Source organism: Ruegeria sp. SCSIO 43209 (assembly GCF_019904295.1).
Taxonomy (GTDB): Bacteria; Pseudomonadota; Alphaproteobacteria; order Rhodobacterales; family Rhodobacteraceae; genus Ruegeria.
Genome location: NZ_CP065359.1, coordinates 3,160,001 through 3,275,343 on the forward strand (window position 1 = coordinate 3,160,001; position 115,343 = coordinate 3,275,343).

The window sequence follows — 115,343 nt, forward strand, 5'->3', positions numbered from 1 at the left end:
ATAGGGTTACTTCAGATCAAAACGATCCGCGTTCATCACCTTGTTCCAGGCCGAGACGAAATCGCAGACAAATTTGCCACCTGCGTCGTCCTGACCATAGACCTCCGCCAGTGCCCGCAGCTGCGAGTTCGACCCAAAGACCAAATCCACGCGGGTACCTGTCCACTTCACGTCACCACTTGCGCGGTCGCGGCCTTCATAGATGCCGTCACCGGATGGTTTCCATTCGGTGCCCATATCCAGCAGGTTCACGAAGAAATCGGTGCTGAGCGTGCCGACCCGTTCGGTCAGCACACCATGAGAAGTTCCGTCAAAGTTTGTGCCCAGCACACGCATCCCACCTACAAGCGCAGTCATCTCCGGTGCCGACAGCGTCAGCAGTTGCGCTTTGTCCACCAGCAGGGCCTCGGCCGGAACCGAGTATTCCTTGTGCAGGTAGTTGCGGAAACCGTCCGCTATCGGTTCCATCACCGCGAAAGACTCGACATCCGTCTGCTCTTGCGAAGCATCGGTGCGGCCGGGGCTAAAGGGAACATCAACGTCATGACCTGCGGCCTTGGCTGCCTTTTCGATGGCAGCACCACCACCCAAGACAATGAGATCGGCCAATGAGACCTTCTTGCCACCAGACTGTGCGTCATTGAACGCTTTCTGAACGCCTTCCAGCGCATCCAGCGCCTTGGACAGTTTCAACGGTTCGTTGACCTCCCAATCCTTCTGCGGGGCCAGACGAACGCGCGCACCGTTGGCACCTCCACGCATATCCGATCCCCGGAAGGTCGAGGCCGAAGCCCAAGCGGTCGACACCAGATCTGAGACAGACAATCCCGTCGCGAGTATCTTGGCTTTCAGATCGGCTACATCAGCGTCGTCAATAAGCGCGTGATCGACGGCCGGGACGTTGTCTTGCCAAATAAGCTCTTCGCTGGGAGCCTCGGCTCCAAGATAACGCGCACGCGGACCCATGTCGCGGTGGGTTAGTTTGAACCACGCGCGAGCAAAGGCATCGGCAAATTCGTCCGGGTTTTCGTGGAAGCGCTTCGAGATCGGGCCATAGATCGGGTCCATGCGCATCGCCATGTCGGCGGTGGTCATCATAGTCTTGACCTTTTTCGATGGATCGCCCGCTGCCGGGGCCATGTCCTCTTCCTTGACCCCAACAGGCTCCCAGATCCATGCGCCCGCTGGGCTCTTGGTCAGGTTCCAGTCGTAGCCAAACAGCAGGTCGAAGTAACCGTTGTCCCACTTGGTCGGGTTTGCGGTCCAGGCACCCTCGATGCCGCTGGTGGTGGTATCATCACCCTTGCCGCTGCCAAAGTCGTTGATCCAGCCAAAGCCCATCGCCTCCATCGGGGCGGCCTCGGGTTCGGGACCGACAAGACCGGGATCACCGGCGCCGTGGGCCTTACCAAAGGTGTGGCCACCCGCAACCAAAGCAACGGTTTCTTCGTCATTCATCGCCATTCGGCCAAAGGTGTCGCGAATATCGCGACCTGAAGCCAAGGCATCTGGCTGACCATCTGGACCTTCGGGATTCACATAGATCAGACCCATCTGAACAGCGGCCAACGGGTTTTCCAGATCACGTTCGCCCGAATAGCGGCTGTGCGGGTTCTCAGTTGGGGCCAGCCATTCGGTCTCGGCACCCCAATAAATGTCTTCTTCGGGTGCCCAGATGTCTTCACGACCACCGGAGAATCCAAATGTTGTACCGCCCATGGATTCGATCGCGCAGTTGCCCGCCAATATATAAAGGTCAGCCCACGAGATCTGGTTGCCGTACTTCTGCTTGATCGGCCAAAGCAGACGGCGCGCCTTGTCCAGGTTGCCATTGTCCGGCCAGCTGTTCAGAGGCGCGAACCGCTGATTGCCGGTCGATGCGCCACCGCGGCCATCTGCCGTGCGGTAGGTGCCCGCTGCGTGCCAGGCCATACGAATGAACAAACCGCCATAGTGACCATAATCTGCGGGCCACCAATCTTGCGAATCTGTCATCAGCGCATACAAGTCTTCCTTCAGTGCCTTCAGGTCGAGCTTCTTGAACTCTTCGGCATAGTCGAATATCTCGCCCATCGGGTTCGATGCAGGGCTATGCTGATGCAGAATCGACAGGTTCAGTTGGTTCGGCCACCAATCCCGGTTGGACCGGGCCTCGGCGCCATGCATTACCGGGCATTTGCCCATGTTGGGGGTATCACTTCCGTCCATATCGATCTCCAGTCCTGGCTAGATGTGTGCGTCGCGCGGTTAACTTTGAAACGAGAAACAGGGGTCTTGAGTGTTTTTGCGCTCGTCCTTGGCATGGGCGTTACGCGGGATCGCGCAGATCGGCCCTGCCTTCATTGTAGGAAATAGCATTAACGACTCGTTCTTTCTGTTTGGATGTAGATTTAGCAAATCCAAGCCATTCATATAAGTTTTGTTTTTTGATGATATTGATAATCCAGAGCTATCACTTTAACATCTACGCGCAGCCTGACCCTGAAGCGCATGATTACGATTGCACCACCAAGCTTCACCGTGCCTCGCAAGTCGGGCACGAGAGAGAGTGGACGCAAATAAGCTTACGATGATGGCCGCGCATGAAACGACTGAACTGAGTCTAACGCAAAACGGATTGACCGGCCCAGATTCAGTGGCCACTGACCTTCTTATAAAGGGCCGATTTATAGCCGAAGGGAATTCCCAATACCCCGACAAGCCACCCAACCGTTCGGGCGATCTGGATCAATCGCCGATCTGGTTGGAACGGAAACAGAAGGATTGCCCCTAACAACGCCAACAAGCGAAAGGGGGTGCTCAAAAACCCCAAGATCGCCTTTGTTGGCTTCTGATCAAGCTTACGGCGCATATGGGTGTTGGACTGGTCCCTTCCACGGGCGGTCTGATACCAGAATGACAACCTTTCGGGAGGAATGGTCTCGTACACAAAAGCGTCGGGCACCCAGCCGACCGGTAAGCCTGCAGCAACGGTCTCGGCATAAAACTTTGCATCCGTCCCGCCGGTCATCCGCATGGTTTCATCGAACCAAAGGCCGGTTTCGCTGAACAGGCGTGTCTCGCCCAGCCAGTTGTTTGTCACGATGGTCACGCCACCGGTACCGTTCAACGTGGCTTTCTTTGCAGCCGCGTTTTCCTTGTCGAGGTAACGATTGCTGATATTGCGCAACATCAGCCGCTGAATCGCGGTCTCCTGCCCCGTTGGCCCCGCCGCACGAAGCGGAGCGCCCATTAGCACGGCAGAGCTGTTGCGATACCCGGCGACCAACCGTTCAAGCCAATCGACCGCCACCACTTCGTCATCATCGACAAAACAGAGCAGATCCGAGCCATTCTCCAACGCTTCGCGTGCGGCTCGGTTGCGTCCGAACGGGATGCCGAGTTCGGTCTCAAGGACATAGTTCAGACTTGCTCCATTAGGCAGCTTCTCCCCTACTGCCTGCACGGTACCTTCGCTGAGCGCTGAGCTGTCGTTTTCCACCACCAAACATCGCACCGAGCAGTCGGGCGGCAACTTCATCTCTCCCCAGCTTCGAATCAAAGCGGCCAGCATCTCGGGCCGCTGCCGGGTCAGGGTCGAAACGGTAATGTTCAGCGGGACAGAGCGGTCTTTCATCGAAATCCCATACAATCCGTGCCGGTTTCTTGGCAAGGCGCGGTGATCAAGTGGCATCCTTCTGATGCTGCATCAGTGCTTCCAACCCTACACGGTAGTTCGGATAGAGCAATGAGACGCCCAGTTCATCCTTGATCCTGTCATTCCGAACGCGCTTGTTCTCATTATAGAAACTGCGTGCCATCGGAGTCAGATCAGCCTCATCAAACGGAACCGCAGGTGGCATCGTCAGACCTTGCAATTCGGCGGCATAGCCGATCACATCCTGCGGCGGCACCGGTTCATCATCACAGACATTGTAGATCGCACCCGGATTGGGTTTGGCCATCGACGCGATCAAAACCTGTGCAATGTCGTCAACATGAATGCGCGAAAACACCTGGCCCGGCTTGATGATCCGCCGCAACCCACCGCGTTTCAGCTTTGAAAACGGCCCGCGACCCGGCCCGTAAATCCCTGCCAGTCGGAAGATATGCAAGGGCAGGCCCGGAATGCCGCCCCATTGCTCCTCGGCACGCACGCGCCAACGGCCACGTTCGGCCGTCGGTGTGGCGGGCGTCGTCTCATCCACCCAGCCTCCCTGGTGATCCCCGTAAACGGCTGTGGTCGACAGGTAGCCGACCCATTTGAACTGTCCGATCCGCGCGGCGATCTCATCCTTCAATTCCGCCAGCACCGGATCACCATCGGCTGTGGGTGCTGTAGAGACAAGCAGATGCGTCACCCCATCCAGATCAGGCCGATCCCCCGGCCAGACCCAAGGCTCGGCGCCCGAGTCGCGGATTGTCTCAAGTTGCTGGGAATCACGCGTGGTTCCGATGACCCGCCATGTGGTTGGATCCAGTTGCCTCGATATCGCTCGGGCAGAATAGCCGTGGCCGAAGGAGAATAGTGTCTGTGTCATGGTCCCTTTGATGATCTGCCCGGCACGTGGATGCAAGCGCCGGATGGACGCACTTGATTCGAATCCTCTGATGCGCATTCATTGAGAAATGACCAAAAAGACACCTGACTTGCACGCAGCCTACTCCCTGAAATCGCCCGAGGAGAACAAGCGCCTTTATGCGGAATGGGCAGGGGAATATGACGACAGTTTCGCAGCGCTTGAGGACTATCAACTCCACATCCACACGGCGCGCGCTTTTGTGGGTGCAGGCGGACAAGGCCCGGTATTGGATGTAGGCGCGGGCACGGGGTTATGCGGAGCTATTCTGGCCGGGTTGGGCGTGGGTCCGATCGACGCCACCGATATCAGCGCCGAAATGCTGGACGAGGCGATGCGCAAGGATATCTATCGCGACGCGATCGAAGCCGATCTCAATCAGGGCCTGCCGGTTCCGCGCGGCAGCTATGCCGGTGTCGTCTCGTCCGGAACGTTCACCCATGGCCATCTTGGGCCAGAAGTTTTGCCAGCGCTCTTGCGTGTCGCACGCCATGGTGCGCAGTTCGCCCTGTCGATCAACGCAAAACACTTTGAGGCGCTCGGGTTCGCCGATACCTTCCGCCGCCTCGAGGCGGATCAGATCAGAGACTTATCGTTAACGCAGGTCCGGATTTATGGCGATCTTGCTGCCGGCCCCAACAAAGATGACGTCGCTTTGATCGCGTTGTTTGAGAAAACCTGACCAAAGCTCTGCGTAGGTCATATACGGACCTATGCAGAACTCGGTGGGGCAGAACGCCCTCGTGTCTAAGTATACATCTGCTTCTTGAAAGCCCGTGTCCGCGTTGTCGCCTCGGCTGAACCATCGTGATAAGTGCCGAACCACTTGTCGAACGGAATCTCGGATGTGCCGTAGTTACACTCGAAATACCGGTGATGAAGCTGGTGGAAGAAATCCCCGGCCCGCGCGGCATCCGTTTCACCAGCCTTCAGTTTTTCGAAACCCGAGTGAGACAGTACCGGGCTGATCTGCTGGAAGTAGGCGTGAAACAGCAGATGCAGCGGATGCGAGGGTACAATCAGATGGATGAAGTAGGTGGTGAAATAGAGAAGGTTTTCATACCAGTGGTTCGATATTCCTGACCATGGTCCGATATTGACGTTGCGATGGTGCACAGCATGAACGTGCTTGTAGAGTTTCGGGTGATGTTCCAATCGGTGCACCCAGTAGAAATGAAGCCCTGACCACATCGGGATGAAAAGCATCCAGATCACGAACCAAACGGGGGCCGCGGCCCAGGTTATCACTGGCGCATAGCCATTCGCCATGGCCCAGTAGATCAGCCACTGATAGACCGTCGCCACAGTCATCGCACTTCCCAGCGTCCACCAGACGTTATCCAAAACCTGATTTCGAAAGGTAAACGACCCATTGTCACGTGTCAGATCACGCCGGTCGAATTTCTTGTACATGCCCTGCCCTTTGCGCATGTAAAGCCACCAATGCAGACCTCCTGCTATCATGATCTGAGGCACCATGTTCAGCAGCCAGATACGGAACATCCAGCCGGGCGCGAAACTCTGCATGGTCTCTAATGGAGGTAAAAACACGAAATAGACGGCAAAAGCCATCACCATGCAAAGCGTCAGCGACGTAAGGGGAAGCCAAGCCCCTTTGTACCAGTTCAGGATAGCCGCAGGACGCGGCGGCCAGTTGAACAAAGGGTTCAAACCGACGGGCCCTTCGGGGCGGTAATTCCATCGGGCGGCTTCTGCATCATGCATATCGGTCATGGCTGAAACTCCTAACAGTGCGCTTCAGGTTGCGTAATCCGAGCCTTCGGCATCCAGAACAGATTTGATTTCGCGTAGATGTGCTTCGGCCTGACCGGGATATTCATCAAGCTCTTGCGCGGTTTTCTCAGCAATCTCATCGGACAGAACGCGCAAAGGTTGCCCGGTTTGAAGAGCGCGAATGTACGTTTCTGCGGCGCGTTCAAAATAATAGAGTCTGTTAAAGGCATCTGCCGGACTGTCGCCGATCACCAAAACCCCGTGGTTGCCCATGATCATGACTTTCTTTTTCGGGTCCGACAGCATCGCGGCACAGCGCTCACCTTCGCTTTCAAAAGCCAGACCTCCGAACTCTTCATCGATTACGTAGCGATTGAAGAAAGTTGCGGTGTTCTGATCGATCGGCGGTAAGGTGCTGTCTGCCAGCGAGGCAAGAACCGTCGCAAAAATCGAATGCACGTGCATCACGCAGCGCGCATGTGGGCAATGGCGGTGGATCGATCCGTGCAGCCCCCAAGCCGTTGGGTCCGGTGCGCCGGGCTGATCCATGACATCTTTGTCATTGGCATCAAGCAGCAGCAGATTTGACGCCTTGATACGCGCAAAATGCATCTGGTTGGCATTCATCAGGAACTGCGTGCCGTCTTCATTCACCGCAAGGCTGAAATGGTTCGCCACCCCTTCATGCATGTTCAGCCGCTCAGTCCAGCGGAATGCGGCGGCCATGTCCACGCGTTCGGACCAATGATCGATGTTGGGACGCAGGTTTGTAACGCTCATGCCAGGCTCCTTCGCGGGGTATTCGATTTCTGGAAATCGTGCCTTCGCCGCAAACGTTTGACCAACGAAAAAAACAAGCCTAGTTCATTAGTAAAACTAATGGCAGAGTTATAAGCATGCAGAAATCACTTCCTCCGCTCGGCTGGCTACGCACATTTGAAGCGGCGGCCCGTCATTTGTCATTCACGGGGGCGGCGCGGGATTTGAACATGACGCAAAGCGCAGTCAGCCAGCAAATCAAATCACTAGAGGGCTATTTGGGTCAGCCCTTATTCCTTCGTCGTCCGCGTGCATTGGAGCTGACCGAAGCTGGTATCACCTATTTGCCGGTCGTGCGTGAAGCCTTTCGAACTCTGGTAAGGGGGACACAAGCCGTCACGGGCGCACAACAAAACGCGGTTCAGGTCCAGAGCAACATCACATTTGCCGTCAACTGGCTGGCTCCGCGCCTACCCCGGTTTCGGGAACTGCATCCGGATGTACATCTGAATATCTTCACTGAGCTCTGGGAGCCGCGTGAAATGGCCGAAGGCGCGGCGGTGGAAATCCGCTATTCGCTGCGCCCAGCCGATACGGTGCGAACGGAATTGCTGCGAACAGATCACTACTATCCTGTCTGTGCCCCCGACTTCCCGGTGACGCTGGAAACTCTGCAGGAACAGCCCCTATTCGACTGTTCAAATTTGTTGTCGAATTGGGAGAGTTGGATCACAGATCAGAGTCTAACTTGGCAAAAACCCAAGGTAACCTATTCGACGACCTATCTGGTCAGCCTGTCGGTTGCGATGGCCGGAGGAGGCTTGTGTTTAGCCCACGACATGATCGCAAAACGGTTGATTGAAGAAGGCCGCCTGATCGCGCCGTTCAACCATCGCGCTGCTATGCCCGAGGCCTATTATCTATTGCTATCGCCCCAAGCCGAGGAAACGCCGGGCGCGTTGGCGTTTGTCGACTGGCTGCGCGCGGAGATTGAAGCCGATCGCCACAACTAATCGCGGGTCGCTCCCACCCATCGTCAATGCCCTTCGGGCCTCTCCTCTGGTTGGGCGTGGCAGCGCTGGCGCGCTGCGGATGGCAGGTTTTGTGATGATTCCATGATACCTTAATAGTGGGGGTTGCACCTTGCGCCGCATTCGGGAAAGTTGGGCCATGGAATACACTCCCTTCCCAAGTTGGCCCGATACCGCCCCTCGTCTCATCGCTGTTGCTGCTGGCCGCGAGGCTGCCGATTTGGTGATCCGTGGCGGCGTCTGGGTCAATGTGCATAGCCGCGAAACCCTGCCTGACCATGACGTGGCGATCGCTGCGGGGCGCGTCGCTTTTGTGGGGCCGGACGCCGCGCATTGTATCGGTCCTGAGACTCAGATCATCGAGGCGCACGGTCGCTATTTGGTGCCGGGGTTATGCGACGCACATATGCATATCGAATCGGGCATGTTGACCCCGGCAGAATTTGCCCGCGCAGTCATTCCGCATGGCACAACTTCGATGTTCACCGACCCGCATGAGATCGCGAATGTGATGGGGTTAGAAGGTGTGCGACTGATGCATGACGAGGCGCTGATGCAGCCGGTGAACATTTTCACCCAGATGCCGTCTTGCGCGCCATCAGCTCCCGGGTTGGAGACGACCGGGTACGAAATCACTGCTGAGGATGTGGCCGAGGCGATGTCGTGGCCCGGTATCATCGGACTGGGCGAGATGATGAACTTTCCCGGTGTCATTCATGGCGATCCGAAAATGTTGGCAGAGATCGCAGCCACACAGCGCGCCGGTAAAACAGTTGGCGGGCACTATGCTTCGCCAGATTTAGGGCCTGAATTTGCCGCTTACGTCGCTGGTGGCCCTGCGGATGATCATGAAGGCACCTGCGAGGCCGACGCCATCGCACGTGTCCGTCAGGGAATGCGGTCAATGATGCGGTTGGGGTCGGCTTGGTATGATGTCGAAAGCCAGATTACTGCGGTGACTGAAAAAGGGCTGGACCCGCGCAACTTCATCTTGTGCACCGACGACTGCCATTCGGGAACGCTGGTAAATGACGGACACATGAACCGCGTAGTGCGACATGCGATTGCCTGTGGTTGCGATCCTCTGATTGCGCTGCAAATGGCGACGATCAACACGGCGACCCATTTTGGGTTGGAACGCGAGATCGGCTCGATTACACCCGGGCGGCGCGCTGACATTATCCTGAGTTCTGATCTGGTAGAGCTTCCGATCGAAACCGTGGTCGCGCGCGGTCAGATTGTGGCTGAAAACGGGACGGTAACGGTCGAATGCCCGCATCTGAACTGGCCCGCTAAGGCGCGAAATACCGTACACCTAGGGCATGCGTTGACCTCGACAGACTTTGAAATCGCAGCCCCTGCCGGAGCGAACCGTGTCATGGCCAACGTGATCGGGGTGGTTGAAAATCAGGCCCCAACGCAAGCGTTGAAATCCGAGCTGCCGATTATCGAAGGGCTTGTTGAAGGCGAAGGCGATGTGTGCCAAATCGCATTGGTCGAACGGCATCGCGCCACGGGGGGTGTGACCAACGCCTTTGTCTCGGGCTTTGGGTATCAAGGCAAAATGGCCATGGCCTCGACCGTTGCGCATGACAGCCACCATATGATTGTTGTCGGCACCGACCGTGAACAGATGGCACTGGCCGCGAACCGGCTGGCCGAAGTGGGCGGAGGCATCACAATCTTTCGCGATGGCGAGGAACTGGCCTTGGTGGAACTGCCCATCGCAGGCTTGATGTCCGACAACCCAGCGACTGAGGTTGCCGCCAAAGCGGAACAAATGGTCGAGGCGATGAAGACCTGCGGCTGTCAGCTTAACAACGCATATATGCAGCATTCTCTGCTGGCCCTGGTTGTGATTCCTGAACTGCGGATCTCGGACCTTGGGCTGGTGGATGTACGTACATTCGAAAAGATCGACCTTCTGGAACCCCTTGCATGACTACTATCCGAACACCTGACGTTCCCAACCCCGAGAAATTTAGCGATCCGCTTGCAGCTGTCGCACGTTTAGAAGAGCTCTATGAACAGGCGACAAAATTCCTGTGCGATAGGTTTGCAAATGCACTTAAGAACGGCGCTCCTACCGAGAGGTTTCGGGCGTTCTACCCCGAAATCCGGATCAGGACCTCGTCTTACGCGCAGGTCGACAGTCGGCTGAGCTTCGGTCACGTGTCCGAACCAGGTACTCATGCCACGACAGTGACGCGCCCCGATCTGTTCCGGTCATACCTTACCCAGCAAATCGCACTATTGATCAAGAACCACGATCAGCCGGTCACAATCGGAGCCTCGGAAACGCCGATCCCGGTCCATTTCGCTGTCGCCAATAACCCGGATCTGGTTGTCCCGCATCAGGGTGCAGCTGGTTTCACTCTGCGCGATGCGTTTGATGTACCGGACCTGAATACAACAAACGACGATATCGTGAATGGCGTGCACGAGCTGGAAAACGAAGCCGGGCCCCTTGCGCTGTTCACGGCCCAGCGGGTGGACTATTCGTTGGCAAGGCTTTCGCATTACACCGCGACTGACCCCGGTCATTTCCAAAACCACGTGCTGTTCACCAACTATCAGTTCTATGTCTCGGAATTTGAGAGCTACGCACGGGCTCAACTGGCCGATCCCGACAGCGGCTATACCAGCTTTGTCTCGACCGGGAATGTTGAGATCACGGACGCCGAAGCCGTACTGGAACAGCCCCTTAAACTGCCGCAAATGCCAACCTACCACCTGAAACGCGCGGATGGGTCTGGGATTACGCTGGTCAATATCGGCGTCGGGCCATCGAATGCCAAAACGGCCACCGACCACATTGCGGTTCTGCGCCCGCACGCCTGGTTGATGGTCGGCCACTGCGCCGGTCTGCGCAACACGCAGGCGCTTGGGGATTTCGTACTGGCACATGCCTACCTGCGCGAGGACAAAGTGCTGGACGACGATCTGCCCGTCTGGGTGCCGATCCCACCGCTGGCCGAAGTCCAGGTCGCGCTGGAACAGGCTGTGGCCGAGGTAACCGAGTTGGAAGGCTACGAGCTGAAACGTATCATGCGAACAGGTACAGTCGCCTCAGTCGATAACCGCAATTGGGAGCTTCGCGATCAGTCCGGCCCGGTGCAACGGCTCAGCCAGTCCCGTGCGATTGCGCTGGATATGGAAAGTGCAACAATCGCAGCCAACGGTTATCGGTTCCGGGTTCCTTACGGCACCTTGCTGTGCGTCTCGGATAAGCCCCTGCATGGTGAATTAAAGCTTCCCGGCATGGCTTCGGCGTTCTATACCACTCAGGTCAGTCGTCATTTGGCGATCGGAATCCGGGCGATGGAGCACTTGCGCGGCATGCCGCTGGAACGGTTACACAGCCGGAAATTGCGTTCGTTTGACGAAACGGCCTTTCTCTGAAGCAAAAAAGCAACGAATTTCCCCTATTTTTGGGGTTTTTAGTGCTACTATTCGTTGTGTTCAGCCACAATATCCCGTTACAGTTACGCGGTGAGGCCCTATAGATCGGGCACGTTAAGGAGACCAAGAAATGGCAAAGCCTATGACAAAGACTCAGCTGGTGGCTGCTCTCGCTGAGGAAATGGGAACTGACAAGAAATCTGCAAATGCCGCGCTGGAGGCCATGACCGGCCTGATCACTCGCGAAGTTTCGGCCGGTGGTGCCGTCACCCTGCCCGGCGTTGGCAAAATCTACTGCCGCGAGCGCCCCGAGCGCATGGTGCGCAACCCCGCCACCGGCGAGCAGTTCAAGAAAGAAGCCGACAAAGTGGTCAAAATGACCATCGCGAAAGCTCTGAAAGACAGCGTCAACGGCTAATTCGCCGAAGACAGATCGCAAGATCGAAGGGGTCGCCACCGGGCGGCCCTTTTTTTGTCTGAATAAGTTATGTAAGCATCTGATTAATATCGAGTTTTTGCCGCTATCGCCATAGTTGTGTCATATTCCTCATCCACTCGCTTAATGGGAAGTATTATTGAGGAATCTCGATTTATGGCACGATATCAAACCACTGAATTCGATACAGAAAATCAATTCGACTGGGCAAGCATCCAATACACGATTGAAGACGATGTTGTCGTTGCAACGCGGACGACTTTTGATGCCGGATACGAGGTCTTCGGGACTTACGAAGACGGCGTTTTGCGTCAGGAATTTTATGTCGGAACAGATGAGGCACTGGGCTTTGATAATCGGTTCATTGACTATGACGCCAATGGAATAATGACCGAACGCGGAACGGTTTACCCAGACAGTATCCGCGTGACCGAGACCTTTCAAAATGGTGTTCCGAATGAGATTCTCATCCAAGATGGGTTTTTCGGAGACGGTGCAAAATCCTGGAACCAGATCGTTCTACGCTATGATGCGTCGGGCAATATCATAGGCCGCACGATAACAAACGATAATGGTACCCGGACGGTTGAAGCCTTCGCGCCCGGTCATTTCAGTACTGTTCAGGACTTTCTACAAACCAAATCCTGGGATCGGATCGACACGTTCTTCGATGTCAACGGAGAGACAACCGGACGGACGACCACCTATGACAATGGAATTATCAGACAGGAAACGTGGACAGACGGACAGCGTAGCAACGTAACGCAGACAGACGGAAGCGACATAAAGTCGTGGGAAACCATCAGCACCTCATTTGATGGCAGTGGAAAGAAATCTGAAAAGACAACGACATATGACAATGGAGTCGTGAAACATGAGATCTGGTCAAATGGCCAGCGCGTCAGCATCAGCCAGACCGATGAGCTGGATGCGAAATCCTGGGATTCGATCACGACCACCTATCAGGACGGACAAATCTCAGAACGTCGGCTGGAGAAAGATAATGGGGACGTAACCGTTACACTTTATGCGGATGGAAACCGTTCTGACGTGCTGCAACTGGACGGGGACGACAGTGCTTCTTGGGCATTGAAGGTCACCAGCTATCCAGACGCAGGCGGGAAAGAGATTTCTTTGTATGAAAAGGTCGAGGACATCCCTGACTCCTTGTTCCAATACTTCCCGGAACTGACCGCGCCTGACCCGCTTGAAGAGTTCGTGCTGGATTTCAATGACGGAACCCGCATCAATGACAGTGATCAGGTGCTGAATGGTGCATTTATTGCAAGTGTTAGCAAAGGGCAGAGCAACACTGATGGTATTCTAACCCCATACGAATACGGTGGCTCAAACCCCGACCCCGACCTGGAGGCGTTCAATTCCTGGGGGGCAACTGTCGGCTTCTCGAAAAGCGATGGCGAAGAATTCAACTTCAACAGCGTTTCCTTGGCCAATGCTTCCAGATCGGACACCACGTATATTCCTGAATCGAACTGGGCAAACCAAGTCACTATCAATGCCTATAATGGCGATGAGCTGGTGCACTCCGCAGAGGTCGATCTGACATTCGATCACGTCACACACGAGTTTGACTGGCGCGATATTGATCACGTCGAGTTCGTTGCATCGGGAGGTGAAATTACCAATGACCATGTCGAGAACGCGGGTTGGTTCTCGATGGACGATCTTAGCTTTTTCGCCTGAATCAAGCGACAAGCTGAATCATAATGATGAGCAGCGCTTTTCTACAAAAAGCTCTGCTCATTCTCATTGCGCGCAAGCTCATTGATGCCAACTATCGGGCGACCCCGCTATTCGACGCAATGGGTCCTTGCAGCTCATGTTAAAATCAGGAACAGTCGCCCGAATTTCATTAGGAGGCCGTAATGGACCTGCGCGCCATCGCCATGGGGCTTGTTTTCGCCCTCATCTGGTCTTCGGCCTTCAGCTCGGCGCGGATCATCGTTGCCGATGCCTCGCCTTTGTTCTCGTTGGCGCTGCGATTTCTGATTTCGGGGCTAATTGGCGTGGCGATCGCACGCGCCATGGGGCAAAGCTGGCGCCTGACTCGCAACCAATGGCGCGCCACTATTCTGTTCGGAATCTGCCAAAATGCTCTTTATTTGGGTCTAAACTTCTATGCGATGCAGACAGTCGAGGCTTCGGTCGCGGCGATCATCGCCTCGACTATGCCCCTGCTGGTAGCCCTAGCCGGCTGGCTGCTATTGGGTGAGCGGATACGCCCGCTGGGCATCGTCGGCTTGCTGGCAGGTTTTGTCGGTGTCGCGCTGATCATGGGTAGCCGGATTAACGCTGGTGTCGATCTGTTCGGGGTTCTGCTCTGCGGAATCGGAGCGCTTGCGCTGACCTTTGCCACCTTGGCTGTTCGGGGGGCGACTTCGGGCGGTAACTTCATGATGGTGGTTGGGCTGCAGATGCTTATCGGATCGGCGGTGCTGTTTCTCGCCGCCCCGGTGTTCGAGTCTATTCATATCCACGCCACACTGCCTTTTGTGCTGGCTTTTACCTACACCACGTTATTCCCGGGCCTTCTGGCAACTTTCATCTGGTTCCTGCTACTGGATCGCATCGGCCCGATCCGTGCAGCAACGTTCCATTTCCTCAACCCGGTATTCGGCGTGACCATCGCCGCCATTTTACTGGGTGAGAAGCTGGGCCCATTGGATGCGGTGGGGGTTCTGATCACAACACTGGGTATTCTTGCCGTACAGCTGTCGCGCGAGCCCGGTCAGCGCAGCAACGCCTCGACCTGATCTATCAAATTAGGCGCATTTGGCTTGGTGCTTGACCCATAGGTGGCAACGACCTCACCCTCGGGGCCAATAAGCACTTTGTTAAAGTTCCATTTCGGGACAAAGCCAGTCTGCGCAGCAACAGCTTGGTAAAACGGATGGGCATCCGAACCTTTCACTGGAGTGATATCCGTCATCGGAAGCGTAAGGTCATAATTTAGTTCGCAAAAATTCTTGACCTCTTTCGACGACGCCAGCTCTTGTTTGAACGAATTCGACGGGACCGCCAGTACCACCAGCCCGCGTTCTTCATATGTTTCGTGCAGCTCCTGCAACGCTGCGTATTGTCCGGTAAAGCCGCAAAGCGACGCCGTGTTGACCACAAGCACGGGCTGTCCGCGCCAGTCTTCCAGTGATAATGTCGCGCCATCGATTGATGAAAATTCGCCCGTCAGTGGTGCCGCCTGAAGGGCTTTGCCCAACAAGATCAGAGCAGTCAACAGAGCCATACGGAACATCACTTCACCTCCTGTTATAAATCATACGCGCCGTGCATTCGTTTGGATCAACTGCACAGACCCGCGAGCGCGCTGTAATATGGTTTTGATTCCTGCGCATCTATGCCCAAATAGGACATCATCATTCAAACACCGGAGGATCCATGTCCCGTTATACCAAAGACCCCGAGGTCATTGCGGCCCTCTCACCTGAAGAATTTCACGTCACCCAGCGCAGCGGCACCGAACGCCCGGGCACTGGCAAGCTGTTGAACAACAAGGAACCGGGCATCTACGTGGATATCGTCTCGGGCGAGCCGTTGTTCGCCTCGACCCACAAATATGAATCCGGCTGCGGCTGGCCCAGTTTCACCAAGCCAATCATACATGAACATGTCGAAGAGTTTCGCGACACCACTCATGGCATGATCCGGACCGAGGTCCGCTCGAAACACGGCGACAGCCACCTGGGCCACGTGTTTCCCGATGGCCCCCGCGAACATGGCGGGCTACGCTATTGCATCAATTCCGCCTCGCTGCGGTTCATTCATCGCGACGAGATGGAGGCCGAAGGGTATGGCGAATTTCTGATCCATGTGGAGGATATCTGATGACCGATGAACGCGCCGTTCTGGCCGGAGGCTGCTTTTGGGGCATGCAGGACCTGATCCGCAAATTGCCCGGCGTCTCGCGCACCCGCGTCGGGTACACCGGTGGCGATGTGCCAAACGCAACTTATCGCAACCACGGCACCCATGCTGAAGGGATCGAAATCTGGTTCGACCCGACCCAGATCACCTATCGCGATCTGCTAGAGTTCTTTTTCCAGATCCACGACCCGACCACCCTGAATCGTCAGGGCAATGACCGCGGAATGAGTTATCGCTCGGCGATCTACTATGTGGACGATGCCCAGAAACAGGTGGCCGAAGATACAATTGCCGATGTCAACGCCAGTGGCATTTGGCCCGGCAATGTGGTGACCGAAGTCGAACCCGTCGGCGATTTCTGGGAAGCCGAGCCCGAGCATCAAGATTACCTAGAGCGCATCCCCAACGGATACACCTGCCATTTCCCGCGCCCGGACTGGGTGCTGCCAAAACGCTCCAGTGCGGCAGAATGACTTGCGCGGTATAGCCCCTTGCGGGGCTATCCGACCGCCACCCGAGGTCGTCCACTGGCCTCGACCGTGATCAACGCTTCGACGAATACCTCTTGCGCTTCAATCTTGGCGGTGCGGATATCGCGGTCGACTGTCACGCGTATATCCTCGGCACCTGCTTGGCGCACCGCGCCCTCAGCCTCGTTGCGCAGCACCTCTTCAAGCAGCTGCAGAGCGGAATTCGAGTCCGAGAAATCCTGCGGCCCCTCTTCCAGATGTACCCGATAGCGGCCTTCGGCCGGGGACGTAACTGAACCGGCCCGCCGAAGGGTCAGCCGCCCGACAACCGCACCGATGGCATTTGCAACACCGGCATGCTCTGGCAGGACCATCTTGCAATGCAACCGCTCTCCGACTGCCGGGTAATAGCTGGGGGCCGAAGCCCCAAGGCCCACTACATCCACATTCAGCGCGGTATCCAATGCCAACAACCCACGGTGTTTCGCCAACCCGCGCTGCGTCAGAACATGCCGGGCCAGATCTCTTGCAGGCTGGTCAAACCCATGGCTTTCCTCGGCAAAAGCAGTCTCTAATAAGGTCAATGAGGTTTGTTCCGTCAACTGATCGACAATGAGCTGAGCCAGCGCTTCAGGCGATACTGCCAGCCTGTCCCCTGATCCAACCCGCTTACGCGCCATCAGTTCCAGCGCCTTGAGCGCTGCCGAGCAGTCCCAATCCGCAAGCCGCCCCAGAGCATGGCTGGCATCCGAAGGGGTGACACCCGAGACCTGTACGATCCCGCGATCCACCAAACGACCCAGTGCCCCATGCTCCATCCGGGTTTGCAACAGACTGCTGAGCGGCACAACACGATCCTCCAACCGGTCCAGTAACACTGATTCACGCGGCCCGACCCCATCGGTGGGGATACCCGGCACACGACGGGCAAACCTCGTGTCATGTTCACCTACAGTCGTCGCCCGCAATTGCTCATCCAATGCCGCATGTACCACATCCGGGGCCTCAGCTGCGATCAGCGACACCGGCAGCACCCGACGCGGCCCAAGGAAGACACCACCGCCTAGGCCTTCGGTCGCCACATGCACCTGACTGTCACCGCCCAAACCATGAGTCCGCATCGCAACCGCTTCGACCATGGTCCGGAAACCGCCAACCTGCGCGCCTGCAGGGTCGATGGCGGGTTTGCCATCTCTGATCAGCGCGACGTCGGTCGTAGTCCCGCCGATATCGGACACCAGCGCGTTCTCAGCTTCGGTCAACCAGCGCGCGCCAACGATAGAGGCCGCAGGGCCACTTAGGATCGTTTCAATCGGACGCTCCCGCGCCTGCTCGGCGCTCATCAAAGCGCCATCCCCGCGCACAACCATCATTGGGGCGGTGATGCCCTGCGCGCGCAACTGATCCTGCGCGCGCCCGATCAAGCGGTCGATCATCCCGATCAATCGTGCATTCAGCACGGCGGTCACTGCACGCTTTGGCCCATTCAGCTTGGCCGACAGATGATGAGAGCACGTGACCGGCACTCCCGTACGCTCGGAAATCACGCGCGCCACTTCCAGTTCATGTGCCGGATTTCTGGTCGCGAACTGTGCTGCAACCGCATAGCCGGAAATGCCTGAATGTGAGTCTAAAAAGGCCTCAAGCCCTGCAACATCCAATTCGGCGACCTGACCCCCGGCATGGTTGTGCCCCCCGGCCAGAACCAAAGCCGGATCGCCCTTCAACGCCTCTCTTAGACCGTGTTTCTCAAGGTCGCTTTCCCGAAACCCGACATAGATCAACGCCACGCGCCCGCCCTGGCCTTCGACCAACGCATTGGTGGCCAGCGTTGTCGACAACGATGCCATCCCAATCTGATCCGGAGACACATCAGCCGTCTCCAGCACGGCAGAAACCGCGCGGCCCACACCAATCGCCAGATCCGCTCGTGTGGTCAGCGATTTGGCCGACGCGATCACCTCGCGCTCATCCCGGATCAGCACCGCATCCGTATAGGTTCCGCCCGTATCCACCCCCAAAGCCAACGCCATCGGGTCCTCCATCTGTTCGCCAGAACCGGGTGTAGCGTTTTCCTGCGGCGCGTCCAGCCTGTTTACGACAACCGGGATGCCGCCCAGCGCGCTGCATCAGCCACGGTCGGATCCGGATCATCGGTCAGCGCCTGTGCAACCGGCAGTAACGCCGGCACCGCTGAGTTCCCAATCGCATAAAGCACGTTCCGCACGAACCGATTCCGGCCGATCCGCTTTATCGGCGAGCCCGAGAACATCGCGCGGAATGCTGTATCATCCAGCTGCGCCAGTTCCGCCAACGGAGGCGCCTTTAGCTCCTCCCGCGCCGCATAGCGAAGGTCACTGGCCGCGACCGCAAACTTGTTCCACGGGCAGGCCGCGAGACAATCATCGCAGCCATAGATTCGGTTGCCCAACAGCGCGCGCAACTCTTCCTCCACCGGCCCCTTATGCTCGATGGTCAGATACGAAATACAGCGCCGCGCATCCAACTGATACGGTGCCGGAAACGCGTCGGTCGGACAGGCCGTCAAACACGCGCGGCATGAGCCACAATGGTCGACCTCAGCGCCATCCACAGGCAAATCCAAAGTTGTGAAAACAGACCCTAAAAAGGCCCAATTTCCCCAATCCTGACTGACAAGATTGGTATGCTTGCCCTGCCACCCCAGCCCAGCGGCCTGCCCCAGCGCCTTCTCTGGCACCGGAGCAGTATCGACAAACACCTTCACTTCACCCCCACCCTCGGCAATCAGCCAGCGCGCCAATCGTTTGAGGCGCTTCTTAACCAGATCGTGATAATCCTTGTTCTGCGCATAAACCGAAATGGCGCCCAAGTTGGAATGCGCCAGCACCGCAGTCGGGTCATGCTCGGGCGTATAGCTCTCCGCAAGCATGATCACCGACCGCGCGTCAGGCCACAGCACAGACGGATCACCGCGCCAATGAGCCCGCTCAGCCATCCAGCCCATCTGGCCATGATATCCGGCTTGTAGAAAGGCATCCAACCGTTCGGGAACAAGGGGCACATCCCAAGGACGACAAACCCGACAGGCGACAAACCCCTCAGACAAGGCTTGCTCCACCAACCGCTGTTTCAACTCCGATCCGCTCTTCATCTGGCCAAAAATACCTTCGGGGGTGAATTGGCCCAATGGCCAAGAGGGGGCGGACAGCCCCCTACCCCTCAATCTATCAGAAATCCAGATCCGCGTAATGTGGCGGTGGCCGGAATCCCGGAACCTGATCCGCCAGAATCGAGCGGAACGCCGGGCGGGATTTGATCTTGGCGTACCAGTCCTTCACCGCAGAGCTTCGGTTCCAATCTACGTCCGAAATGTAATCCAGCGCCGACAGATGCGCCGCCGCGGCGAAATCGGCCAATGTCATCTGATCTCCGGCCAGCCAGCGACGGTGATCCAGCAGCCAGGCCATATAATCCAGATGATACTTGATCGCGCGCGCGCCTTCCTTGACGTTCTTGCTGTCCGGATAGCCTTGCCCCGTTACTTTCTTGTTCACCCGCTCATACAGTAGCTTTGAGGTCACCTCGTGGTGAAACTTGTCATCAAACCAGCCTACCAAACGCCGCACCTCATAACGTGCTTCGGCTTTTTTAGGCATCAAGGGTGGCTCGGGTCGGGTCTCTTCGATATATTCGCAGATCGCGGCGCTTTCGGCCATGATCTGACCATCCAGTCGCAGCACAGGAACCTTACCCGCCGGGTTGCGGCGCAAAAAATCCGGGTCCTGTTCCCAGTATCGTTCTTCGACCAGCTCAACCTCGATCTTCTTTTCGGCCAGAGACAGGCGAACCTTGCGGCAATAGGGCGAGAGGGGAACGTGAAACAGACGCGCCATGAACTTCCATTCGAACCAGTAGAGTACCCTTCAAGCTTTAGCCGCTGAGGGGTCTGGGTTTCAATCCTCGAAACACGCGGCGCGTCCATCTGCGCGGATGGTGGCCGCTCCATCCAGAATTGACGCGGCACGCCTGCGGGTCCGCACCGATGGATCCGTCACCGACCGGTTGCGCGGGGATGGCAGAATCGCCGCCACACGCGCCGCTTGTGTCGGAGACATTTTTGCCGCACTCACCCCATAATACTTCTGCGCCGCGGCCTCGACGCCAAAGATCCCTTGTCCGGTTTCCGCGACGTTCAGATACACTTCGAGAATGCGCTGCTTGCTCCAGACGATTTCAACAACCGGTGTCATCGAGGTTTCAAGCGCCTTGCGGACCCAGCTGCGCCCCTGCCAGAGAAATACATTCTTGACCACCTGCTGCGTGATGGTCGATGCACCCCGGCTGCCGCCATCTTCCAGCGCATCGCGGATCGCTTCGACATCAAAGCCCCAATGCAGGCAGAAGTTGGCATCCTCGGCTGCTACGACCGACCGCGCCATGATCGGGGCAATCTCTTCGATCGGCACCCACTCGCGATCAACCTTCCCAAGCCGACGCCACTCGGACCAGATCGTATGCGTGACCGGCGGGTTCACGACTGAATAGATCAGAACCAAAGACACAAAAGCCACGACCATCGCCAGAACAACACGAAGGGCCCAGCGCCGTATCCGAGCGATGGGGCCTGTTGTTTTGTTTGATCTGGACGCCTTCTTTTTCTTACCGCGCGGTTTGCGGACTGCTTTTTTTGCCATGCCTTGCTATACGCCGCGAAGGGCGTATTTGAAACGGATTATTTCGACAACATCTGTCCGTCGCGCGGTCGCACAACCGGGCGTGCAGTTCTGACTGAGGCTGCTCCGCGCGCCGCCAACTCCGGGAACAAGGCCAATACTTCTGCTTGCGTCCGACGCTCGGCCTGGGTCAGTGCATGTCCCGGGTAGTAGCTTTCACTTTTGGCGCCATTGGCGAACACGATCTCATGTCGCCGGAACAGAATGTGGATATAATCCACCTCGCCCCCTTCGACACGCGTGACTGTTGTTCCGTTCACAAGACAATGGGCAGCGATCAGAACTTCTTCATGGCCAAACAGGTAGGGTGCACGCCAATCATCGATCAGCATCCTGTGCTGCGGCGAAACAAGCAGAGGGCGCGTGAGCCCGAACATCCCTGTCTCGAACCGAATTGGGGCCAGTTTACCCTCGGCTGCTACCTTGGTCCGACCAATCCAGAGCACAGGTTTAGCGCCGCTATCCGCGGTCGTAACCAGATCTCCAAGTTTCAGGTCCTCGACCGGCCGGGGCCCATCGGGGGTATTAATCAATGTGCCGGGCGTAAAGCAGGGCGGACCGAGATCACCGTTGGCGATATCGACCGAACCAAACGAAGCCCCATCATCGCTAAAATCGGTGACTGACGAAGAAACAAACGTGCCTTGCTGCAGAACCGATCCGTCTGTTGGGGTAAAAACCTCGCGCCCGTCAGCAAGGTAGAAGGTAACGCCGGTATATGTAACCTGCGCACCACCCGGCAACTCGATCGTCACCATATCATCGAAGTAAGACGCAGTGATGTCAGATCCGTCGACCGAGTCTCCATTCAGCCGGTTGACCAGATCATCGTCATTCTGATCGATAATATCAAAGAACTCGACGTTCAGCGTGGATCCAACAACGGTTCCGTTCGCACCCGGATTGGCCGGGTCGAGCACAAAAAACTGGTCTGTATACGTCGTGGGCACACCGATATTCCACTTCACTCACATCATTGGGATAGCAGCATGCCTGCATTTCCCGAATAAACTATGACTAAAGCTAGGCGTTATGCACGGCATTACACAAGAATTGGAAACAATATGGCCAGACAAAAGAATACCCGGCGTGTTGGGAACGACACGCCGGGCCAAAGATTTAGATCTCTCAAGACCTATTCTGCAGGAACCGCCGCCACCTCGGTGGTCAGAGGATGACTGAGCTTGTTCAACATCTCTTTCGGGCAAACCTGCAGGAAGTTGGTCTTTTCCACATCCCAATGCTGTAAGATATCAATGGCTTTGCGGCTATTGGTTTCCGCGACATGGCGCTCGATCATTGCTTTCAGCTGATCTTCCCAATGGTCCACTGTCACCGGACAGGTGACAAGCGTCTCCATGTTCATCAGCGCTTCGGCCTTGCCTTCGGGGTCGTACAGATAAGCCATACCACCCGTCATCCCCGCACCAAAGTTGGCACCGATATCGCCGAGAATAACCGCAACGCCGCCGGTCATGTATTCACATCCGTTCGAGCCGCAGCCTTCGATAACCACTCTGGCACCTGAATTTCGCACCGCGAACCGCTCACCTGCGCGGCCTGCTGCAAATAGGTGGCCATCGGTGGCACCGTATAGGACGGTGTTGCCAATGATGGTGTTATATTCCGCCTTGAGCGGGCTCACCTGCGGGGGTCGCACAACAATCATGCCGCCCGAAAGCCCCTTGCCGACATAGTCGTTGGCATCACCCGAGACCTCCAGCTTGAGACCTGGAGCGGCAAAAGCCCCCAGCGACTGGCCGGCCGAACCCTGCAGTTTCACATGCAAGTGATCGTCCTGGAACGTGTTCCGCATGCCGAAATTCTGGACGATGTGGCTTGAGACACGTGTACCCACGGTCCGATGCGTGTTCTGCACCGCGTAAGATAGTTGCATCTTCTCACCGTCTTTCAGGAACCGTGCTGCATCGCGCACAATCTCGGCATCCAGCGTATCCGGCACTGCATTACGATCCTTGTCGCGGTTGTAGACGATATCATGTGCACCATCGACGGTGATCAACAGCGGGTTGAGGTCCAGATCATCCAGATGCGCCGATCCGCGGCTGACCTGTGCTAGCAGATCAGCACGACCGATGATTTCGTCAATCGAGCGTGCGCCGAGGCTAGCCAGCAGTTCTCGCACTTCCTGTGCGTAGAAGGTGATCAGGTTCACCACCTTGTCCGCGTTGCCAGTAAACTTGGCACGCAACGATTCGTCCTGCGTGCACACGCCCACCGGACAGGTGTTCGACTGGCACTGGCGTACCATGATACAGCCCATTGCGATCAGGGCGGCGGTACCGATGCCGTATTCCTCGGCGCCCATCATCGCGGCCATGACGATGTCACGACCGGTGCGCAGGCCACCATCCGTCCGCAGAGTCACACGGTCGCGCAGGTTGTTCATCGCCAGAACCTGATGGGCTTCGGTCAGGCCCATTTCCCATGGCAGGCCGGCATATTTGATGCTGGTCGCAGGTGAGGCCCCAGTGCCGCCATTGTGACCCGAAATAAGGATAATATCGGCTTTCGCCTTGGCCACACCGGCAGCAATCGTGCCAACGCCCGAGGACGCCACCAGCTTAACCGTCACTTTGCAGCGCGGGTTGATCTGTTTCAGGTCATAGATCAGCTGCGCCAAATCCTCGATCGAGTAGATGTCGTGGTGCGGCGGCGGCGATATCAGCGTCACACCCTTGGTAGAATGCCGCAGACGCGCGATCAGGTCTGTGACTTTCATACCCGGCAGCTGACCGCCCTCACCCGGTTTCGCGCCTTGGGCGACTTTGATCTCAAGCTCTTCGCACTGGTTCAGGTATTCGGCGGTCACGCCGAACCGGCCCGAGGCCACCTGTTTGATCTTGGCCGACGGGTTGTCACCGTTGGGTTCGGGCACAAAATGCGCCGGGTCTTCACCACCTTCGCCGGAATCCGACTTCGCGCCAATCCGGTTCATCGCCACGTTTAGTGTCTTGTGCGCCTCGGGGCTGAGGGCGCCCAGCGACATGCCTGGAGTGACAAAGCGTTTGCGGATTGAAGTGATCGATTCGACCTCTTCGATCGGCACCGGCTTGCCCAGCGGCTTGAAATCCATCAGATCGCGCAAGTGAATCGGAGGATTGGACTGCATCTTGGCCGAATACTGTTTCCACAGCTCATATGAGGCGCGGTTACAGGCCATTTGCATCATGTGCATTGAGGTTGCTTCCCACGCGTGGGTCTCACCCGATTTACGCGCTTTGTAGAAACCTCCGATGGGCAGAACATCCAAACCGCTGTCCCACGCCTTAGCATGAATTTCTTCGACTTTGGTCTGAATGCCGGTGACACCGATGCCGGAGATACGACTGGTCATGCCCGGGAAATACTCGGCCACCATCGCGCGGCTGAGACCCACGGCTTCGAAATTCAGACCACCGCGATAGGACGAGATCACCGAAATACCCATCTTGGCCATGATCTTCAGCAGACCCTGGTCGATGGCTTCGCGATAGCGCGCAACGTTTTCGGTCAGGTTGCCGTCCAGCAGACCACGGTCAATGCGATCAGCCAGTGAGTCTTCGGCCAGATAGGCGTTCACAACAGTCGCGCCACAGCCGATCAGAACCGCAAAGTAATGAGGATCAACACATTCAGCAGACCGCACGTTCAGCGAACAAAAGGTCCGCAAACCCTGACGGGTCAAGTGCGAATGCACAGCACTGGTGGCCAGGATCATCGGCATCGCCACACGACCTTGCCCTGAATTCATGTCAGACAGAACCAAGTGACCCGCGCCCGAGCGCACGGCTTCTTCCGCTTCGGCTCTAACACGTGCCAAGGCGGCGCTCAGAGCGCCTCGGCCGGGTTCAAAGCTACAATCGATCTCCGCAAGGGGTGAACCCAGTTGATTGACCAGGGTGTCCCATTGTGCATTGCCGACAAAGGGGCTTTCCAGAACGATTATCTCGGTCTGGCTGCTGTCTTCGTCCAGCACGTTCTTAAGGTTGCCGAACCGCGTCTTCAGCGACATCACACGGTATTCACGCAAACTGTCGATCGGAGGGTTCGTCACCTGGCTGAAGTTCTGTCGGAAAAAGTGGCTAAGCGGGCGGTATTGCTTGGACAGAACAGCCGAGGGCGTATCATCCCCCATCGAAGCCAGCGCCTCTTTGCCGTCCTCTGCCATCGGGGCAAGAATCTGTTCTAGGTCTTCCACAGAATACCCTGCCGCAATCTGACGCTTGCGCAGTTCTTCTCCGGTGAATTTCGGGTGTTCCGTAACGCCCGCAAGTGACTCGTCCAGATCGTTGATCTTGCCGACCCAGTCGCCAAACGGCAGTGCTCGGGCCAGTTTGTCCTTGATCTGCTTGTCGCGGAACAGCTTGCCCTTTTTCATATCGACAGCCAGCATCTGGCCCGGTCCCAGCGCGCCTTTTTCGGTCACGGTGGCCTCATCAATCGGCACCATACCCGCCTCGGACCCCGCGATAACCAGACCATCGCCGGTTACCACATAGCGCATCGGGCGCAGACCGTTCCGATCCAAACCGGCACACACCCAGCGGCCATCCGTCATTGCTAGCGCAGCAGGGCCATCCCAAGGTTCCATCACTGAGTTGCAGTAGGAATACATATCGCGCCAGCTTTGCGGCAGCTCGATTGCTTGCTTGGACCAGCTTTCTGGAACCAGCATGGTTTTCGCCATCGGCGCCGAGCGCCCCGCACGCACCAAAACCTCGAATACCGAGTCTAATGCGGCAGAATCCGACGATCCGCCCGCTATGATCGGCTTGATATCCTCGGCATAGACGCCAAAGCTGTCCGAGGTCATGCGGATCTCGTGGCTTTTCATCCAGTTGATGTTGCCTTTCAGCGTGTTGATCTCACCGTTGTGCGCCAACATACGGAAGGGCTGAGCCAGCCACCATTGCGGGAACGTGTTGGTCGAATAGCGCTGGTGGTAAATGGCAAAAGCGGACTCGAACCGCTCATCCATCAGGTCGGGGTAGAAAACAGCGACCTGCTCGGCCAGCATCATACCTTTGTAGATGATCGACCGGCAAGACAGCGACGCCAGATACAGCCCCGAGATTCCTGCGGCCAGCGCCGCCTTTTCAATACGGCGACGAATGACATAGAGTTCACGCTCGAACGTGTCTTCATCCACGCCTTTGGAGTTCGAGATCAGAATTTGCTCGATCTCGGGCCGGGTCGCGTTGGCCTTTTCGCCCAGACAGGTCACATCAACCGGCACATGTCGCCAGCCATAAATATAGTAACCCATACGTAGAACTTCGGTTTCCACGATGGTCCGGCACTGTTCCTGCGCGCCAAAATCCGTGCGGGGCAGGAAAACCTGACCGACAGCAACCAGTTCATCCAAGTTTGGTTCATGACCCGTGCGACGAATCTGATCATAGAAGAATGGGACCGGGATCTGCACATGGATACCTGCGCCATCCCCGGTTTTACCGTCCGCATCCACCGCGCCGCGATGCCAGATTGCCTTTAGCGCATCGATCCCGGCATCCACCACCTTGCGTGACGGCTTACCATCGACGGACACAACAAGGCCCACACCGCACGAGGAATGCTCTTCTTCCTCTGAATAGAGACCGTTTTCTGCCATCCATTTGCGCTTGGCTTCCTCGACCCGCACCCAATCGGCATCATATTTGGTCATTGGCTGTCTCCTTTTTCCCAAGGGGGCACACAGGCTTTGGTTCATCTGTCGGCGTTCGCTTTCGAACGCATACCCGCTGGGATTTTTCGAATTGCTTTTGCGTTTTGTTTCACTCGGCTGCGATGGCGGATTTGGCGTTAAAACGCTCAATTATGGCATCTGCGCAATCGCGCCCGTCACGGATCGCCCAGACCACCAGCGAAGCACCGCGCACGATGTCGCCGATGGCATAAACGCCCTCCATCTCGGTCGCACCGGTCTGGAACGCTGCTTTGATTGTACCCCAGCGGGTCACGGGTAGATCGGGTTGGCCGAATAAGGTGGGCAGGTCTTCGGGTTCGAATCCAAGCGCCTTGATCACCAGATCGGCCTCTTCGACATAGTCTGCGCCCTCAATCACTTCGGGAGCCTGACGGCCCGAGGCATCGGGCTGGCCCAGACGCATCTTCTGCACCATGACACCGTTCACTTGCTCATCGCCGGTAAAGCCTTTGGGTGCGCTAAGCCATTCGAAGATCACGCCTTCTTCCTCGGCATTCTGGGTCTCGCGCTGCGAGCCCGGCATATTGGCGCGGTCGCGGCGATAGAGGCATTTGACCGACGTCGCACCCTGACGAATCGACGTGCGCACGCAATCCATCGCGGTATCACCCCCGCCGATGACGACCACTTTCTTACCTTCCGCGTTCAGGCGGCCATTGTCGAAGTCATCAACCGCATCGCCAAAACTTTTGCGATTCGAGGCTGTCAGAAAATCGATCGCCTTTTCAATCCCACCCAGACCGCTGCCGGGCATGGACAGATCACGGGATTTGTAGACGCCCGTTGCAATAATCACCGCATCATGTTTCGCGTGGATTTCCGCGAATTTCGCGGCGTCCACATCGCAGTTCAACTCAAATGCAACACCACCATCTGCCAGCAGGTCATTTCGGCGTTGGACGATATCCTTTTCCAGCTTGAAACCGGGAATGCCGTACATCAGCAGCCCCCCCGCACGGTCATAACGATCATAGACCGTGACCTGAATACCCGCCCGGCGCAGCATATCCGCCGCTGCCAATCCACCGGGTCCACCGCCAATGATACCCACGCTTTCGTCGCGCTCGGCACGAGGCTGAACGGGTTTGACCCAGCCTTTATCCCAGGCTGTATCGGTAATGTATTTCTCGATCGAGCCGATGGTGACCGTACCGTGGCCTGATTGCTCGATCACGCAATTGCCTTCGCACAGACGGTCCTGTGGGCAGATGCGGCCGCAGATTTCAGGGAAAGTGTTGGTAGCCTGGCTTGTTTGATACGCCTCTTCCAACCGCCCGGTTGCCGTCAGGTTCAGCCAATCAGGGATATTGTTGTGCAGCGGACAATGGGACTGGCAATAGGGCACTCCGCACTGGCTGCATCGGCTGGCCTGTTCGGCCGCCTTCTCCGCGGCGTACTCGGCATAGATTTCATCGAAGTCCTCTTTGCGGTCACTGGCGGCACGCTTTTCAGGCATGACACGATCGATCTGCACAAATTTCAGCATCGGTTGCTTGGCCACGGGTCAGACTCCATGAATTGGCTTGGTCAGGGTTCTTTAAGTGAAGTCATTCTGGATGAAAAGTCAACTGTACTGACCTATATTGAGAAAACTGCATCGCTCGATGTTTTTTCAGAGAAATTTGTCGTGTTTTTAGTTCCGATTCGGACCTATCTGGACACTTCACTTTCCCGTTGCCCGCTTATACCCATTGTTCTCAACAAAACGAGCACGGTACCGGCGGAGCAGATGAGCCTTTTTCACTTGATTCTTGTGGCGATCATTCAGGGCGTCACCGAATTCTTGCCTGTGTCTTCATCCGGGCACCTGATCCTGCTGCCCCGCCTGACTGGCGCGGATGATCAAGGCCTGGCAATCGATGTCGCCGTCCATGTAGGAACACTTGGCGCGGTTATTCATTATTTCTGGTCAGATGTGAAACAAGCCCTAGCCGGGATACCCCAAATTATCCGAGGACGAATTGAGACGCCTCAGGCGCGGTTGGCACTGGGCTTGGTCATCGCCACGATTCCGACAGTCATTGCGGGCGGGATCGTGTACCTGACGGGGCTTGAGCAGACTCTACGTTCAGTCGCCGTCATCGGATGGGCGATGCTTGGCTTCGGGTTAGTGCTGTATTGGATGGATCAAAAGGGGGTACAAACCAAACGTAGTTCGGACTGGGGCCTAAAGGACGCAATGATCATGGGGCTGTGGCAGATGTTGGCCTTGATCCCGGGGACTTCACGCTCGGGGATTACGATCACAGGCGCTCGCCAGCTTGGCTATACACGCGAAGATGGTGCGCGGATTGCCATGCTGATGTCGATACCAACGATTGTCGCTTCGGGCGTCCTGCTTTCGGTCGACGTCGTCCGTGAGGCGGACACACAGCTGGCCAAGGACGGCGCGATTGCCGCAGCCTTCGCCTTTGTTTCGGCTCTGCTCGCGCTTAACCTGATGATGCGGCTTCTGCGCAGCGTCAGTTTCACGCCCTATGTGATCTACCGGGTCATCCTCGGAGCAATACTGCTAATGATCGCCTATAGCTGATCAGATGCGCAGGTTCTTGGCCGAGTTCTGAATATCGTCATACTGGCCCGCGGGGCGGAATTTCCACAGATATTCTGGCAGAACCGATTCCAACGTCGCGGGCTCGATCCCGAGGTCTGAAAAACCTTTAGCGTCATCCGCCGCCACATTATCGCGCCGCAAATTTTTAAGCTGGTCACGGGTCAGGATATTGTTCGGAAACAACTGAAAACTGACGAACTTCGCGATATCCAACACACCCGCCATGATTTTCGCCGCCCAGAAAGGCATCCCGATGATGATCCGGCGGCGATGAATTACGTCGAGCATCTGCTGCATCAACGCGCGGAAACTCTTTACCTCTGGCCCGCCCAGTTCATAAACACCGGCAGACGCTTTGCCCAGAACGCCTTGAACTGCCGCTTGCGCAACATCATCGACATAGACAGGTTGAAATTTCGTTTCCGCCCCAACGAGCGGCAGGAACGGGCTCATCCGTGTCATTCCTGCGAAGCGGTTGAAAAACTGGTCTTCGGTGCCGAAAATGACTGATGGGCGCAGAATGACGGCACCCGGCATGTGTTGCAAAACGCCCGCCTCGCCCTGCGCTTTGGTGCGCGCATATTCGCTGTCGGATTCGGGATCCGCACCGATGGCCGAGATATGAACCATGCGGTCAATACTCTGAGCGGCCGCCAGCCGGGCGATCCGTTCGGCACCTTCGGCCTGCACTGCATCGAACGCATTCTTGCCCAGCTCATTCAATACGCCAACGCAATTCACCACGGCGTCCACACCATGCATCGCCGCACTGACCGAGGCGTCATCACGGATATTGCACAAGATAGGCTCGACCTGACCAACCGCGCCATAGGGTCTGACGAACATCGCTTCATTGGGCCGCCGCACAGCGACGCGGACACGCCAGCCTTCGGCAGCCATACGCCGCGCGATATATCGGCCGACAAAGCCCGATCCACCGTAAATCGTGACGAGTTTCGACATGATGGCGCTCCTGCTGTCTTGGTCTGAATTGATCTAGCGCCCACGAGCCCGTCGAACAAGGCGCAATAACGCCGCGCTTCTCTGAAAATCCGTCGCGTGAACCAGAAGTTGGGGCACGCATCAAAAAACTTTCAAAAACCCCCCCGAATCTGGTTGACGCCCCCTGCCAGTCAGCTTAAACGCCCCTCCACGACACCTGCCCAGGTGGCGGAATTGGTAGACGCGCTAGCTTCAGGTGCTAGTGTCCGTATGGACGTGGAGGTTCGAGTCCTCTCCTGGGCACCATATCCCCTTAAAAATATATTTAAAAATAATATGTTACGGACCGAATTGGTCTTGCAGTCCACCTTGTGGACCACCTTTTGGTTTCGGGTTCATTGACTGCACTCAATGCCAAATGTTTTTAACCAACTTGCTCGCATCGTCCAAATGTCCGAAATGCCTATTAAGTTTGGAGGGTACCCGCTTTTCCTCACATTACATCCGGTAGCCAATCTGAACTGCGACTTCAGGTGATAGAGTCGTCTCGCTTGTGAAATCAACGAAAATAAGATCGGATGAGTAGATGCGAACGACGATCACCTGGCGTTGATGGGATGATGATAAATCCTTTGCCCAATGGTGGATAAAACAAGCATGGTTGTTCGAGTAAGAATCTGACCAACAACAAACGAGCTTACTATGCTAAAATCACTGTTGGCTAATATCCGCACCAAGACCGTCAACAAACCAAACGTGTTCTATTGCCTAACGCCCTATCTCAACACCTTAGACCCGATTGAAAACCCTCGCACTCGCACCCGCGAGGATGGTCAGAAGGAAAAGGAGGTTGGGAAGGATAGGAAAACCGGCCGGACGATCTGGTTGCCACTTTCGGATTAAGCTGCTCTGGTGCAACACAGTAAGCCCACAAGAGCTGATCGAGGCACGCTCAATTACGTGCAACGCGCTTCATCAATTTCTTTTTCTTGTTCTTTGTCTATGTCTTGATGGAAGTACGTTTGCGTTGCGTTCGTAGAAGACGCCCATTGATTTCATTGCAAAATCTCAAATCATCTCGGTATTGACGATCACTGATTGTTACCGAATCCGGTACGTTTGCATTTTTTGGAGGCTGCGGATCGAGCGATTTCCAACGTACGAAAGACAAAAAATTGAAAAGGCGCCTGCCAACTGAAAGAGCCTTCAGCACCCGGACATTCGCAGCAAGAGTTCAGGTTTCATTGCCTCGACCCCAATGTTTGTCCTTCTGCCTTCTTGCTGCTCTCTCCGCTCTTGAGGTAGCGTCTTGCTAAGAAATTTTGAGGCGAAATAATGCTCACAGGCAACATCCGAAACCAGGTCGATCAGATATGGAATGCGTTCTGGTCAGGCGGGGTTTCCAATCCACTTTCCGTAATCGAACAGCTAACCTTCCTAATGTTCATTAAACGGCTCGACGACCTGCGTACCGTCGAAGAACGCAAGGCCGAGGATCTGGGCATTCCCATGGCGCGTCGCATCTTCCCGGAAGGCAAGGACGACAAGGGCGAGCCCTACGACAACCTGCGCTGGTCCCGCTTCAAGCACTTTGAAGCGCGTGAGATGATGCGGATCGTGGATGAGCATGTCTTCCCCTTCCTCCGGCAGCTTGGTGAACAGGGCTCTTCCTATGGTACGCACATGAAGGATGCCCGTTTGGGCTTCTCCAACGCCAACCTGCTGGCCAAGGTTGTGCAGATGCTCGACGACATCCCCATGGACGACCGTGACACCAAGGGCGACGTCTACGAATACATGCTGGGTAAGATCGCCAGCGCGGGAACAAATGGTCAGTTCCGCACTCCAAGGCACATCATTGAGCTGATGGTTCACCTCATGGCGCCGACGCCCACCGATACTATCTGTGACCCGGCGGCGGGTACCTGCGGCTTCCTCGTTGCAGCGGGCGAGTACCTACGCGACCACCACCCAGAGATGCTGCGCAAGAAGGAAAGCCGCGACCACTTCCATAACGATATGTTCCACGGGTTCGACTTCGATGCCACGATGCTGCGGATCGGCGCGATGAACATGACATAGCACGGTGTCGACAATGCGGATGTCTCGTACCGCGACAGCTTGGCTGAGGAGCATGGAGCGGACGCGGGTGCCTATTCCCTGATCCTCGCCAACCCGCCCTTTGCCGGGTCGCTCGACTATGACACGACTGCCAAGGACCTGCTGAAGATCGTCAAAACCAAGAAGACCGAGCTTCTGTTCATGGCGCTGTTCCTGCGTCTGCTGCGGACCGGCGGGCGCGCGGCAGTGGTTGTGCCGGACGGGGTGCTGTTTGGCTCGTCCAAGGCGCACAAGGACATCCGCCGCATGTTGGTGGAGGAACACAAGCTCGACGCCATCATCAAGCTTCCTTCGGGTGTCTTCAAACCTTACGCGGGTGTTTCCTGTGCCATCGTGGTTTTTACCAAGACCGGTGTGGGCGGAACCGAGGATGTCTGGTTCTACGACATGTCGGCCGACGGCTTCAGCCTTGATGACAAACGCACGCCGCTACTGGACGCTGAGAAGCTTGGCGTAAAACCTTCAGAGGTGCCGACAGAGGAAGAGCACGGCAAGAACAATCTGCCCGACATTCTGACGCGCTGGGCTGCTCTGGAAACCGAGACTGATCGCCCAAGGACTGCACAGAGCTTCTTGGTCAAAGCGTCAGAAATTGCTGCTACTGGGTCGTGGGATCTGAGCCTGAATCGGTACAAGGAGATTGAGCATGAGGATGTTGAACACGCTTCACCGGAAGAAATCATAGCTGATCTGCGTGCGCTGGAGGCCGAAATCTCCGACGGATTGGATAGGCTAGAAGGGATGCTAGGATGAACCTTGTCCCTCTAGGCGATTTGATGCCGTCCCGTATCCCAAGTGTTAACCCTGCTAAACACCCCGACGAAGTCTTTGAGCTTTGGAGTATTCCTGCATTTGATGTCGGAAAACCCGATATAGTTTCGGGTTCCAAAATTGGCTCTTCGAAGAAATGTGTGGAGCCTGGTGATGTTTTATTGTCTCGCATCGTTCCGCACATTCGGCGTTCTTGGGTCGTGCGACCATCAACTTCTAACCGACAAATCGCATCCGGCGAGTGGATCACGTTTCGTGGTTTAGACTTCGACCCCAACTACCTCCGGCACATACTAACATCGGATCCCTTTCATGCGGAATTTATGAAAACCGTTGCTGGTGTCGGTGGGTCGCTATTGCGAGCACGTCCTGAGAGTGTGAAGGCCATAAAAATCCCTTTCCCACCGCTAGAGGAGCAAAAGCGAATTGCGGGCATACTGGATCAGGCCGCAAGCCTCTGCCGCCTCCGCACCCACGCCCTCGACAAACTCAACACCCTCGGACAGGCGATCTTTCATGAGATGTTTGGAGATCCAGTATCTAATCCGCACAAGTATCCCATTGTTGCTTTGGAAGACCTTTGCCAGGTAATTTCCGATTGCCTTCACAAGACGCCGAAACACCTTGAAAATAGCACCTCAGGTTACCCGTCGATACGAAGCTCTGACTTGATATCAGGCAACATAGACTTCTCCACGACAAAACATGTGGACGAAACGACCTACGTCGAACGGATTGGGCGTCATAGACCTGTAGCAGGTGACGTCGTCTACTGCCGTGAAGGGGCTCGCTACGGCAATTGCGGGATCGTACCTGAGGGCGTTGACCTATGCCTTGGCCAACGGACGATGCTTTTTCAAGCGAAAGAAGGCTATGTAGCTCCCTACTATCTCTGGTTTGTGGTTAGGTCGGACTGGGTAAAGCACCAGGCTGATAGAGTGGTAGGCGGCGCCGCTTCGCCGCACGTGAATATTCGCGACATCCGCAAGTTCCCGTGCCTCTTGCCGCCGCTCAGACAACAGGAACGTTTTGCACAATCAATAGCTGAAATATATCAAACAAGACAGCGACTGCTTACCTCGCAAGACGAGAGCGAAACCCTCTTCGCTTCACTCCAACATCGTGTCTTCCACGGAGAGCTGTGACATAAGCGAGCTCCATCATCATTCAATGCCCGGGGCCATGCTCTAACCCGGACTTAGGCTATAGGAATGGTGCGTGAACGCGCCCAGAGGTGAACCGCTCGATGTAGGACGCACTTATTGTTTTTTGCTCGTCATCACTTCGATCCATGTTTTTGAAAGCCTAATGCCTAGTACAGAGGCGAAAATAAAAAGCCATGCATATCCGGTGTTGAAGATTTGATAGTAATCGGAATGATTTTTTTCAGAGAGATTTGGGATGGTGATAGACAGCAGCTCGCCAACACTCGTAATTCCAAAAGCCTCGGATACTTCAGTTAGTTCACCAAGGTTCTTTATCTCATAGTTTTCTGGGTCGCCTGTGGTCAGTTTTCCCTCGGAAACAATCTCTAGAATTTCGTCAATCTCCAAGTTTAGGATTGGCATTGCCTTTTCGCAATCTGCTTCCTCCCATGCCGTGAGATCGTCTCTTTCACAAAGTGTTCTCATGGCATTGTGGGAGTATACAATGGCGGACTTGTTGAGATTGTCATCTTGCTGCTCTTGTCTGGCTTGAAAATCCAGCAGCGACAGGATCAGGCCGAAGGCTGCGCCGCAATACCAGATGTAGTCGATGGCTTTTACTTGGTAGGTTGCTGGGTTGCTCGATTTGTAAGCTCCCTTTCCGATCAAGAAAGCAATGAAAATAGCCAAGATGACGATAATGCCTCGCAACGGGATGAAGAAGGGAGATTTCGCCGATATTTTTTCTAAGATGTCTTGTTGATCCAAGAGATAGATAAATGCAAACCAGACTACCAAGAAAAAGACGATCCCGATCAGGTACCAAGGTTGATTTTTCGATTCTTCGCTCGCCATTTGTTTTTCTTCTGCCTGCCTATTAGCCTTTGATTTCACGGCTAAGTAACTGACAAGGTTAAGGTTGTCACTTGGTTTTTAATTGGCAAGAAGAGCGAAAATCCTATTTTCTTCGGCTGACAATGCCGGGTACAGAGGCGTCATTACTGTTCGATGTACCATCGTTCTCAACGTGTCCGGGGATCATATCGCCTTGTTTGTTGCTGCCGGCTGTACAATCACACAGCTCATGTTTTGAACTTATACGTTGTGGTTACCTGCCAGAGGTTCATGAGAGCGTGGAGAAAGCAGGCCGAACAATGCGCTCACGGGTTGATCGCAATCTGAGACGCTTCTACGTTGCTGTTATTGTTTGGAATCTCTCATGACTCAGTTTGCATTTCTCGCCGATGACTTCCCCGCTTTGCACAAGCATGCCGCCAAGGCGGAGACCCATACACTGTCCGATCCGCGCGGGGCGTGTTTCTGGGCTCGCCTGACGCTGGAGACAGCGCTCAAGTGGCTTTACCAGAAAGATCCGGCGCTGCGCAGCACTTACAACAACACGCTAGCCGCTATGATTGCCGAACCGAGCCTTGAAGCGCTGACCGGCCCCGCCATCGTCACCAAGGCGCGCTACATCAAGGATCAGGGCAACCGGGCCGCACATGACTCAGGCAAACCGCTGAGTGCCCACGACGCCACCGCCTGCGTGCGTGAGCTGTTCCACGTGTGTTACTGGATCGCCCGAACCTACGCCAAGACTACACGTCCTGATCCAGCTTTGACCTTTGACGTGAAACGTCTTGAAAAGTCGCTGACTATTACCGCCAGCACCGTCGCCCAGATCCAGAAGATCGAAGGCGACATTAAGGCTGAACGCAAACGCGCTGAAGAGGCAGAGGAGGCGTTGCGCGCTTCTGAGGAGGGACGCGAAGAGCTAGACCGGGAACTGGCTCGGGTCCGTGCCGAGATCGTCGCGTTGAGAAAGGCCAACCAAAGTGTCCAGGACACTCACGACTACAATGAGGCCGAAACGCGCGACAGCTTCATCGATCTGCTTTTGGCTGAGGCGGGCTGGCCCTTAGATCAGGAGCGCGATCGCGAGTTTCCTGTGAAGGGCATGCCAAACGAGAGCGGTGACGGTTTCGTCGACTACGTTCTTTGGGGCGATGACGGAAAGCCTCTGGCACTGGTCGAGGCAAAACGCACCAAAAAGGACAGTCGGACAGGGCAACAGCAGGCGAAGCTTTACGCTGACTGCCTTGAAGCCGCATACGGGCGGCGACCGGTGATTTTCACTACAAATGGTTATGAGCATTGGGTCTGGGACGACTTGGCTTACCCACCGCGAGAGTTATCCGGTTTCCTGAAGAAAGATGAGCTACAGCTACTTCATCAAAGGCGAACCAACGTACGCGCCTTGTCGAGCGTTGATATCGACGTAGATATCGCGGGTCGCCATTATCAGCAGCGCGCAATTCGGCGCGTTGGGGAGGCATTCGAAAAACACGCCCAGCGCAAAGCGCTTTTGGTTATGGCAACAGGAAGCGGTAAGACGCGAACAGTGATCGCTCTCATCGACCAACTAATGAGAGCCAACCGCGTCAAACGTGTTCTATTTCTGGCCGACCGTATTGCACTGGTTAAACAGGCGAATAGCGCTTTCAAAGTACACCTGCCTGCAACACCTTGCGCCAATCTGCTGGAGCGCCACGACCCAAAGAAAAACGATCACTCAGGTGCTCGTGTTTGCCTTTCAACCTACCCCACTATGATGGGGCTGATTGAAGAGTCGAAGAACGGCGAGAAGCGCTATGGCCCCGGTCACTTTGATCTGATCGTAATCGATGAGGCGCACCGCTCAGTTTATCGAAAGTATCGGGCAATTTTCAGCTATTTTGACAGCCTGCTGGTGGGACTAACAGCCACCCCACGCGACGAAATTGACAAAGATACCTACTCGCTGTTTGGGCTTGAGAAGGGTGTTCCGACTGATGCCTACGATCTCGATGATGCAGTCGCGGACGGCTATCTGGTTCCGCCGACAACCATATCTGTTCCGCTGAAATTCCAACGAGAAGGAATTGCATACGATCAGTTGAGTGATGAAGAGAAGGAAGCTTGGGACGCCATTGAATGGGATGAAGAAGGTACCCAGCGCGACCGCGTTGAAAGCGCCGATTTGAACAAGTGGCTATTCAACGTGGACACCGTAGACAAGGTGCTTGAGCACTTAATGCGAAACGGGATCAAGGTAGCTGGCGGTGATAGGCTCGGCAAAACCATTATCTTCGCCAAGAATAGCAAACATGCTCAATTCATCGTGGACCGTTTCAATGAGAACTACCCGTACTACAAGGGTGAGTTTGCTAAACTGATAGACTACAGCGTTTCCTACGCTCAAACCCTGATCGACGACTTCTCGGAAGCAGAAAAAGCGCCTCACATAGCCGTTTCGGTGGACATGCTGGATACTGGGATTGATGTGCCTGAGGTTGTCAATCTTGTTTTCTTTAAAATCGTGCGTTCAAGAACAAAATTCTAGCAGATGGTAGGAAGAGGCACCCGTCTGTGCCCGGACCTTTTTGGTCCAGGCGAGGATAAGCAAGCTTTTGTGATCTTCGATTTCTGCCAGAATCTGGAGTTCTTCAAGGAAAACCCAAATCTGGCCGAGGGCGCCAGCGCAAAACCTATCGGTGAACGACTATTTGCGGCACGAGTGGAGCTTATTGAAGCTCTAGCTAATTACGAAAACGCCCATGAGCAGCTAATTGACTCAACTAAAACCCGCCTCCGCGACGAAGTTATGGGTATGCCGCTCGATAACTTCATCGTTCGAGCCAAGCGCCGAAGCGTTGAAAGGTTTAGGGACTCTGCGAACTGGTCAGATCTGACTTTGGACGAGCGAATGGCACTTTTGGAAGACGTCGCCGGTCTTCCCTCTGCCTATGAAGACGGTAGCCTTCCCGCGAAACAATTTGATCTCTTGATCCTCAGCACTCAACTTGAACTCCTGAAACAAGAGGGCGGGTTTGCACGCCTGCAGTCCCGTATAATTAGCTACGCTTCAGGGTTGGAGGAGTTGTCCAATGTACCCCTTGTTGCAAAAGAGTTGGAATTGATTTTAGAAATTCAATCCGACTGTTTTTGGGAAGACATTACTCCTGAAACTCTTGAGATGGTGCGTCGCCGCTTGCGTCATCTGGCCGAGCTCATCAAGCCAACCGAGAGGAAGACTGTAATTACAAACTTTGAAGACGAGATCGGCGAAGGCAGCGCTATGACGATGCCGGATGTCGGCAGCGGCGTAGATAAAGCACTGTTCAAGATGAAGGTTCGACGCTTTTTGGAACGACATCGTGACCACATTACCCTAATAAAGGTACATCGCGGAGAGCCCCTTACATCGCAGGATATCGACGAATTAGAACGGATTTTAATCGATCAGGAAATCGCTGATGAAAAGTTGATCGCGGAGTTAGGCGATGACGGAGGACTTGGGCGTTTTCTTCGTTCGCTGACCGGTTTAGATCGAGCAGCTGCCAAAGAAGCGTTTAGCGCCTTCGTTTCGCGACATCAGCTTAACGCAGATCAAACCGACTTCCTTGACCTAATCGTGGACAGTTTGACCGAAAGTGGGATCGTTGATCCAGCATCGTTTTATGAGAGCCCTTATACAGACTTCGACGATTTGGGCATTGCGGGCTTGTTCAATCGAGATCAAACACAAGAGATCATCGAAATCGTTCGTGGCTTAAACGATGCAGCAGCCGCCTAAAATCGGCCTCATAAATAGGCTAAGCGAAACACTGCCCTTGAGTTACCTAAGACAAAAATAGAAATTTGCGCTGGGTTTCAGATTAGCACTTTTGCAATTTCCCAATCACTATCACAGTCACGTTGTCATACCCTCCAGAGTTTAATGCTGCGGAAACAAGAGCTTGCGCCGGATGGGTGCGGTTTTGACTTAGAATTTTCAGTATTTCCTCGCTTCCAATCATATCGGTTAGGCCGTCGGAGCACAGTAAAATACGGTCGCCCGGCGCCAGTCTTTCACTTTGCACATGGGGAAATATTGGTGCTCGGTGAGTAGTTCCACCGAGCGACTGAGTAAGTCGATGGCTTCGTGTTCTGTGGTCGCCACCCATACCTATTGTGTGATCAGTGCTGGTTTGAACCAGATCAGTGTCTCTCACGATGTAAGCGCGACTATCTCCCAAATTGAAAAACAATCCAACTTCATCGCGAAATGCGATTCCAACAATTGTGCTTCCCATACCCGGTCTACCAAGAGGCGCGAACATTGCTTGAAATACTTTGCGGTTGACGCGTTCAAGGATTTCGCTGGCAGAAGTTTTACCTTCGATTTGATCAGCCATTTTGATCAGTTCCGAGATGGTGATCTCACTAGCAATTTCGCCTGCTTGGTGGCCCCCCATCCCATCGGCAACCGCCGCGATCCAACGATTGCCGCGTAGATCTACAGTCCACGCACCGTCACCCCCATCAGCGGCCCAGGTTCCAGCGCAACAATTGTCTTCGTTTCTGGAACGAACCACGCCAGTATGTGTAGCTATCCATGCCGTTCTCATACTAGTTTCATGTTCTCGTTCTGGATTTGTGGGAAATCAACGCGTCTCTAATTTGTTGTACATTTTGCGGTGATCTTGTTACCAGGCCATCCAATTTGATGAAGCCAGAGCGCCTGTTAACTTCGCCAAGAAATGGGCGATTGGCAACAACCGCCAACTCATTGTCTTGGATAAGAAAGAACAAGCTGCGTCTTGAGTGTCTACCTATCGAAAGTTTTTTCTGATCTGCTCGTCTGACGAGTTCAAACATCGGGTCAAACTTGTCTCCTTTGAGTGGTTCGGTTGGAGTTCTGAGAACTGTTTCGACATGAACATCGACGCCCGACTCGCAAAGCCGATCTATCTCTCGGAGCCGAAATCCATTCAATAGCAACGGTTGAACACCCGCGCTCGTGATTATTAGTGAGTGCGTAGCGTTGGCGATGGCTTCATCGAGCAAATCTTGCTGCTCGTAACATGCCAGCGGCCTAGTCGTCATAGACAAAAGAGAGTGTTCCGCGACTTTTAACTTTTCGTTAGCTTCTTGAAGTGCCTTTGCGGCTGCAGAAGATCTTTTTTTGTATTGGGCAGCGGGCAAAATTGAGCGAACCTCACTCTCTGCCGCTAAGTGTTGGCGTCTTGCCTCTACCAGTTCATTGGGATCAGGGAAGGATTTAACCATTTCCCGACCCACAACACGTTGAAGGTATTGCCGAGTTCGACCCTCCGAAACTGCTTTGATTAAACCCATTTTTTTTGGTCCGCCTCGTTCAGCAAAAGCTCTCTCATGCTGCTCTGATAGCTTACCATCAATTGCGAAGGCGATTTGGATTTCGGAACCGCTGTTTGATGCAAACACGAGCGCAACAGCTTCTCGAAACACGTTACTGCGGCGAGAGACACGCTTTAACGCCAAAACAGTTCTACGAAAATCTTCGCCGCCCTGTCTCCGAATGACACGACTGATTTCAGGAATGGACAATTCTGAAATTGATGGTGGCTCGGCTGGGTAGGGGCGGATTTCAATTGCCCCAAAACTTCTAAGCTCAGAGGCTCGTCTCACACTAGAACTGACTAAGCGTACAGGGAATCGGCGGATTCCGTCATAGTCGACAACAAGCATTTCTTCTCTGAGTTCTTCTTGGCGTTCATTGGCCAAACGTTTTTCGCCCAGTTCGGTTAACTTGAAAGCGTCGTTGCCGGAATGGCCCATTTGCCTGGATAAAAGGCCATCGGAGACCAGGACGTTCACAGCCCCTTGTACGATTTCCGGCCCTAAGCCCAATAGGCGGGCCACTTCGGCTTCTTGTCCATCTGCCAGTGCCAATCCCCTCATTACAAATTCTTGAATGGTCGGCAGTGCTCGTTGGGAGGTGGTGACTGCCTCGATCGTAAGGCGAAATACCGGCAGGCCAACTTCAGCATAGTCAACTAGCGTAAATCCGTCTCTAAACTGGTGCAGTCGGGCGATCTCCTCTGGACTCATGACAAGGTCTCCATTGCGCAATCCTCTGGGTTGCGGTCCATGTAGTCGATAACGGCCTCGAAAGGATTGTTGCCATGAATCGATCGACAGAAACTTTGGTCACCAACAATCAACAAGGCGCTTTTTCCTCGAGAAAGCGCCACGTTTAGTCGCGGACGTTCTTTGAGAAATCCAAGTCGCCCGCGCTTGTTTGAGCGTACGACCGAGTAAATGCATACATCAGCTTGGCGTCCTTGGAATGCATCTACGCTATTGCATGACACCTCAAGGTTTGGCCACTCAGCAGCACCTTGCATCACCATTTTGTCAAGCAATCCGACCTGAGCAGTGTAACCTGAAATTACAGCGACCGAAATAGACTGATGTTGAATGTTTGCCACAAATTGAAGCGTTTGCAATCGCTCTCGCACTGCAGCGACTTCGGTTGGATTGCAATAGGTTGGGCCTTGTTCACGCTCGAAGGGGTTTTCAAGTGCATGAGTAGAATACCACATCACAGGTTTCGGAAAGGCGAGCTCAAGCTTTAGCCCGTGTGTCTTGATGGGGCTGTTAAGCTGACCGTCATAAAAACACTCACTGACCAGATTTCCAATTGGGCGCACCATACGGTACTGGTTGCTGAGCGCTGCACGACAACCTTCCGGCAAACCATCAGGCTTTTCCAGTAGACGATCCAACAGGGTCGCTTTCACCTCCTTGTCGTCAAATTCACTTCGTAGTTCGTCCCCCAGATCTTCAAAGAAGGGCGGTAATTGCTTCGGATCACCAACAACAATCCAACGCTGGCTACGCGCCATTGGAATCAGGATTTCTGTCGCTGTCGCTTTAGATGCTTCGTCAACAATACACAGGTCGTAGGAGACTTCGCCCATCCCCTTTACTCCAGCAATGCCTACGCAGGTACCGGCAATAACTTCCGCAGAGGACAATAAGGCAGCGTTGAAGTCAGGTGATCGCCCAACACGTAAACTCCACTCCTCAAGCAGGGACAATCGTTCGCGGCATTCTTCAGCCGCCGGGCCGGAATTGAGGAAATGCTCAGCCCAGTCTGTCAGATCGCGAACGTCGCAAGATGTTGCGAGTTCTTCAGCGTAACCACCGATTTCCTTAAGTTGATCCCTTACTCGACGTTCTTCCTTGCGGAGTACACCAAGCTCTCGTTCTGCCACACCAATCTCGTTGTCCAATTGGGTTGTCTGTTCGGCAATATCGTCATCTTCGACGACTGGGTGATCGTCACCATCCGCGGGAGTTTCAACGTCTTTACGTTCTTTTGTCAGATCAGAAATGGACGCCGCAAGCTCTTGCTGTCGTCCTAGGATTTGAATTAGACGTTCCACCATTATTCCAATTTCGACCATTCCTCGGTCGACACCATTTTTTTCGGCCCAATCGGACATTTCCTCCTCTGCCAATCGACGTACTTCACCAATCCAAGACTCCACACGCTTTTCGAGGAGCAGTTCTTTACTTTCATCGGATATCTTCGGTTCGTCCACTCGCCCGATCCGAATTAGCTTCATCTCAGGATCAAGTGTTGAAACACGCTCCAGAACATTATCCAAAGCGATGTGCGTTTGTGATGAAAGTAGAATGCGATGTCCTGGGTTTCTTCGAAGCCACTGAACGACGATTTCGCTAATTAGCTTAGTTTTTCCCGTGCCAGGAGGGCCCTCAATAGCAAGAATATCCTCTACACCAAGCGCTTTAGAGAGTATCTCAATTTTTTCGTCATCGAGATCGCTGTCCGTTGGATCGACATTGGAAACAGGTGATGTCGGCGTTGCGTTTCCCGGTTCGAGAATTATCGACTTCAAGCGATTACTGACAGCTCGTCCAAATACTACTGAGTCAAGAGCATGAGTTTGGTGCGAGAGCGCTCGCTGTGCGAGCAGTGTATTGAGTATTATCTCGCCGCGCTGCGGCAGTTTGTTAGGATTTCCGTAAGTAACGTCCATTGTAACCTGATTGAACGAAACTGCGCTAACCACGCCAATCACTCTGCCGTTTGCTAGCTGTATTAAACGGTCTTGACCAACCAGTTCCTCTTTCTGGGCTATGTCAGTAGTAAATACTACTTTCTCCCCGGATACGTGACGGTTCAAATAGGTGATTGCATTTGCACGATTGGCTTCAAGGTCTGCCCTGTCACGAAGATAGCTCCTCCACGCCCGAAAAACACGTTCTGTGGCCCGAGAGTCTCGTTCCGCTTGGATAGCATCTCGCTCAGATTTTGCTTCAACCAAAAGCATCTCGAGAGCGTTGCCTGCCTGTCTCGTACCAGCCGGGCGATTGAAGCTTATTCGCAGGCGACTATTTGTTCCCGCTTCACGCAAATCTGAAGCGTGTCCCGCACCAATTTCAATTGCTTTCGTGATGTGAAGCAGTTCTTTGTGTTTGCCAGCTACTGAAGCCTCAAAGCACCAAGTTGCTCCAACAATTTTAACTTCGCAGGGGTCTCCGTCACTCTCCCTTAGGTTAAGAGAGCAAACTTCCTCGAGCTCCTCATGAACGAACCGTTCAAGAGCCGCTCGCCCTTCGAAACCAAGTCTTTTTTCGAGGTAAGGTAGTACATTACCCGCCATTTCGATGTGAATTGTAACAAAGCCAGAGTTGGTCTTCTCGTGATCCAGCATCGCATGTTCCAGTTGTTCTCGCAGAACAGCTGCCAAGCGCGGTCGATCCGACACTTCCTCACTTAGACATCGATCCAATATTGGGCGAATCTCACGTGGAAGCACAGCTTCTTGCTGTGCAATCCGAATGTCATCGTCGCTAGTGATAATTCGACCTGCTACGCAGGAAATAGCAACTGCAGCAAAGGCGAAACAATCTCGGCTAAAAATATAGTTCTCATCGTCTGGAGTAGATGGTGTGTAGCCGGGAGTGTAGTCGAAGCGAAAAGTTAGCCCCTTAATCGCCCAGTTTCCACCATTGTCTAAGAGCTTGGCGATCCCATAATCCGCTAGTTTTGGTTTTCTGTCAGAAGTTACGAGAATGTTTTTTGGCTTAATGTCCCGATGAGCGATTCGTTGCTTCTGCCCGAATACAATCGCATCCAGTAGAGGTGAACCATAACGATCCCAGAACACAGTCCACGGCATCGCGCCTTCGTCTACAATGGCATCTTCAAGGTTGTTTTCAATCCACTCAAGTACAAGATACCAATTGCCTTCGTCGTCTTGGTCTACCTCAACAAGCTCCACAATGTTGGGATGAACAAGGTTTTGGAGCGTGCGGACCTCGCGGTGAAAGCCTTCCTTAGAACGCTCATCATCTGGACCAAACTTAACCCGCTTGATCGCAACAAAATTTCCCGTGTTCTGGTCAAGTGCCTTTATGACCGATGCTTGGGCACCAAATCGCTCAATGCTAGTCAGCACATAGCGGCCACCGAGCGAATTGATAACAGAACTATCTTCGTTCGCCATGTATTCTCACAATTCTAGAGTGTTTCCTTGCTGTGCAATTCACGCGTAAAACTTGTCTCCCATAGAGACTTCAAGCTGCAGAGATTGTAAAGGGTAATTCTGCACATCTGCTTGATTCTAAGAGAAAAATTCTTCTTACTTGGAGATACTTAGAACTAGGGATTACTAGCTAAATTTAACTATGACAGGCGCTTACTCTGTAAACGAAAGCAGACATTGTCCCAAACTACGAGCAACTAGCTATGTCTCTTTCGTGTGTTTTGCCCATCTTTTGCGTTGTGCTTCAGCGATCCGCGCTCGACCTTGCTTGGATGTCGGGCCGGTTGACAAGCCGCCATGGTATCGACACCGGCGTTTTCCTGGTGCCACGGGCAGCTGACAACTCGATCCTTTGCGCGTTTTTGCGCCACAGCGAGCTCGTAGATGCATTGGAAGCGGTTGCCCCTCATTGTCCAAGCCAATGTTCTGCAGATCCTGACACTGGCCACCAGTACATTCGGAGCACGTTTTTTCTCTGCCGCGCCCAGTAACTGTCCGAAAGGGGCAAATTTGACAGCTCGGTGTCTCATCCCTAGCGAACTCTTCCTGGAGTGATAACAACACCTCGCGAAGCATTAGATTCAAACTCAAAAACACCTCCAAATGTAAGCAATTCTAAGCATCGGCCTAAGACCCCATGGACTTTGAATACGCCCACAAAAGAAGACGGCATCAAATTGGACGAGCTGCCTAGGGGCCTGTTGGCAGAAAGGAATAGGTCAGCTGCACTCGTCGTTGCTTAAGCCTGTATTGACTATCGACCGGCAATTCCGTGCACAGTAGCTTTTCGTTCAGCCAAGTTCAGGAACACTCGGTCAAAATACTGCCAAGACATTATCGCTCCATCGCCTTTTCTGGCTATCACATCGTTTACGTTTGAAACGATTTGCTCATAGCTAAGTTCAAGCGCACACCACCGTTCTACCGTGCGTTTTGCCGCGTCGCTATCAAGCGCATCAGCGAGTGTATACGCACCCTTGCTCAGGACGAGATTTCTGAGAGCCGCGATCAGACGGTCAAATTCCAAGGTGAGTTCATTTTTTTCAGCGTGACTCTGCAAATCCGCCACGCTGAGCGCGCTCGTAGCCTGATTAGACAGATCACAATGCACATCGTTTGCTTGCTCCAAGATTGCTTTTGGTTTTGCTCTGTCGTTTCGGCAGGAGTTTGCGAGCTTGCCATTTTCGGATTTCGCTTGGAAATGATTGATCGCGTTTTCCGCGAGAGCGACCATTATTCCGTCATCGGTCGCTTTCACTTTTCCAGTCTTGATGAGCGACGATAGCAGACGCGCCAGCAACTTTTTAGATTTGCCAAGGCCGACACGATACGCAAGTCTTTCCTCGTCATGCTCCAATGAGCCCTGCGCCTCACAATTCTCGACAAGAAACGAGAATAGCAATCCGCGCTCTTCAAGCGTCAAATCCTGTATTGTTCGGCGCATATCTTGGATTGAAAGTTGGGCGAAAATCATTTGTCCAGCCATGGAGGCTCCATACAAGGTTGGCTGACCGTGTGCTCATGAGCGTCCACCGTGAGGATACTGGTCAGTTGATATTAGAAAGGCGGAGGCAGACATATAGCCACTCGCAAGCGTTGCTGGCCGGTTTGTTACCGGTTGGCTTTGGCTTCAGCGATGACAGCAAGGATTTCAGAACGAGGCCACCTAGAAGATCCACCAAGTTTGATTGGCTTGGGGACCGACCCATCCGCGATACGGCGCCAGAAGCTCGGCACGCTGATTGCAAGCAGCTCTGCGGCTTCCGCCACCTTAAGCAATGGATCGATTTCGGTTTGAATTGAGTTGGCTTCAGCGTTCATGTGACTAGATGCCTCGTTTTTATGAGCGTTGAGTCATCTAGAGGCGATCTAAGTTCATGCGGGGAGGGGAGAAAAAATTTCTCCCCCCCAAACTCGGCTTTTAGGCTACGCCGATCAGAGCCTTTTCTTGAACGCTCAGTTTCGTGACTTTTCCTTTAAAATTGGGAGTAAAATGCTCCGGAACGCGCCACGGGTTCCATTTCAAACTTCCTTGCGCAGAGACCCAGTCTAAAAGTTCCTCTAAGGCTTTGGCTTTCGAAAGGAACTCGTCGAACTTCTTCGGGTCATTTTCAAAGGTCTGAAACCTTGGGCCGTCTGATCGATAAGCGGCTTCAAGGTGGCAAGTATTGCGAAACCGGCTGAAGGCCTTTCTCACTTGTTCAGAGACCGAGCTTTCCAATCTGGCGCTTTGTTCCTCCAGCAATGGCCGTGTAATCAGCTTTACCGCTTTGCCCAAAGTTGGCGTTACGCCGTTGAGATAGAGTCGCGCGATCTCGCGCACCACCATTGCAGCGTATCTACGCTCGGACATGTTAGATCTTACGAACTTTCTTTCGATTATTGCGTCCAAAGGGTTCAATTCAATGCTACTGTTATCCGAGATTTCTGACATGTGCCGGTAGGCCTCCCAAATGGTGCTCTCTTTTTCGTCGTCTGGAGCGCCCATTCGAACCAAAACAAAGAGATCTGGGCGAGATATCCATTTGCCGTTTCCGTTGTACAAGGGAAGATAACGACGATCCTGATTCATGCTGTGGCCAATTTTATGATTGTATCTGTATTGCCAGTGAGGTGGGACGCCCAGCGCTCCAGCAGCACACGACGTTGGTCGAGAAAGTCGGTTCGACGATAGGCGCGTTCGACAGAGCTGCCCACAACGTGACCAAGCATAGTTTCTGCAACTTCGTGACGCGCATCGGTTGCCTCCGCCAACCACACGCGGAGACTTGAACGAAATCCATGCGGACGGGCGCTCATGCCACGACGCTCCATCAATCTCGACATCGTGGCGTCCGAGATCACCCCTTTTCGAATACTCGGAAACAGATAGCCATCGCGAGCATGTCGCCGCGCGTCTCCAAGAACATGAAGCGCTTCATTCGAAAGGGGTACACGGAACTCAGCAGTAGCGCCCTCACGTCCTTTCATCTGCTCTGCCGGAATGGTCCAGACATCACCGTCGATCTGCTCTTCCCTCAAGTACCGTATTGGCCGTGACCGTACCCCGGTCAAAATTAGAAGTTTCAGAGCAAGGTGTGTGACTGTACCTTCGTCCAAGCTTTTGTAGAACTCAGGCACTTCACTCCAGGCAAGCGACGGAATGTTGGTGGTGGCCTTACGCGGTTTGCCAAGCAATGCACGTGCCTTCCTGGGGGCCTGCAAGTCAACATCAATGCCCAGCGCGGCTGCATGCTCCAGACAAATAGATGTCCGTGTCAACGCCTTCCGAGCAGTCTCGGCTTTCTCATGCCAGATAGGCGCAAGGCAATCCCGCAGATCGATCTGAGTAATTTCAGCAACCGGCACATGACCGAGTTTGGGTATGACGTGTAGTTCCAGCGGACTAAACCAACGCCCCGCCTTTCCGCCACCTCGCAATTCCGACTTCCGCGCTTCAAACGCATCCCGAGCGATGTCTCTAAACAGGTGCAAATTGCGCTGGGCTTCCACCCGCCGCTTCTGCCGCTCTCTAATCGGATCTAGGCCTTCTCGCAGTTCGCGCCGTGCAGCATCAGCAGATTCCCGGGCCTCCGCCAAGCCAACATCCGGCCACCGCCCGAGGCCCATTTCCCGTCGTTTGCCGAAAACCGTCAGTCTAAGAACCCACTTACCGCTTTTGGAATCTGCCTTCACAAGCCAGAGCCCAGCGCCATCGCAGTGCTTTCCGCTCTCTAATGCAAGAACGCCGCGCGCGCTCAATTTGTTTTTCGCCATACAGCTCTCTACCAGTCCACCTATTGGTCCACCCCTAGGTATGGTATGTGCTGCCGTTAGTCGAGATTAATTGAGATCGAATGAAGGAGGTAAGTTAAGCCTTTTCATATAGTTAATCTCTATCTGAGATTTTTTGAGACATCTACATATTGGGTTTCAATGCCTCTCCTGGGCACCAAAATTTCCATAAAATTTGAACCCCTGGCACTTCCGGTCACTTGACCGATGTAGAATCAGACTGGTTTGGCCTGTCTGAGTCAATTTCTTTGTTTGACCCCGAGAATCGACCCGTAGCTACCGGAATTAACAATCTCTGTTGCACTACCTTTTGCCAGTCTAAGAAGGACATGGTGCAAGGCTATGGCAATTTCCTGCAAATCAAACTCATCTTTTTTGAAGATACCTTCCCGTCACGCTTGTTAGTTACAAAGTCAACTATTACCACACCGATTAAATTCGATCGTATCTGTCCGGAAGGAACGTGCAAAATGAATGAGCTGACCAAGAATGAACGCATGACAGTTGCCCCATCCTTGAAAGGGCCGCACGAAGGGTACATGCCGGGCTTTGGCAACGATTACGAAACCGAAGCGCTTCCTGATGCTCTGCCCCAGGGTATGAACAGCCCGCAGAAATGCAATTACGGCCTCTATGGTGAGCAGCTTTCAGGCACTGCGTTCACGGCACCTTCGCACCAGAACGAGCGTACCTGGTGCTATCGTATCCGCCCGTCGGTAAAGCATTCACATCGCTATGAAAAAATCGATGTTCCCTATTGGAAATCAGCGCCCAATGTAGATCCTGACGTTGTCAGCTTGGGACAGTACCGCTGGGATCCGGTGCCCCATACCGGTGAACAGACAACCTGGGTCACGGGCATGCACACCATGACCACTGCCGGGGATGTGAACACTCAGGTCGGGATGGCCAGCCATATCTATATGGTGAATACTTCAATGCAGGATGATTACTTCTTCTCGGCTGACTCCGAGCTGCTGGTGGTGCCGCAAGAGGGCGTTCTGCGATTCTACACCGAATTGGGGATCATCGACCTTGAACCCAAGGAAATCGCTATCATTCCACGCGGCCTTGTCTACCGGGTCGAAGTTGTGGAAGGCCCTGCGCGCGGGTTCGTGTGCGAAAACTACGGCCAGAAATTCGAACTGCCTGGCCGCGGCCCGATCGGCGCCAACTGCATGGCCAACCCGCGTGATTTCAAAGCACCGGTCGCGGCGTTTGAGGACCGCGAAGTGCCCTCAACCGTGACCGTCAAATGGTGCGGCCAGTTTCACCAGACCAAGATCGGTCACAGCCCGCTGGACGTGGTGGCGTGGCATGGCAACTATGCACCCGTCAAATACGACCTGCGTACATATTGCCCGGTCGGAGCCATCCTGTTCGATCATCCGGATCCGTCGATCTTCACCGTTCTGACCGCACCTTCAGGCCAGCCCGGCACCGCCAATATCGACTTTGTTCTGTTCCGCGAGCGCTGGATGGTCATGGAAGATACCTTCCGTCCGCCCTGGTACCACAAGAACATCATGTCCGAACTGATGGGCAATATTTACGGCCAATATGATGCGAAACCGCAGGGCTTTATTCCCGGCGGTATGAGCCTGCACAACATGATGCTGCCCCATGGACCGGATCGCGAAGCCTTTGAAAAAGCATCGAATTCAAACCTGGGGCCAGACAAACTGGAGAACACCATGTCCTTCATGTTCGAAACCCGCTTTCCGCAGCATCTCACAGCGTTCGCCGCCAATGAGGCACCACTGCAGGACGATTACATCGACTGTTGGAGCGACATCGAAAAGAAATTCGACGGCACACCCGGCAAGAAGTGACGAGGGTATAATTCCTTCGTCTCCCAAAAGGCAGAGAATTAGAACGCTTGATCTGTAACGCATTTAATCGGGTACGTTCAGAAAAGCTTGGCGACCCCGGCAGGATTCGAACCTGCAACCTGCCCCTTAGGAGGGGGCTGCTCTATCCAGTTGAGCCACGGGGCCGCGCGTCGTTTTCTCTAGCGGGGTTTTTTCAGATTGTCATGGGCTTTGCACAACAGTTGAACAATTCGCCCTGTTCACGCTACCATCGGCCAAACAAACAATGCAGGTATCTCGGTGACAACAGAAACAAAACGCCCGCTTACCCTTCGTGATGTCTCGGAAGCGTCCGGAGTATCCGAAATGACCGTTAGCCGGGTGCTACGTAATCGCGGGGATGTGTCGGATGCCACCCGTACCCGTGTTTTGGCCGCCGCAAAAGAACTGGGATATGTGCCCAACAAGATCGCGGGAGCATTGGCGTCAAGCCGGGTGAATCTGGTCGCTGTGATCATCCCGTCATTGTCAAATATGGTCTTCCCCGAAGTTTTAACCGGTATCAATCAGGTGCTGGAAGATACTGAACTGCAGCCGGTGGTTGGCGTCACGGACTATCTGCCAGAAAAAGAAGAAAAAGTGCTGTACGAGATGCTCTCGTGGCGGCCCTCAGGCGTGATCATTGCCGGACTGGAGCATACCGAAGCCGCGCGCGCTATGCTGGATTCAGCTGGCATACCGGTGGTCGAGATCATGGATACTGATGGCAAACCGGTGGATGCGATGGTGGGAATCTCTCACCGCCGCGCCGGGCGCGAAATGGCGCAGGCAATCCTGAAGGCGGGCTATGAGCATATCGGGTTTATGGGCACCAAGATGCCGTTGGACCACCGTGCCCGTAAACGGTTCGAAGGCTTCACCGAAGTATTGGGCAAGCACGGGATCGAGATCGAAGATCGCGAATTCTACTCGGGCGGGTCGGCGCTGGCCAAGGGGCGCGAGATGACACAAGCGATGCTGGAACGATCGCCTGATTTGGATTTTCTGTATTATTCCAACGATATGATCGGTGCCGGCGGGCTGCTGTATTTGCTGGATCAAGGGATCGACGTGCCCGGTCAGATCGGTTTAGCCGGATTCAACAATGTAGAGCTGCTGCAGGGGCTGCCGCGCAAGCTGGCCACGATGGATGCCTGCCGGACCGAGATTGGGCGCACCGCGGCCGAGATCATTGCGGCGAAGTTGGCCGATCCGGAATCCGAGGTTGAAACCCGCGTTACCCTGACCCCCAAGATCAGCTATGGCGACACGCTGAAACGGCGATAACGCCAGATGGCGCTGCAACGTCTGGACAACCGCGCGGCGCGGGCGCTGTTCATGGATCGGCATGCGCTTCTGGAGCAGCCCGCTGGTGGCTCCAAAGGCGAAGACCTGTTGCAGCTGATCCATCGTTTGGGATTTGTCCAGCTCGACAGTATCAACACCGTCGCCCGCGCGCATGACATGATCCTTTATGCGCGCAAGCCAAGCTATCGTGCGCGCCACCTCAAACACCTCTATGAACGCGACCGCGCGCTGTTTGAGCATTGGACACATGACGCCGCGGTGATCCCGATGGAATTCTATCGCCATTGGCATCTGCGGTTCCTGCGGGATGCAGAGATGCTGAAAGCCCGCTGGAAGAACTGGCGGCGTGACGGGTTTGAGCAAAAGTTCGAAACCGTCCTGCAGCATATCCGCGACCATGGTCCGGTTGGCTCGTCCGATGTCGGAAAAGACGAGAAAAAGGGATCTGGCGGTTGGTGGGACTGGCATCCATCCAAGACCGCGCTGGAATATCTCTGGCGATCCGGCGCGCTGACCGTGGTTGGACGCGATGGGTTTCAGAAACGCTATGACCTGACAGAGCGGGTTATAGAAACTCAACTTTGCCCCGGCAATTTGCACTGCGACGCAAATGAAACTGTGGATTGGTTGTGTAACGCCGCACTCGACCGGCTGGGGTTCGCCACATCGGGAGAGCTTGCCGCGTTCTGGGATACGGTAAGCGCTGCCGAGGCAAAATCCTGGTGCCGACAGGCTCTAACACAGGGTGGAATCGAAGAGATCTGCGTCGAATGCGCAGACGGGCGGGAACGAAAAGTGTTCGCCCGCCCCGGGCTATGCGAACACGCAGCGGCGATGCCCGATGCGCCCGGCCGGATCAGAGTTCTCAGCCCTTTTGACCCTATGTTGCGTGACCGGAACCGGGCCGAGCGGTTGTTCGGATTCCACTATCGGATCGAGGTGTTCGTCCCCGAACCCAAGCGTACCTACGGCTATTATGTCTTTCCGTTGCTTGAGGGGCACCGGTTGATCGGGCGCATCGACATGAAGGCCCAGCGAGATCGTGGACTGTTGCGAATCCGATCCGTATGGCCAGAAAGGTCGGTGCGTTGGTCTGATGCAAGAACTCGCCGCCTGCAGGCCGAATTGGACCGGGTACGGCGATTTGCGGAACTGGACGGGGTGGAATTTGAAAAGGATTGGCTGAAAGATCCTAAATAGAACCCAATTTTTCGATCAGGAAACCTTGTTCCTCAATCAGTAGGCGCAGCTCGTTCAGCGAAACATGGGGCGCCCTGCCCGATGTATCTAGCTGCGCATTTGCCCGCCCATACAAAGCCTCGCGACTGGCCAATATGTTCTTGAGCTGCTCCATCGCCTTGGGATTTCCAGCCATCGGGCGTTCGTCGCCTTGGGCGCGCACGCGGTCCATATGCTCGGTCGGTGACGCGCGCAGCCAGATGGTGTGAAACCGGCCAAGCAGGGTAGCATAGGTCGAAGGCTCTGATACGATCCCTCCCGCGACTGCCAGCACGACCCGATCATGCTCTGCAATCACCCGATCCAGCGCCTGCGCTTCCAGATTGCGATACCCGTCTTGCCCGTAGAACGCCATCACTTCAGACATGGGCATGCCGGCCATCTCTTCAATCATGGCTGTGAGTTCAACAAACGGCAGTCTTTGTGCAGCGGCCAGCATAGCGCCAAGAGTTGACTTACCCGCTCCGCGTAATCCAATCAGACAAACCCGATGCGCACGTGCATCCTCATCTGGGTGTGGTTGCAATGCACGCCTGACGCTTTCTTTGACGTCGTCGCTGGCTTGTCGGAAAAGCTCAACTATCTGCAAAGCATCCGAATCCCACGGATCATCTTCACCAATCAACCATTCGGCTTTGTAATCCAGTGCCTGTGCGACACGGTGCAACACGCCGATCGAGATGTTGCCCTCACCCGCCTCAAGCTGCGCCAAATAGCGTGGGGAAACGCCCGAGTTCTCAGACAGGATCCGGCGCGGGATGCCTCGCATTTGACGCGCCCGGCGTACACGCGCGCCCACTCGCTCGCTCAAATCCTGCTTTGCAATATGTGCAGGCGGTGCCGGTTCTGGCGGTTTGGGCCCATCCATCTGCATTGAACCGTTTGTTAAAGGTAAGGATGAGGCTACGACGCGAACCATCTACGGGCAACGAATATTACCTTCTCCGCCCACAATGCTTATCGTTTGGGGCCTTAAACGAGATCTGAACGACGGCAGACAGCTTGGTTAGAGCCTGTTCTGAGCCTTGCGCTCAGCCTTCCAGCTGGTGAAGCTCTACCAGAAGGTCCAGCAACTTCTCGTGCTGCTCTGCCCCGAGCAAAGAGCGGGTGTGTTCCGCCAGCTCCAACATTTCCGCCAGATTTGCGTCGATAATTTGCAACCCGTTCTCGCTGATTTCGACAATCTGTCGGCGGCGGTCTTTGGTATCCGGCCGCCTCATGATCAGCTTGCTGTCTTCTAGCTTTTTCAGAATGCGCGTCAGGCTGGGCAACAAGAGGCAGGCGCGCTCGGCGATCTGAGTAGGCTCCTGAGGTCCTTCTTCCTGCAAAACGCGTAGAACGCGCCATTGTTGCTCGGTGACGCCAGCATCCGTTAGCACACCACGAATAGGCCCCATCACCCTTTCCCGAGCGCGCAACAGCGCTATCGGCAATGATCGGGACGTCTGTGGTAAGTTCTTTGACATATGGAATTTTCGCGCAATTCCAAATATTTCGCAATAGAACGTTGGTTGTGGTTGAGTTTCGTTTACTGGACTTTACTTAACTTGTTTAGCATATGATACTGACAAAAAGGCTACCGAGGCGGATAAGATGAAATGGAATGAATTCTCCGATTGGGGCAAGAAGGTTGCCGAGTGGACGCAAGACTATCACCTGACGGTGGGCGACAAGCCCGTGCGCGCCCGGACCGAGCCGGGCGATATCCTGAACGCTCTGCCCGCGCATCCCCCTGAGCAGGGCGAGCCGATCGAGGACATCTTTCATGATTTCGAACAAATCGTGATGCCCGGCATTACCCATTGGCAACACCCTCGGTTCTTCGCCTACTTCAATTCGAACGCCTCGGCCCCGTCTGTACTGGCCGAGTTCCTGGCCAGCGCCATCGCACCGCAGTGTATGCTGTGGCAGACCTCGCCCGCCGCAACCGAGATGGAAACACGAATGATGGACTGGCTGCGCGAAGCGCTGGACCTGCCCAAAGGTTTTGCCGGGGTCATTCAGGATTCGGCGTCATCTGCGACATTGGCGGCTGTGCTGACCATGCGCGAGAAGGCGATGAACTGGCAGGGCAACACGCAGGGGCTGTTCGGTCAAAAGCCACTGCGCGTTTATTGCTCTTCCGAGGTTCATACCTCAATCGACCGCGCCATCTGGGTTGCGGGGATTGGACAGGACAATCTGGTGCGCATCCCCGTGCAAGGTGATTGGCGTGGAATGAACCCCGAGGCGCTTGAAGCAGCGATTCAATCAGATTTAGAGTCTGGCTTCCACCCGGCGGGCGTGATCCTTTGTGTTGGAGGGACCGGAACCGGGGCAACTGATCCAGTGGATCGCTGCCTTGCGATCGCACAGAAATACGGCCTTTATACCCATGTCGATGCAGCCTGGGCGGGGTCGGCGATGATCTGCCCCGAATATCGTCACTACTGGCCGGGGATCGATCAGGCCGACAGCATTGTATTCAATCCCCATAAGTGGCTGGGCGTGCAATTCGATTGCTGTGCGCATTTCCTGAAAAACCCCGATGATCTGGTCCGCACGCTTGCGATCAGCCCGGAATATCTGAAAACACACGGCAAGGACGGGATTATAAACTACTCAGAATGGTCGGTGCCCTTAGGACGTCGGTTCCGCGCGCTGAAACTGTGGTTCGTCATCCGTACCTATGGGCTGGAGGGGTTGCGCGAACGGCTGCGGAATCACGTCAATTGGTCGCGCGCGCTGCATGACCGTTTAGCAGCAGAACCGGATTTTCGGATCGTGACGCCTCCAATGTGGTCTCTTTGGACCTTCCGATACGAGCCGGATGGGGCCGACGATCTGGATGATCTGAACCTGCGGCTGGTGAATGCAATCAATGATGATGGGCGGATCTACCTGACACAAACCCGCGTGGATGGCGATCTGGTCATCCGCTTTCAGGCCGGTCAGTTTGAAACCAAAGAACAGGACGTGATGATGGCCTATGACGTGATCACAGAAATCGCTCGAGGGCTTTAGGCCCTCATTGACGCTGCAGCCTGCGCGTATCCCCCCGAGGCCCCGTCAACAAAGTGCACATGGTCGTCGCGCATGGCCGAGGGAACAAAGCAGGTCATCATCGCCTCTTGCTGGGCGTGCATGCCATATCTGATTTTGCCTTTTGTTTGCGCGTCTTCCAGCATCTGAGTGAGCTTTTCCAACGTGCTCGAGTCACAATCCAGCGTCATTTTCAGACCGTCATCAAACTTTCGGAAATCAGCGTTGCGACTGACCATCTCTTTGTAATGCTTGGGTTCGAATTGACCCAGGCGCATCCCGGTTTTGAACAACAAGCCGATCAACATATTCCCGATCATCAAGCGTGTTTTCTGCATCAGAAGATTCCGACCCGCGCGTGAGACATGGGCATCGATATCGACGCCGGGCGGAGGGAAACTCATCGGAGGTCCTTTGGCCGGAACCGGGTGACCAGCGCGTTCTAGCCCTTCGGCGACGGACAGGATGGATTGAGTCAGGGCGGCGAATTCAGCCTCATTAGACTCTGATGTAGGCTGAATAACCAGTGAAACGATCTGACCAACCCTCGCTGGACTGTTGGACCAACGACAAGATAGGCCGGTCAGATCGGGCTGCGCGTCAGGTCCGGCTGGTTGCACAACAAGCTGCCCGGATTTCATCTGAGCCTCGGCCCAGGCCAGTCCCCCGCCGGTAAACATCGCATAGTCAACGCCGGTGGAAGGCGCAAAGCGAGCAACACGCAGATCACGTCCAGCGGCGCGGATGTCGGCCACCGAAACCAGCGCCGCGCGCAGAGTGATGGCGAATTCCGTTTCCGCCCAACTTTGCAATGTTGCCAGCGTATCCCGCGCGATCTCGGCATCCTCACCCGATACGGCGAATCCAGCACCATCACCACCGAAGACATACGGAAATATGCGCCCACCCAGCGCATTGATCATGCCTGAAATCACGGCCGCCCCCACCATGTTGACGGTCTTGTACCGGCCCCGCGCGATTTCACCGGTCGAATCTACGATATCGGCGACGCCCAGAACCCATGTCTCTGGCAAAGGTGTGAACTGCGCGGGGTCACTGAGGCTGAGGAAATTGTCCGAAATGGGGACGGAGTCATAAAATACAGAGTCTGAGAGGGTCATAACACACTCGGGAAATCCTAAATCTTCCGTGATGATAGCTCAATTGTGAAGAATGTCCGCCCCAATCGATTCAATCATGGCACTTGTGCCGATCAACGCGGCGTGCCAAGCATCGGGGCGGGGCAGCTAGACAATAGGTCAAGAAATGCAGGCAGGTTTGGTGATCTTGTGTCTGGCCTATGTACTCAGCCAGTTTTTCCGCGCTTTTCTGGCAGTTTTGACTACCGATCTGGGACGCGATATCGGCGCAACACCCGAAGACCTCGCCTTTGCTTCAGGTCTTTGGTTTCTAATCTTTGCGGCGATGCAGATTCCGGTGGGCTGGGCACTGGACCGCGTCGGTCCTCGGCGCAGTTCTGCGGTGCTGCTGCTGATCGGCGGGGCTGGCGGGGCTGGCCTGTTCGCGGTCGCAACGACCCCGTTCCATGTGGCGCTCGCCATGGCGCTGATCGGGGTAGGATGCTCGCCGGTTCTGATGGCATCCTACTATATCTTTGCACGAGAGTTTCCACCTGCCAAATTCGCCACGCTCGCCGCCGTGATGCTGGGCGTGGGATCTGTCGGCAATCTGGTCGCCTCATACCCCACGGCGCTGGCGGTCGAGCTGATGGGCTGGCGCGCTACGCTGGCCGGTCTGGCGATTATCTCTGCTGCGGTGGCTGCAGGGATCTGGCTGACGGTGCATGACCCTGAAAAGGTAAAAACCGAGCAAAAAGGATCACTTCCGGACCTGCTGAAAGAACCTGCGCTGTGGACCATTCTGCCGCTCATGCTTGTGTCTTATGCGCCATCGGGTGCGATCCGAGGGCTTTGGGCCGGGCCGTATTTGAATGACGTGTTCGGGCTCAGCACCGCTCAGATCGGGACGGCAACGTTGATCATGGGGGCCGCGATGATCACGGGGACCTTCGCCTATGGGCCGCTGGACCGTATCCTGGGCACCCGGAAATGGGTGATCCTGGGCGGTAATACCTTGGGCGTCGCAGCACTGGGCCTGCTGTGCCTGTGGATTGACAGCGGCGTTTGGGTCTCGGTGCTGCTGTTGGCGGTGATCGGCTTTCTGGGCGCCAGTTTTCCGGTGATCATGGCCCATGGCCGGGCCTTCGTGCCGCCGCATCTGGTCGGGCGGGGCGTTACCCTGCTGAACCTTTTTGGCGTTGGCGGCGTTGGTCTGGCGCAATTTGCCACCGGGCGCATCCATGCGGCCAGCGCCGGGATCAGCCCCTCAGCACCTTATACGGCGATCTTCGGCTTTTTCGCGGTCACCCTTGCCATTGGCTGCGTGATCTATCTATTCAGTCGGGACAGCGTGGACTGAAACCGGAGACCGCCCGTGCAGGACATTGAGGTGATTGCACCCAATCTGAAGCATTCCCTGTCGGGCGTGACAACGACGGTGATCCGTCTGCTGCCAATCCAGCAGAAAATGATCGGCATCCGTGCCACCGGTCCCGGCCTGCCGGCAGATTTGCCCCATATCAGACTCTGGAAACTACTGTTTCTGCCCAATCGCAAACGGGTCTGGCATGCACGCCGGAATACCGAGATGTTGATGGGTCTGGTCTTGCGTTCGGTGCTTCGACGCAACTACAAACTGCTATTCACCTCAGCCGCGCAACGTGATCATTCCGGGTTCACCAAGCGGCTGATTTCGAAAATGGACGCGTTGATCGCGACGACGCCTCAGGCCGCTTCCTTTCTGGAGCATCCCGCTACTGTCATCATGCATGGCGTCAACACCGAGCTGTTTCACCCAGCCGAGGACAAAAGCGCCCTGCGCCAAAAACTTGGCCTGCCAGACGGGCTGCTGATCGGGTGTTTTGGCCGTATCCGCCCTCAGAAAGGGGTCGACTTGCTGGTCGATGCCGCCCTGAAGATGCTGCCTAATCACCCCGATGCGCATGTGATCCTTACCGGGCGTACCACCAACGAATTTGAGGCGTTTCAGGCTGAGCAGGAGCAAAAGCTGCAGGACGCCGGGCTGGGCGACCGCGTTCATTTTCTGGGTGAGCGCCCTTGGGATGAGATTGTCGAGACCTATCGCGCGCTCGATCTGTTCGTTGCGCCCGCACGGCACGAAGGGTTCGGCCTTACACCGCTTGAAGCGATGGCCTCGGGCGTGCCCGCCATAGCCAGTCACGGGGTCGGAGCGTTCAGTGCGCAAATCAAGGATGGTGAGACCGGAAGACTGGTCGAGAAAGACAATGCCCCTGCACTGGCCGACGCGCTGGAGGATATGGTGCAGGACCGCGCCGCGCTGGCCGCTGCGGGACTAGCCGCGCGCGCCCATGTCGAGCAGAATTTTCGAATCGAAGGCGAAGCGCAGGCGATTGTCGAGGTTTATCGATCCTTGCTGAAACAACCCTGAACGGTACTGAACTGTGTCAAATCGGTGTGACGGGGTGAAATAAGCCGAAACGCCTCTTTTTTCTTTGCCGCAACGCGGCTATGAACGCGCGTCCTTAACTTTGGAGACATGAAATGGGCTATCGCGTCGTAGTCGTCGGCGCCACGGGTAACGTGGGCCGCGAAATGCTGAACATCCTGGCGGAACGCCAGTTCCCTGTCGATGAACTTGCTGCTCTGGCAAGCCGTCGTTCGCTGGGTACTGAGGTGACATTTGGCGACAAGACGCTCACTACCAAAGATCTGGACACATTCGATTTCACTGGTTGGGACATGGCGCTATTTGCTGTGGGTTCCGAGGCCACAAAGGTTTACGCCCCTAAGGCGGCAGCGGCTGGCTGCGTGGTGATCGATAACAGCTCGCTCTATCGCTATGACCCGGACATTCCGCTGATCGTGCCGGAATGTAACCCCGAGGCGATCCACGACTATAAAAACAAAAACATCATCGCCAACCCCAACTGCTCGACCGCGCAGATGGTCGTCGCGCTGAAGCCTCTGCATGACCGTGCCAAGATCAAGCGCGTGGTTGTGTCGACCTATCAGTCGGTGTCGGGCGCCGGTAAGGAAGGCATGGATGAGCTTTGGGATCAGACCAAGGCCATCTATAATCCCACGACCGAGGTTGAACCGAAGAAATTCCAGAAGCAGATTGCCTTCAACGTCATTCCGCAGATCGACGTCTTCATGGAAGACGGCTCGACCAAGGAAGAGTGGAAGATGGTTGTCGAGACCAAAAAGATCGTCGATCCGTCGATCAAGGTCACCGCAACCTGCGTTCGCGTTCCGGTATTCGTCGGCCACTCCGAGGCCGTGAACATCGAGTTCGAAGAGTTCCTCGACGAAGACGAAGCCCGCGACATCCTGCGCGAAGCACCGGGCATCATGGTGATCGACAAGCGCGAAGCCGGTGGCTACGTCTCGCCCATCGAATGCGCGGGCGACTTCGCCACCTTCATCAGCCGTATCCGTCAGGACTCGACCATCGAGAACGGCCTGAACCTGTGGTGCGTATCCGACAACCTGCGCAAAGGCGCGGCGTTGAACGCTGTTCAAATTGCAGAATTGCTGGGCCGTGAAGTTCTGAAGAAGGGGTAACCTTCGCCAGTTGGTTATGACTCTATTAAACCCCGCTGCACCGCCAGTGGGGTTTATTATTTTGTGGACGGGCAGAGATGGCAATATTGCGGGGCAAAGCCGCCCTGTGCATGCGTTGCCATTGCCTATCCAGCACCAGTTGGTCAGCCACCGATCTGGGACATTGTCGCTTTTACCGCATGGTATCTTTGAGAGTTTGGGGGATGCGTCCCCAGAAAGCGATCACCAGGATCAGGAACTCGTGCGAAGTACAGCGCACCCTTGAGTGGATCATAACCCGCTTTGTAGGCTATTACAGTGCCTAGTCGATCAGCTTCCAATTCAAAGTTCTTTGAATAGCTGCGGCCGCCAACAAAGGCTCCAATGTCTTGTGCTGCGGCAATGTCATTCGGCCCTGACCCCGCAATTGTTGCTAGACCGGCCAAAAGCACCGCACCAGCCGCCGCATTTTGGGCCTGTCGCGCCAAATGCCCTTGAATGTGGTGAGCGGCCTCATGCGCCATAACAAATGCAAGTTCGTCAGTGTTGTCTACATTCCGTATCAGCGCTTGAGTCATTGTGATAACGGGGCGCCCCGACTTGCTTAAACTCTGATACGCGTTTGAGGGTGCTTTTTTGTCTGGATCAATGCGGATCAAAAAATCACAATTCACATTCTTAGTGCGGCGGCGGCATTCTCGTTCTGCCACAGGTTCTATTCGTGAGGCGACCTGACGGAACCTTATTTGTGCCTGTTGTGAACTGACGGGCGCGCTCGCGCGACCGGGGTTTGGAATAGGTGCTGATGGAGGAGTGGTGGTTGAAGCGCATCCCGCTAATGCCAAAACAGCTAACATCAATACCGTTCGCCTCATAAACACACCTTTCCAAATGTTCAGAGCATCAAAATCGAATCTGTGGCTTTCGAGAAACCAACTTGCACATTCGAACCTACGGTCTTCACGATTTGATATTCAATAACAGACGGGTTGTCGGTGGTCGCCCCGATTAAGCTGTCGTCAATATGGTAGGCACTACAAATGGCATTGAAGCGAAGGAGCAAACGATCCACGCCCCGTTCTGTATGGGCTTGAACCGAGTTGTACACCGCATCAGCGGAGGTTATTTGCGCTGCACGATGGCTTGATCCCAGCCTCCTGCGCGGCAAAGGGACTGCTATGAGCGCACGTACATTTCAACAATCGTTTCTGGTATGGCCTCAAAGCAGTCATAAGAGAGATGCCTCCTGCCTGATCCTTCACCCCTGTCCCTCAACCAGCGTCTTCAAATTCTCCAACCCGCGCTCGTAATCTCCGCCGACCCAATTGTCCATCATTAGGCCCATCCAGCGGGACATGGGGTTCATACCAAGGTCGGATACGAATCCCCAGGTAACCTGTGTGCCTGATCCTTCTGGCCGCAACTGGAACGAGGCGGTGGCTGTCCCCATCGGGCCAAAATCCAGTGCGGTTTGCACGGACTGATCCGGGGTGCTCTCGGTGATTTCCTGCGAACCGGTTCCCACCTGCGGGCTGTCCGAGGCCCAGTTCAGCGTGTTTCCGACACCCGCTTCCGGGCCACTATAGCTCAGCTTGGTTTCGGGGTCTCGGGACAGCCAGGGGGACCATTTCTCGGTCTCCTGCATCGAATTCACATAGGGAAAGATCGCCGAGGCTGGTGCATCGATTGTGATGCTGCGGGACACCTCGGCCTGACCAGGCAAAATATATGATACTCCGACAAGCGCCAGAATGATCACCAGTAGGGTGACGAGAATACGTTTAATCAATTTCATGAGCTCGATCCGATTCTGAAAACATCATCGGAAACATATCAAAAAATCGACGTAATTTCAGAGGCCCGATCGTATGGCCCGCAGGATCAGGCCGGTGGCTGGTAAGGCAGCGACGAATGGTGCAGCACGATGCGAAGCACTCCGTCAGCGTCTTTTTTGTAGCCGAAGCTTTTGTCGACTTGCGTGATGTTACCTTGGCTATCCGTCAGAATGACCTTGCCCATCCACATGGCGACATCGCCTTCGACGAAGCTGGCCGATGTCTCACTTGCCATTTCGCGCCAACCCTTGATTCCGAAACCGCCATCAAGCGGAAATTCGGCATCGTGACCGACAAAATAGGCCAGTGCACCGTGGCGAGTCGGGCGAAAGGTTTGATCTCCGGATGCCATAGTTGGTTTGAACAGGACCGGACCCAGATTATAGCCGTATGCCGCATCTAGAACACCCTCGGCAACGGAACGGGCCGCATCGATCCCACCGTCTTCAAAAGCTTTGGAGATCGCAATCAACCCATCGCCCCAGGCGGTACGGGCAGCGGCCAGCTCGTCAGTGGTAATCGGCATGATCCTGTCCTTCTCTGTCCGGTTTCTATGGTACTGGCAGCAAGTGAGCGTCAACGCAAGAGGTGTGACCGGACTCTCGCCCGGTTTTGCCCACAGAATCGCGTGGAAGCCTGAATTCTCAGAAAATTCGACCCATTCTTTTGAACCGGTGCAAGGTTTTGCAAAGTATTTTGCCGCCAATCTCTGACTGTGCCGTGGGGGCATTTCAATTGGGGTGAATGTGGTGGACAAGATTATCACACTGGAACAGAAGGAACCCGTGCGTCTGGACCCGGACCGCCTGAGCAGCCTGTACAATCAGCTTGGCGACACCAACGCGATGGACGTGCTGTGCCGCACGGTTGAAGAACTGGCGTTGCGGCTGTCGAATTGTGAACGGTTTTGGCGGCAACGCGATTGGGCCGGGCTGCGCAAATGCGCAAAATCTCTCGTGGCCATATCCGAGCAAATCGGCATGACAGCACTGGCACGTGTGGCAGGCGATGTAGCTTGTACTGTCGACGCAGGCGATGCGGTGGCGACAGGGGCGACTCTGAGCCGCCTAATCCGGGTGGGTGAGCGATCGCTGACTGCCGTCTGGGACCAGCAAGATCTATCTGTCTGAGAGGGGGTTGCGAGTGCGCCGCAGACAGATAGTCTGGGCGAAAATCCAACCAGCCGAGACACGCATGACCCTGTCCTTCGCCCCTGCCTCCGACCCATCGTTGCCACTACATGTGTTAGAGCAATCAGATTTTGAAAGCTGGCTGACCGATCAGCCGGATCATATCCGAGCTTGGGTTGCGGCCGATGGGTTTTCCGGAGCTCTGGGTCAAACACTTCTGGTGCCCGGCACAGATGGTAATCCGCAGTTTGTCATGGCGGGATATGGCAGCGCGGCAAAACGGGTACGCAAGCGATTTCCGCTAGCCGCTGCCGCAGAATCGCTGCCCAAGGGCACATATCATATCGCCTCGGGCGTTCCCGCAGATGTGCTTGAGGCTGAATGCCTGGGCTGGCTGATGACGGGATATGCCTTTGATCGCTATGCAGCGCAAAGCCCGGCTAACGCCACGCTGATCGCGCCCGAGGGCGTAGATGCCCGGCGGATCGAAATCATGGCCAATGCCGAGGCATTGACACGGGATCTGGTCAACACACCCGCTTCGGACATGGGCCCGGTGCAATTACAACACGCGGTTGAGGCACTGGCACGGGAACACGGCGCAGACATCTCGGTCATCACAGGCGATGCGTTGCTGGAACAGAATTTTCCGATGATCCACGCGGTGGGGCGTGCTGCCGAACAGGCCCCGCGTCTGATCGAGATGAACTGGGGCGATCAAGGGCCAAAACTAACATTAGTTGGGAAAGGGGTCTGTTTCGATACCGGCGGCCTGAATCTGAAACCCGGTGCTTCGATGGGGTTGATGAAAAAAGATATGGGCGGAGCGGCCAATGTGCTGGGTCTGGCCCGTATGATCATGGCGCTGGATCTGAAAGTGCAATTACGGGTCCTGATCCCGGCGGTCGAAAACGCAGTAGCGGGCAATGCTTTCCGCCCCGGCGACATCCTGACGGCGCGTAATGGGCTAACGGTTGAGATCAACAACACTGATGCCGAGGGTCGGTTGGTGCTGGCCGATGCCCTTGCTCTGGCGCATGAAGGGGCGCCAAACCTGCTCATCTCGATGGCCACTTTGACTGGCGCGGCCCGGGTTGCATTGGGCGCTGATCTGGCCCCGTTTTATACCGATGACGACAAAGCCGCCGACGTGCTGGCGCGTGCTGGCCGGGCTGCCGCTGATCCGGTCTGGCGTATGCCTTTTCATGACCCCTATGAAGCGATGATCGAACCCGGCATCGCTAACCTCGACAATGCGCCTTCTGGTGGATTTGCAGGCTCTATCACCGCGGCACTGTTCCTGCGCCGGTTCGCTGCCGAAAGTCGCTATATGCATTTTGACATCTATTCGTGGCAACGCAGTAAGGAACCCGGTCGCAGCAAGGGTGGTTTGGGCCAAGGCCCGCGTGCCCTCCTGGGGGCTTTGCCAGAGATCCTTGGCCTATGACTCAGGCGCGCATCATTCAACCGGTCATAGACCTGCTGCGCCACCCTGACGGTCCGCGCGACCGACAATTGTTGTTTGGCGACACGGTCACTGTTTTGGACGACCAAAACGGCTGGAGCAAGATCTCAGCCAGCAAGGACGGCTATACCGGATGGGTGGCGACGGACCATCTGGGACCAATTGAGCCACAGACTCACTGGATCGTCGCCGCTTCGACCCATGCCTATGAGAAGCCCGATATAAAAAGCCGCGATCTGACCTCGCTGAGCTTTGGCAGTAAAATCAGGGCTCTGTCTGAGGAGGGCGGGTTTCTGGAAACGCCAATCGGGTTCATTCCGGGGGTGCATGCCGTGCCCGCCTATTCCCTGCTGACCGATCCCGTTACCGCGGCCGAACTTTTTCTCGGCACCCCTTATCTTTGGGGTGGTAACAGTCGATTCGGGCTGGATTGCTCGGGCCTCGTACAGCTCGCACTGCTCGCCTGCGGCGTTCCTTGTCCCGGAGACAGCGGCGATCAGGAACGCGAAGTTGGTGGATCGGTGCCCGAGGGCGATCCCGCACGGCGCGGAGACTTGCTGTTCTGGAAAGGCCATGTTGCCTGGGTTGCCGCCGAAAACCTTCTACTTCACGCCAACGCCTATCACATGGCCGTTGCGCTCGAACCGATGGATCAGGCGATTGCCCGGATCGCCGCCCAGGGCGACGGGCCGGTTACAGCGCATAAAAGGCTCTAATCCAGGTCAACCGCACGGATAAGCTTGCGTTCCAGAACCCTCAGAACCGCGCGCAGATCGTGCCCGCGCTTCAAAATACGCCCATCCATGCCGACCACGGAATACATGCCCTGACGTAGCCGCAGGCGCGGGTGCTTCTCGACCCTGTAGATGGGATGTTCCGCCGTGCGCCGAAAAATCGAAAATACCGCCATATCCCGCAGGTTCGAGATTCCGTAGTCGCGCCATTCACCGGCAGCGACCATTCGGCCATAAACAGACAGGATTTGAGACATCTCGCGCCGGTCAAACGCGACCGGCATCTGGGCAGAGCCGGACCCGAACCGGCTGGGAGGCTGCATGTTCATATGACAAGCCTTGCCGGAAATCGCCGTCGAATCAAGCCCACTAGCATCAAGGTGTTGTATTTTTGGATCGCCCGCCCGCTATCTGCGCCCAACCTGACGGCAAATTAGGATCACCGGCAGCAACCCGACAGCCAGAATAACCAGCGACGGAACCGCTGCACCTTCAAGCCTCTCATCCGAGGCCAGACGATAGGCCTGCACTGCTAGAGTGTCGAAGTTAAAAGGCCGCATGATCAGGGTCGCGGGCAGCTCTTTCATCACATCCACAAAGACAATCAACAGTGCCGTTAGCAGCGAAGGCGTAAGGATCGGCAGATGCACCCGGCGCAGCGTTCCTAACGGGGTTTGACCCAGTGACCGCGCCGCGGCATCCATATTGGCGTGAACGGTACTCTGCCCACCCTCATACGCGCTGAGCGCGGCGGCCAAAAAGCGCACCATATAGGCCGCGATCAACAACCAGATAGATCCCGTGACCAACAGTCCGGTCGAGATACCAAAGGTTTGGCGCATCCACGCATCCAGTGCGTTGTCGAATCCCGCAAAGGGGACGATCAGCCCCACGGCAATCACGCCACCCGGCACCGCATAGCCCAACCGCGCCACATAAGCCGCCATTGCGGCCCCGCGTCCGGGGCGCAGGCGTTGGAAGAATCCTATCGAAATCGCCGCGCTGACGGTGATAACCGCCGCAGTCCCCGCCAGTGTCAGCGAGTTCTGTATGAACCCGATATATCGGCGCGACAGCAGGTACTGCTCGGATTCCAAACCCATCTGCACCAGGATAACCACAGGCAGAAGGAATCCGAACAGGACGGGAATTGCGCATAGCAGAAATGCCGCAAGTGATTGCCATCCCTTGAGTTGCGCCGCTGGCAGACCTGCGTGGCGCTTGCCTGCCTGATAGTATTTGGCTTTGCCGCGCTGTGTCCGCTCGGCCACGGCCATGACAAGCGCAAAACCCAACAGACAAAGGGCGAGTTGCGCCGCAGCAGCGCGATCAGCCATGGAAAACCAGCTTGTGTAGATGCCAGTGGCAAATGTCTGCACTCCGAAATAGGCGACTGTGCCGAAATCGGCGATGGTTTCCATAACCGCCAGCAAGACGCCCCCCGCAATCGCCGGGCGTGCCATCGGCAGGGATACGCGCCAAAAGGCATGCCAGGGGCCATTGCCCAGCGCCCGGGCCGCCAGAAAGGCCGTGGCGCTTTGCTGCAGAAATGCCGCGCGCGCCAGCAAATAGACATAGGGATACAACACCAGGATCAACATCACCGCCGCGCCCTCGGTCGAGCGAATCTCGGGGAACCAATAGTCGCGCGGGCCCCAGCCGGTCACATCCCGCAGCGTGGTCTGAACGATTCCGGGGTGATCCAGAATGAAGGTATAGGCATAGGCCAGCACATAAGCCGGAAAGGCCAGCGGCAGGACCAGAGCGATTTCCAGCCACCGCACTCCGGGAAAGCGGGTCATCGTGACCAGCCACGCAGCGCCGACGCCAATCGAAAACGTCCCTGCTGCGACCAGCACCACCAGGATCACCGTGGTCAGCGCATAGCCAGGCAAAACAGTCTCTAACAAATGGGAAATTGTGTCGGTGCCACCGGTCACCGCCGCCAGAACAACCGCCACCATTGGCAACAGACAGGCGGCTGCCACGACATAGGCAATGCCGCCCACAAAGCGTGTGCCTAGTGCGCCGCGATTATGCGTTCCGTGTTCTGAATATTCGACTTCGGCCATGGCGTCTGACTGAGAATCCCGTAGGGTCTGCCTTTAATCGACTAAAACTCTAAGAAACACCAGTGGGCGGACTAACAAAAACTGCGGCAATGTTCGCCGCAGATCCCTATTCATAAACGCGCTGATCCTCGATCACCAAGCCATCTTTTGGTAATGAGCCCGGCGCCACAACTTCAATCGCGCCTTTCAGTTTCAGGACTTCGACCACCGATTTTGCATAGGCACCATCGTTCTCGCAGGGGCTTTCGATCTGAACGGTCATGGTATCCATCTCGCCCTGTCGCGCCGCAATGACACGCGCCTTGACGATTTCATCATGCTTGTCGACCAGCGCGGCCACCTGTTCGGGGCGGACGAACATGCCCTTGATCTTGGTGGTCTGATCGGCGCGACCCATCCAGCCTTTGATACGCATATTTGTGCGCCCGCACGGAGACTCTCCGGGCATGATCGCCGACAGATCACCGGTGGCAAAACGGATCAACGGGTAATCGGGGTTCAGCGTGGTCACAACCACCTCACCTACTTCACCAGGTGCAACCGGGGTTCCTGTGCCGGGGGTGACGATCTCAACGATCACGTGTTCGTCGATGATCATACCCTCCATCGCAGGGCTTTCATAAGCTATGTTGCCCAGATCAGCGGTCGCGTAGCATTGCAGGCAGACGATGTCCCGATCGGCGTAATCTTGTCGTAGGCTTGGAAACAGCGCCCCGCCACCCACAACGGCCTTGGAAAATTTCAGCGCGACGCCCATGGCTTCGGCTTTATCCAGAATGACTTTCAGATAGTCAGGCGTTCCTGCATATGCGGTGCAACCCACATCGCGCGCAGCGGTCACCTGCAACTCGGTCTGACCTGTACCTGCAGGCAGGACCGACGCGCCAACGGCCTGCGCGCCGCTTTCAAAGATCATGCCCGCGGGGGTGAGGTGATAGCCAAAACAGTTCTGAACGATATCGCCCGGACCAACCCCGGCTGCATTCAGGAACCGGCCCATGCGCCACCAGTCGTGATCAGTGCTGCCGGGTTCATAGATTGGCCCCGGAGATTGAAAGACATGCTGGAAATTCCGCGCCGGTTTGACGGTGAACCCTCCAAACGGAGGCCGGGTGCCCTGCGCCTTTGTCAGATCAGATTTTCGCAGAACCGGCAGTTGTGCCAGCGCCTGCATGTCTGTCACTGTGCCGGCGTCCACGTTGGACAGGATGCCGGCATATCCGGGTGCTTTTTGCGCGCGGGCAATCTGTTCTGGCAAGGCGCGCGCGTGATCAGCGGTGCGCTCGTCAGCGGATCGGGTTTCAAGCTTATCAAAATAGGTCATTGAAATATCCTCCACCCGCTTACAGCCATCTCTTGCGGCGGCGGTATGAGCGCACGTCTCGAAAGCTCTTGCGGCCTTCGTCAGACATGCCGAGATAAAATTCCTTTACGTCCGGGTTTTCGCGCAATTCAGCGGCGGGGCCGTCCATCACCACGCGGCCAGATTCCAGAATATAACCGTAATGAGCAAACCTTAGAGCCACATTTGTATTCTGTTCAGCCAGCAGGAAGGACACGCCTTCCTTCTCGTTCAGGTCCCTTACGATGCCAAAAATCTCTTCGACAAGTTGCGGAGCCAGACCCATTGAGGGTTCATCAAGAAGGATGGTTTCGGGCCGTGACATCAGAGCTCTGCCCATAGCAACCATCTGCTGCTCACCGCCCGAAGTATAACCGGCCTGACTACGACGGCGTTCCTTCAAGCGTGGGAAGTAATTGTAAACCAATTCAAGGTCCTGCTGGATCGCGGCAGACCCGTCCTTCCGGGTATAGGCACCGGTCAGCAGATTTTCCTCGACTGTGAGGTGTTCGAAACAGTGGCGGCCTTCCATGACTTGAATGACGCCCTTCTCCACCAAGGCAGCCGGGTCGCTTTCATGCACGCCCTCGCCGCGATATTTAATCGAGCCTTTGGTGACCTCGCCCCGTTCCGAATGCAGCAAGTTCGACACGGCCTTCAATGTGGTTGTCTTGCCCGCACCATTGCCACCCAGTAGGGCTGTGATGCCGCCCTTGGGCACAGTCAGGCTGACGCCTTTCAGCACGAGGATCACATGGTTGTAGATCACCTCGATATTGTTGACCTCAAGCAGGGTTTCCGCCTGCACGTCAGTGGTTTGTGCCGCATCCAGCATCAGCGCGTGTCCTCATGCCTTGTGTTTGGTTCAGGGCGGCGGCATACCGCCACCCCAGATGTCAAAGCGCCTTAGCCGCAGCGCCCTTCAATGTTGTTTTCCGCAGCATAGGCTGCAGAATCCTCGGCGATCAGCGCCCCGATAACTTCAGTGTCAGTCGGTTTGAAATCCGAGATGACATTCCATTCCTGGGCGTTTGCGTCCCATTGAGTGACCGCAACCAAACCCGGACCACCATGGTTTTCGCAGCTCACATCAAATGTGGGGCCAAACCCGCTCATCCCCAGCTCGGCCATGCGTTCGTCGGTGATACTCAGCGCTTCCATTCCGTCGCGCATCATGGCAGGCGTGATGTCTGCAACGCCGTGGATTTCCTGGGCTTTCCGAATGGCCTCGGCGGCAAGCATCGCCGAGTAAACAGCTCGGTTATACTGAACTGTTCCAACCTTATCGCCCGCGCCAGCGGCCTTGTCGGCATCGTGAACATATTTCTTGATGTCCTCGAAGACAGGAAAGCCGTCCCCAGTCGCCGTGAAGGCCAGCGCTTTGTAACCGTTTGAAGCTTCGCCAGACGGCAACACGTCCGGCTCTGCTCCGGACCACCAGACACCGATGAAATTCTCCATCGGGAAGCGGATATTGGCTGCTTCCTGAATGGCGACCTGGTTCATCACACCCCAGCCCCAGAGAACCACGTAGTCCGGCCGATCGCGGCGAATTTGCAGCCACTGAGACTTCTGTTCCTGACCGGGTGAATCGACGGGCAGCAAGGAAAGCTCAAATCCATGCTTCTTGGACAGTTCCTCAAGCGTGCGTATCGGCTCTTTGCCATAGGCCGAGTTGTGATAGACCAACGCCACTTTTTTGCCGCTGATGTCACCGCCGTTTTCTTCAAGTATGTGGTTCACCGCACCCGACGCACCGTTCCAGTAGTTCGCAGGGTAGTTAAAGACCCATTTGAATACGTCACCGTTCGCTGCCGAGGTTCGCCCGTAACCCACGGTCTGCAGTGGAATGCCATCGGCGGAAACCTTTGGAATCAACTGATAGGTAATACCTGTCGAAAGCGGCTGATATACCAGCGAGCCTTCATTTTTGGTGGACTCGTAGCATTCAACGCCCTTTTCCGTCGTATAGCCGGTCTCACATTCGATCAGACGTATCGGCACGCCACCGATGCCGCCATCCCGTTCATTCAGCATGGTAAAATAATCCGCATACCCATCCGCAAACGGAATACCACCTGCTGCAAAGGGCCCGGTGCGATAGCTGAGTGATGGAATCACCAGATCCGCCAGTGCGGGGCCTGAGGCCATCAGCGCACCCAGCGCCAGGGTTGCCAGTTTCTTGTTCATCGGGTGTCTCCTCCCTTGGTTGGTCCGATGTTGGGTTCCGGGCTTTCCACCCGTCTTTTCGTTGGGCCTGCCGCTAGTGCGGGAACGGCCAGAGTCTGAGTTTTTCTTTCGCCACGCGCCACAGCTGCGCCAGCCCGTGTGGTTCAAGGATCAGGAACATGATGATCAGCGCGCCCACGATCACCAGCTGCAAATGCGCCACGATATCCGTGGGCCAGCCCAGCACATCGACGCCGACCACTTTCAGGACAACCGGCAGCAACACGAGGAAGGCAGCGCCGGCAAAGGACCCAAAAATAGACCCTAATCCGCCAATTATGACCATGAACAGCACCAGGAATGATTTCTGGATGCCGAACACTTCTCCAACCTCGACTGCGCCCAGATAGACCGCAAAGAACAGCGCGCCGGCCACGCCCACGAAGAACGAACTGACAGCAAAGGCGGTCAGCTTGGCCTTGAGCGGGTTCACCCCGATGATCTCGGCCGCGATGTCCATGTCGCGGATTGCCATCCAGGTACGACCAGTGGTGCCGCGGGTCAGGTTACGCGCGATGATGGCACAGACGGTCAGGAAGATCAGGCAGAACAGATAAGTCGCCCATGCCGGAGCATTCGGGCCAGTGATAATGATGCCGAACACATCGCGTTCCGGCGCATTGATCTGGCCAGAGGCCGAGTAGTTGTAGAACCACGGCACCCGGTTAAACAGCCACACAAGAAAGAACTGCGCCGCCAGCGTAGCGACTGCTAGATAGAATCCCTTGATCCGCAGAGATGGCAGACCAAACAAAACACCAACAATCGCAGTGATCCCTCCAGCAAGGATCACATGGATGAACATGCTGACATCCGGAAAAGCCGTCATCAACTTGTAACAGGCATAGGCCCCCACAGCCATGAACCCGCCGGTGCCCAGCGACACCTGCCCGCAATAGCCCACCAAAATGTTCAGCCCGATCGCAGCGATGGCATAGATCAGGAATGGCAGAAGCAGCGCATTGGCCCAATAATCGTTGATGATGAACGGAATTATTCCAAACGCCACCGCCAGAACGACATAGTACCGATACCGGTCAAACTTGATCGGGAAAGTCTGGCTGTCGGCGATATATGAGGTTTTGAAATCCCCGGCCTCACGATAGAACATATCTTACTTTCCCCATTCTTCCTGCGCCCGATTGCGGGCAGCGGCGTCCAGTTGATTGGACCCTTTGGCATATCCGGTGGCCTCGGAAGCGCGCACCAGTTTCATGTAAGCCAGGATGCCCATGACCAGCCCGGCAAAGGCCAGAATTACAGCGATCACAAGTTGGCCCTCGGTCAGATCGCTCGATGTCAGGGCGATGTAGCCGAAAGCCCAAAACCCCGCCCATGCGATCACGTTGATGATAGCAATCAGCTTGGTCACGCCCTACACCCTCTCGATGATCTTCTCGCCGAACAGGCCCTGAGGTCGGAACACGAGGAATATCAGCGCCAATACATAGGCAAACCAGTTCTCAGTCGCACCGCCAACCATTGGGCCGATGGCGAACTCGAACAGTTTCTCACCCACACCGATGATCAGGCCACCGACGATGGCTCCGGGGATCGAGGTGAACCCGCCTAGCATCAGCACCGGCAGCGCCTTCAGCGCGATCAGCGACAGCGAGAACTGAACGCCCGATTTGGTGCCCCACATGATGCCCGCGACCAGCGCCACAAACCCGGCGACCGACCAGACCATGATCCAGATGAAGTTCAGCGAAATCCCGACCGATAGCGCCGCCTGATGGTCATCCGCCACCGCACGCATCGCCCGACCCTGCTTGGTGTACTGGCTGAACGCGACCAGAGCCGCCACCAGAAGTGCTGCGATGATCGTGGCCACGATGTCCAGATTGTCGATGAAGAAACCGTAGTCGAAGATATTAAAGGTCGTCTCGTCAATCCACAGGTTGATACCCTGCGGCAAACCCACATCCAGCGTCTTGATCTCGGACCCCCACATCAGGTCGGCGACGCCCTCAAGGAAATAGGCCAGACCGATGGTCGCCATGAACAGGATGATCGGTTCTTGCCCGACCAGATGGCGCATGACGAACCGTTGCACACACCAGGCCAGCAACACCATCACGGCCATGGTCAGGACAATCGCCAGCAAAGCGGGCACATTCCAACCAAAATTATAGACATGCGTGCCGAAAGTCGCGTTGATCAGATGCGCAAAAGGCACCTGCCCGTTCATGATTCCGACCAGCGTCATCGCCGCAAACAGGGCCATAACCCCTTGGGCATAATTGAAAATCCCCGACGCCTTGTAGATCAACACAAAGCCCAGCGCGACCAGCGCATACAGCACCCCAGCCATCAGACCGTTGAGGATGACCTCCATCGCGAAGATTAATTGTTCAGGCATGCCAGCCCCTCCCCAATTTTGCCCGGACCTCAGTCATGGCTGACCCCCAAATAGGCATCAATGACTTCTTGGTTGTTGCGCACCTCATCCGGGGTGCCGTCACCAATCTTTTTGCCGTAATCCATCACAACCACACGGTCGCTCAGATCCATTACCACGCCCATATCGTGCTCGATCAGCGCAATCGTGGTGCCAAACTCGTCATTCACGTCGAGGATAAAGCGGCTCATGTCCTCTTTCTCTTCGACGTTCATCCCGGCCATCGGCTCATCCAGCAGCAGCAGTTTCGGTTCCGCCGCCAGCGCGCGCGCCAGTTCGACGCGTTTCTTCAACCCGTAAGGCAGGCGGGACACCGGCGTTTTGCGGATGTGCTGAATCTCAAGGAAATCAATGATCTTCTCGACCGCCTCGCGGTTCTCGGTCTCTTCTGCCTCGGCCTTGCCCTTCCACAGCGCTTGCTGAAGAATATTGGTCTTCATAAAACCCAAACGCCCGGTCATCACATTATCCAACACGCTCATGCCTTCGAACAGAGCGATGTTTTGAAACGTCCGCGCGATCCCCTGCTGCGCCACCTCAAACGGCCGCATCGGAGGGCGCTTGGAGCCGTGAAACCAGACCTCACCTTCTTGCGGAACATAAAAGCCCGAGATCACATTCAGCATCGAGGACTTACCCGCCCCGTTTGGCCCGATGATTGCCCGGATCTCACCCTCACGGATGTCAAACGAGATATCCTTGATGGCCACCACGCCGCCAAAGCGCAGGGTGATGTTCTTCATCTCCATCACCACACCGCCGATCTTGCGGCCGTCTTCGGTGACATATCCTTCGGAGTTATCCAGCATCAGAACCTCCCTGACACAAAAACGGGACGGCGGGCGGGGCGATGACCGCAGGTTGAGCGGCGCGCGTCAGCCCACTCATTCCGCCGCCACCTTGTGCTGCGCGACCGGAACCACTGGCGCATCGACAATTTCCAACGTCGCAGAAATCGATCCCTTACGACCATCTTCATAGGTCACTTCAGTCGTGGTCGAAACGCTCGACGACCCGTCATACAACGCCGCTATAATGTCGCTGAATTTGTCCTCGACAAACCCACGCCGCACCTTGCGGGTCCGGGTCATCTCGCCATCATCCGCATCCAGTTCCTTATGCAGAACCACGAAACGATGCACCTGACAGCCCGACAGCATTTCATCCGCCGCAACCGACTTGTTCACCTCTTCCACATGGCTCCGAATCGTCTCTAACACACGGGGATGACCCGCTAGCTCCTGATAGGACGCGTAGGCCACATTGTTACGTTCGGCCCAGTTTCCGACAGCTGTCAGGTCAATATTGATGAAGGCTACGCAGCGATCCTTGCTGTTACCGAACAGCACGACCTCAAGAATGTCAGGATAGAACTTCAGCTTGTTCTCGACGTATTTCGGCGCAAACATCGAGCCATCGGCCATCTTGCCCACGTCTTTGGCGCGATCGATGATCCGCAGATGGCCCGAGTTCTCCTCGATGAACCCGGCATCCCCAGTGGCGACCCAGCCTTCGGCATCTTTGGTCGAAGCTGTGGAGTCCGGGTTGTTGTAATATTCAACAAACACCCCGGGCGAGCGATAGTGGATCTCACCCTTATCGTCGATTTTCAGCTCAACATCCGGTGCGGGGACGCCGACCGTATCGGCCCGTACTTCGCCATCCGGCTGCACGGTGATGAACACGGTCGCTTCGGTCTGACCGTAAAGCTGCTTCAGGTTGATGCCCAAAGAGCGATAGAAATCAAAGATTTCCGGCCCGATCGCTTCACCCGCCGTATAGCCCACACGGAACCGGCCATAGCCAAGCGTATCTTTCAGCGGGCCATAGACCAGCAGATTGCCCAACGCATATTTCAACTTGTCGCCAAAGCCCACCGGCTTGCCGTCCAGCAGCAATCCACCAACCCTCTTGGCATGGGCCATGAAATAATGGAACATGCGCTGCTTCAGCTTGCCCGCATCCTCCATCCGGATCATCACGTTGGTCAGCTGGGTCTCGAACACCCGCGGCGGGGCAAAGAAATAGGTCGGCCCGATCTCGCGCAGGTCGGTCATCATCGTGTCTGCGCTTTCCGGGCAATTCACACAGAAACCGCACCAATAGGCCTGACCGATGGAGAATATGAAATCCCCAACCCACGCCATTGGCAGGTAGGACAGGATATCCTCATTTCGGGTCAGATGATCGAACTCTGCGGAATTCTTGGCGCTTTCAATAACATTCCGGTTCGACAGCACCACGCCTTTGGGCTTGCCCGTGGTGCCCGAGGTATAGAGCATCACGCAGGTATCGTCATAGGTGATCGCCGCAATGCGCTTGTCCAGTTCCGCATCAAACCGCGCGTGCCCCGCACTGCCTTCGGCCATGATGTCCTCAAGCGCGTTCATCTGCGAGTGGTCATACTTCCGCATCCCGCGCTTGTCGGTATAAAGTATGTGTTTGACCTGATGGAGATTTTCCTGAATCTCGATGACTTTGTCGACCTGCTCCTGATCACCGCAGACGACATATTTCGCACCGCAATGTTCCAGCACATAGGCCATCTCTTCGGCGACCGAATCCTGATACAGAGGCACCGGCACCGCGCCTACCATCTGTGCGGCAACCATCGACCAGTAATGGGCGGGACGGTTCCGACCAATCACAGCAATATGGTCACCCTTTTCAACGCCAAGTTCTAGAAACCCAAGCGCGATGGCACGGATTTCTTTGGCGGCTTCCGCCCAGGTCCAGCATTGCCAGATCCCGAATTCCTTTTCCCGATAGGCCGGGGCATCCCCGAACTGGGTCACATTGCGGTGTAATAGCGCCGGAAGAGAGTCCATCCCTTCAGCGCCCGACTGCGTCTGAGCCAATCTTTTTCTCCTCCCCATCCGACCCCTCCCCGGGCCGAAAATGGCGGGTTCGGGATGGTGCCCGAACGCCAATGCCCCGATAAGGGACGTCGTAACGATCAGCGTCAAGTTTTGCCTGATGTTTTCTCAATTCTTACGAATTGTAACAGGGGCGGAGGAGTGAAGTTCCGAGTTGTACAAGATGTAAAAATCGTTGAACTGGATAAACCAGCGCTTCCAAAAGCGAATACAACCTCCGCGTTTCTTTGGGCAATGCGTGAGTTCGTGATAGAATTGATAATGCATAGAGCTCAGCAGATCATATTTGTGGCCATCGCGATTTTTGTGATCGCTGGTAGCGGGAGTCGACCGATTTCAGCCGATGAGTTACAGGATTGCCCCGGCCATATTGGTGAACTTGACTTACCCATTGAGTGCATGTGCACAAAAGAGGCGCAACGGATACGGCCGTTCAATGTACAGGGATGCGAAGTGTACGCTTGGTGGAGCAACATTTGTATGGCCGCGGTGCATGCGGGAATTGCTACGCCTGAGGGCGGGCCAGTCCGGATCGAACAAAGGGAACCTCAAGCAGAATACGTCGGTTGCCTTCGTAACGATATGTTCAGCAATGACATGCACCACAGTGATTTGCCAAGCTTTGTCGTTTTGCCAGTTGAGTCAGATTAGAGTCTTTTTTAAGGGCTTATAGCCAATCCCGCAAAATCGGGATCAACGGCACATCTGCCGCAGGCATCGGGTAGTTCCTCAGATCATTCGCCCGCACCCATTTCAGCGCCTGTCCTTCTTTCGATTGCGGTATCCCCTCCCATTTGCGGCAGGCATACAGCGGCATCAGCAGGTGGAAATCGTCATAGCTGTGGCTGGCAAAGGTCAGCGGCGCGAGGCACGAGGCCCAGGTGTCGATGCCCAGTTCCTCGTGCAATTCGCGGATCAGGGCGGCCTCGGGGGTTTCTCCGGGTTCGATCTTGCCGCCGGGGAATTCCCAGAGACCGGCCATGGATTTACCTTCGGGGCGTTGAGCCAGTAGGACGCGGCCCTCGATGTCGATCAGAGCCACGGCAGACACTAACACTGTCTTCACGAGCGATAATCCGCGTTGATTTCGATATAGCCGTGGGTCAGATCGCAGGTCCAGACGGTGGAAGCGCCCTGACCCAGTCCCAGATCGACTGCGATCACCAAATCCTGACCTTTCATATAGGCCGCAGCGTCTTCCTCGCGGTAGTCGGGGCTGACCCAGCCTTTTTCAGCCACAAGGATGTCTCCGAACGATATGCTCAAAAGGTCGCGGTCTGCAGCAGCACCGGATTTGCCGATGGCCATGACGATGCGGCCCCAATTCGGGTCCTCGCCCGCGATGGCGGTTTTGACCAGCGGGGAGTTGGCGATAGCCAGCCCGTGGGTTTTGGCATCAGCATCCGTGGCGGCGCCGGTCACACGAATTTCGACGAATTTCGTGGCCCCTTCGCCGTCGCGGACCACTTGCTGCGCAAGGTCCAACATCACTGTTTCCAGTGCTTGCGCGAAGGCGGCATTGCCGGTGGCATCGACGCCCGATGCCCCGGTGGCGCAAAGCAAGAGGCTGTCGGATGTCGAGGTATCGCTATCCACGGTGATGCAGTTGAAGGTCCGGTCAGTCTGCGCGCTCAGCATCGCCTGCAGCGCTGATTGCTCGATCTGAGCATCGGTGAAGATATAGACCAGCATCGTCGCCATATCGGGCGCGATCATGCCGGAACCCTTCGCAATCCCCGCAATAGAGACTGTTTGGCCGCCAATATCGACCTGCGCCGACGACCCCTTCGGGAAGGTGTCGGTGGTCATGATCGCGCGCGCCGCGTCCTCAATCGCGTGACGGCTGAGGCCCGCCTTCAACGCCTCAAGCTGTGCAACGATGCGGTCATGGGGCAGCGGCTCGCCGATGACACCGGTCGACGAGGTAAAAACCCGATCTACCGCAACTCCGGTAGCTTTGGAGACGGCTTGCGTCACCTCGGCCACTGAGGTCTGCCCGTAATGGCCGGTAAACGCATTGGCGTTGCCCGAATTCACAAGGATCGCTGCAGGCGCGTCGCCGGGCCCGCCGATCTTGTCCTGACAATCCAGAACGGGGGCCGCACGGGTGGCCGAGCGGGTGAACACCCCCGCCACCGAAGTGCCCGGATCAAGAACGGCCAGCATCACATCGGTGCGGCCTTGATATCGGACACCAGCCTCGACAGTGGCGAAGCGCACACCGTCGATCGCGGGCAATTCGGGGAAGGCCGCCGGGGCCAGCGGTGAAACCTTGGTTATCGTGGCCACGGGGTTACTCCTGCAGCAGCTCCAGCTGGCGCATGACCTCGGGGCCGGCGCCCTCGAGCTCGGGACGCTCGATCTGCGCTTGCTCCGTCAACTCGTCAATCTTGGCCTGAATTGCTTCTTGCCGAATGGTCTGAGCCAATTCATCGCGCACGACCGCCAATTCGGGGGCCTCGGTCTTGCGCTTGTCGTTCAGCGTGACCACGTGCCAACCGAACTGGGTTTGCACCGGATCCGAGACCTGACCCTTTTCAAGGCCAAGCACGGCACCTTCAAACTCGGGCACCATCTGGCCTTTGCCGAACCAGCCCAGCGCACCGCCATTGGGGCCAGAGGGTCCTGTGGATTTTTCTTTCGCTAGCTCAGCGAAATCTGCACCTTCTTCCAGTTGGGCTTTGACAGCTTTGGCTTCGTCCTCGGATTCGACCAGAATGTGGCTGGCATTGAACTCGTCTTCGCCCTGAAACTCGGCGAATTGCGTGTCATAGGCGGCCTGTATGGCCTCATCAGTGACACTGGCGGCTGTCAGCGCTTCGACGGTTTGCACGGCGCGCAGGGACCGGGTTTCGTTTTCCAGTCGAAGGGCGTTGAGTGTATTCAGCTCTTCCTGTTCAAGGCTCAGAAGGTGCTGCTGGACAAGTTGCTCGAGGATGAAATCATATAGCACCTCATCTTCAAGCTGCTGATACTGCGCCGGCAGCGCCGAGGCGGTGGCGATGACGTGACCCAATGTGATCTCGTCGCCGTTCACGCGGGCAACCACGGTGTTGGCATCCGGTGCGTCCTGGGCGGCCAGCGGCAACGCCATCACGGCAGCAAGCGCAAGCGATGGCAGAAAAGTGAGGCCTTTGGGCATGGAATTATCCTATTTCTTTGCCGCGACAGGGCGCAGCGTTGACACTGTGGAACCTGCCCCTTACATCGCTTTGAAGCCTTGGACAGGGCCGCCTTTCACCCCCCGTATCTAGGGGCTGCGCGCAAGGTGGGCAAGCCTGTCGCAACCAAGAAAAAAACAGATCCGCTGGAGTGAACATGCTGGGACTCGGAACGCTCGCCAAAAAGGTGTTCGGAACACCGAACGACCGCAAGATCAAGGCGGCCCGCCCGCTGGTCGAAAAGATCAATGCGCTGGAGCCGGAGTTCGAGATCCTGACCGACGATGGCCTGATCGAGAAAACCGCTGAGCTGCGCAAACGAGCGCTGGACGGTGAAAAGCTGGATGACTTGCTGCCGGAAGCATTTGCCAATGTCCGCGAAGGGGCCAAGCGCGCCCTAGGTCTTCGGGCCTTTGATGTGCAGTTGATGGGTGGTTTGTTCCTGCACCAGGGCAACATCTCGGAAATGAAAACGGGTGAAGGCAAAACCCTGGTCGCCACCTTCCCCGCCTATCTGAATGCACTGACCGGCAAGGGCGTACATGTGGTCACGGTGAACGAATACCTGGCCAAGCGCGACTCGGAATGGATGGGCAAGGTGTTTGCGTCCGTTGGCATGACGACCGGTGTGATCTGGTCGGGCCAACCGGATGCCGAGAAGATGGCGGCGTACAAGTGTGACATCACCTATGCCACAAATAATGAGTTGGGCTTCGACTATCTGCGCGACAACATGAAGGCCGATCTGGAACAGGTCTATCAGAAGCACCACAATTTCGCGATCGTCGACGAAGTCGACTCGATCCTGATTGATGAGGCGCGGACACCGCTGATCATCTCGGGGCCGGCACAAGACCGATCGGACCTTTATACTGCCATCGATACCGTGATCCCGACGCTGCAGGACGATCATTACTCGCTCGATGAAAAAAGCCGCAGCGTGACGTTCACCGATGAAGGCAACGAGTTTTTGGAGCAGCAACTGCTTTCAGCGGGTCTGCTGCCCGAGGGGCATTCGCTGTACGACCCCGAAAGCACCACTGTAGTGCATCACGTCAATCAGGGCCTGCGCGCGCATAAACTGTTCCAACGTGACAAGGACTATATCGTTCGGGATGGCAATGTGGTGCTAATCGACGAATTCACCGGTCGGATGATGCCGGGCCGCCGCTTGTCGGAGGGTCTGCACCAAGCCATCGAAGCCAAGGAAGGCGTACAGATTCAGCCCGAGAATGTGACGCTGGCCAGCGTGACATTCCAGAACTATTTCCGCCTCTATGACAAGCTGTCCGGCATGACCGGCACTGCGCTGACCGAGGCGGAAGAATTTCAGGAAATCTATGGTCTGGGTGTGGTCGAGGTTCCGACCAACAAACCAATCGCGCGTGAGGACAAAGACGACCAGGTCTACCGCACGACAGCCGAAAAATACGGTGCCATTATTGAACAGGTCAAAAAGGCCGGTGAAAAAGGTCAGCCGGTTCTTGTCGGTACCACGTCGATCGAAAAGTCCGAAGTGATCAGCCAGATGCTGGACAAAGAGGGAATCGAGCACAACGTTCTGAACGCCCGCCAGCATGAACAGGAAGCGCAGATCGTGGCAGATGCCGGCCGTCTGGGTGCGGTGACCATCGCCACCAACATGGCGGGCCGCGGCACCGATATTCAGCTGGGCGGCAATGTCGAGATGAAGGTGCTGCAGGCGCTGGCGGAAAACCCCGAGGCTGACCCGGCCGAATTGCGTGCGGCAGAAGAAGCCAAGCACGCAGAAGAAAAGGAAAAGGTGCTGCAGGCCGGTGGTCTTTACGTAATGGCGTCCGAACGTCATGAAAGCCGCCGGATCGACAACCAGCTACGCGGGCGTTCGGGACGCCAAGGTGACCCGGGCCGCACCGTGTTCTACCTGAGCCTGGAAGATGACCTGATGCGCATCTTCGGTTCGGAACGTTTGGACAAGGTCCTGACCACGCTGGGCATGAAAGAGGGCGAGGCAATCATTCACCCCTGGGTGAACAAATCGCTGGAACGGGCGCAATCCAAAGTCGAAGGTCGCAACTTTGACATGCGCAAAAACGTTCTGAAATTCGACGACGTGATGAACGATCAGCGGAAAGTCGTGTTCAGCCAGCGGCGTGAAATCATGTCAGCGGATGATCTGTCGGATGTCGTGTCCGATATGCGTGAGCAGGTGATCGACGATATGATCGACGAATTCATGCCGCCAAAATCATATGCAGATCAATGGGATACAGAAGGTCTGCACGGAGCGGTCAAAGAGAAGCTGACCATCGATGCGCCGGTTCAGGACTGGGCCGCCGAGGAAGGCGTAGATGACGAGCAAATCCGCGAACGTCTGATCAAAGCCGCCGATGAAATGATGGCGCAGAAGGCCGTGGCGTTTGGCCCGGAAAACATGCGCAACATCGAAAAGCAGGTTCTGCTGCAGACTATCGATGGCAAATGGCGCGAACATCTTTTGACGCTGGAACATCTGCGCTCGGTCGTGGGTTTCCGTGGCTATGCACAGCGCGATCCGCTGAACGAATACAAGAACGAAAGCTTCCAGCTGTTCGAAGGGATGCTTGATTCCTTGCGCGAAACCGTCACTCAGCAATTGTCGCGCGTGCGCCCGCTGAGCGAAGAAGAACAGAAGGAAATGCTCGCGCAGATGGCAGCACAACAGGCACAGGCGCAGAAAGCTGTGGATCAAGCTGCCGGGAATGCTGAGGCGATCGCCGAAGCCGAAGCGTCTGGTGACAGTCGTCCGGGTTTTGTCGAGGATGATCCTTCGACTTGGGGTAACCCGTCACGCAATGATCCTTGCCCTTGTGGCTCGGGGAAAAAATTCAAACATTGCCACGGCAGGTTGACTTAACGTCACCTGCTTTCCACCACAATGAGTCCGCCTCACGGCCACATATTGGCCTTGATTGGGAAGCAAATTGCGACTCGCTCCTTCAACTGGGGAGGGTGTCTTGTTTGTCATTAAGAACTACGTGACCACGGGCGGAACCGTTGCCTGCGCTCTGGCCATTGGATATTTGATGCAAAGCGGATCGGCGCAGCAACCCAATGCTGAGCCGAGCGGTGAACGCGTCGCTTCGATCTCGGAACAGGACTCGGACCTGACCGGACTGGAAAGCGTTGTCCTGACCTCTTCTTCCCCGACAGAAACGCGTCCCAAGGATCTATCTCAATCCATACGCTCAGCGCCAGAAACCAGCCGTTTGCCTTCGAATTGCGATATGAGCGCGCGCGCCATGGCTGTGCCCGGCGCCAACGTACGGCTGCGGGTCAAGGCCCCCTGCCACGCCAATGAGACCATTGAGGTTCATCACAACGGGCTGGTTTTCAGCACCGAGACCGATGCGCTTGGCGGCTTGAACCTGACCATCCCGGCGCTGTCGGAATACGCTATTTTCCTGATCTCGCTGCCGGATGAGAAAGGCACCGTTGCGACGACGCATGTGCCCGAGATCAACAGCTTCAACCGGGTTGCCTTGCAGTGGCAGGGCGAAACCGATCTGCAGCTTCATGCGCTGGAATTCGGCGCAGGTTACGGGGAAGAAGGCCACGTGTGGTCAGGGTCCCAGACCGGCGGCGCGGGCTCGGTGATCCATCTGGGTCAGGGCGGTTCGGACGTCGCGCGCAACATCGAGGTTTATTCATACCCCATTGAGACCGCAACCGAGGCCGGTAGTATCACTCTGTCGGTTGAAACTGAGGTCACCGAAGCAAATTGCGGCAAGCCCCTAAGCGTGCAATCATTGGAATGGCGCGCGGAACGGCTACGCTCACGCGACCTGTCGCTGGATATGCCCGGTTGTGAGGCAGCTGGCGATTTTCTGGTGTTGAATAATCTGTTCTCAGACCTGACAATCGCTGCCAAATAAGCAGCAGGCAGATTTACGGTTTCCAATGAGCATTCTTCGTGCGGCGTTCGCCGCGCTTTTTGCCTTATCCTTGGCACAAAGCGTATTCGCGCAGGACATCACTTTGACCTCGCATGACGGCAAGGTAGAAGTGGTCGGCACCCTTCTTGGTTACGACGGTGAATTCTACCGTGTCGATACGCAATTCGGAGAGCTAACGGTCGATGGATCGGGGGTCACCTGCGACGGCCCAGCTTGCCCCAACCTGACGGATTTTGTGGCCGAAGTTCGTTTCTCTGGCTCATCAGTGATCGCCGAGACACTGCTGCCCGCGCTTGCACAGGGCTTTGCCATCGAGGAAGGGTTAACCCTGTCACAGCCCGAGGGCACCGGAGACCTGCGGGTCTACGCCCTGAATCAGCCTGATCGGCAGGCGCCTTTGGCGAGGTTCATATTTCGTGCAACGGATACGGCTGACGGCTTTATCGATCTGGTTGAGAACACCGCAGATGTCGTGTTGGCGCAGCGGGAAATTCGATCAGACGAACTGGAGTTGACCAAAGCCGCTGGGCTCGGAGATCTGACGCAAACCCGCCGATCGCGTGTCTTGGCTCTGGATGCGATCGTTCCGATTGTGTCGGGCGACAATCCCGTGCGTCAGATTTCGCTTGCTGATCTGGTGATGGTCTTTACCGCCGAGGTCACAAATTGGAGCGATCTCGGCGGTCCCGATGCGCCGATCTCTCTGCATCTGCCACAGGTCGGTTCCGGGCTGGATCAGGCGGTCGAGGATTTGCTGCTTGCACCTGCCAACGCTCATATGACCGCTCAGATCGCACGGCATGACCGCAACAGCGATCTGGTGCGCGCGGTCTCGAACGACCCGTTCGCGCTCGGCGTCGCCAGCCTTGCAGAGGCCGGGACTGTGCGCGCCCTGCCTCTGACCGGTGGGTGCGGACATACCCTGTCGGCAACACGGCAATCGGTCAAGACCGAAGATTATCCGCTGACCTCACCCATGTTTTTCTATTTGCCACAAAGACGATTGCCCAAAGTCGCGCGACAGTTTTTGGCCTATACCCAAAGCAGCGCCGCACAGATGGTCATCCGGCAAGCCGGATTTGTCGATCAATCCCTTGAAACAATCCAGGTTGGGCTGCAAGGCGATCGGCTGGCCAATGCGATCAGCACCGGTGGAGCTGAGGTCGGGTTGGAAGAGTTGCAGCGCATGATCGAAACCCTCCGTCCACTTTCGCGGCTATCTTTGTCCTTTCGGTTCGAACCGGGGTCGTCGCGACCCGATGCTCAGTCCCGGTCAAACATCTTGAACCTTGCGCAAGCTTTGGAAAGCGGAACGTTGGAGGCGCGTCAATTGATCTTTGTTGGGTTTAGTGACGGCGAGGGCGCGGCGGTCGCCAATTCACGTATTGCCCTGCAGCGAGCCAAAACCGTCCGAAACGCAGTGCTGGCATCGGTCGAAACCAGCCTCCCCGACAGCATCGAAATCAGTGTCGAGGGCTTTGGCGAGGCCATGCCGATGGCCTGCGACGACACCGAATGGGGCCGCAAGGTGAATCGTCGGGTCGAAGTTTGGATCCGATAACCCTTACAAATAGCCTTGCGAGCGGAAACTCAGTTCAGCCGATTTCCCGATGATCAGGTGATCATGCAAAGTCAGCCCAAGGGCGGAACACGCATCCTGAATCCGGTTGGTCATATCGATATCCGACTGCGACGGCGTCGGATCACCGGATGGATGATTGTGGACCAGGATCAGAGCCGAGGCATTGAGTTCCAACGCCCGCTTCGCGACCTCTCGCGGATAGACCGGCACATGATCCACCGTGCCTTTGGCCTGCTCTTCATCCGCAATCAGCACATTCTTGCGATCTAGATAAAACACACGAAACTGCTCGATCTCGCGGTGCGCCATCGTGGTGTGACAATAGTCCAGAAGCGCATCCCATCCCGAGATCACATGCCGTTGCATCACCCGGGCACGCGCCATGCGATGGGCACAGGCCTCAAGGATTTTCAGATCGGTAATCACCGTGTCCCCAACGCCTTTGATCTGACGCAGCCGTTCCTCGGGTGCAGTCAACACACGATTGAAATCACCAAACTCTTCCATCAGTGCCCGAGCCAGCGGTTTCACATCCTGACGCGGGATGGATCGGAACAGAGCAAGTTCCAGCAGTTCATAATCCGGCATCGCTGCTGATCCGCCAGACATGAACCTTTCGCGCAGCCGCTTGCGATGGTCTTTGATGTAGGAGGGTAACCGACCAACGGGCAGCGGCTGCGCCGGTGCTTCATCCGTATCGAACAGCATGGGGGCTTCGGCAAAGGCGTCTTGGGTCATAACACCACTCTGACGCAGAATCGGTTTCCGAAAAGTTAACGCGCCCTATCCCGGCCTGCCGGATCGGCAGCACACGGATCCCCTGTTTCATCTGGCCATAAATATCTCGGGGGGGTCGCCCAAAGGGCGATGGGGGCAGAGCCCCCCTGCTCAACCGTTTAACCCTTCATGCCATCCCAGAAGGACTTTACAGAAGAGAAAAAGCTTTTAGATTCCGGGTGGTTATCTTCACCCAAATCGTCAAACTCACGCAGAAGTTCTTTCTGACGACTGGTCAGATTGACCGGAGTTTCCACGGCAAGTTCGATGAACATATCCCCGATGCCTCCGCCGCGCAGGGCGGGCATGCCTTTGCTACGCAGGCGCATCTGGCGGCCCGACTGGCTGCCGGCAGGAATCTGAACACGACCGCGACCACCGTCGATGGTCGGCACCTCGATCGAACCGCCAAGTGCTGCCTTGGCCATGCTGACTGGCACACGGCAATAGAGGTTCACGCTGTCACGTTCGAACAGCTTGTGCTCGGAAACTTCGACAAAAATATAGAGGTCACCGGGAGGACCACCACGCATTCCAGCCTCACCCTCACCGGCCAGACGAATCCGGGTGCCGGTCTCGACACCGGCAGGGATGTTCACGGACAATGCGCGATCTTTTTCAACGCGCCCCGCACCTTGGCACGACTTACAAGGGTTCTTAATGATCTGACCCAAACCAGAGCAGGTCGGGCAAGTGCGCTCAACCGTGAAAAAGCCCTGTTGCGCGCGAACCTTGCCCATGCCGGAACAAGTCGGACATGCGGTAGGTTCAACACCACCTTCGGCACCAGTTCCCTCGCAAGAGGAACAGGCCACAGCCGTAGGAACGTTTATGGTTTTCTGCAGGCCTGCATAAGCCTCTTCCAACGTGACCCGCAGGTTATAGCGCAGGTCTGAACCGCGTGCGGCGCGACGGCCCCCGCCTGCCCCACGCTGGCCACCCATGAAGTCGCCGAACAGATCGTCGAACACGTCAGAGAACGCGCTGGAGAAATCGCCCTGACCGAAGCCGCCACCGGGACGGCCACCGCCACCGCCCATGCCGTTTTCAAACGCGGCGTGACCAAAGCGGTCATAAGCGGCTTTCTTGTCAGCATCGCGCAGAACATCGTAAGCCTCGTTGGCCTCTTTGAACTGCGCTTCGGCATCGGGGTTGTCCTTGTTGCGATCGGGATGCAGCTGTTTGGCTTTCGAGCGAAAGCCTTTTTTGATCTCATCCGCAGAAGCGCCCTTGGACACGCCGAGCACTTCGTAATAGTCGCGTTTGGACATCAGTATTTCCTTCTGCCTCAACGTAATCGGGCCGGCCCGGCAACCGGACCGGCCCAAATTGGCCCGGTTACCCGTTAGTTACGCTTGTCGTCGTCCAGATCTTCGAACTCGGCGTCGACAATGTCATCGTCACCCGGCGCGGCATCTGCGGCCGCGGGCTCATCTTCGCCCTCTTCCGCCTGTGCCTTATAGATCGCCTCACCCAGTTTCATGGCCGCTTCGGTCACGTTCTGGATGCCCGACTTGATCTTGTCGGCATTGTCCGTCTCCAGCTCATCCTTGAGCGCGGCAACAGCCAGTTCGATCGCTTCGACGGTCGACGGGTCGACCTTGTCGCCATGTTCCTCGATCGATTTCTCGGTCGCGTGGACAAGGCTTTCGGCCTGGTTCTTGGCTTCGACCAGCTCTTTGCGGGCCTTGTCTGCCTCGGCGTTTTCCTCGGCATCCTTGACCATCTTGTCGATATCTTCGTCCGACAGACCGCCCGAGGCCTGAATGGTGATCTTCTGCTCTTTGCCAGTGCCTTTGTCCTTGGCCGAAACCGAGACAATGCCGTTGGCGTCGATGTCAAAAGTCACCTCGATCTGAGGCATGCCGCGCGGTGCGGGCGGGATCTCTTCCAGATTGAACTGACCCAGGATCTTGTTGTCCGCAGCCATTTCGCGCTCACCCTGGAAACAGCGGATGGTCACGGCGTTCTGGTTGTCCTCGGCGGTCGAGAAGACCTGAGACTTCTTGGTCGGAATCGTGGTGTTGCGGTCGATCAGGCGGGTGAACACGCCACCCAACGTTTCGATGCCCAGCGACAGCGGGGTCACGTCCAGCAGAACCACGTCTTTGACGTCGCCCTGCAGAACACCGGCCTGAATGGCGGCACCCATAGCAACAACTTCGTCCGGGTTCACACCCTTGTGCGGCTCCTTACCGAAGAACTTGGTGACCTCTTCGATCACTTTCGGCATGCGAGTCATACCACCGACCAGAACAACCTCATCCACGTCGCCAGCCGACAGGCCCGCGTCTTTCAGAGCAGCCTGGCAAGGCTTCATCGACTTCTTGATCAGGTCGCCAACCAGCGATTCCAGCTTGGCACGGGTCAGTTTCATGACCATGTGCAGCGGCTGACCGTTTGCACCCATCGAGATGAACGGCTGGTTGATTTCGGTCTGCGAGGTCGAGGACAGCTCGATCTTGGCTTTTTCAGCGGCTTCTTTCAGACGTTGCAGGGCCATCTTGTCTTGCGACAGGTCGACACCGTGTTCTTTTTTGAACTCGTCCGCCAGGTAATTGACGATGCGCATGTCAAAGTCTTCACCACCCAGGAAGGTGTCGCCGTTGGTCGACTTAACCTCGAACAGGCCGTCGTCGATTTCCAAAATGGTCACGTCGAAGGTACCACCACCAAGGTCATAAACCGCGATGGTTTGGGTTTCTTCCTTGTCCAGACCATAGGCCAGCGCAGCAGCTGTCGGCTCGTTGATGATCCGCAGCACTTCCAGACCGGCGATTTTACCAGCGTCTTTGGTAGCCTGACGCTGTGCGTCGTTGAAGTATGCCGGAACGGTGATAACCGCTTGCGTGACTTCCTCACCCAGATAGCTCTCGGCGGTTTCCTTCATCTTACCCAGAGTGAAGGCCGAGATCTGGCTTGGGGAGTATTTCTCACCGCGGGCTTCAACCCACGCGTCGCCATTGCCGCCATCGACGATGGCGTACGGCACCATTTTCTTATCTTTTTCGACTTCTGCATCATCCACACGACGACCGATCAGACGCTTGACGCCAAAGATGGTGTTGTCGGGGTTGGTGACCGCCTGACGTTTTGCAGGCTGACCGACCAGTCGCTCATCTTCGGTGAAGGCGACGATCGAGGGCGTGGTCCGCGCCCCTTCTGCGTTTTCGATGACCTTCGGCTGAGAGCCGTCCATGATGGCCACACACGAGTTGGTGGTACCGAGGTCAATCCCGATTACTTTTCCCATATTTTCAATCCCTTTCCATTCAAGGCGATGTCCCGAGGGTTGGACCCGTTGCGGCATCCTGCCCCCGATTGATGTGCGCGACAGCACTACACCATCGCGCGTCGAGGCGTATATAAGGGCGAGAACAGGGGCCTGCAAGCGTTCAGAAACGCAGGTTTTCGGGAATCTGTGGCCTTTTTTGGCAAGGTTTTGGCAAGGTTTGGGGATTCTGGAATGGCGCGGCTGTTATTGCGCGGATTTGATATTCGGAAAGGCTATTTGGATGCGGCGGCGCAGTCGCATCTAGTTGACCTGCTTAGGCCGATTCTGAAAGTGGCACCGCTTTATCGGCCCGTGACACCTTCGGGCAAGGAAATGTCAGTGCGCATGACCTCGGCCGGGGCGCTGGGATGGGTCACTGACCGGGCGGGCTATCGGTATCAGGACACGCACCCAAAGGGCATGACATGGCCCGCGATTCCAGATGAGATTTTGACCATCTGGCAGGACCTGACCGGCGCGGATCGCCAGCCCGATTGCTGTCTGATCAACTATTACGGTGAAGGCACCAAGATGGGCCTGCATCAGGACAAGGATGAGGCCGATTTTTCGTGGCCCGTGCTGTCGATTTCATTGGGCGATGACGCGCTGTTCCGTATCGGTAACACCACGCGGGGCGGCAAGACCGAGTCGATCTGGCTGAGCTCGGGCGATTTGGTGATCATGGGCGGCCCGGCACGCTTGACCTATCACGGGGTGGATCGCATCCGGTTCGGGTCATCCAAACTTTTGCCAAAAGGCGGACGCATCAACCTGACATTGAGGGTCGCAACGTGAAGTGCGATCCAATATCCGGGAACAGGTTTTCAGAATACAGCACGCACAGCAAAGATCAGCGTCGCGCATCCCAGCTTTTCGAGACCTGCCTGCGGGTATAGAACTCACCCAGCAGGCCGATCATTGTTAAAACTATTCCGACCCAAAGCGCGTACTCCCAACTGGTGTTCCGGGGAAAATAATTTCGGAACACAAAACCACGACATTGATCGATGATGTGAAACAGTGGGTTCCAGGCAAACAAGGTCAGCATGAACCCACCTAGCGCGTTGCCAACGAACATCTTGCCCGAAAATATCATGTTCAATCGACGGTACACATTTTTTAGGATGCTTACAGTATTGGGAAACCAGGGTTTCAGCGCCAACAACACTAAACCGACAGAGCATCCCGTGAACCAGGCCAGCAAAAGCATCCCAAATGCACCGCCGGGCTCTTGGATCACAAGAGGCGAGACGGCTACGCTGTAGACGAACAGGATGACCAGGATCGAGATAAGCTGCGTATAAAGTATACCGAAGGCAGATGCTGACAACATCACCATCATTGTCATTGGCGAGTGCAGAGTCATCGGATTATTGCCGGATCCAGCCCCGGCGATTGCAGTGACAGACTTGATATGCGTCAGGAACAAAAAAACTCCGGAGAGCAGGAACAAAACCATCTCGCCCCGGATTTTGGCCATGCCAGTCATTCGACCAATTAGCGTCATAAGTATATAAAACGCCGTCACCAGAAGGACGACCTGAACAATGTTGATCAGGATTGCCATCACCGCGTTGGAGTGCTGCGACCGGATATTGCGAACTACTGCATGGAATATCAGCTCGGCGGTGGTGAAAGCCCCGCCCAGCAATGACTGATTTCTCTTGAAGTGAAACACTCGAATACTCTTTCCTGCTATGTCAGCCGCAAATTGGCACGAAATTCTTGCTGTTCCGTATCCATCGCATCATAAGTCCGTGAGATGCCCTGATCAACAAACCACAGGAACGGAGCTTTTTTGTGACTTATGACGCGCTTATTCCCGTCATCCGGCGGCTGGCCTTGCAGGCAGGCGACAAGATCATGCAGATCTACGAAGCGGATGATTTCGACGTCAAGGTCAAGTCAGACTCAAGCCCGGTAACCGAGGCGGACGAGGCGGCGGATGCTTTGATCTCGGCCGGATTGCGCGAGGCTTTTCCAGATATCCTGCTGGTGACCGAGGAACAGGCAGCTTCGCATTCCGAAAAGGGCGAGACCTTTCTGATTGTTGATCCACTGGACGGCACCAAGGAATTCATAAATCGGCGCGGCGATTTTACCGTAAATATCGCTTTGGTCGAAAACGGCGTACCGACGCGTGGCGTGGTCTACGCCCCTGCACGGGGCCGGATGTTCTATACGCAAGCTGACGGGCAATCGGTTGAAGAAATCGGGGATCTGGACAAAGATCAGCCGGGCGCGTTGACGCCAATGTCAGTCTCTAAACCAAACAATTCGGCGCTGATGATCGTTGCATCCAAGTCGCATCGGGATCAGGCGACCGAGGACTACATCAACAAATATCAGGTGCGCGACAGCAAAAGTGCCGGGTCGTCGCTGAAGTTCTGTCTGGTGGCGACGGGAGAGGCCGACCTCTACCCCCGTGTTGGCCGCACCATGGAGTGGGACACCGCTGCGGGCCACGCGGTTCTGGCCGGTGCGGGCGGACATGTGGTGCGCTTTGAAGACCATTCGCCGCTGACCTATGGCAAAGACGGATATGCCAATCCATTTTTCATCGCCTATGCTCCAGGCGTTGAGCTGAAGGAAGCCTGATGTCAGTATTGATAGCCATTCCCGCGCGCTACGCTTCGACCCGCTATCCAGGCAAACCTCTGGTTCCGCTGACCGGGGCAAACGGAACCAGCATGACTCTGATCGAACGATCCTGGCGCGCTGCGATTTCCGTGTCAGGCGTAGATCGCGTGGTTGTAGCAACCGACGATGACCGTATCCGCGAAGCCTCAGAGGGGTTCGGTGCCGAGGTGGTGATGACTTCAGAAACCTGCCGCAACGGTACCGAACGCTGCGCCGAGGCGCACTCGGCTCTGGGTGGCGGTTATGACATCGTCGTCAACCTGCAAGGGGATGCGCCTTTGACCCCGCATTGGTTTGTTGAAGACCTGATCTCGGGTCTGCGCAACGCGCCAGATGCGGGTGTGGCCACCCCCGTGCTGCGCTGTGACGGGGACGCACTGAACGGATTACTGAACGATCGCAAGCAAGGCCGGGTCGGGGGCACTACAGCGGTGTTCGGCAATGACCACAGCGCGCTTTACTTCTCGAAAGAAGTGATCCCTTTCACAGCCGAGACCTATGCCAGCAGTGACCCGACACCGGTATTCCACCACGTCGGAGTTTATGCCTATCGGCCTGACGCTCTGACTGCTTATCCGGGCTGGACTAGCGGTCCGCTGGAGACACTGGAAGGGTTGGAACAGCTGCGCTTCATGGAAAACGGCCGCAAGGTTCTTTGTGTCGAAGTCGAAGCCAAAGGTCGTCAGTTCTGGGAACTGAATAACCCGCAGGACGTGGCCAAGATCGAAGAAATGATGGCCGCTATGGGGCTTGAATGACAAATATTCTGGTTACAGGTGGCGCAGGTTATGTCGGCTCTCATGCCTGCAAGGCACTGACAAGGGCAGGGTATACGCCCGTAACCTATGACAATCTTGTCATCGGATGGCAGGACGCGGTGAAATTCGGCCCTTTCGAGCAGGGCGGCCTGCTGGACCGCGCCCGGCTGGACGAAGTGTTCGCCAAATACCAACCCGCCGCCGTGATACATTTCGCCGCCCTCAGTCAGGTCGGCGAAGCGATGGCTGAGCCCGGAACGTATTGGTCGAACAATGTCACCGGTTCGCTGACACTGATACAAGCGGCTGTGGATGCGGGATGTTTGAACTTTGTGTTCTCGTCGACCTGCGCCACCTATGGCGAACATGACAACGTTGTGCTGGACGAGAGCACGCAACAGCAGCCATTGAATGCCTATGGTGCCTCGAAACGAGCGATCGAGGACATCTTACGTGATTTCCAAGCCGCATATGGCCTGAAGCACGTGATCTTCCGCTATTTCAACGTGGCCGGGGCCGACCCGGATGCCGAAGTTGGAGAGTTTCACCAACCAGAAACCCATCTGGTGCCGCTGATGCTGGACGCCATCGATGGCAAGCGGGGTGGCTTGACTGTATTCGGCACCGATTACGACACACCCGACGGCACCTGCATCCGCGATTATGTACACGTCTGTGATCTGGTCGATGCACATGTACTGGGGCTGAAGTGGCTAGAACAGGGCAAAGAAAGCCGCGTGTTCAATCTGGGCACCGGGTCGGGGTTTTCGGTGATGGAAGTCATCGAGCATTCCAAAGCCGTCACCAACCGTGCGGTACCCTACAGCATCGGCCCGCGCCGAGCCGGGGATTGCACGCGTCTAGTTTCAGGCTCGGTCCGAGCCAAGGAAGAGCTGGGCTGGACACCAAAAAGATCAACGTTAGAGACGATGATCACGGATGCCTGGCGCTGGCATCAGAATGGTAGCTACAACAAGTGAGGCTTGAGGATCAGCCGCTGACCTGGGTGGAGCGTTACAGGCTGCGCCTGAAACGGAAGCGGTTGTTGTGGCGATCCTTTCGCAGCCGTCATCAGCTGAAATCGCTAACTGACAACACGCAAAAGATCACGCCCGGGGCCATTCTTGCCTTTACCACGCTGCGGAATGAGATCAGCCGTCTGCCGTGGTTCTTTCACCATTATCGCACGCTGGGCGTTGATCATTTTCTGATGGTGGATAATGGCAGCGATGACGGCTCAGTCCCGTATTTGCTTGAACAGCCGGATGTGTCGCTGTGGCGGACTACGGCAAGCTATCGCGCGTCTCGGTTCGGGTTGGATTGGCTGACTTGGCTGCAGTGGAAATTTGGGCACGACCACTGGACGTTGATGGTCGACGCCGATGAGTTGCTGATCTACGCCCATCACAACACCCATACGATGCGCGATTTAGCTGCATGGCTGGACGCGCGCGGTCAAACCACGTTTGGGGCGATGATGCTGGACCTCTATCCCAAAGGTCGGTTGGGCAAGCAAAGTTATGATCCGCAATCCGATCCAACCGATTGCCTGAACTGGTTTGACCCCGGCCCCTATCGTGCCCAGCGCCAAAGGCCGATGGGCAACCTTTGGGTTCAGGGAGGCGTACGCGAGCGGGCGTTTTTTGCAGATCAGCCCCAAAAATCACCGACCCTAAACAAGATCCCTCTAACCCGGTGGTCACGACATATGGCCTATGTGAATTCGTGCCATTCCGCGCTGCCCCGGTTCTTGAATTTTGAATATGACGGTCCGGGTGGGCAGACCGCCTCGGGCGTGTTGCTCCACACGAAATTCCTGCCTGAGGTTGTCGACAAATCGCGGATCGAAAAACAGAGGCGGCAACATTTTCACGACCCCGATCGGTTCGGCGCCTATTATGACGGGATCATCAGCGGGCCTGATCTTTGGACTTCTGACTCGGTCAAACTAGGTGATTGGCAACAGTTACAAGACCTTGGGCTCATGAACGCGGGCGGATTTCCTGCCACAGGGGGGAAGTAAACCGGATTTAAACCCGTTGCCTCACAAGGTGCAGAGATGTCATAAAACGTTAATGTCCGGCACCACTCAGGCCTCAGGCGGCCCCGGGCAGACGCGCGTATCAAAAAAGGTTGGGCAGCCGCGTGAGCCTTTTGGATTCCTATCGCATGAGATTGCGGCGCAAGCGCCGCCTGCTGCGTTGCCTACGTCGGCGTCGGGATCTGAAAGCGGTGCAAGATAACACCAACAAGATCAAAGAAAACGACATCTTGTTGATGAGCGTGATGCGGAACGAAAAGATCCGCCTTCCCTATTTCTTAGACTACTATCGAAAGCTTGGCATCAATCACTTCCTGTGCGTGGACAACAACAGCGATGACGGCACCCACGAATACCTGAGCAGCCAGCCGGACGTTTCGCTGTGGTGGACGGATGTAGGTTACAAGAATGCGACCTTTGGTCTGGATTGGTCCAACTACCTGCTGCGCCGCTATGCGCATAAGCACTGGGTTCTGACGGTCGATCCGGATGAATTCTTTATCTATCCTTTTTGCGATACCCGCCCGATCCGCGCCCTGACCGACTGGCTGGACGATACTGGTGTGCGCAGTTTCGGCACCATGCTGATCGATATGTATCCCGAAACCGGAATCATGGATGCGCCCTATCATGAGGGCCAGAACCCCTTTGAAGTCGCGCCTTGGTTCGATTCAGGCAACTTCATGATTACCCGCAACCCGACCTATGGGAATCTGTGGATTCAAGGCGGTGCACGCGCACGGGTTTTCTTTCAGAACAATCCCCTGAAGGCTCCGGCCCTGAACAAGATACCTCTTGTGAAATGGCACCGGCGCTACGCTTATGTCAGCTCAACCCACGCCTTGCTGCCGCGCGGGCTCAATCAGGTCTATGAAGAGCAGGGCGGTGAAAAAACCAGCGGAGCGCTGCTGCATGCAAAGCTGATCAATACGCTTGGGGAAAAAGCTAAAGAAGAGTTGCTGCGCGGACAGCATTATGCTGCGTCGGGCGAGTACAAGGCTTATGCCAAGCAGTTAGAGGATAATCCGGTTTTCTGGAACAAATGGTCCGAGAAATACATCAACTGGCGACAGATTGAGATCCTCGGCCTGATGTCCAAGGGGAACTGGGCATGAGCAGCTTGGGCATCGTAATGCTGGTGCACACCGCGCTGGATCGGGTTGAGCAGGTGGCACGCCATTGGGCCGCCTCGGGCTGTCCTGTGGTCATTCATATAGATCAGAAAGTCGGCGATCCGGCTTATTCCGATTTTGTCGCCGCTTGTTCGGATGAACCGCTGATCCTGTTTTCAAAACGCCATGTCTGTGAATGGGGCGGCTGGGGTATTGTCGCCGCATCACAATCCGCCGCATCACTGATGTTGGAGAGGTTTCCAGATGTCCGGCATGTATATCTGTCTTCAGGCGCGTGTCTGCCGCTGCGTCCGGTCGCTGATCTGATCGACTATCTGGCCGACCGGCCCCGTGTCGATTTCATCGAAAGCGCAACCACGCGCGACGTGAGCTGGACGATCGGCGGGCTGGATCTGGAACGTTTCACCCTGAGGTTCCCCTTCTCATGGCGCAGACAACGAAAACTGTTTGACAATTACGTGCGGTTGCAACGCGCCCTCGGTTTGCGCCGCAGAATTCCCGAAGGCCTTGTACCGCATATGGGCAGCCAATGGTGGTGTCTGACCCGCCAAACCTTGTCGGCCATTCTTCAGGATCCCAAGCGCGCCGAATATGATCGCTATTTCCGCCAGGTCTGGATTCCCGATGAAAGCTATTTTCAGACACTGGCACGGCTCTATTCCACCCATATCGAAAGTCGATCGCTGACCCTGTCGAAGTTCGACTATCAAGGTCGGCCGCACATGTTCTACGACGATCACCTGCAATTGCTGCGCCGGTCCGACTGTTTCGTGGCGCGCAAAGTCTGGCACAGCGCGAACCGGTTGTATCAGACCTTCCTGACCGACCACGAAGGCGCACTGACCCCGGCCGAGCCCAACCCCGGCAAGATCGACCGGGTGTTTTCCAAAGCGGTTGAGCGGCGCGTTCGCGGTCGTGATGGTCTTTATATGCAAAGCCGCTTCCCTCGCGCGGCTACGGAACGCAGCCTGACAGCCTTTCCCTATTCGGTGTTTCAAGGCTTTACCGAGTTGTTCGAGGATTTCGAACCCTGGCTGACAAACGCCATCGGCGGGCGGGTGCATGGGCATCTGTTCGGTCCCGAACGGGCGCAATTTGCCGAAGATGAGACGATCATCAACGGTGCGCTCAGCGATTGCGCCACGCTACGCGACTATAACCCCTCGGCCTTTCTGTCGAACCTCATCTGGAATACACGAGGCGAGCGTCAGTGCTTTCAATTCGGGCCAACGGATATTCAGAAAATCAATGAATTCCTGACGCAAGACCAGAATGCACATATTGCGGTCATCTCGGGGGCCTGGGCGGTTCCATTGTTCCGTTCGAACCTGAATTTTGCCGATATCCGGTGCGAAGCTGCCCGCCTACAACAGATCGAAAGCAAACAGCTCAAGCTGCTGGATGCCGCCCGCGCAAAGACGCGCATTCGAATATGGACGATGGCAGAGTTTGTGGAATCCCCCATGGAACAACTGCAGACCGTTCTGGAAGACATGGGCGCGCCCAAACCCACCCATCTGACCGAGGCACCGACGATGGTGGATCTGACCGGGTTCGGAAAGTTCCTGCAAAACCTCAAGAACCAAGGGATGCATCCCTATCTGATGGGGGATTTCCCTGTGAATGACGTGTTTGGCGCACAGTCCAAATCGTTCAAGAAGCCCTATTTGGTGCAGTAACCTAAAATGACCCGCCGCTTCGATTATTTCATCGTTCTGGCCGATATGCGCACCGGTTCGAACCTGCTTGAATTACAGCTGAACACGCTGGATGGCGTCACGTGTCACGGAGAAGCGTTTAACCCCTATTTCGTCGGCCTGCCAAAACTGGACAGCGTTCTGGGCTTTACCCTGGAAGATCGTGAACGCGACCCGATGGCGCTGATCGACGCCATCCGAAACGCGCCGGGCGAGATGAACGGCTTTCGTTTTTTCAGCGACCACGATGCGCGGGCGCTGCCACCGGCGCTGGATGATCCGCGCTGCGCCAAAATCATTCTGATGCGCAACCCTCTGGATAGCTACATATCGTGGAAAATCGCCTTGGAAACAAAGCAGTGGCGGTTAGTGAACATCAAGCAACGGCGGGAGGCTCAGATCACCTTCGATGCCGAAGAATTCGCCGAACAGCTCGACCAGCGGCAAGCATTTCAACAAACAGTGCTCAAACATCTGCAGACCACCGGGCAAACACCGTTTTACATCGACTATAACGATCTAACAGATTTGGACGTTCTGAACGGCCTTGCCGCGTGGCTTGGCGTCAGCGCACGTCTTAAGGAGCTGAACCAGCATCTCAAACGTCAAAACCCAGCGCCTGCCCTGTCGAAAGTGACCAATCCGGATGATATGGAGCTGGCCCTGTCGCAACGTGACCGCTTCAAGCTACACCATATCCCAAGTTACGAGCCGCACCGCGGGCCGGCTGTTTCGCGCTATGTGGGTGCTGCGCAAACTTCGCTGATGTACCTTCCGGTGCGCGGCGGCCCCGAGGCTGAAGTGGTGCAGTGGATTGCCGATCTGGACGGGGTGTCACAAGCCGACCTGATCACCGGCCGCAATCAAAAACAGACCCGTCAATGGATGCAGGATCATCCCGGTCACCTCAAATTCACGGTGCTGCGCCATCCGCTGGCGCGCGCGCACGCTGTGTTCTGCGACCGTATTCTGCACACAGGCCCCGGCGCATATGTCAGCATTCGCAATATGCTGAGCCGACGGTACAAGGTCCCGCTGCCTGCCAAGGGTGATCTCAGCAATTATACCCGCGATCAGCATTCCGAGGCGTTCGCGGCCTTTTTAGGCATGCTGCGCAGTATTCTGGCGGGTCAAACCCCGATCCGTGTGGATGGGGAATGGTGCGGACAGGCGCAGACGCTGGAAGGCATGGCCGGTTTCACCATGCCCGACCTGATCCTGCGCGAGGATGAGATGGAAACCGCCTTGCCCGACCTTGCCTACAAAGTTGGGCATACAGCCCCGCCAACCCCAAACAGGGCCAAGCCGGACGCGCCGTTTGCACTTGATCAGATTTACGACGCACAGCTTGAAGCGCTGGCGAAGGAAGCATACCAGCGCGACTATACAATATTTGGATTTGGTGACTGGAAACCGCTTTGAACCTTGCTTAGGGGCGCAGGGTAATCACGGTTCCTTCATTCACCATGGCGTAGATCTCTTCGATCTCATCATTCTTGACCGCAATACAACCTGCCGTCCAATCCGGGGTCTTCTTCGCCCGCTTGAACTCGGATCGCAGATTGGGTTGTCCGTGAATGAAGATGTCGCCGCCCGGATCAACACCTGCGGCCTTGGCTTTAGCCAAGTCTTCCGAATTGGGATACGATATACCCAACGATAGATGATACCTGCTGCGCGGATTGCGACGGTCGATCAGATAGGTACCCTCGGGCGTACGGCCATCGCCTTTTTTGTTTTTCGTGCCGGTGGGCGCAAATCCTAGATCGATATCATACTCCCGCAAAATCTGCTCGTTATGGAGCAAATACAGCTTGCGTGCACCTTTGTTGATGACCATCGAGGTCACCTCGGGCCCGCGATAAGAAAGAAATCTGGGTTTGGCTGAGGCACATGCTGAAAGGCTCAGCGTTGCCATTGCGCCCATTCCGAATGCTCGACGATCCATTATTTTCACTGCCTGATGCTCTTTTTTGTCAATTATTATGTCAGATTTTCGCGAAACTTAAATCACTTTTTGCTGTTCGACTGTTCCGTCAGGCGGCGTTCGATCGATTCCAGCCTTTCAAGAACCTCATCACGATAGGCATCGGTCTTGACCTCATCCTCGGCATGGTGCGCGTCCTGCATCGAGTTCACGATGAGACCGACCAGCAAGTTCACCACCGCAAAGGTGGTCACCATGATGAAAGGAACAAAGAAAAGCCAGGCGTAGGGATACACCTCCATCACAGGGCGGACGATGCCCATGGACCAGCTTTCCAGCGTCATGATTTGGAACAGCGTATAGGCCGACAGACCCAGATCGCCGAACCAATCGGGGAATGTGCCCGAGAAAAGTTTGGTTGAGATCACAGCGCCGATGTAAAACAGGATCGCCATCAGCAGGAACACGCTGGCCATGCCCGGCAAGGCTGAGATGAAGCCTTCGACCACTCGGCGCAGGCGCGGCGCGACCGAGATAACGCGCAGGACCCGGAGGATACGCAGTGCCCGCAGAACTGAAAGCGCCCCTGCACTGGGAACTAGGGCCACGCCCACGATCACGAAATCAAACACATTCCAGCCGCTGGTGAAGAACCGGCGCCCTGTGGCGATCAGTTTCATGACGATTTCGATGACGAATATGGAAAGGCACAGCTTGTCCAGCGTCACGATCAGCAGGCCCGCTGCGTCCATCAGCGTAGGCGATGTCTCCATCCCCAGCAGTACCGCGTTGAACAGGATCACACCGGTGATGAATTTCCCGAAAGCCGGTGCTTCGATGATGGGCAGCAGTCGTTGGGCGATCACCATGCGGGCGGTCCTTATCTCAGGGTTATTTGTTCAAAATGAACCGAGCGGCAAGTTCGGTGTGTGACGACCATCGAAATTGGTCAACCACCTGTACCCATTCAAGGGCATATCCGGCGTTAACCAGCATTTTTGCGTCACGGGCAAAGGTGATTGGGTTGCACGAGACATAAACAACCACCGGGCGCATGGCCTGCGCCAGCTCGGCCACCTGCGCCTCGGCCCCAGCACGCGGCGGGTCAAGCACAACGGCGTCGAATTTCTTGAGTTCATCGGGCATGAGCGGGCGGCGGAACAGGTCTCGGGCCTCGGCTGTGACCTGTTTCAAGCCTTGCGCCTTGCGCCAGCCCTGATCCAAGGCCTTCGTCATCTCGGCCTCACCTTCGACTGCATGAACTTCAGCTGTCTGTGCCAGCGGCAGCGAGAATGTCCCGCATCCGGCGAACAGATCGACAATCCGCTTTGCCCCCGACGTAGCATCTGAAACAGCCTGTAATAGAGCCTGTTCTCCGTCTTTTGTGGCTTGTAAAAACGCTCCGGGCGGTGGGGTGACGCCAGCGGTTCCAAAGCGTTGGATCGGAGGCTCACGAATGGCGATAACCTCATCATCCCAACTAAGCCGGGCAAGGCCGTGATGCTCGGTCGCTTGCGCGAGCGCCAGCTCCAACGGTCCATCCAGCGGTTTGCCGCCCTTGACAGCAACATCCAAACCGCCTTCGGACAGGGTCAGCGTTACGGCCAACACACCTTTCCGACTGCCACCCAACAACGCCAAGGCTTCGGCCACCGGGATGGCCGCAATCAAGGTTGGGTGCAGCAAATGGCAATCCGGGATTTCGGTAATCGTGTCAGAAGCGCGACCATGAAACCCGGCCAACGTACCCTTCTTGGTGCGCCGCACGGCGATGGTGGCCCGACGGCGGGATCGTTCAGGCGAAGTGTGAATGGGCCGCATCAGGGCATTGAGCCCCTGCGCGGCCAACGCGTTGCGCACCACCTCAATTTTCCACTCGGCGACAAAATTATCGGTCGCATGTTGCAACTGGCAGCCGCCGCAGGCCTTGTAATGACGGCAGGGTGCCTTGACCCGCTGATCCGAGGGTGTTTCGACGCGAATATCGTTCAGAAACTGACCCAGCAACGTACCGCTGACCACTTCACCCGGCAGAGTGCGTGGCGCATAGATCGGACCATCGGCGATTCCGTCGCCCTGATGTCCAAGGCGGTTTATTGTGTATTGCTGCGTCATGGAGGCCTGATAACTGGGGTTTGAGCGCAACAAAACCCTTTATTCTGCAGCCTCGGCCTGAATGAAGCCGCCCGATTGGCGATGCCAGAACCGGGCGTACAACCCGCCACGCTCCAGCAGAGCCTCATGTGTGCCGCTTTCAACGATATGACCGTGGTCCAGAACAATAATCCGATCCATCTCGCTAAGCGTGGACAGGCGGTGGGCAATAGCCAGCACGGTCTTGCCCTGCATCACCCGGTGCAGTGCCGTCTGAATCGCTGCCTCGACCTCGGAATCCAATGCCGACGTCGCCTCGTCCAGAACCAATATCGGTGCGTCTTTCAGGATAGCGCGAGCCAGAGCGATCCGCTGTCGTTGCCCGCCGCTCAGCTTCACGCCGCGTTCGCCCAGATGCGCGTCATAGCCCTTGCGTCCTTGCGCATCCTCTAGACCGAGTATGAATTCATGCGCCTCGGCTTTGGTCGCGGCCTCTATCAGCTCATCTTCAGTCGCGTCAGGACGACCATAGAGGATGTTCTCGCGCGCCGAACGATTGAACATCGCGGTTTCCTGCGTGACCATCCCAATCTGTTGCCGCAGGCTGTCTTGTGTCACGCGAGAGACATCCTGCCCGTCGATGGCAATAACGCCATGTTCCCCGTCATAGAGCCTTAGCAAAAGTGAAACCAAAGTGGATTTCCCAGCACCTGAGGCCCCGACTATGCCCAACTTTTCACCCGGTGCGGCGGTGAAATTAAGATTAGCAACACCACCGATATCGCGGCCATAGGCAAAGCTGACGTTGTCAAAGGCAATCTCGCCCTCTGAGACCACAAGTGTCGATGCGTTCGGAGCATCCTCGACCCGAACGCGCTTGGTCAGTGTGTGCATTCCGTTTTCAATCTCACCGACATTTGCGTAAAGGCCCATCAGTGTGAAACTGACCCAGCCGGTCATTTGCGAGATGCGTATCGCCACGGCCCCGGCCGCCACGATGTCCCCGGCCGTCGCGATGCCCGCCTGCCACAACCACAGTGTCGCGCCGATCAACAGGACCGGCAGCACCCCCGCCAGAGTCATTAGGATGAACCGGAAACTGGCCGATAGCTTGCCGAATTCCAGCGACCGTTCACGCAGGTCGACCATGGAATTTCGGGCGGTATGATCTTCGAACTCGGAATGGGCAAACAGCTTGACGGTCTTGATGTTGGTGATCGTATCGACCACCTGCCCCGACACCATCGCCCGCGCCCCCGCCCGCGCGGCGGAGCGTACGCGTATGCGTGGAAGATACCAGCGCACCAGCAGGAAATAGACAACAAGCCAGGCAACAAATGGCAGCATCACAAGCGGGTGAATAGACCCTAATAAAAGCAATGAGCCTGCAAGAGAGGCAATAGCGAAGACAATAGCGCTGATTGTTTCGGACACCACTTGCGTCATGGCGTTCGATGTCTGCATCTGTTTTTGGGCGATACGTCCGGCGAAATCGTCATCGAAATAGGTCACAGACTGGCCCAGCGTCCAGCGGTTCAGTTTTGCCAAAACCAACGGCGTGATGTTGGGCATGACGATGTAGTTATTTGCCACCGACGACAGGCCGAACAGTGCGGGGCGTAGAAGCATGAAGAATGCGACAGCACCCAAAATGATCGCGAGATTGCCGCCGGTCAGAAACGTCTCGGGACTGCTGTTGGTGGTCAGATCAATGACGCGGCCCAGGACCCAGGCGGTGCCAGCCTCCATCGCACCCGCGATCGCCGAGAAGGCGGCTGCGACGAACAGCATCGGCCAGGCGCCGGACAAGCTCCAACGGATGAACGCCCCCAGCGTTTGCGGCGGGGGCGTTTCTGTGTCTTTGAACGGTTGGATGAGGTCGGCAATCCTCATTCAGCGGCCTCCGGGTTTAGGAAGCCTCCAGATTGCCGCGCCCAGAACTGAGCGTAAAGCCCTCCTTGCGCCAACAGATCGGAATGACCACCTTGTTCAACGATCCGGCCGCCATCCATCACAAGGATGCGATCCATCTGAGCAATCGTGCTGAGCCGGTGCGCGATGGCGATCACGGTCTTGCCTTGCATCATGCCGTAGAGTGTTTCCTGTATCGAGGCTTCGACTTCGGAATCTAGGGCAGATGTCGCCTCGTCCAATAGCAAAATCGGCGCGTCTTTCAGGATCACCCGCGCCAGCGTTACACGCTGCCGCTGACCGCCCGACAGTTTCACGCCCCGCTCGCCCACATGCGCATCATAGCCAGTGCGGCCCTCCGGGTCTTGCAGATCGAGGATGAACTCATGCGCTTCGGCCTGTTTCGCAGCGGCAATCATCTGTTCTTCGGTCGCATCAGGCCGACCATAGAGGATATTGGCCCGAACCGAGCGGTGCAACAGAGCACTGTCCTGCTGAACCATGCCAATATGGCTGCGCAAACTGTCCTGCGTGACCTTCGAGATATCCTGGCCATCGATCAGGATCGCACCCTTCTCGACGTCGTAAAACCGCAAAAGCAGCTTTACTAGGGTCGATTTTCCGGCACCTGAGCGACCGATCAGGCCGATCTTTTCGCCTGGCCGGATGGTCAAGTTGACGTGATCCAAACCACCGGTTTCCCGTCCATAGTGATGAGACAGATCGCGTATTTCGATCTGGCCATTACCCAGCCGCAAAGGTTTCGCATCAGGTTCGTCCAACAGATCGATGGGCTGCGCGATGGTCTGCATACCCTCGGCAACGATACCCAATTCGCGAAAGAAGCTGGTCAGCGCCCACATGATCCACCCGGTCATGGCATTCAGCCGCAGCGTCAAGGCTGTGGCGGCGGCCACCACACCGACCGTTGCGCTACCTTGCGTCCAAAGCAAGATCGCCCAACCAACGACTCCCACGATCAGCACACCGTTCAATGCAACCAGCGCGGCATCCATAATGGTGAAAATCCGCATCTCGATCTGGAAAGTGCGGCGGGTTTCCGCAATCGCCTCGCGCGCATAGTCCTGTTCCTGAGTGTCATGGGCAAACATCTTGATCGAGTGGATGTTGGTATAGCTATCCACCACCCGGCCCGTCACGGTAGATCTTGCATCCGACGCCGCCTGCGACGCGGGGCCGACCCGCTTGACGGTCCACCGCACCAAGGCCCCATAGAACACCAGCCAAATCAGCAACGGCAGCAACAGGCGCGGATCAGCTGCCATCAGCAAAATGGCCGCGCCGATCATGTAGGCGATCGAGAATGAAATCGCGTCAAAGACCTGAAACACCACCTCGCCCGCAGCGGGTGGGGTCTGAACAACCCGGTTGGCGATGCGGCCGGCAAAGTCATTTTCGAACCAGCCAACCGATTGACGCAACACATGTTTATGGGCCCGCCAACGGATCAGCGTGCCAAAGTTCGGCAGGATCGTGTTGTTGAGCAGTAAGACGTCAACCAGCTGCAGAATCGGACGAATGAACAGGATCAACGCGGCGACCACGATCAGCTCGGTCCCATGCGCCTGCCAGAATTCAGCAGGTGAACTTCCCAGCAGGTCCACAACGCGGCCCATATAGAAGATCAGTCCGACCTCGACCGCAGCAACGATCACGGACATCAGGGCGGCCAGTACGAAAACGCGTTTGAAAGGCTCCGAATAGCCCAGCATGAAAGGCCACAGCCGTGTCGGCGGCCTGTCTACCTGTTCATAGGCAACAAAAGGGTCAATAAGATTTTCGAAGTAGCGAAACATAGAGAGTGCTCCGATTGAGCAAAAAATAGGTCATGCGAAGAAAGATGGCGCCAGAACACCACCCCTACGGGTCAAAGTGTTCCGGGCTTTAGCCGAACCAGATCCCGTAATACATTCGCATTCCTCCCTACATATGAGTCAGGCGCACCCTGCCAAATCAAATCGGGTTTGTCATCCCTTTTTGAGACTTCAAATCAGTCGGCAAGCAATTCTTCGCGGCTAAGCGCGAAATCCGACGCGATCCAACGCGCCTCAAGCTCGGCCAGTTTTGCGCCCAGCGCGGGGCCCGAGAAGGCGGGGATCAAATCCGCCGCCTTGATCGGGAAACTGGCCGCGGACCCTTTTTGCAAAGCTCGGTTCAGGTCTTCGGACCAAGGCTGTTCAAGAAATGCATGACGCAAAAGTGTCTCGTGCAATCCGCCTTCCGACCCATAGCGATAACCCAATTCTGCGACACTGGTCGTCGCCATCGCTTCGTCGCGCATCCGAGCCAGACGCTGCAGTTGCGCGCGGCTAAGACGCAGGGTTTTGGCCACTTCGGGCGATGCAATCGCGGCCAAACGACGAATCGCTTCGGGCGCTGCATGGGCGTCTTGTTCCAGCTGAATCAGGATCGCCAGCGCCCGGTCATCAGCCCCGGGCAAAAGCTGCGCCAAAACGCCAGTGACGCGCATGGCGGCAACCGACGGCGCGGGGTCAGGCGCTGCGAGCAGTTTAAGCATCTCTGCCCCGACCCGTTCGCGCGAAAGCGTCTCTAACCCGTACAAATTTGCAGCTATTGCATCCAGTGCAGCGGGGTCAAAGCCACCGTCCGCATCCCCGTACCAAGCATGAAACCTGAAATATCTGAGCGATCTCAGGTAGTCTTCTTGGATGCGATCACTGGCCTCCCCGATGAACCGTACGCGACGCGCCTGTAGATCCGGCAAACCGTTCAGCGGGTCAAGGATTGTGCCATCAGGTTGGGCGTAAAGCGCGTTCATGGTGAAATCACGGCGCGCAGCGTCTTCTTCGACCTTGTCGGAAAAGGCGACGACAGCACGCCGACCATCCGTTTCGACGTCACGGCGAAACGTCGTGACCTCGTGCGGGATGCCTTTGCTGACAATCGTCACGGTGCCATGGTCTATACCTGTTGGTATCGGTTTCAGCCCAGCTTTCTGCGCCAGTTCCACGACGTGTTCCGGCTCGGCGTCTGTGGCGATATCAATGTCAGAAACCGGCGCCTGCAGCAGAGCATTGCGCACACAACCACCGACGAATAGCGCCTGCGCCCCGCCGTTGGTCAGGGCGGTGCATACATCCTGCGTGGCTTGGTCGGTTAACCAATCTTCTGTGATCCGCTTCATTCACTCATCCGCGCTGCCAATCCCCGCAGCATCCGTGCCGTCGCACCCCAGATATAATAGGGGCCATAGGGCACAGCATAGTAATACCGTCTTTGTCCACGCCAACGGCGCGACTCGACGACATAATTCTCTGGGTTCAGGACATGCGCAAGCGGAACGAAGAATATCTCATCCACCTCGCCCGGTTCGGCGACTGGTTCAAAACTGGCTTCAAGGATCGCAACAACCGGCGTGACCGAAAAGGACGTCACGGTTTCATGAGTCGGCAGATGACCCAGAATACTGGGTAGTTCTGGCGGAAGACCAATTTCTTCCTGTGCTTCGCGCAAAGCTGTCGCAGTAACGTCGATGTCCCCCTCATCCTGTTTTCCACCCGGAAAGGCGATCTGGCCCGGATGGTGTTTCAACGCCGAAGAGCGTTTGGTCAGGATCAATCGCGGTGCGTCTCCGGTCACAGAAACAGGCACTAACACGCCCGCAGGGCGCAGTTTGCGCCCCGCTGGCAGCACCGTTTCCGGGTTCAGATCAAAGTCACTGGACCCGGACCCATCACGGCTCAGCGCCTCGGTCAGGTCTGTGATCAGATCACGCGCCATCCGGGCCTTCGGCCTCGAACCCGACGGTCGCAGGGTCCAGCACATAGTGCGCACCGCAGAATTGGCAGTCTGCTGTGACGGTGCCTTCGTCCGTGGTCATTGTCGCAATATCCTGCGCCGAATAGATCGACAGGCTTTGGCGCACGCGATCTTCGGAACAAGTGCAACCGAATTTTACCTGCTGTGCATCATAGACGCGAGGCTGTTCCTCGTGAAACAGACGCACCAGAAGGTCGGTTGGCGCAACGGATGGCCCGATCATCTCCAGATCATCCACGGTGTCGAGCAGGATGTTGACGCGATCCCAGTTCTCGCCCTCTTCACCATCCACCAAATCCGAGGCAGACAGGATCTCTCCGCTGCCCTCCCCGGAAGCGGCAAAGGGCGAGGCTTTGGGCATGTGCTGCAGCATGATCCCGCCAGCGCGCCAGTGTTCACCGACGCCGGGTTCGGTCGATTTGCCGAAGCTCAGCGAAAACCGGGTCGGCAGCTGTTCGGACTGCGCGAAATAGGCTTCCGCACACGCGCTCAGTGATCCCCCGGCCAGTGGGGTGATGCCCTGATAAGGCTGTGTACCTTCACCTTGGTCAATCATGATGGCGAAGTACCCGTCACCCACCTGATCGAAAGGGGCTGCATCGGTCAGCCGGTCGCGGTCAAAGCTCGCATAGGCGCGGATCTGCGCGGGTTCACCTTCGACCTGTGGCGCATAATAATCGGTTGCGATCATCCGCACTGCGCCCTTGGATTGCACCTGCAGAGACAGCTTCCAGCGCAGCGATACCGTTTGCCCTATCAATGCAGTCAGCAGGGCCATCTCGGCCACCAGCGCCTCGACCACCTCCGGGTAGTCGTGCTGTTTCAAGATGCCGCCCAACACGCCGTCCAGCCGGGCCACGCGGCCTCGCATGTCGGGTATATCGAGTTGAAAGGGCAGGACGGTATCGTCCCACGCGATTTTGGTTCCAATAGACATGGGGTTTCCTTAAGCGCCACAGGTTGGCATACCGCCACCATATAGGTTGAACAGTTTGGGTTGAAAGGGGCCTTACATGATCAGACGGTTCGGTGAAAGCCCCGAGGCAGAGCGAAAATACACCCGGCGGGTCGGCGTTTATGCCCTATTGCCACAAGGCAACCGATTGCTGCTGACCTGTCAGCTGGAACCCGGACCGGATCTGCAGCTGCCGGGCGGCGGCATCGATCCGGGGGAATCACCGATTACAGCGCTTCACCGTGAGGTTTACGAAGAAACCGGCTGGCTGATCGCCGCGCCTCGGAGAGTGGGTGCGTTTCGTCGATATACCTACATGCCGGAATACGATCTGTGGGCCGAGAAGGTCTGCCTGATTTACCGCGCCCACCCGGTCAGACGCCTAGGCCCTCCGACCGAAGACCTTCACGAGGCCATTTGGATGGAGACCGCAGATGCCGTTCAACTGTTGGGCAACGAGGGCGACGCCCATTTCGCCCAGCGCCACCTGCATGGGCTTTAAGGTCCGTTATATTCAAAAAACACTGCAGAGACATCATCCGCAATTCCGCTGTCCGGTGACATCACCTGTGTGAGACGCCAGAACATGTCATCCAGGAATTCCGGTCCACCGTGATCGGCGGCGCATTCAACAGCCATCGCCTTCAACCCGTCATCATCCAGCAAACTGCCGTCGGCGAGCTGGCATTCGGTGAACCCGTCCGAATGCAAGAGCAGCTTGTCGCCCGGTTGCATATAGGTTTCCGTCTGCTGAAACTGCGCCTCAGGCAGCAGGCCAATGGGCAATCCGCCTTCGCCCAGAAACTCGGTTTTACTATCACGGCGCAACAACAGCGGATGCGGGTGTCCGGCCTGCACCATTTTCAGATGTCCGTTGCGCAGATCGATGATGGCATAGACCATGGTGAAATACTCTTCGATCCCGGCATCGGCGATCAGACGCGAGTTGAGCAGCGACGCGACCTCTTCGGGTGGCAGAAGGGCGTAGAATTTGTTGAACCGACGCTCCATCGCAATGTTCTGGTCGAAATGCGTGCTGGACAGATACCCGCCCAGCCGTGCCGTCATCATCGCAGAGGTGATCCCGTGGCCGGAGACATCGATGCTGTAAAACCCCAGCCGATTGACACCGGGCGAAAACATCCCCACCAGGTCACCACCGATATGACCACAGGGTTTCAGAAGCAGGCTGACCTGTGAGTTGCCAAAGGTCCCCTTCAATTCAGGCACCAGCGAATCCTGAATTTTGCGCGCCTGCATCAGATCTTTATCGATCGCATCATGGGCAAGCTTCAGTTCGTTCAGCGCTGTTTCGATCAACTGGTTTTTTCGGGACAATTCGCGTTGCATGTCAAGAATACGCGCCCCGGCCGATATGCGCGCACGCAGCTCATCAGCCTCAAGCGGCTTGATCAGAAAATCGTCTGCCCCAGCATCCAGACCGCGCGCGACCTCCTGCTTTTCGCTTTTTGAGGTCAGAAGAATGAAATAGCTATATTGCTCACTGTCCAGCTCTCGGAAGGCCCGACAGAACTCAAGCCCGCCCATACCTGGCATGACCCAGTCGCTTAGAACAAGATCAGGTGGGTCCGAGGTGCAAAGCTCTATCGCGGCTTCACCACTGTCGGCTTCAAGAACCTCGAATCCCCACTTTTTTAGCGAGGCCACCAGAATGCGCCGCTGCAGACGGCTGTCGTCCACAACAAGAACCTTGCGGATCGCGCCAAAATCCAGCTCGACCCGGGCCTCTACTTGACTGGCATCCGGCACCATGAAGTCCCTGTACTTGCTCAACTCTCCAGTTGTCGCAACGCTATGCCTCTCAGCTTAACATCCTATGAAAAACCAAATGGCCGCGATTTAACCCCATCTTTACCCGTGACGGTCTAACAATATGCAACCGCAAGAGGATGGCATGATTCAGTGGTCCAGAGTCAGACAATTACGTGATGAAGTCGGCGCAGACGAGTTCACCGAGGTTGTCGAAATCTTTTTGGACGAGGTTCAGGAAGTTATCACTAAGCTACGCGATGACACTACCCGCTCCGAGATCGAACAGAACCTTCATTTCCTGAAGGGCAGCGCGCTGAGTCTTGGCTTTGATAGTTTCTCGAAACTGTGCCAGGACGGTGAGCGACGCGCAGCCGCAGGTGAAAGCGCCGCCGTTGATTTGCTGGCGATTATCGCGGCCTACGACGAGTCGAAAAAACTGTTTCAGGCCGGTCTGGCCGAAAACCTGCGCTAGATCACAAACTGTGCCAGCGTCTCGTCTTCGGTGATATCCGTATAAGTAAACCCGGCTTCATCCAGATGCGCAAACAGGCGCATGAAATTCTCGGGCTTTCGGGTTTCGATTCCGATCAGGACCGAGCCAAAGTTGCGCGCCGATTTCTTCATGTATTCGAACCGTGCGATATCATCCTCAGGGCCGAGGATGCCGAGGAATTCTTTCAGGGCACCGGGGCGCTGCGGTAGGCGCAGGATGAAATATTTCTTCACCCCGGAATAGCGCTGCGCACGTTCTTTGACCTCTGGTAAACGCTCGAAATCGAAGTTCCCGCCCGAGGTGACACAGACCACCGTCTTGCCACGCACAAAGCTTTGCACGTCACCCACAGCCTCAACCGCCAACGCACCGGCAGGTTCCAGAACGATGCCCTCGACATTCAGCATCTCGATCATGGTGGTACAGATGCGGTCTTCGGACAAAGTCAGCACATCCGACAGATGCCGCGATTTCAGCAATTCAAACGGTTTCTCACCAATCCGGCCTACTGCTGCGCCATCGACAAATGTATCCACATGATCCAGCGCCACCGGGTGCCCCGCTGCCAGCGCCGCGCGCAAACACGCCCCGCCGGCCGGTTCCACGAACAGGCAATGCGCCCGGTCCCCGAACCAGGTCGCCACCCCCGAAGACATACCGCCGCCGCCAACCGGCAGAATTACATGATTGGGCACTTGGCCCAATTGCTCTTCGATCTCAACCGCCAAAGAGGCCTGCCCCTCAATCACATCCGCATCATCGAACGGAGACAGGAAATACCCGCCCTGTTCTGCGCACCAGCTTTGCGCCGCAGCCAGCGTGTCATCGAAATAGTCACCGATCAGGTGAACCTCGATATTGTCGCCGCCGAAAATGCGCGTCTTCTGGATCTTCTGCTGCGGCGTGGTCACCGGCATGAAGATCACACCCCGCACACCCAGATGCTTACACATATAGGCCACGCCCTGCGCATGGTTGCCAGCGCTGGCGCAGACGAAAAGGTCCTGCCCCTGCTGCTTGCGCATCGCATTGAACGCACCGCGGATTTTATACGACCGCACCGGGCTGAGGTCTTCGCGCTTGAGCCAGATATCCGCGCCGTAACGGTCGGACAGATGGGCGTTCCGCTGCAACGGAGTTGCCGGAAACACTGAGCGCATTGCCTTTTCGGCAGCGCGGGCGCGGGTCGTGAAATCAGTCATGTTGGATTCCCTGCCCCATCATCGTCGAAAGGGCAAGGAATACATATGTGTACGGGCTTAGGCCAGCTCGCGCTTTTCGATGAACACACCATAGATCGTCGTCAGGATACTGACATTGATCAGTGGGACGATCAGCATGCTCGCAAACAAGACAATCAAGACACCGATGATCGGGACGAAAAGCAGCAAAGACGCCAGTAGCTGAAGCAATATTTGGAAGAGGATGGATAAGACGACCAGAAGTGCGATGGCTCCGCTTGCGCCCGAGGTTGCTTGCCACGCTTCAGACAGCTTTATTGGTTTTCCGATCGCTGCGCCGGGTAAAATCGGGGAGGCCCGATAGAATCCGATCGTGAGAATGATGATCAAACCCAGCCAAACCAGAATTCCCAGCGCCACAGAGGATTGCGCCATCATGCCCATGATCAGCGCTCCCGGTATCATGATGATAAGAGCGATTAGGCCGAGCATCAGAAGGCGTCCGAAATAGGCGAGCACACGGTCGAACCTGAAAGGCGGAACCAAACCGCTTGGATATTCCTCAAGTAGAACAAAACGGTGCCACGACACGACAATCCACAGCATGACCCCAAAGACAACGGCCATAAGGCAGAGCAGAAATCCGGTGAAGGACGCGGCCGTTACGCCTTCAGGGAAGCCATTGGTTTCACTGTTGAATTCTTCGAAAGGGATGCCAAACAGGAAGAACAGGCCGATGGCTAAAAAGCCGCCAATGAGCGCCGGTACGACTGAAATCTGTAGCGCCTGCGTCAGGTTCCTAAGAACCATCCTCACCGAATGCACGAAAATCTCTAATCCCAGCATAAATACCGCCCTCTCAACCAATCCTTGTTCTCTATCCGCCCGTTTCACCCCAATTCCCGGGCTGCGTCAATCCACACAGCTTGCCCCCACGCCCAAAACCCGTTAGGGGCCAGTCGTTCTACGCATAAAGGGAAGTCAGATGTCCGCGCCCAAGAAAGTTGTTCTGGCCTATTCCGGTGGCCTTGATACCTCGATCATTCTGAAATGGCTGCAGACCGAGTATGGTTGTGAGGTCGTGACCTTCACCGCCGATCTGGGTCAGGGCGAGGAGCTGGAACCCGCCCGCAAGAAAGCCGAGCTGCTGGGGATCAAACCCGAGAACATCTATATCGAAGATATTCGCGAGGAATTCGTTCGCGACTTTGTCTTCCCGATGTTCCGCGCCAACGCACAGTACGAAGGGCTGTACCTACTGGGCACCTCGATCGCACGGCCTCTGATCTCGAAACGTCTGGTCGAGATCGCCGAAGCGACCGGTGCTGACGCTGTGGCCCACGGCGCGACTGGCAAGGGCAACGATCAGGTTCGTTTTGAACTGGCTGCTTACGCACTGAATCCCGAAATCAAGGTGATCGCGCCGTGGCGTGAGTGGGACCTGACCAGCCGTACCAAGCTGTTGGAATTTGCCGAGGCGAACCAGATCCCGATCGCCAAGGACAAGCGTGGTGAGGCCCCGTTCTCGGTCGATGCCAACCTGCTGCACACCTCGTCCGAGGGTAAGGTTCTGGAAGACCCCGCCGATATGGCACCCGACTATGTCTATCAGCGCACCGTCCACCCCGAGGATGCGCCGAACGAGCCGGAGTTTATCGAGATCGGTTTTGAAAAAGGCGACGCGGTCAGCATCAATGGCGAGGCGATGAGCCCCGCGACCATCCTGACCAAGCTGAACGAATATGGCGGCAAGCACGGCATTGGCCGTCTCGATCTGGTCGAAGGCCGGTTCGTGGGCATGAAATCGCGCGGTATTTACGAAACCCCCGGCGGCACCATCCTGCTGGAAGCGCATCGTGGGATCGAGTCCATCACCATGGACCGCGGCGCGATGCATCTGAAGGACCAGCTGATGCCGCAATATGCCGAGCTGATCTATAACGGCTTCTGGTACAGCCCCGAGCGTGAGATGCTGCAGGCAGCCATCGACAAGTCGCAAGAGCATGTCACCGGCACCGTTCGCGTGAAACTGTACAAAGGTCTTGCCTCAACCGTGGGCCGCTGGTCGGATCATTCGCTGTACTCCGAGGCGCACGTGACCTTTGAGGAAGACGCTGGTGCATATGATCAGAAAGATGCGGCAGGCTTCATCCAGTTGAACGCACTGCGCCTGAAGCTTCTGGCCGCGCGTGACAAACGGCTGAGCAAGTAAGCGTTCAGAATTTTAGATCTGGCCCCGGTGTCTGATCAGGCACCGGGGTTTTTCTTTGCCGGGTTTCCGTCGGGTCGGGCTTGCCCGGATCAGGCGATTGTCTTTACGCATACGTCAATCAGGGAAGGACGGATAATGCTGCAAGACATCGCCGACGGAATTCAAAAGGGTTTGAACGGCAAAAACTTTGACGGATCGCTTAAGTTCGATTGTGGTGATGAGGGTGTGATCGTTCTGGCGGAGAATACTGCCTCAACCCAGGATCGGGACACAGACTGCACCATCCGCATCTCGCGCGAGAACCTCTCTAAGTTGCTGACCGGTAAGCTGAACCCAATGACCGGGGTTGCGCTGGGCAAGCTGAAAATCTCGGGCAACATGGGTGTTGCGATGAAGCTGGGGCAGCTGCTGGGCTGATAAACTCGTCTCACCAGCGCGTGACAAATCATGTCAGCGCATTGCAAGCGCAAAAATCTGCGGGCAGCTTGGTTTCGGAAGGAGACCTGCCATGACCCGGATCACTTACCTTGATTGCCTGAAACCTTCACTTCTGTTTGTGCTGATCTTGTTGGCAGCAATGCTGCGCGCTTTACCTGCTCCGGCCGCTGGCACTGAAACGCTAACAGTCGCCGGTGGCTGTTTCTGGTGCGTGGAATCCGATTTCGAGTCCGTGCCCGGCGTGATCGGCGCGGTCTCGGGCTATACCGGTGGCAAGACGGATAGTCCCACCTATGATCAGGTCTCGAAAGGCGGAACAGGGCATTACGAGGCGGTCCAGATCACCTTCGATTCCGCCCGCGTTTCCCGTGCAACCTTGCTGAACATGTTCTTCCGCTCAGTCGATCCCACGGATGCGGGTGGCCAGTTCTGCGATCGCGGCGACAGCTATCGCACAGCAATTTTCGTCTCTAACAAAGGGGAAAAGGCGCAGGCACAGCAAGCCAAGACCAGCGCACAAAACGCGCTGGGGCAGACTGTGGTCACGCCGATCCTGCAAGCCGGAACGTTTTATCCAGCCGAGGCGTATCACCAGGATTATTACAAGGGTAGCAAGCTGGTACTGACCCGCTTTGGCCCCAAGCGCCAAAAGAACGCCTATAAGGCCTACCGCGAAGCCTGCGGTCGCGATGCGCGGGTCAAACAATTGTGGGGCAACGAAGCGCCCTTTGCAGGGTCCTAGTCAAACTGCGCTTCGCGCACCTCTTTCAGATCAGGAATGACATCTGCAGTGCCGTGCCGCGTGACCATCAGGGCCGCGGCGCGGTTTGCTTGGGCAATCGCCTGCGCCATCGGCATACCCCGGTCCATTCCAGCCAACACATAGCCGGTGAATGTGTCACCTGCCCCGGTGGTATCCACAGCGTTGACCTTATGGGCCTGAAACGCTTGGGGTCGATGATCTTGCTGATAATAGCGCGCACCTTTTGAGCCAAAGGTGACGATCACATGTTCGACCGGCAGGTCTGAAGGGGCGAGACCCGTTGCATCCTGCAATTGCTCGGCCTCGACTTCGTTGAGGATCAGAA

General features: G+C 56.0%; 100 protein-coding genes, 2 tRNA genes and 1 pseudogene (1 of these 103 cut by a window edge). 44 read left to right on the forward strand and 59 right to left on the reverse strand.

Features of this window, described 5'->3' with window-relative positions; translation table 11 throughout:
• Positions 1-6: 6 nt before the first annotated feature.
• From katG to I5192_RS15860, 3 genes are all read right to left on the reverse strand, one after another.
• Positions 7-2,208: a catalase/peroxidase HPI gene (gene katG / locus I5192_RS15850; protein WP_223117252.1), complete on the reverse strand. Its 2,202-nt coding sequence runs from the start codon at positions 2,206-2,208 to the stop codon at positions 7-9.
• A 424-nt stretch (positions 2,209-2,632) separates the two neighbouring features.
• Positions 2,633-3,616, reverse strand: a complete 984-nt coding sequence (locus I5192_RS15855) for a glycosyltransferase family 2 protein (RefSeq protein ID WP_223117253.1) — start codon at positions 3,614-3,616, stop codon at positions 2,633-2,635.
• Between the two features lie 46 nt (positions 3,617-3,662).
• A complete protein-coding gene (locus tag I5192_RS15860; protein ID WP_223117254.1) occupies positions 3,663-4,520 on the reverse strand; it encodes an SDR family oxidoreductase in 858 nt (285 codons plus the stop codon).
• 88 nt (positions 4,521-4,608) lie between these two features.
• Between I5192_RS15860 and I5192_RS15865 the strand changes: the two genes are divergently transcribed.
• A complete protein-coding gene (locus tag I5192_RS15865; protein ID WP_170408735.1) occupies positions 4,609-5,241 on the forward strand; it encodes a class I SAM-dependent methyltransferase in 633 nt (210 codons plus the stop codon).
• A 65-nt stretch (positions 5,242-5,306) separates the two neighbouring features.
• Here the strand turns inward: I5192_RS15865 and I5192_RS15870 are convergent, their stop codons facing one another.
• Together I5192_RS15870 and I5192_RS15875 are read right to left on the reverse strand one after the other, a co-directional pair.
• A complete protein-coding gene (locus tag I5192_RS15870; protein ID WP_223117255.1) occupies positions 5,307-6,293 on the reverse strand; it encodes a sterol desaturase family protein in 987 nt (328 codons plus the stop codon).
• Between the two features lie 24 nt (positions 6,294-6,317).
• Complete coding sequence (locus I5192_RS15875) at positions 6,318-7,073, reverse strand: class II aldolase and adducin N-terminal domain-containing protein (protein ID WP_223117256.1); 756 nt, start codon at positions 7,071-7,073, stop codon at positions 6,318-6,320.
• A 116-nt stretch (positions 7,074-7,189) separates the two neighbouring features.
• Between I5192_RS15875 and I5192_RS15880 the strand changes: the two genes are divergently transcribed.
• The 6 genes from I5192_RS15880 to I5192_RS15905 all read left to right on the forward strand — a co-directional run bounded on the left by I5192_RS15880 (position 7,190) and on the right by I5192_RS15905 (position 14,695).
• Complete coding sequence (locus tag I5192_RS15880) at positions 7,190-8,065, forward strand: LysR substrate-binding domain-containing protein (RefSeq protein ID WP_170399135.1); 876 nt, start codon at positions 7,190-7,192, stop codon at positions 8,063-8,065.
• 157 nt (positions 8,066-8,222) lie between these two features.
• Entirely contained in the window at positions 8,223-10,025 is a 1,803-nt protein-coding gene (gene ade, locus I5192_RS15885; RefSeq protein WP_223117257.1) for an adenine deaminase, read from the forward strand.
• Complete coding sequence (locus I5192_RS15890) at positions 10,022-11,485, forward strand: AMP nucleosidase (protein ID WP_170399140.1); 1,464 nt, start codon at positions 10,022-10,024, stop codon at positions 11,483-11,485. Before ade ends, I5192_RS15890 begins: the two co-directional genes overlap by 4 nt.
• Positions 11,486-11,615: 130 nt before the next feature.
• Positions 11,616-11,903 (forward strand): HU family DNA-binding protein, encoded by a 288-nt coding sequence (locus I5192_RS15895; RefSeq protein ID WP_010442901.1) that lies wholly within the window; start codon positions 11,616-11,618, stop codon positions 11,901-11,903.
• A gap of 174 nt (positions 11,904-12,077) precedes the next feature.
• On the forward strand, positions 12,078-13,625 hold the full coding sequence (locus I5192_RS15900) for a hypothetical protein (protein WP_223117258.1): 1,548 nt from the start codon (positions 12,078-12,080) through the stop codon (positions 13,623-13,625).
• Positions 13,626-13,807: 182 nt separating this feature from the next.
• The gene (locus I5192_RS15905) at positions 13,808-14,695 is read left to right on the forward strand and encodes a DMT family transporter (protein WP_223117259.1); all 888 of its coding nucleotides are present in this window, start codon (positions 13,808-13,810) and stop codon (positions 14,693-14,695) included.
• On the opposite strand, the gene I5192_RS15910 is transcribed toward I5192_RS15905, so the two are convergent.
• On the reverse strand, positions 14,671-15,192 hold the full coding sequence (locus I5192_RS15910; protein ID WP_223117260.1) for a glutathione peroxidase: 522 nt from the start codon (positions 15,190-15,192) through the stop codon (positions 14,671-14,673). The genes I5192_RS15905 and I5192_RS15910 overlap by 25 nt on opposite strands.
• 143 nt (positions 15,193-15,335) lie before the next feature.
• Here I5192_RS15910 and msrB point away from each other — a divergent pair, with 143 nt between their 5' ends.
• Positions 15,336-15,782: a peptide-methionine (R)-S-oxide reductase MsrB gene (gene msrB, locus I5192_RS15915; protein WP_170399151.1), complete on the forward strand. Its 447-nt coding sequence runs from the start codon at positions 15,336-15,338 to the stop codon at positions 15,780-15,782.
• On the forward strand, positions 15,782-16,294 hold the full coding sequence (msrA, locus tag I5192_RS15920; RefSeq protein ID WP_170408742.1) for a peptide-methionine (S)-S-oxide reductase MsrA: 513 nt from the start codon (positions 15,782-15,784) through the stop codon (positions 16,292-16,294). Before msrB ends, msrA (I5192_RS15920) begins: the two co-directional genes overlap by 1 nt.
• Before the next feature lie 26 nt (positions 16,295-16,320).
• Here msrA (I5192_RS15920) and I5192_RS15925 read toward each other — a convergent pair whose 3' ends face one another.
• From I5192_RS15925 to I5192_RS15955, 7 genes are all read right to left on the reverse strand, one after another.
• On the reverse strand, positions 16,321-18,324 hold the full coding sequence (locus I5192_RS15925) for a hydantoinase/oxoprolinase family protein (protein WP_223118319.1): 2,004 nt from the start codon (positions 18,322-18,324) through the stop codon (positions 16,321-16,323).
• 62 nt (positions 18,325-18,386) lie between these two features.
• Positions 18,387-19,424, reverse strand: coding sequence for a tRNA epoxyqueuosine(34) reductase QueG (gene queG, locus I5192_RS15930; protein ID WP_170515246.1), 1,038 nt, complete (start codon positions 19,422-19,424; stop codon positions 18,387-18,389).
• 76 nt (positions 19,425-19,500) lie between these two features.
• The gene (locus I5192_RS15935) at positions 19,501-20,166 is read right to left on the reverse strand and encodes a glutathione S-transferase family protein (RefSeq protein ID WP_170399162.1); all 666 of its coding nucleotides are present in this window, start codon (positions 20,164-20,166) and stop codon (positions 19,501-19,503) included.
• 60 nt (positions 20,167-20,226) lie between these two features.
• Complete coding sequence (mtgA, locus tag I5192_RS15940) at positions 20,227-20,967, reverse strand: monofunctional biosynthetic peptidoglycan transglycosylase (protein WP_170598598.1); 741 nt, start codon at positions 20,965-20,967, stop codon at positions 20,227-20,229.
• A gap of 38 nt (positions 20,968-21,005) precedes the next feature.
• Entirely contained in the window at positions 21,006-21,974 is a 969-nt protein-coding gene (locus I5192_RS15945; protein ID WP_255611981.1) for a Hint domain-containing protein, read from the reverse strand.
• A 167-nt stretch (positions 21,975-22,141) separates the two neighbouring features.
• Positions 22,142-26,674 carry a glutamate synthase large subunit gene (gene gltB, locus I5192_RS15950; RefSeq protein ID WP_223117261.1) on the reverse strand — a complete coding sequence of 1,511 codons (4,533 nt, stop codon included), beginning with the start codon at positions 26,672-26,674 and terminating at the stop codon, positions 22,142-22,144.
• Between the two features lie 109 nt (positions 26,675-26,783).
• Positions 26,784-28,217: an NAD(P)-dependent oxidoreductase gene (locus I5192_RS15955; RefSeq protein ID WP_170466699.1), complete on the reverse strand. Its 1,434-nt coding sequence runs from the start codon at positions 28,215-28,217 to the stop codon at positions 26,784-26,786.
• Positions 28,218-28,445: 228 nt separating this feature from the next.
• Between I5192_RS15955 and I5192_RS15960 the strand changes: the two genes are divergently transcribed.
• Positions 28,446-29,249, forward strand: a complete 804-nt coding sequence (locus tag I5192_RS15960; protein ID WP_223117262.1) for an undecaprenyl-diphosphate phosphatase — start codon at positions 28,446-28,448, stop codon at positions 29,247-29,249.
• On the opposite strand, the gene I5192_RS15965 is transcribed toward I5192_RS15960, so the two are convergent.
• The gene (locus I5192_RS15965) at positions 29,250-30,233 is read right to left on the reverse strand and encodes a complex I NDUFA9 subunit family protein (RefSeq protein WP_223117263.1); all 984 of its coding nucleotides are present in this window, start codon (positions 30,231-30,233) and stop codon (positions 29,250-29,252) included.
• A gap of 198 nt (positions 30,234-30,431) precedes the next feature.
• On the opposite strand from I5192_RS15965, the gene I5192_RS15970 reads away from it, so the two are divergent.
• The 4 genes and pseudogenes from I5192_RS15970 (at position 30,432) to I5192_RS15985 (ending at position 34,249) form a co-directional block, all read left to right on the forward strand.
• A tRNA-Leu gene (locus I5192_RS15970) sits at positions 30,432-30,518 on the forward strand.
• A gap of 396 nt (positions 30,519-30,914) precedes the next feature.
• On the forward strand, positions 30,915-31,115 hold the full coding sequence (locus I5192_RS15975) for a hypothetical protein (RefSeq protein ID WP_223117264.1): 201 nt from the start codon (positions 30,915-30,917) through the stop codon (positions 31,113-31,115).
• Between the two features lie 432 nt (positions 31,116-31,547).
• Positions 31,548-33,086, forward strand: a pseudogene (locus I5192_RS15980) (N-6 DNA methylase).
• A complete protein-coding gene (locus I5192_RS15985) occupies positions 33,083-34,249 on the forward strand; it encodes a restriction endonuclease subunit S (RefSeq protein WP_223117265.1) in 1,167 nt (388 codons plus the stop codon). Before I5192_RS15980 ends, I5192_RS15985 begins: the two are co-directional and overlap by 4 nt.
• 114 nt (positions 34,250-34,363) lie before the next feature.
• Here the strand turns inward: I5192_RS15985 and I5192_RS15990 are convergent, their stop codons facing one another.
• Positions 34,364-35,104, reverse strand: a complete 741-nt coding sequence (locus I5192_RS15990) for a hypothetical protein (RefSeq protein ID WP_223117266.1) — start codon at positions 35,102-35,104, stop codon at positions 34,364-34,366.
• Between the two features lie 364 nt (positions 35,105-35,468).
• Between I5192_RS15990 and I5192_RS22545 the strand changes: the two genes are divergently transcribed.
• Entirely contained in the window at positions 35,469-37,631 is a 2,163-nt protein-coding gene (locus I5192_RS22545) for a DEAD/DEAH box helicase family protein (RefSeq protein WP_255611984.1), read from the forward strand.
• 3 nt (positions 37,632-37,634) lie between these two features.
• On the forward strand, positions 37,635-38,864 hold the full coding sequence (locus tag I5192_RS22550) for a type I restriction-modification enzyme R subunit C-terminal domain-containing protein (protein ID WP_255611986.1): 1,230 nt from the start codon (positions 37,635-37,637) through the stop codon (positions 38,862-38,864).
• 82 nt (positions 38,865-38,946) lie between these two features.
• On the opposite strand, the gene I5192_RS16000 is transcribed toward I5192_RS22550, so the two are convergent.
• The 8 genes from I5192_RS16000 to I5192_RS16030 form a co-directional block, all read right to left on the reverse strand.
• Complete coding sequence (locus I5192_RS16000) at positions 38,947-39,678, reverse strand: PP2C family serine/threonine-protein phosphatase (RefSeq protein WP_223117267.1); 732 nt, start codon at positions 39,676-39,678, stop codon at positions 38,947-38,949.
• Between the two features lie 7 nt (positions 39,679-39,685).
• Positions 39,686-41,143, reverse strand: coding sequence for a hypothetical protein (locus I5192_RS16005; protein WP_223117268.1), 1,458 nt, complete (start codon positions 41,141-41,143; stop codon positions 39,686-39,688).
• Complete coding sequence (locus I5192_RS16010; RefSeq protein WP_223117269.1) at positions 41,140-44,574, reverse strand: serine/threonine-protein kinase; 3,435 nt, start codon at positions 44,572-44,574, stop codon at positions 41,140-41,142. The genes I5192_RS16005 and I5192_RS16010 overlap by 4 nt, the downstream gene beginning before the upstream one ends.
• 240 nt (positions 44,575-44,814) lie before the next feature.
• Positions 44,815-45,189, reverse strand: coding sequence for an HGGxSTG domain-containing protein (locus tag I5192_RS22780; protein WP_370644456.1), 375 nt, complete (start codon positions 45,187-45,189; stop codon positions 44,815-44,817).
• A gap of 178 nt (positions 45,190-45,367) precedes the next feature.
• Entirely contained in the window at positions 45,368-46,099 is a 732-nt protein-coding gene (locus I5192_RS16015) for a hypothetical protein (protein ID WP_223117270.1), read from the reverse strand.
• A gap of 125 nt (positions 46,100-46,224) precedes the next feature.
• On the reverse strand, positions 46,225-46,434 hold the full coding sequence (locus tag I5192_RS16020; protein WP_170546573.1) for an AlpA family transcriptional regulator: 210 nt from the start codon (positions 46,432-46,434) through the stop codon (positions 46,225-46,227).
• Between the two features lie 100 nt (positions 46,435-46,534).
• Entirely contained in the window at positions 46,535-47,185 is a 651-nt protein-coding gene (locus I5192_RS16025) for a hypothetical protein (protein ID WP_223117271.1), read from the reverse strand.
• Positions 47,182-48,369: a site-specific integrase gene (locus I5192_RS16030; protein ID WP_223117272.1), complete on the reverse strand. Its 1,188-nt coding sequence runs from the start codon at positions 48,367-48,369 to the stop codon at positions 47,182-47,184. Before I5192_RS16030 ends, I5192_RS16025 begins: the two co-directional genes overlap by 4 nt.
• A gap of 488 nt (positions 48,370-48,857) precedes the next feature.
• On the opposite strand from I5192_RS16030, the gene hmgA reads away from it, so the two are divergent.
• Positions 48,858-50,219 (forward strand): homogentisate 1,2-dioxygenase, encoded by a 1,362-nt coding sequence (hmgA, locus tag I5192_RS16035; RefSeq protein ID WP_370644329.1) that lies wholly within the window; start codon positions 48,858-48,860, stop codon positions 50,217-50,219.
• A gap of 88 nt (positions 50,220-50,307) precedes the next feature.
• Here hmgA and I5192_RS16040 read toward each other — a convergent pair.
• A tRNA-Arg gene (locus I5192_RS16040) sits at positions 50,308-50,384 on the reverse strand.
• Between the two features lie 114 nt (positions 50,385-50,498).
• On the opposite strand from I5192_RS16040, the gene I5192_RS16045 reads away from it, so the two are divergent.
• Both I5192_RS16045 and I5192_RS16050 read left to right on the forward strand, forming a co-directional pair.
• Complete coding sequence (locus tag I5192_RS16045; RefSeq protein ID WP_223117273.1) at positions 50,499-51,524, forward strand: LacI family DNA-binding transcriptional regulator; 1,026 nt, start codon at positions 50,499-50,501, stop codon at positions 51,522-51,524.
• A gap of 6 nt (positions 51,525-51,530) precedes the next feature.
• On the forward strand, positions 51,531-52,745 hold the full coding sequence (locus I5192_RS16050) for a winged helix-turn-helix domain-containing protein (protein ID WP_223117274.1): 1,215 nt from the start codon (positions 51,531-51,533) through the stop codon (positions 52,743-52,745).
• On the opposite strand, the gene I5192_RS16055 is transcribed toward I5192_RS16050, so the two are convergent.
• Together I5192_RS16055 and hpaR are read right to left on the reverse strand one after the other, a co-directional pair.
• Entirely contained in the window at positions 52,738-53,652 is a 915-nt protein-coding gene (locus tag I5192_RS16055) for a helix-turn-helix transcriptional regulator (protein WP_170567234.1), read from the reverse strand. The genes I5192_RS16050 and I5192_RS16055 overlap by 8 nt on opposite strands.
• Positions 53,653-53,815: 163 nt before the next feature.
• Complete coding sequence (gene hpaR / locus I5192_RS16060; protein ID WP_170408752.1) at positions 53,816-54,250, reverse strand: homoprotocatechuate degradation operon regulator HpaR; 435 nt, start codon at positions 54,248-54,250, stop codon at positions 53,816-53,818.
• Positions 54,251-54,377: 127 nt separating this feature from the next.
• On the opposite strand from hpaR, the gene I5192_RS16065 reads away from it, so the two are divergent.
• Positions 54,378-55,787 (forward strand): pyridoxal-dependent decarboxylase, encoded by a 1,410-nt coding sequence (locus I5192_RS16065; RefSeq protein ID WP_223117275.1) that lies wholly within the window; start codon positions 54,378-54,380, stop codon positions 55,785-55,787.
• On the opposite strand, the gene I5192_RS16070 is transcribed toward I5192_RS16065, so the two are convergent.
• Positions 55,784-56,926, reverse strand: a complete 1,143-nt coding sequence (locus tag I5192_RS16070) for a DUF3095 domain-containing protein (RefSeq protein ID WP_170737282.1) — start codon at positions 56,924-56,926, stop codon at positions 55,784-55,786. The genes I5192_RS16065 and I5192_RS16070 overlap by 4 nt on opposite strands.
• A gap of 145 nt (positions 56,927-57,071) precedes the next feature.
• On the opposite strand from I5192_RS16070, the gene I5192_RS16075 reads away from it, so the two are divergent.
• The 3 genes from I5192_RS16075 (at position 57,072) to I5192_RS16085 (ending at position 60,430) form a co-directional block, all read left to right on the forward strand.
• Positions 57,072-58,244, forward strand: coding sequence for an MFS transporter (locus I5192_RS16075; RefSeq protein ID WP_223117276.1), 1,173 nt, complete (start codon positions 57,072-57,074; stop codon positions 58,242-58,244).
• A gap of 15 nt (positions 58,245-58,259) precedes the next feature.
• A complete protein-coding gene (locus tag I5192_RS16080; protein ID WP_223117277.1) occupies positions 58,260-59,294 on the forward strand; it encodes a glycosyltransferase family 4 protein in 1,035 nt (344 codons plus the stop codon).
• A 113-nt stretch (positions 59,295-59,407) separates the two neighbouring features.
• Positions 59,408-60,430, forward strand: coding sequence for an aspartate-semialdehyde dehydrogenase (locus I5192_RS16085; protein ID WP_170399241.1), 1,023 nt, complete (start codon positions 59,408-59,410; stop codon positions 60,428-60,430).
• 143 nt (positions 60,431-60,573) lie between these two features.
• Here the strand turns inward: I5192_RS16085 and I5192_RS16090 are convergent, their stop codons facing one another.
• From I5192_RS16090 to I5192_RS16100, 3 genes are all read right to left on the reverse strand, one after another.
• Entirely contained in the window at positions 60,574-61,284 is a 711-nt protein-coding gene (locus I5192_RS16090; RefSeq protein ID WP_223117278.1) for a M48 family metalloprotease, read from the reverse strand.
• A gap of 383 nt (positions 61,285-61,667) precedes the next feature.
• Entirely contained in the window at positions 61,668-62,204 is a 537-nt protein-coding gene (locus I5192_RS16095) for an SRPBCC family protein (protein ID WP_223117279.1), read from the reverse strand.
• Positions 62,205-62,290: 86 nt separating this feature from the next.
• Positions 62,291-62,770 (reverse strand): phosphoribosyl-AMP cyclohydrolase, encoded by a 480-nt coding sequence (locus I5192_RS16100; RefSeq protein WP_170399250.1) that lies wholly within the window; start codon positions 62,768-62,770, stop codon positions 62,291-62,293.
• On the opposite strand from I5192_RS16100, the gene I5192_RS16105 reads away from it, so the two are divergent.
• From I5192_RS16105 to I5192_RS16120, 4 genes are all read left to right on the forward strand, one after another.
• Positions 62,769-62,957 carry a hypothetical protein gene (locus I5192_RS16105; protein WP_223117280.1) on the forward strand — a complete coding sequence of 63 codons (189 nt, stop codon included), beginning with the start codon at positions 62,769-62,771 and terminating at the stop codon, positions 62,955-62,957. The two genes, I5192_RS16100 and I5192_RS16105, sit on opposite strands and share 2 nt — an antisense overlap.
• 27 nt (positions 62,958-62,984) lie before the next feature.
• Positions 62,985-63,374, forward strand: coding sequence for a hypothetical protein (locus I5192_RS16110; protein ID WP_170399254.1), 390 nt, complete (start codon positions 62,985-62,987; stop codon positions 63,372-63,374).
• Between the two features lie 64 nt (positions 63,375-63,438).
• Positions 63,439-64,821, forward strand: a complete 1,383-nt coding sequence (locus I5192_RS16115) for a M17 family metallopeptidase (protein WP_223118320.1) — start codon at positions 63,439-63,441, stop codon at positions 64,819-64,821.
• On the forward strand, positions 64,818-65,555 hold the full coding sequence (locus I5192_RS16120; protein WP_223117281.1) for a C40 family peptidase: 738 nt from the start codon (positions 64,818-64,820) through the stop codon (positions 65,553-65,555). Before I5192_RS16115 ends, I5192_RS16120 begins: the two co-directional genes overlap by 4 nt.
• Here the strand turns inward: I5192_RS16120 and I5192_RS16125 are convergent.
• From I5192_RS16125 to I5192_RS16170, 10 genes are all read right to left on the reverse strand, one after another.
• Positions 65,552-65,902, reverse strand: coding sequence for a DUF2794 domain-containing protein (locus I5192_RS16125; protein ID WP_170399260.1), 351 nt, complete (start codon positions 65,900-65,902; stop codon positions 65,552-65,554). The genes I5192_RS16120 and I5192_RS16125 overlap by 4 nt on opposite strands.
• Before the next feature lie 78 nt (positions 65,903-65,980).
• Positions 65,981-67,645 carry an iron ABC transporter permease gene (locus I5192_RS16130; RefSeq protein WP_170636729.1) on the reverse strand — a complete coding sequence of 555 codons (1,665 nt, stop codon included), beginning with the start codon at positions 67,643-67,645 and terminating at the stop codon, positions 65,981-65,983.
• Between the two features lie 106 nt (positions 67,646-67,751).
• Complete coding sequence (locus I5192_RS16135; protein WP_223117282.1) at positions 67,752-68,969, reverse strand: phenylacetate--CoA ligase family protein; 1,218 nt, start codon at positions 68,967-68,969, stop codon at positions 67,752-67,754.
• Positions 68,970-68,988: 19 nt separating this feature from the next.
• Entirely contained in the window at positions 68,989-69,822 is an 834-nt protein-coding gene (locus I5192_RS16140; RefSeq protein ID WP_170399269.1) for an ABC transporter ATP-binding protein, read from the reverse strand.
• Between the two features lie 71 nt (positions 69,823-69,893).
• Complete coding sequence (locus tag I5192_RS16145) at positions 69,894-71,177, reverse strand: ABC transporter substrate-binding protein (RefSeq protein WP_223117283.1); 1,284 nt, start codon at positions 71,175-71,177, stop codon at positions 69,894-69,896.
• Positions 71,178-71,250: 73 nt separating this feature from the next.
• Positions 71,251-72,327: a branched-chain amino acid ABC transporter permease gene (locus tag I5192_RS16150; protein ID WP_170694892.1), complete on the reverse strand. Its 1,077-nt coding sequence runs from the start codon at positions 72,325-72,327 to the stop codon at positions 71,251-71,253.
• A 3-nt stretch (positions 72,328-72,330) separates the two neighbouring features.
• Positions 72,331-72,588 carry a hypothetical protein gene (locus I5192_RS16155; RefSeq protein ID WP_170408766.1) on the reverse strand — a complete coding sequence of 86 codons (258 nt, stop codon included), beginning with the start codon at positions 72,586-72,588 and terminating at the stop codon, positions 72,331-72,333.
• A 3-nt stretch (positions 72,589-72,591) separates the two neighbouring features.
• Positions 72,592-73,578 carry a branched-chain amino acid ABC transporter permease gene (locus tag I5192_RS16160; RefSeq protein ID WP_223117284.1) on the reverse strand — a complete coding sequence of 329 codons (987 nt, stop codon included), beginning with the start codon at positions 73,576-73,578 and terminating at the stop codon, positions 72,592-72,594.
• 29 nt (positions 73,579-73,607) lie between these two features.
• Entirely contained in the window at positions 73,608-74,426 is an 819-nt protein-coding gene (locus tag I5192_RS16165; RefSeq protein ID WP_170399285.1) for an ABC transporter ATP-binding protein, read from the reverse strand.
• A 75-nt stretch (positions 74,427-74,501) separates the two neighbouring features.
• The gene (locus I5192_RS16170) at positions 74,502-76,445 is read right to left on the reverse strand and encodes an AMP-binding protein (RefSeq protein WP_223118321.1); all 1,944 of its coding nucleotides are present in this window, start codon (positions 76,443-76,445) and stop codon (positions 74,502-74,504) included.
• Positions 76,446-76,634: 189 nt separating this feature from the next.
• Between I5192_RS16170 and I5192_RS16175 the strand changes: the two genes are divergently transcribed.
• Positions 76,635-77,144, forward strand: coding sequence for an LCCL domain-containing protein (locus I5192_RS16175; protein WP_223117285.1), 510 nt, complete (start codon positions 76,635-76,637; stop codon positions 77,142-77,144).
• 16 nt (positions 77,145-77,160) lie between these two features.
• On the opposite strand, the gene mutT is transcribed toward I5192_RS16175, so the two are convergent.
• The 3 genes from mutT to I5192_RS16190 are packed head-to-tail and all read right to left on the reverse strand — an operon-like array spanning position 77,161 to position 79,635.
• A complete protein-coding gene (gene mutT / locus I5192_RS16180) occupies positions 77,161-77,559 on the reverse strand; it encodes an 8-oxo-dGTP diphosphatase MutT (RefSeq protein ID WP_223117286.1) in 399 nt (132 codons plus the stop codon).
• Entirely contained in the window at positions 77,556-78,782 is a 1,227-nt protein-coding gene (argJ, locus tag I5192_RS16185) for a bifunctional glutamate N-acetyltransferase/amino-acid acetyltransferase ArgJ (RefSeq protein WP_223117287.1), read from the reverse strand. The genes mutT and argJ overlap by 4 nt, the downstream gene beginning before the upstream one ends.
• A gap of 4 nt (positions 78,783-78,786) precedes the next feature.
• Positions 78,787-79,635 carry a peptidylprolyl isomerase gene (locus tag I5192_RS16190; RefSeq protein ID WP_223117288.1) on the reverse strand — a complete coding sequence of 283 codons (849 nt, stop codon included), beginning with the start codon at positions 79,633-79,635 and terminating at the stop codon, positions 78,787-78,789.
• 176 nt (positions 79,636-79,811) lie between these two features.
• On the opposite strand from I5192_RS16190, the gene secA reads away from it, so the two are divergent.
• The 3 genes from secA to I5192_RS16205 all read left to right on the forward strand — a co-directional run bounded on the left by secA (position 79,812) and on the right by I5192_RS16205 (position 85,129).
• Entirely contained in the window at positions 79,812-82,529 is a 2,718-nt protein-coding gene (secA, locus tag I5192_RS16195; RefSeq protein WP_223117289.1) for a preprotein translocase subunit SecA, read from the forward strand.
• Positions 82,530-82,629: 100 nt separating this feature from the next.
• On the forward strand, positions 82,630-83,547 hold the full coding sequence (locus I5192_RS16200; protein WP_255611988.1) for a hypothetical protein: 918 nt from the start codon (positions 82,630-82,632) through the stop codon (positions 83,545-83,547).
• 25 nt (positions 83,548-83,572) lie between these two features.
• Positions 83,573-85,129, forward strand: coding sequence for a phosphate ABC transporter substrate-binding/OmpA family protein (locus I5192_RS16205; protein ID WP_223117290.1), 1,557 nt, complete (start codon positions 83,573-83,575; stop codon positions 85,127-85,129).
• A gap of 3 nt (positions 85,130-85,132) precedes the next feature.
• On the opposite strand, the gene radC is transcribed toward I5192_RS16205, so the two are convergent.
• The 3 genes from radC to dnaK form a co-directional block, all read right to left on the reverse strand.
• Positions 85,133-85,888 (reverse strand): DNA repair protein RadC, encoded by a 756-nt coding sequence (gene radC, locus I5192_RS16210; protein ID WP_170399305.1) that lies wholly within the window; start codon positions 85,886-85,888, stop codon positions 85,133-85,135.
• 158 nt (positions 85,889-86,046) lie between these two features.
• A complete protein-coding gene (gene dnaJ, locus I5192_RS16215; RefSeq protein WP_170399308.1) occupies positions 86,047-87,198 on the reverse strand; it encodes a molecular chaperone DnaJ in 1,152 nt (383 codons plus the stop codon).
• A gap of 74 nt (positions 87,199-87,272) precedes the next feature.
• Positions 87,273-89,180, reverse strand: coding sequence for a molecular chaperone DnaK (gene dnaK / locus I5192_RS16220; RefSeq protein WP_155144211.1), 1,908 nt, complete (start codon positions 89,178-89,180; stop codon positions 87,273-87,275).
• Positions 89,181-89,393: 213 nt separating this feature from the next.
• Here dnaK and I5192_RS16225 point away from each other — a divergent pair, with 213 nt between their 5' ends.
• On the forward strand, positions 89,394-89,996 hold the full coding sequence (locus I5192_RS16225) for an alpha-ketoglutarate-dependent dioxygenase AlkB (RefSeq protein ID WP_223117291.1): 603 nt from the start codon (positions 89,394-89,396) through the stop codon (positions 89,994-89,996).
• Between the two features lie 55 nt (positions 89,997-90,051).
• On the opposite strand, the gene I5192_RS16230 is transcribed toward I5192_RS16225, so the two are convergent.
• On the reverse strand, positions 90,052-90,879 hold the full coding sequence (locus I5192_RS16230; RefSeq protein ID WP_170567266.1) for an ABC transporter permease: 828 nt from the start codon (positions 90,877-90,879) through the stop codon (positions 90,052-90,054).
• Positions 90,880-91,001: 122 nt separating this feature from the next.
• Here I5192_RS16230 and cysQ point away from each other — a divergent pair, with 122 nt between their 5' ends.
• From cysQ to I5192_RS16265, 7 genes are all read left to right on the forward strand, one after another.
• Complete coding sequence (cysQ, locus tag I5192_RS16235) at positions 91,002-91,799, forward strand: 3'(2'),5'-bisphosphate nucleotidase CysQ (protein ID WP_223117292.1); 798 nt, start codon at positions 91,002-91,004, stop codon at positions 91,797-91,799.
• On the forward strand, positions 91,799-92,599 hold the full coding sequence (locus tag I5192_RS16240) for a manno-octulosonate cytidylyltransferase (protein WP_223117293.1): 801 nt from the start codon (positions 91,799-91,801) through the stop codon (positions 92,597-92,599). Before cysQ ends, I5192_RS16240 begins: the two co-directional genes overlap by 1 nt.
• Positions 92,596-93,579 (forward strand): UDP-glucose 4-epimerase GalE, encoded by a 984-nt coding sequence (gene galE, locus I5192_RS16245; RefSeq protein WP_223117294.1) that lies wholly within the window; start codon positions 92,596-92,598, stop codon positions 93,577-93,579. Before I5192_RS16240 ends, galE begins: the two co-directional genes overlap by 4 nt.
• Complete coding sequence (locus tag I5192_RS16250) at positions 93,576-94,622, forward strand: glycosyltransferase family 2 protein (protein ID WP_223117295.1); 1,047 nt, start codon at positions 93,576-93,578, stop codon at positions 94,620-94,622. The genes galE and I5192_RS16250 overlap by 4 nt, the downstream gene beginning before the upstream one ends.
• 146 nt (positions 94,623-94,768) lie before the next feature.
• Positions 94,769-95,755 carry a glycosyltransferase family 2 protein gene (locus tag I5192_RS16255; protein ID WP_170408823.1) on the forward strand — a complete coding sequence of 329 codons (987 nt, stop codon included), beginning with the start codon at positions 94,769-94,771 and terminating at the stop codon, positions 95,753-95,755.
• Positions 95,752-97,452, forward strand: a complete 1,701-nt coding sequence (locus I5192_RS16260; protein WP_223117296.1) for a beta-1,6-N-acetylglucosaminyltransferase — start codon at positions 95,752-95,754, stop codon at positions 97,450-97,452. Before I5192_RS16255 ends, I5192_RS16260 begins: the two co-directional genes overlap by 4 nt.
• 6 nt (positions 97,453-97,458) lie before the next feature.
• Positions 97,459-98,892 (forward strand): sulfotransferase domain-containing protein, encoded by a 1,434-nt coding sequence (locus tag I5192_RS16265; protein WP_223117297.1) that lies wholly within the window; start codon positions 97,459-97,461, stop codon positions 98,890-98,892.
• Between the two features lie 7 nt (positions 98,893-98,899).
• Here I5192_RS16265 and I5192_RS16270 read toward each other — a convergent pair whose 3' ends face one another.
• The 8 genes from I5192_RS16270 to I5192_RS16305 form a co-directional block, all read right to left on the reverse strand.
• A complete protein-coding gene (locus tag I5192_RS16270) occupies positions 98,900-99,418 on the reverse strand; it encodes a murein L,D-transpeptidase family protein (protein WP_170399336.1) in 519 nt (172 codons plus the stop codon).
• Between the two features lie 62 nt (positions 99,419-99,480).
• Entirely contained in the window at positions 99,481-100,266 is a 786-nt protein-coding gene (locus I5192_RS16275; protein ID WP_223117298.1) for an ion transporter, read from the reverse strand.
• A 22-nt stretch (positions 100,267-100,288) separates the two neighbouring features.
• Positions 100,289-101,512, reverse strand: a complete 1,224-nt coding sequence (locus I5192_RS16280) for a class I SAM-dependent RNA methyltransferase (protein ID WP_223117299.1) — start codon at positions 101,510-101,512, stop codon at positions 100,289-100,291.
• A gap of 39 nt (positions 101,513-101,551) precedes the next feature.
• The gene (locus I5192_RS16285; RefSeq protein ID WP_223117300.1) at positions 101,552-103,384 is read right to left on the reverse strand and encodes an ABC transporter ATP-binding protein; all 1,833 of its coding nucleotides are present in this window, start codon (positions 103,382-103,384) and stop codon (positions 101,552-101,554) included.
• Positions 103,381-105,219: an ABC transporter ATP-binding protein gene (locus I5192_RS16290; protein ID WP_170567281.1), complete on the reverse strand. Its 1,839-nt coding sequence runs from the start codon at positions 105,217-105,219 to the stop codon at positions 103,381-103,383. Before I5192_RS16290 ends, I5192_RS16285 begins: the two co-directional genes overlap by 4 nt.
• A gap of 194 nt (positions 105,220-105,413) precedes the next feature.
• The gene (locus tag I5192_RS16295; RefSeq protein WP_223117301.1) at positions 105,414-106,568 is read right to left on the reverse strand and encodes a CCA tRNA nucleotidyltransferase; all 1,155 of its coding nucleotides are present in this window, start codon (positions 106,566-106,568) and stop codon (positions 105,414-105,416) included.
• A complete protein-coding gene (locus tag I5192_RS16300; protein WP_170399354.1) occupies positions 106,565-107,164 on the reverse strand; it encodes a CoA pyrophosphatase in 600 nt (199 codons plus the stop codon). The genes I5192_RS16295 and I5192_RS16300 overlap by 4 nt, the downstream gene beginning before the upstream one ends.
• Positions 107,154-108,140, reverse strand: a complete 987-nt coding sequence (locus I5192_RS16305; RefSeq protein WP_170399357.1) for an Hsp33 family molecular chaperone HslO — start codon at positions 108,138-108,140, stop codon at positions 107,154-107,156. Before I5192_RS16305 ends, I5192_RS16300 begins: the two co-directional genes overlap by 11 nt.
• 76 nt (positions 108,141-108,216) lie before the next feature.
• Here I5192_RS16305 and I5192_RS16310 point away from each other — a divergent pair, with 76 nt between their 5' ends.
• Positions 108,217-108,660 (forward strand): NUDIX hydrolase, encoded by a 444-nt coding sequence (locus I5192_RS16310; RefSeq protein WP_223117302.1) that lies wholly within the window; start codon positions 108,217-108,219, stop codon positions 108,658-108,660.
• Here the strand turns inward: I5192_RS16310 and I5192_RS16315 are convergent.
• Positions 108,657-109,931 (reverse strand): PP2C family protein-serine/threonine phosphatase, encoded by a 1,275-nt coding sequence (locus I5192_RS16315; protein WP_223118322.1) that lies wholly within the window; start codon positions 109,929-109,931, stop codon positions 108,657-108,659. The two genes, I5192_RS16310 and I5192_RS16315, sit on opposite strands and share 4 nt — an antisense overlap.
• Before the next feature lie 121 nt (positions 109,932-110,052).
• Here I5192_RS16315 and I5192_RS16320 point away from each other — a divergent pair, with 121 nt between their 5' ends.
• Positions 110,053-110,403, forward strand: coding sequence for an Hpt domain-containing protein (locus tag I5192_RS16320; protein ID WP_255611989.1), 351 nt, complete (start codon positions 110,053-110,055; stop codon positions 110,401-110,403).
• Here the strand turns inward: I5192_RS16320 and ilvA are convergent.
• On the reverse strand, positions 110,400-111,626 hold the full coding sequence (ilvA, locus tag I5192_RS16325; protein WP_223117303.1) for a threonine ammonia-lyase IlvA: 1,227 nt from the start codon (positions 111,624-111,626) through the stop codon (positions 110,400-110,402). The genes I5192_RS16320 and ilvA overlap by 4 nt on opposite strands.
• A gap of 57 nt (positions 111,627-111,683) precedes the next feature.
• Positions 111,684-112,451, reverse strand: a complete 768-nt coding sequence (locus tag I5192_RS16330; RefSeq protein WP_170408791.1) for a hypothetical protein — start codon at positions 112,449-112,451, stop codon at positions 111,684-111,686.
• Positions 112,452-112,590: 139 nt separating this feature from the next.
• On the opposite strand from I5192_RS16330, the gene I5192_RS16335 reads away from it, so the two are divergent.
• The 3 genes from I5192_RS16335 to msrA (I5192_RS16345) all read left to right on the forward strand — a co-directional run bounded on the left by I5192_RS16335 (position 112,591) and on the right by msrA (I5192_RS16345) (position 114,997).
• Positions 112,591-113,817: an argininosuccinate synthase gene (locus I5192_RS16335; RefSeq protein WP_170426327.1), complete on the forward strand. Its 1,227-nt coding sequence runs from the start codon at positions 112,591-112,593 to the stop codon at positions 113,815-113,817.
• Between the two features lie 135 nt (positions 113,818-113,952).
• Positions 113,953-114,234, forward strand: a complete 282-nt coding sequence (locus tag I5192_RS16340) for an SCP2 sterol-binding domain-containing protein (protein ID WP_170598637.1) — start codon at positions 113,953-113,955, stop codon at positions 114,232-114,234.
• A gap of 91 nt (positions 114,235-114,325) precedes the next feature.
• Positions 114,326-114,997, forward strand: a complete 672-nt coding sequence (gene msrA / locus I5192_RS16345; protein ID WP_223117304.1) for a peptide-methionine (S)-S-oxide reductase MsrA — start codon at positions 114,326-114,328, stop codon at positions 114,995-114,997.
• On the opposite strand, the gene I5192_RS16350 is transcribed toward msrA (I5192_RS16345), so the two are convergent.
• A protein-coding gene (locus I5192_RS16350) for a ribokinase (RefSeq protein ID WP_223117305.1) crosses the window boundary here: on the reverse strand, positions 114,994-115,343 show its 3' end. 523 nt of this gene lie beyond the right edge of the window; the window shows 350 of its 873 coding nt (coding positions 524-873); its start codon lies beyond the right edge, outside the window; its stop codon occupies positions 114,994-114,996. The genes msrA (I5192_RS16345) and I5192_RS16350 overlap by 4 nt on opposite strands.

Coding starts and splice junctions, on each gene's coding strand:
- I5192_RS16020 (WP_170546573.1), bottom strand. CDS start 46,434: ATGAACGCTGAAGCCAACTCAATTCAAACCGAAATCGATCCATTGCTT.
- katG (WP_223117252.1), bottom strand. CDS start 2,208: ATGGACGGAAGTGATACCCCCAACATGGGCAAATGCCCGGTAATGCAT.
- I5192_RS16300 (WP_170399354.1), bottom strand. CDS start 107,164: ATGGCGCGTGATCTGATCACAGACCTGACCGAGGCGCTGAGCCGTGAT.
- I5192_RS15895 (WP_010442901.1), top strand. CDS start 11,616: ATGGCAAAGCCTATGACAAAGACTCAGCTGGTGGCTGCTCTCGCTGAG.
- I5192_RS16295 (WP_223117301.1), bottom strand. CDS start 106,568: ATGAAGCGGATCACAGAAGATTGGTTAACCGACCAAGCCACGCAGGAT.
- hpaR (WP_170408752.1), bottom strand. CDS start 54,250: ATGTCAAAGAACTTACCACAGACGTCCCGATCATTGCCGATAGCGCTG.
- I5192_RS16085 (WP_170399241.1), top strand. CDS start 59,408: ATGGGCTATCGCGTCGTAGTCGTCGGCGCCACGGGTAACGTGGGCCGC.
- I5192_RS15965 (WP_223117263.1), bottom strand. CDS start 30,233: ATGTCGAAACTCGTCACGATTTACGGTGGATCGGGCTTTGTCGGCCGA.
- I5192_RS16225 (WP_223117291.1), top strand. CDS start 89,394: ATGGCGCGGCTGTTATTGCGCGGATTTGATATTCGGAAAGGCTATTTG.
- ade (WP_223117257.1), top strand. CDS start 8,223: ATGGAATACACTCCCTTCCCAAGTTGGCCCGATACCGCCCCTCGTCTC.
- I5192_RS16120 (WP_223117281.1), top strand. CDS start 64,818: ATGACTCAGGCGCGCATCATTCAACCGGTCATAGACCTGCTGCGCCAC.
- I5192_RS15925 (WP_223118319.1), bottom strand. CDS start 18,324: ATGGCGTTGGCTTTGGGGGTGGATACGGGCGGAACCTATACGGATGCG.
- I5192_RS16265 (WP_223117297.1), top strand. CDS start 97,459: ATGACCCGCCGCTTCGATTATTTCATCGTTCTGGCCGATATGCGCACC.
- queG (WP_170515246.1), bottom strand. CDS start 19,424: ATGAAGAGCGGATCGGAGTTGAAACAGCGGTTGGTGGAGCAAGCCTTG.
- gltB (WP_223117261.1), bottom strand. CDS start 26,674: ATGACCAAATATGATGCCGATTGGGTGCGGGTCGAGGAAGCCAAGCGC.
- I5192_RS16280 (WP_223117299.1), bottom strand. CDS start 101,512: ATGACGCAGCAATACACAATAAACCGCCTTGGACATCAGGGCGACGGA.
- msrA (WP_170408742.1), top strand. CDS start 15,782: ATGACCGATGAACGCGCCGTTCTGGCCGGAGGCTGCTTTTGGGGCATG.
- I5192_RS16320 (WP_255611989.1), top strand. CDS start 110,053: ATGCAACCGCAAGAGGATGGCATGATTCAGTGGTCCAGAGTCAGACAA.
- I5192_RS16275 (WP_223117298.1), bottom strand. CDS start 100,266: ATGGTGATCGCCCAACGACTGCTGCCCATCATCGAAGCACCGGCTTTC.
- I5192_RS16310 (WP_223117302.1), top strand. CDS start 108,217: ATGATCAGACGGTTCGGTGAAAGCCCCGAGGCAGAGCGAAAATACACC.
- I5192_RS16115 (WP_223118320.1), top strand. CDS start 63,439: ATGACCCTGTCCTTCGCCCCTGCCTCCGACCCATCGTTGCCACTACAT.
- I5192_RS16090 (WP_223117278.1), bottom strand. CDS start 61,284: ATGAGGCGAACGGTATTGATGTTAGCTGTTTTGGCATTAGCGGGATGC.
- I5192_RS16260 (WP_223117296.1), top strand. CDS start 95,752: ATGAGCAGCTTGGGCATCGTAATGCTGGTGCACACCGCGCTGGATCGG.
- dnaJ (WP_170399308.1), bottom strand. CDS start 87,198: ATGTCCAAACGCGACTATTACGAAGTGCTCGGCGTGTCCAAGGGCGCT.
- I5192_RS16340 (WP_170598637.1), top strand. CDS start 113,953: ATGCTGCAAGACATCGCCGACGGAATTCAAAAGGGTTTGAACGGCAAA.
- I5192_RS16330 (WP_170408791.1), bottom strand. CDS start 112,451: ATGCTGGGATTAGAGATTTTCGTGCATTCGGTGAGGATGGTTCTTAGG.
- I5192_RS22545 (WP_255611984.1), top strand. CDS start 35,469: ATGACTCAGTTTGCATTTCTCGCCGATGACTTCCCCGCTTTGCACAAG.
- I5192_RS22780 (WP_370644456.1), bottom strand. CDS start 45,189: ATGCTTCGCGAGGTGTTGTTATCACTCCAGGAAGAGTTCGCTAGGGAT.
- radC (WP_170399305.1), bottom strand. CDS start 85,888: ATGACCCAAGACGCCTTTGCCGAAGCCCCCATGCTGTTCGATACGGAT.
- ilvA (WP_223117303.1), bottom strand. CDS start 111,626: ATGACTGATTTCACGACCCGCGCCCGCGCTGCCGAAAAGGCAATGCGC.
- I5192_RS16150 (WP_170694892.1), bottom strand. CDS start 72,327: ATGTTCTATCGTGAGGCCGGGGATTTCAAAACCTCATATATCGCCGAC.
- msrB (WP_170399151.1), top strand. CDS start 15,336: ATGTCCCGTTATACCAAAGACCCCGAGGTCATTGCGGCCCTCTCACCT.
- I5192_RS16255 (WP_170408823.1), top strand. CDS start 94,769: ATGAGATTGCGGCGCAAGCGCCGCCTGCTGCGTTGCCTACGTCGGCGT.
- I5192_RS16125 (WP_170399260.1), bottom strand. CDS start 65,902: ATGAACATGCAGCCTCCCAGCCGGTTCGGGTCCGGCTCTGCCCAGATG.
- I5192_RS15975 (WP_223117264.1), top strand. CDS start 30,915: ATGCTAAAATCACTGTTGGCTAATATCCGCACCAAGACCGTCAACAAA.
- I5192_RS15900 (WP_223117258.1), top strand. CDS start 12,078: ATGGCACGATATCAAACCACTGAATTCGATACAGAAAATCAATTCGAC.
- I5192_RS16025 (WP_223117271.1), bottom strand. CDS start 47,185: ATGAATCAGGATCGTCGTTATCTTCCCTTGTACAACGGAAACGGCAAA.
- I5192_RS15990 (WP_223117266.1), bottom strand. CDS start 35,104: ATGGCGAGCGAAGAATCGAAAAATCAACCTTGGTACCTGATCGGGATC.
- I5192_RS16105 (WP_223117280.1), top strand. CDS start 62,769: ATGATCCTGTCCTTCTCTGTCCGGTTTCTATGGTACTGGCAGCAAGTG.
- I5192_RS16335 (WP_170426327.1), top strand. CDS start 112,591: ATGTCCGCGCCCAAGAAAGTTGTTCTGGCCTATTCCGGTGGCCTTGAT.
- I5192_RS16315 (WP_223118322.1), bottom strand. CDS start 109,931: ATGGTGCCGGATGCCAGTCAAGTAGAGGCCCGGGTCGAGCTGGATTTT.
- I5192_RS15960 (WP_223117262.1), top strand. CDS start 28,446: ATGAGCCTTTTTCACTTGATTCTTGTGGCGATCATTCAGGGCGTCACC.
- I5192_RS16160 (WP_223117284.1), bottom strand. CDS start 73,578: ATGCCTGAACAATTAATCTTCGCGATGGAGGTCATCCTCAACGGTCTG.
- I5192_RS16290 (WP_170567281.1), bottom strand. CDS start 105,219: ATGTTTCGCTACTTCGAAAATCTTATTGACCCTTTTGTTGCCTATGAA.
- I5192_RS22550 (WP_255611986.1), top strand. CDS start 37,635: ATGGTAGGAAGAGGCACCCGTCTGTGCCCGGACCTTTTTGGTCCAGGC.
- I5192_RS16100 (WP_170399250.1), bottom strand. CDS start 62,770: ATGCCGATTACCACTGACGAGCTGGCCGCTGCCCGTACCGCCTGGGGC.
- I5192_RS16170 (WP_223118321.1), bottom strand. CDS start 76,445: ATGGACTCTCTTCCGGCGCTATTACACCGCAATGTGACCCAGTTCGGG.
- I5192_RS16030 (WP_223117272.1), bottom strand. CDS start 48,369: ATGGCGAAAAACAAATTGAGCGCGCGCGGCGTTCTTGCATTAGAGAGC.
- I5192_RS15890 (WP_170399140.1), top strand. CDS start 10,022: ATGACTACTATCCGAACACCTGACGTTCCCAACCCCGAGAAATTTAGC.
- I5192_RS16015 (WP_223117270.1), bottom strand. CDS start 46,099: ATGGCTGGACAAATGATTTTCGCCCAACTTTCAATCCAAGATATGCGC.
- galE (WP_223117294.1), top strand. CDS start 92,596: ATGACAAATATTCTGGTTACAGGTGGCGCAGGTTATGTCGGCTCTCAT.
- I5192_RS16050 (WP_223117274.1), top strand. CDS start 51,531: ATGGCGCTGCAACGTCTGGACAACCGCGCGGCGCGGGCGCTGTTCATG.
- I5192_RS16145 (WP_223117283.1), bottom strand. CDS start 71,177: ATGAACAAGAAACTGGCAACCCTGGCGCTGGGTGCGCTGATGGCCTCA.
- I5192_RS16165 (WP_170399285.1), bottom strand. CDS start 74,426: ATGCTGGATAACTCCGAAGGATATGTCACCGAAGACGGCCGCAAGATC.
- I5192_RS16065 (WP_223117275.1), top strand. CDS start 54,378: ATGAAATGGAATGAATTCTCCGATTGGGGCAAGAAGGTTGCCGAGTGG.
- dnaK (WP_155144211.1), bottom strand. CDS start 89,180: ATGGGAAAAGTAATCGGGATTGACCTCGGTACCACCAACTCGTGTGTG.
- I5192_RS16055 (WP_170567234.1), bottom strand. CDS start 53,652: ATGGATGGGCCCAAACCGCCAGAACCGGCACCGCCTGCACATATTGCA.
- I5192_RS16130 (WP_170636729.1), bottom strand. CDS start 67,645: ATGGCCGAAGTCGAATATTCAGAACACGGAACGCATAATCGCGGCGCA.
- hmgA (WP_370644329.1), top strand. CDS start 48,858: ATGAATGAGCTGACCAAGAATGAACGCATGACAGTTGCCCCATCCTTG.
- I5192_RS16140 (WP_170399269.1), bottom strand. CDS start 69,822: ATGCTGGATGCGGCACAAACCACTGACGTGCAGGCGGAAACCCTGCTT.
- I5192_RS16070 (WP_170737282.1), bottom strand. CDS start 56,926: ATGACCCTCTCAGACTCTGTATTTTATGACTCCGTCCCCATTTCGGAC.
- secA (WP_223117289.1), top strand. CDS start 79,812: ATGCTGGGACTCGGAACGCTCGCCAAAAAGGTGTTCGGAACACCGAAC.
- I5192_RS16305 (WP_170399357.1), bottom strand. CDS start 108,140: ATGTCTATTGGAACCAAAATCGCGTGGGACGATACCGTCCTGCCCTTT.
- I5192_RS15875 (WP_223117256.1), bottom strand. CDS start 7,073: ATGAGCGTTACAAACCTGCGTCCCAACATCGATCATTGGTCCGAACGC.
- I5192_RS16205 (WP_223117290.1), top strand. CDS start 83,573: ATGAGCATTCTTCGTGCGGCGTTCGCCGCGCTTTTTGCCTTATCCTTG.
- I5192_RS15865 (WP_170408735.1), top strand. CDS start 4,609: ATGACCAAAAAGACACCTGACTTGCACGCAGCCTACTCCCTGAAATCG.
- I5192_RS16095 (WP_223117279.1), bottom strand. CDS start 62,204: ATGAAATTGATTAAACGTATTCTCGTCACCCTACTGGTGATCATTCTG.
- I5192_RS15860 (WP_223117254.1), bottom strand. CDS start 4,520: ATGACACAGACACTATTCTCCTTCGGCCACGGCTATTCTGCCCGAGCG.
- I5192_RS15985 (WP_223117265.1), top strand. CDS start 33,083: ATGAACCTTGTCCCTCTAGGCGATTTGATGCCGTCCCGTATCCCAAGT.
- I5192_RS16285 (WP_223117300.1), bottom strand. CDS start 103,384: ATGAGGATTGCCGACCTCATCCAACCGTTCAAAGACACAGAAACGCCC.
- mtgA (WP_170598598.1), bottom strand. CDS start 20,967: ATGGCAAAAAAAGCAGTCCGCAAACCGCGCGGTAAGAAAAAGAAGGCG.
- I5192_RS16010 (WP_223117269.1), bottom strand. CDS start 44,574: ATGGCGAACGAAGATAGTTCTGTTATCAATTCGCTCGGTGGCCGCTAT.
- I5192_RS15855 (WP_223117253.1), bottom strand. CDS start 3,616: ATGAAAGACCGCTCTGTCCCGCTGAACATTACCGTTTCGACCCTGACC.
- I5192_RS15905 (WP_223117259.1), top strand. CDS start 13,808: ATGGACCTGCGCGCCATCGCCATGGGGCTTGTTTTCGCCCTCATCTGG.
- I5192_RS16000 (WP_223117267.1), bottom strand. CDS start 39,678: ATGAGAACGGCATGGATAGCTACACATACTGGCGTGGTTCGTTCCAGA.
- I5192_RS16005 (WP_223117268.1), bottom strand. CDS start 41,143: ATGAGTCCAGAGGAGATCGCCCGACTGCACCAGTTTAGAGACGGATTT.
- I5192_RS16075 (WP_223117276.1), top strand. CDS start 57,072: ATGCAGGCAGGTTTGGTGATCTTGTGTCTGGCCTATGTACTCAGCCAG.
- I5192_RS16190 (WP_223117288.1), bottom strand. CDS start 79,635: ATGCCCAAAGGCCTCACTTTTCTGCCATCGCTTGCGCTTGCTGCCGTG.
- I5192_RS16240 (WP_223117293.1), top strand. CDS start 91,799: ATGTCAGTATTGATAGCCATTCCCGCGCGCTACGCTTCGACCCGCTAT.
- I5192_RS15910 (WP_223117260.1), bottom strand. CDS start 15,192: ATGTTCCGTATGGCTCTGTTGACTGCTCTGATCTTGTTGGGCAAAGCC.
- msrA (WP_223117304.1), top strand. CDS start 114,326: ATGACCCGGATCACTTACCTTGATTGCCTGAAACCTTCACTTCTGTTT.
- I5192_RS15880 (WP_170399135.1), top strand. CDS start 7,190: ATGCAGAAATCACTTCCTCCGCTCGGCTGGCTACGCACATTTGAAGCG.
- I5192_RS15870 (WP_223117255.1), bottom strand. CDS start 6,293: ATGACCGATATGCATGATGCAGAAGCCGCCCGATGGAATTACCGCCCC.
- I5192_RS16135 (WP_223117282.1), bottom strand. CDS start 68,969: ATGACCTATTTTGATAAGCTTGAAACCCGATCCGCTGACGAGCGCACC.
- I5192_RS16270 (WP_170399336.1), bottom strand. CDS start 99,418: ATGGATCGTCGAGCATTCGGAATGGGCGCAATGGCAACGCTGAGCCTT.
- I5192_RS15935 (WP_170399162.1), bottom strand. CDS start 20,166: ATGGCGCGTCTGTTTCACGTTCCCCTCTCGCCCTATTGCCGCAAGGTT.